The following is a 115,343-nucleotide window of genomic DNA, read 5'->3' on the forward strand; positions in this document are numbered from 1 at the left end:
ATTACCTCATCTTCGGCGACAGGATCCTTCTTCGGCACGAGAACGGCGCTCCAAATCATCAAGCAGAACGAGGATCGCACGATTCCGCGCGGGGAGGCGAGGGATTACCCGAAGTATGAGAAGCGGGGACTTATGATCGACGTTGCCCGCAAATATTTTACGATCGATTTCCTGCGGGACTATGTAAAGCAGTTGTCTTGGTACAAAATGAATATGTTCCAAATCCACTTGAACGATGATGTAGGGACTCCGTTCGCGGATGGAACGACGGCAGCATATCGCTTGGAGAGCACCATGTATCCCGGACTTGCAAGCGGGAACGGGCACTACACGAAGCAAGAATTCAAGGAGCTGCAATTGATGGCTATGGATTATGGCATCAACGTGGTTCCGGAAATTGATACGCCTGGACATTCCCGCGCATTCACTTCCTATAATCCGGCACTCGGGGATGAGCGGGGATTGGATATTTCCAAGCCCGAAACGGTGGAATTTGTCAAAAGCTTGTTCAATGAATACTTGGATGGAAGCGATCCGACCTTTGTCGGGCCTGAAGTGCACATCGGCACGGATGAATACTGGGGACCGGATATCGAGCGATTCCGTTGGTACATGGACACCCTTGTGAAGCATATCAATAGCAAGGGCAAGCATCCGATTATGTGGGGAGGCTTGACCATGTACAACGGGACCACACCGATCAGTAATGATGCAACGATGGGAATCTGGTATGAACCGTATGGTGCACCGCAGCAGGCCGTGGATCTCGGTTATGACGTCATCAACTCCCAAAATGTCTTTTTGTATATCGTGCCTACGCTCTATGGGAATTACTTGAACTCGCAATTCCTATATAACGAGTGGGAGCCGAACAAATGGGAGAACACAACGCTGCCGCTTGGCCATCCGCGCGTGAAGGGCGGCATGTTCTCGATGTGGAACGACGTGTCGGATGCGAACGGCGTATCCATGGATGATGCGCATATCCGTTTAATGCCTGGAATCCAGGTGGTCGCAGAGAAGATGTGGACCGGGACGAGAGACGACAAGTCCTTCTCCCAATTTGAACAGCGGACGAAGATTCTTGGCGATGCGCCGAATGCTGACCGTTCTCACAAAATTACAGTGAACAATCAAGATCATCTGGTCATGAAATATTTGTTCGATCAAGGCTTCAAAGATGATTCAGGCAACGGCTTTGACGGAAAAGGCGTCAATGTCGATATAACGGACGGCAAGTACCAGCAGGGTGTTCGCTTCAATGGAGGAAAGAGTTATGTCGAAACGCCGGTGGATGCGATTGGGTTCGGGTGGACCGCTTCCATGTGGATTAAGCCCGACAAGAACAATCCCGATGATGCCGTATTGATGGAATCGCCTGCAGGAACTTTGAAGCTGAAGCAAGGTAAGACAGGAAAGCTCGGATTTACCAAGGAGCATTATGACAGTACCTTTAACTATGTTGTCCCGGAAGATAAGTGGACGCATATTTTGCTGAAAGGCGATGACAAAGGCGTATCGCTGTTCGTCAATCTTGACGAATATGTGGAACGGCTGGAAATGCAATATCCGAAAATGCACACGCTCGTCCTGCCTACACTGCGAATCGGCAGCGAGACGAACGCGTTTAAGGGTGTACTGGATAATGTTGTCATCCACAACAAAGCGATCGAGCTGTTGAGCACGGAAAATCTTGCGCTTCACAAGTCGGCGGAGTCCTCGGAAACGGAATTTCCGTATTATTCTCCTGATATGGCCGTGGATGGCAATGAATCCACCCGCTGGTCCAGTGCGTACGTGGATGATGCCTGGTTTCTTGTGGATCTAGGAGAGAACAAGGAAATAAATAAAGTCACTATAAAGTGGCAGGGCGCTTACGCGGAGAAGTATCAGATTCTGGTGTCGGATGACAAGACGAACTGGGAGAATATTTCCGGCGAAGGCGGCGTCATAGAGTCTAAGGGAACACTGGACATTCTGGAGTTCGACACTAAGCAAGCCCGATATGTGAAGTTCCAAGGCGTGAAGAGGGCAACCGTCTTCGGCAACTCGTTCTTTGAGTTTGAGGTGTATTCACCGGGGAACATCCCTGAATATAAGGAGCTGATTGCCAAGATGGAGTTCCTTCTCACGAAGGTGAACGAAAACGCAAAGCTGCATCAATTACTGCTTCAGGTATTAAATCGCTATCCATATGACGCGAATCGTCCGATTGATCCTATGAAGACATTAATCAAGCAGATTGGGGAGTAATAGCGAAATAAAAAAAACTCGTATCCTTCACGGATACGGGTTTTTTTAATCATGGAGGGATCTCTAAGAAGAGGTTGGATTGAACGTTAATGGTTAATATCGCACTTGTTCATAATGAAGGAGATTTGATTCTCCAATCGGTTGAGTTGTTCCTGTGTTTCTTGGTCTTCAGCACCTTGTTCCCGCAGAGCGGCAAGTTCTTGCTTTAGCTGATGGAGATCGTCGCTGGCTTTCGCGCAGTTATAGTCGCTTTCCAAATTGTCGATCATCATGGTTCCTCCTTGATTGTATGATGTGGTTCTTCACTAGTATGGAGGATACTTCCAAAGTTATTCACGGCCTTCCGTTAAACGAGCTTTTTTCGAATCGCTCCTGATATCAAATCAATCAAGGTAATCATGACGATAATCCCCAGCAAAATAATGCCGACGCGGTCCCAATTCCGTGAGCTCAGCGCGAATATAAGCGGTGTCCCGATTCCGCCTGCGCCGATAATGCCGAGGATGGTTGCGGATCGGAGGTTGATTTCGAAGCGGTAGAGGATATACGACAGAAACCCGGGCAGTACCTGAGGCACAACGGCGAACCGGACAATTTGCAGCCTAGTCGCACCAGCAGCGATCAGCGCTTCGGTCGGGCCCGTATCGATCTGCTCCACCTCTTCGGAGAACAGTTTGCCGAGCATGCCTACTGAATGCAGACCGAGTGCCAGCACGCCTGCAAAAGAGCCGGGGCCCACCGCCTTGATGAACAATAGCGCCATTACGATTTCAGGAAAGACGCGGATGAGGCTGAGCAGCACTTTGCCTGATCCGGAGGCGAATATGGACCCGGTCATGTTGGCAGCGGCCCAGAAAGCGAATGGGATGCAGATGCCAGCCGAGATGATCGTCCCTAGAATGGAAATCGCCAACGTATCCAGCAAACCGCGCAGCAAATCCTCTCCGTCTGGTAAATAGACAAAATCCCAATCGGGTGAAAACAGACCGGAGAAAATAGCTTTTGTCACCTGACCTGCCGTATCTTTAATGCCTGAGTACGGGATCCCCAAGAAAGCCCAGACATAAACGATCGCCAGCACGACGTAGATAAGCCAGCGGAGACGGCTTTTTTTCGGTTGGGGAACGATGTCGTTCCATGATTTGCTCATAACAATTTCTCCCGCAGTTTCGTACTAAGATAGTCGATCATCAGGACGACAATCAGGGTGAAGATGATGATCATGCATGTCTTGTCGTACTCAAAAAATCCGAGTGTCACTTCATAATAATGACCGATCCCGCCAGCTCCCACCAGACCGAGCACGGCAGCGGCACGAATATTGATTTCGAACGTGTAGAGCGTATAAGAAGCGAAATGTGCCCGAATCTGCGGGACTGCACCGTATACGATCAGCTGCGGGAGATTTGCCCCGGCAGCGGTCATCGCCTCCAGCGGGCCAGGGTCTATCGCTTCCAGTGCTTCATAGGTGAGTTTAGCAATCAGACCCAGTGAAAAGACGGATAGGGCAAAAATCCCCGGTAACGGGCCCAGCCCCAATATCGCGACAAAAAAAGCGGCAAGCAAAAGGTCAGGAATGGTCCGGATCAAGTTCAGCAGGAAGCGAACAGGATAGGTGATCCACCGGCTTTTGACCAAATTGCCTGCACACAGCAGCGCAACCGGAACCGCCAGGATGGCGCCGAGCGTCGTGCCGATCAGCGCCATGCGTATCGTCTCCAGCATCGCCTCCCAAATGTTGTCGAGATAGCTCCATTTCGGCGGAAACATCTCCCGCAGCAGGTCAAGCATGTTCGGCAGTCCTTCCACAAGCTCCTTGAAGGTAGCGTCCGTCTGCAGCGCACTACCCCAGACGAGAAGCAGCAGTATAGCCGCTGTCATGTAATGCTTCAGTTTGCCCGGCGGTTTTGGGCGAGGAAGGGGAGCCTGACCTGATTGTTTGAATGGCGCCGTTTCCAGTTCCATCTTCATACAGCCGTTTCCTCCAATAGCTCATCTTTGCCGAATGGCCGCCCGTATATTTCCGTAAACCGCTCGTCCGTCGCTTCCGATAACGGTCCGTCAAAGACAACCTCCCCGGCACGCAATCCGATAATCCGTGTAGCATACTGCCGGGCCAGATCGATCGAATGCAGATTCACGATCGTCGTAATTTCGGATTCCGTGTTAATTCGTTTGAGATCATCCATGACCTGCTTCGTGGTCAAAGGATCGAGGGAAGCAACCGGCTCGTCCGCCAGTATGATCTTGGCCTCCTGCGCGAGCACTCGGGCAATCGCGACCCGCTGCTGCTGTCCGCCGGACAGTTCATCGGCACGAGCATACGCCTTCTGGACAATGCCTACCCGGTCCAGCGCCTGAAAGGCCAGATCCACATCGGCCTTCGGAAATCGGCCAAGCAGGGTGAGCAGGGTGGAATGGTATCCGACGCGTCCGGCGAGCACATTGCGGAGTACGGAAGAGCGCTTCACAAGATTGAAGCTCTGAAAAATCATGCCGATATCCCTTCGGATGCGGCGCAGTTCTTTGCCCTTGGCCGCTGTAATCGATTTACCGTCGATCACGATTTCGCCTTCGGTAATGTCGTGAAGCCGGTTCATCGACCGCAGCAGGGTCGACTTCCCGGCGCCGGACAGCCCGACGATCGCCACGAATTCGCCGCGGCCGATCGTCAGATTGATATGGTTCAGTGCTTTGGTTCCATTAGCGTAATTTTTCGAAACGTTGCGAATTTCAATCATGGCACCCAGTCCCTTATCCTTTACTCGGTCTTTACCTTTTCGCCGTATTCACGGACAATCTCAAATTGAGTGTCATCCGATTTTACATATCCTTCATGGGTGTAAATTTCGGAAATGATTTTGTGGCCTTCTTCGTCCTGGCCGATCTCGATAAATGCATTCTGCAGCTTCTGGGTCCATTCTGCGCTCATATCGGAGCGCACGCTGATTGTATCGTTTGGAATTTTCTCCGTATAGGTCAGCACACGCGTATCTTCAAACACGGTTGGATAATCGGTCTTAACGACATTTCGGGCATCCTGGAAGATGGCTGCTGCATCGACATCGCCGTTCAACACAGCAAGGACAGCTTGGTCATGACCTTTAACCGTAATCGGCTCGACGTCCTTCAACGGGTCGATTCCGTTATCCATCAGAACTGCGGCCGGCCATACATAACCGGCAGAGGAAGACACGTTTTGGTAAGCTATTTTTTTGCCCTTCAGGTCGGCAACGGATTGGATGGCGGAATCCTTTTTCACGATCATCATCGCCTTGTAGAAATCCACAAGTGCATCCGTAGGCTCCCCAGTTTCATCCTTTACGCCAAAGCGCTGGGCCTGCAGAATAACCTCGGCAGCGCCTTTCTCCTTGGCAAGAACATACGCGGTTGGCGGCAGGAAGCCGACGTCTACTTTTTTGGAAGCCATCGCTTCTACAATCGTGTTATAGTCAGTTGATACGCTGACCTGAACGGGGATCCCGATTTTGTCGGACAGCAGCTTTTCAAGCGGCTTGGCTTTGGCTTCAAGCGTGTCGGCATTCTGGGAAGGAACAAATTGGACGGTCAGTTTTTCAGGGACATACCCGGTTGATTCTGTAGCCGTGCTGCTGCCTGTGCTTGTGCCTTGCGAGTTCTCCTGGCCAGCGTTCGCCGCGGCTTTGCCGCCGGTGTCGGTATTACCGCCGCATCCGCTGATGACAGCGAAGGACAATAACAGGGGCATCGTGAATTTCATCCATTTTTTCAAAGCAATGACCTCCATTTTATAAGTTAAATGATATGTCTTACCTGCTTCACTATACGGAGGGAGTGTTAATGGCCTGTCAATGAAATGATAACTTTTTGTAAAGACATGGAATTTTAATATAAAACTGCATTTCGGTTGATAGAATGGCTTGAAGACGATACGAACAGGAGAGATGGTATGAATTCGACGAATAAAATGACGATTGCCGTGCTGGCTACCAGCGACATACACGGGCATCTGTTCCCAACGGATTACCGGACTCAAGACGAACGGAATCTAGGGCTCGGCAAGCTGGCGTCCCTGATCCGTGAAGAGCGGCATATACATCCGGACCTGCTTCTGATCGATAACGGAGATTTGATTCAAGGCTCTCCGCTGGCTTCCTATGCAGTAAAAAGAGGAACCGATATCCACCCTATGATTAGTGCGCTGAATGAACTGGGTTATGATGCAGCCGTTCCGGGTAACCATGAGTTTAATTATGGTATGGAGACGCTCGGACAAGCAGTGCGGGATTCCCGGTTTCCTTGGCTTTCTGCTGGTATCCGGTTGCAGGATAGCAGGGAGCCCGTCCTCGGAAAGCCCTATCTAATCAAGCACATCGGTGGCATCCGGCTGGCGGTGTTGGGTGTGACGACGCACTACATTCCATGCTGGGAGAATCCGTCCCATATTCAGGGTCTCGAATTCCATGATGCCCTGGAAACCGTGAAGGAATGGGTGCCGCGCATCCGTGTGGAGGAGCAGCCCGATGTGATGATCGTGGCGTACCACGGCGGATTTGAGCGCGATATAGAAACCGGAGAACCAGCGGAAAACATCACCGGGGAAAACCAGGCTTACGCCATGTGTGCTGAGGTGGATGGCATTGATGTGCTCATCACCGGACATCAGCATCGGCTGCTGGCCGGGCAGGTGCATGGAGTAACGGTGGTCCAACCCGGCTTCAACGGACAGGCCATTGGCAAGCTCAGCTTGGATCTGATCAGGGAGCAGGAACGCTGGATTATCGCGGAGAAGCGGGCCGAGTTACTGCGACCGGAGACAGGGACGACGGCCGATACGGTGTTGCTCGCTTCCAGCCGGGATATAGAAAGCCGGACCCAGGCATGGCTCGACGAGCCGATCGGACGGGTAGAGGGTGACATGAGCATGAACGATTCTTTCGCCTGTCGGCTAGAGGAGCATCCCTTTATTGAGTTCATCCATCGCGTGCAAATGGAATATGCGGGGGTCAACGTTTCCTGCACGGCATTGCTAAGTGAAGATTCCAAGGGCTTTGGAGAGATTATTACAAGGCGGGATATACTTACGAATTTCATGTATCCGAATACGCTGGTCGTTCTGCGTCTGACTGGGCGCGACATTCGGGATGCGCTGGAACAGACAGCCTGTTATTTTACGGTCGGCCCAAAAGGGACCCCTGCCGTGAACCCGGCATATGTGAAGCCGAAAGCGCAGCACTATAATTACGACATGTGGGAAGGCATTGAATATACAATAAACCTTGCAGAGCCCCCAGGATCTAGGGTCAGCAGGCTGAAATATAACGGCGCCGACTTGCCGGGCGAGATGGAGCTGGATGTGGTCATGAACAGCTACCGGGCAAGGGGAGGAGGGGATTACAGCATGTTTCAAGGGAAAGAAGTGATTCGGGAGATTCTGATCGACACCGCGGAGTTAGTGGAACGGTATATCTCGGAGCGCGGAAACATTGCGGCTGCATGTAATCACAATTGGGAAATCGTCATAGAGAGGAATTAGCTTGGTGGACAATTGTTATACGTAAGGAGAGGTTTTAAATCTATCAACATGGTTAAAGAAACTATCCTTACCATCGCGGCTTGCGTACTAATTTATTGAGCCCTCTTGAGGGGGGATTGCGGATGCGAAGGGGTCCAAGTTCACGATCTACGCCGGACTGTCCATCCAAGCCGGAACATTACTGCTCCTAACTTGGTTCAACGGTTCGATCTATGGTGTTATTCCATTAATCATGATATGGATGGCCGCCACATGGGCGACATCCCCGGCACAGCAGTTGTATTTAGTTACCTTGGTGCCACAGTCGCCGGATATAGCCTTAAGTGTCAACACTTCGTTTATCCAATTTGGCTTTGCCCTCGGCTCAGGAATCGGGGGATTGGTGATCAGCAGCTCCTCCATTGGCAACCTGGGCTGGTCCGGGTTGGTCATGGTTTTGGTAGCGCTCTTGCTAGCAGTCCGATTGTTCGCTTACGATAAAGTCGCTGAACATGCAATGAGGCTATAGTGGATGGAATCATTATGGAGGCGGATCAGATTTTGCAAAGCAGCTAGAAAGAGGATGAAAAAATATAACTATGACAATCTTTGTCACTATTAGCAGATATGATTGAGCTAAGGATGATCATCTTACATTCTTTTTCATAGTGGGGGGAAGAGAAGTAACGATTTTCATCAAATATTGAATGATAAGAAGGGATGAACCAATCATGTATATAACCGTTTCAGATTTTATTACAGAATGGAAGAGAGAAGCAGAATTAACGCAAAAGGTGTTAGACAGTTTGACGGATGAATCATTACGGCAGCAAGTCTATCCTGAAGGCAGGACTCTGGGGAGAATTGCATGGCATTTCGTAACGAATACCCCTGAATACTTGACTGAATTCGGGCTTGTTCTCGATCAGGTAGAAGATTCTGATGAAGTACCCTCCGCGAACGAAATCGCCGAGACCTTTAGAAAAATAAGTTCCGAAGTAGCAATAGCTCTTGAAGCACAATGGACGGATGATACTCCAAAACAAATTCAGAATGCCTTTGGACGTGAGGAATCAAATGCTACTATCTTTATGGGATTGATAAAGCACATTGCTCATCATAGAGGACAGGTTACTGTTCTGATGCGTCAGGCGGGGTTAAATATTCCTGCGGTATATGGACCTTCAAAAGAAGGGTGGATACAAATGGGAGTAGAAAATCCGCCACTTTAAACATGAATAAAGCTCGGGGAACAAAAACATACACGCATTCAAAGTCGCGAACAATCGCGGCTTTTTTGTTTTGACGATGTAAGTTCATGAACAAATTTCATCCCCGCATTGCAGTTTTTATAGTACAATGGAATTTGTGGGTTTTCTTATAGATTAGTATCGTGATTTTAGTGGAAGAGGAGTTTTTGAGCAAGTGAAAAAGTTATATTCACTATGGTTCGGAAGTTATTGGAGTCCTTATCTGGTTATGGCTCTGGCCGGCATTCTCAGCGCGGTCTACTTCGGAATCACCCATACGGTATGGGCTGTAACCGGTGAATTCACCCGTCTCGGAGGGCATATTCTGGAATTCATCGGGGTGGATATATCGGATTGGGCGTATTTCGACCTCGTCCATATGGACGGAACGACATGGACGCGGACCGACGGCTGGATCGTATGGGGCATGTTTATCGGAGCCCTCATTACGATTCTGCTGAGCAGCAATTTCAAGATCCGAATGCCGAGACAGAAACGACGGTACGTTCAGGGATTTGTCGGCGGAATCATCGCGGGCTTCGGAGCCCGGCTGGCTCTGGGCTGCAATCTCGCAGCCTTTTTTACCGGGGTGCCTCAATTCTCCCTTCATTCTTGGATCTTCATCGTTGCTACTGGCGCGGGCACATTCTTGGGTGCTCGGCTGGTTAACACAAGATGGTGGAAAGGGAAGTCCGTTCTGAAAATGGGCGGTACCGTGCCTTCCGTTAAATCGGGTAAGAACAGGCAACCTCTACTAGGGGCTGTGCTAGGTCTTGCGTACATTGCATTGATCGTATACTTCTACGCAACTGGCCGCACGATGCTGGGGACAGCCGCCCTTTTCGGAGCAGCATTCGGCATCCTGATCGAGCGGGGGCAGATCTGCTTTACTTCGGCTTTCCGCGATCTGTGGATCAGCGGCCGAGCCACGATGACAAAAGCGATTGCTGTCGGCATGGCAGTCAGCTCCGTCGCTACGCTTATCGTAATTCTTGTATACGGTCTGGACCCGATTACGAAAATTGCCGCGCCCAGCACCTTTATCGGTGGATTGCTCTTCGGCCTGGGTATTGTCATGGCCGGCGGTTGCGAAACCGGCATGATGTACCGACTGATGGAGGGACAAGTTGTCTTTTTACCCGTGTTTATCGGCAACATTATAGGCGCAACCTCTTTGGCATATGCATGGGATCATATGGGGGTATTTAACCTTCTAGTGAAGAGTGGCTCGCCTATTAACCTGATCACCGTCATGGGTCCGGCTGCTGCACTGATTGTTACGCTGCTCATACTCGGTGGAGGATTCGCTGTCGCCGCATACTGGCAAAAAAACTACCGCTTCGGCGTAGGATTCAAGAAAGGGGATGCAACCCATGTCCGTTGATTTCACACTGGACCTCCGGGGGGAATCTTGTCCATACCCGGTCATCTACACACTCGAAACGCTCCGTGATATGAAAAAAGGACAAACGCTTCAGGTCATTTCGGACTGTCCGTCCGCATTTCGCAACGTGCCGGAGGAAGTCGTAAAACACGGCTACACCATGGCACAGGAGCCAGTCAAAAACGGCCAGGAATTCAGCCTGTTTATCCAGGCGTAATGCTATTATCATAATTGCGTAAAAAGCCTCCCTTCTGACAGGGGGGCTTTTTATGTGAGCTGTTCTGCGGCAACTGAAAGCAACATGGAATGTTATCCTTGATTGGTGGTTTGCTCGGAAAATGGCTTTATAATGGGAAAAAAGGATGTGATCCATATGATTCATATGAATTTGAAGAAATTGCGAAAAAAACACCGATTTACCCAAGAAGAAGTTGCCGAGAAGATCGGCGTGTCAAGACAAGCTGTTGCGAAGTGGGAAAATGGAGAGACTGTACCGGATATTCAGCATTGTACAGCTCTCGCGGATCTGTATGGCGTAGTACTGGATGATCTGGTCCATTACTCCGATAAGCATTCAGAAATCGGCCTGCGGCCCAAGGGAAAACATATTTTTGGAATGGTACGGGTTGGGAACGAGGACAGATCGTGATTCCCAAAAAAGCCAGAGATATATTCGATATACGCCCCGGTGATCGCCTGGTGGTTCTAGGTGATGAGGAGCAGAAGGGAATTGCCATTATGAAAAGCGATGGCTTGCTGCAGTTTGCAAAGGATATATTAAATGCGCAGACATTCGAGGAGGAAGATGAGTGATTGCCATACAAACGATGAATTTAACTAAAAGATACAAGACCAAAACCGCGGTTGATTCACTAAACCTTCAGATCGAGCATGGAGAACTGTTTGCTCTGCTTGGCGTGAATGGTGCAGGAAAAACAACGACGATTAAGATGCTAACCTGTCTCAGTAAGCCAAGTAGCGGCGACGCGGCACTGTTAGGAGACAGTATCGTTGCCAATCCATATGCAGTGAAAGAAAAAATTAATGTGTCTCCTCAGGAAACGGCTGTTGCTCGGAATTTGTCCGTGAAAGAGAATCTTGAGTTTATTGCTAAAGTTTATGGATTTGAGTGTCCATCTATTGCCGTTAAGGTGGAGGAAATGCTGGATACTTTTAGTCTTCGAGAGGTAGCTCAAGATAAAGCAAAAACGTTATCGGGAGGCATGCAAAGACGACTTAGTATTGCGATGGCCCTCATTTCGAACCCTGCGATCCTTTTCCTGGATGAACCCACACTGGGACTGGATGTCATCGCAAGAAGGCAGCTTTGGACAGCTATTAAAAAGGTCAAAGGAAAAATCACCATCATTCTGACAACTCACCATATGGAGGAGGCGGAAGCCCTTTCGGATCGAATCGGAATTATGGCGAATGGGAGATTAAAGGCAGTTGGAACTGCTGCAGAATTAACAGAAAAGACAAACACTCCAACACTTGAGGATGCTTTTGTATCTTTAGCTGCATTAGAGGAGGCAACAGGATGAGATCTACAGCATTTGCCACACGAAACCACAAAGAAATGGTTAGAGATCCGCTGAATTTGGCCTTTGGCGTCGGCTTCCCATTGGTTATACTGTTGCTGCTATCTGCCCTGCAACAAAATATTGAAATTGAACTCTTTGTCATTGACCAGCTTGTTCCGGGCGTTGCCGTGTTCGGGTTCTCCTTCATTTCACTTTTCTCTGGGATGCTTATAGCCAGAGATCGGAGCTCCTCATTTTTAATGAGATTGTATACGGGTCCGCTAACTGCACCGGATTATATCGTGGGATATACATTACCTTTAGTTCCGATGGCGTTTCTCCAGGTTGCCATAGCCTTTGTTGCGGCTTCCTTCTTGGGATTACAAATAACTTTGAATGTTCTGCTCTCCGTTATTGTGCTCCTTCCAACAGCTGTTCTGTTTATAGGAATCGGGTTGCTGGCAGGCAGTATATTTAATGATAAGCAGGTAAGTGGTATATGTGGTGCGTTATTGACGAATCTTAGCGCATGGCTTAGCGGCACTTGGTTTGATCTGAATCTTGTCGGCGGTTGGTTTAAAGAGATTGCGTATGTACTCCCCTTCGTCCATGCGGTTGACGCGGGAAGAGCCGCGATTTCAGGAGATTACGCTTCGATCTTACCTCACCTGTGGTGGGTGATTGGGTATGCCGTGGTTATCATGGTTGTCGCCATTTTCGCGTTTAGGAAGAAAATGAGTGGAGACAACGATTAGTGAATGGACGCATGAAGAGGGGACGACTATATGTTACAACCAGAACAATTATTGGATCCCTTGGCAAGCTACGAGCTGGAAAGTGTGAAAAGCTCTCCAAGTTAATTGAATGACTTGGAGAGCCATTTTATTGGAGAAGATTACATTGAATCAGAACTTGATTTTAAGCGTGTCACCATCCAGATAGACACCCTCGGAACGCATAATCGGCAGCTTCTGCTCCGCCGAAAAGCCGATGGTTTCCCCGTCCTTTAGTGTGACGTTCTGTTCAACGATATATAAAGAAATATCCATCAGGAATTCACGGAGCTCGGCAGGTGTCACCTGGCTGTCCAGCACTTCGATCTCGTCTTTACCAAAGGCTCTGAGCCCATATGTATATCCATTGACTCCGGATTCCGTACGAACTAGCCCGAAGTATACCAGATTTAACAGTGGAAAAAGATCGTCGGATTTTATAGTTTCAGCCATTTTCACAAAGAGCTCAGGCTGAAATACCGTGCCGGATGAATAGAGGCCGACGGCATTAGGCAGCTTCAAACAGCTCGCCGCCAGCTTGGTGTACACCCTGCCGCTATCAAGCGGGGAGGCAGCACGCGAAAACACCGCCAGAATAAGCTGGCTGACATGGGTTTTGGTTACCTCCACAGCCTCTGGCCACAGGTAGTTGCCTTGCGCGTAATGCTCAGCCTCGCCATCCGGTACCGGAGCGTCAACGAAGCTGACCGCGATCATGCAGCCGTCTGCCTCAAAGACCAGAATTCCTTCTTTTTCCTCACCGGAGCTGCCATCATCCGGGGAAGAGGAAATATTCCAATCGTGCAGAAGATTTGCTTTGATCTGTTCCAGGTCGCATTCCGGGGAGTTCAACAGAACGAAGCCATTAAATACCCCGGATGATTCATTGGAATCCAACGTGTTATCCTCTGAAGTTTCCCCTGCCTCATATAGTGCCGCCTGCTTCATCCAATACTCACGAATCATGTTAACCATGGCTACAGCTTCCTGTTCCGCGGTGGAAGGATGATAGGGCTGCATCTCACTAAATACATGTCCACAATGCTCGGTGTCTGACGGACTTTCATAACCGCCGCAGACGCCGACCAGCCATTTGCCAAACAGGGTCTTCTTATATTTGAAAATATAATAATGCATGTCGTGGAGATCAAATTCTCCCGCTAATTCGATTTTGCTGGGTTTATGGCCGAGCTCTTGTTCATTTGCCAGCCATTCGATCATGGAATCCTTAGCTGCTTGTTGTTGAACTGTCATTGTGTTCCTCTCCTTATATATGTGCGATAGTATAACTGCTATATTCTACCAACCTTTATTGTGTTGGGCAATACTAGAAAAACGCGAATGATTAGCCGATGTGGGAACGTTTTTTGACTGCGGTATTCTCAAAAATAGGCAGGATTGATCCATAACCATATTGAATATTCTTACATACGGAGGAATGGAGGTGGGGAGGTGGAACTTCTAAGGGTTACATATGAGCAGAAAATAATATTACGTAACCTCATGGAGCTTTATCAGTACGATATGAGTCCATATGAAGATGAGCGTGAGAATGACGTTAACGAATTTGGCCTGTACGATTATAAGTATTTAGACCATTACTGGACGGAAGAGGGGCGGTATCCTTACCTTGTTATACAATCGGGGAAGCTGGCCGGATTTGTATTGGTGAGAGAAATTAAAACAGCAAGTGATGCAACTCCAAACTATTCCATGGCGGAATTTTTCATCTTGAAAAAATACCGAAAGCAGTCAATTGGTAAAGAGGCAGCTTTCAAAGTGTTCGAAATGTTTAAGGGCAATTGGAGTATCGCTTGGTTGGAAAAAAATCTGTCAGCCCAAGCTTTTTGGACAAAAGTCATCTCAGAATACAAGGCCGGCGAATATTCCAAAACCATGTTCTCAGGTAACCCTGCAATTGAATTTTGTGTCTAAAGGGTCTTCGTTTCCTTATTCAATAGGTAAAATGAACATGTTATTTTCCCTGATAATAAATCACCTAGAATGAAGAATCATCATAAATCCATCCAGGACGGTCGCCTAACCGTCTTCCACTGAATATATCTGGAGTATCAGATGATTCAAGAGAGGATGTTGGCCTTGCAAGCTGTTTCTCATGATCTCGTTCAAGGATGGATTGCCTACACATCGAATCGTGGTGGATCGTTCGACATTTGGCTGTACCGGCCACAGGACGGACTTCATGTTCAACTTACTCGGGGACTTGGCGCGGAATTTTCCGTTCCCTATTGGTCGCCCGACAGCAGGAGTATCGCATTTATCGGAATTGGAAATGTGGTCTACTTGCTGAGTATCGCCACGCGTACTGTAGCCAGGATTGACCAAACCGAACCTTTCACGCTGTTGGACTGGTCTCCTGACAACCGGTCTCTGGTGTATGTTAAAAACGACCGAATCGTCGTTTATGATACTATCACGCATCGGAGCTATACCTTCTCAGAGCCAGGAGCTAGTGATGTCCAATGGTTCCCTTCGGGAACGGAGCTTCTATTTGCGGCTCCCGATGCCAGCGGCATCACGCAGCTCTTCCGCATGCGAACCGATGGCACGAACCGGAGACAAATCACGCAAAATACGAACGGACCGCTCCACGACGTTCGGATATCCCCGGACGGAACCTTCGCACTGTATACATTCCCTGGTGCAAGCATCTCCATAATTTCAACTGTGGATTTGGCAACGGGTACCATCTATACGCTGGAAGGCGGATCGCTCGCCAAAAACTATTTTCCGTCATGGTCACCGGATTCCCAGAGCATCGCCTACAGCGCAACCGCTTATGAAGAGCCAAACTATTATTCGCTTATCCAGATCGACAGCCGCACCGGTCAGAATCAAATAACGATAGCGGTTTCCGACTGTTTTGCCACTCCCGTAGGGTGGTCCCCGGACGGTATGAAAATCGCGTATTTATCGGGATGCGCAGGTGTAGAAAGTGCAAGTCAGCTCTGGATTGTGGATCTCAGGGATCAGGTGCCGGTGAACGTTGTCAGCGGCGGCCGGATTACAGCCTTGCAGTGGTCTCCTAGAGCCAGAAGGATTTCGGAAAACATCTTTACCAGCTTTGTGTACCGGGTATCCTTTCCATATCCCGCAAACTGGCGTCGGGTCAGTGAAGAGAGATACGAAGGGGCCGACGGTTTTTTTCAGTTATCTGCGATTTCATCGGGTGAAGGTATTACCGAAGTGTGCCACTCTGAAGCCTTTCACCCATTGATGCCTTACGGTTCATCACCAAGAATTGTTCCTGTGAAGATACAAAATCAAGAAGCGTGTTTTATTTTTCCGTCAGCCGACCAACCAGCGGAGATGAATAAGCAGTCCGCCCTGATCGTAAGATACCCACGCCCTGTCCAAATTGGAGAAACGTTCTACAATTATTTTATCTTGTTCGCTGACGTCAACCATATCCGTCAAATTGGTGCGCGGTTGTCGTTCATTTAGTTAACTATTCATTTCTTTCGAACCATTGAGAATAAATCCCACTTGATAGGTGGTATTAATTGGTTTAATCTAGCCACAGGCATTTCCCTTCAATGATCATTAAATGATCATTCATTATCTTAGCATTGAACGATACGGTCAGCCGATTGGTCCACCAAAGGCTCCTGTTTACTCGTTTGTCGTTAGTACGACAAAAGGGGTAGATGGGGGTCTTTCTGTATTTCAAGAGTTAGCTGTGGGAGATAAGGACTGCATATGGAGGTTTATGACCCGAGAGAGGAGCGACATGGAAGAGAAGGATTGGGATTTATTGGAGGAGGCTGATTGGCATTTTCGTAAAGTGGTACGCAGGTTTGTCAAAGAGCGTGACAAAATCTCGGTAGAAGGCATCTCACTGCCAGGCTTGCTGATTCTCAACACGATATTCCGGGATGGCGAGCAAAGGCTTGGCGAGCTGGCGGAACAGCTCGATTTCACATCCGGAGCGGTAACGGCGATATGCGACACTTTCATCCCCTATCTATGGGATGTTTATTTGGCTGAAAACGGGGTTGCGTTCTCGGATGTGGAACTAATCGGACAGGGAGGTTTCGACGAGGCGTATGTGGCTCTCAAACAAGGCGACATCGACGCCGCCTGGGCCCGTGACTACACGCTTAGATAGCGGGTTCAATACGGTCTCTTTTTGTCCATTTTAAAATGTAATCTTGTGAGGAGGGGATACGATTAAAACATCTTATTATTTTTTCGTTGGTTCATTTGTAGCAAATAATGAAAAAAAATTGCGCAAAAAACGTTGAATAATTTGCTAATGAAGTATAATATTGCAACATAGGGAAGGATAAGCGTTTTCCAAAATTTCAATAGACAGGTGTTATGCCGAAATGAAAATAACTTTAAAAGACATTGCCGACCATGCAAATGTATCTATTTCTTCTGTATCGAGGGCTTTAAACAACGCAAACTCAACAGCACTTGTAAACGACCAAACGCGTATGCGCATTATTCAAGCTGCCAAGGACCTGGGTTACCATAAGTTTAACAATTCACTGCAAAAAAACGAAAATTTTTCAGTGAATAAAAAAGTTCCAAAGAGAGTGGGACTCGCTTTATATGATGTAAAAGCTAAATACCAAGATCCTTATTTTTCAGAAATCATTTACGGGATCGAAAGTGAATTGATTGATCAAGAATGTATATTGGACTTTACATTTGAGGTGCAAGATATTTTCAATTTCAATTTATTTGGGGATATGAACGAGAGTGACTTAGGAGTTATTTGTATCGGACCGCTTAAGCATGATTTTATAGATGAGCTTAATAATCGGGTTCCATTTGTCATATCGGTGGGCGGAATACCTAAGCTGGACATTGATTATGTTACGGTGGATTTTCGCAATGCGGCAATGCAAGCAGTTCAATATTTGGTAGATCTTGGTCATCGAGATATCGCTTATATTGGCGGAAGCTCTCAAGTTGGAATGCCGATTGATCAAGAAGAACGTTTCTATGGATATAAAGAAGCGATGGAGTTGAACCATCTTGACATTGTTCCGGAGTGGGTTCAAGACGGCTGCTTTGATCTGACCAAGAGCTATGAAGCCATGAAAAAAATTTTAAACACGCAGAGTCCGCCCTCGGCCGTATTTACAGCTAGCGACAAAATGGCATTTGGGGCGTACAAGGCAATTGGTGAATATGGGCTATCGATTCCAAATGATATATCTGTTGTTTCTTTTGATAATGTCGAAATGTCAGAATTCATTAACCCTCCGTTAACAACGGTACAGGTTCACAAGGAGGAAATGGGGAGAATCGCAGTCAAATTACTGCTTCAACGCATGGAAGGGGGGATACCTTTGCCATTGATCAGCTATTTGCCGACAAAACTAATGGTCCGCAGTAGCTGTACCGAGAAAAGCGAAGTGAAAACTATATGAACGTTTGAGGAGGGTATAATAATGAAAAAAGTAATGGCTTGTCTCGCTTTAGCCGCTTGTATGCTTTTCCCCTTGGGTGCTCCAGTGCACGCGCAATCAGCCCAAGAGGACATAAAAGCAAATGATAAAAAACCAAAAGCAACCTTTCAAGTGATCAGTGACCTGCATATTAGGGATACATCGTTCTCTCATAACAAGCTTTTGAAAGCGCTTCACGACCTGCATTCCATTGACCCGCAGGCAGATGCTATGGTCATCAACGGAGATATAACGAATAACGGTTATCCGGAAGAATATGCAAAGGCTCGCGAGCTTCTTGATCAATCTCCTAAACCGATGAATCTGTATATGACCATTGGGAATCATGAGTTTTTTAATGGAGCTGGAAATGAGGTGAACACCAGTCGGTTCGCAGACTTTATCGAAGAGGAGCATGTGTATTACGAGAAAATGGTGAAAGGCTATCCTTTTATATTCCTTGGCTCTGAAAGCTGGGGGCCTGTCGATTCTCCCGCCAAAGACGATGCCTATCTGAGCGACGAGCAGTTGAATTGGCTGGAAGATACTTTGGAAAAACGCAGCAAGAGCGAGAAGCCTATGTTTGTTTTTCTTCATCAGCCCCTTTCCGCCGTATATGAAGCAGCAGAAAAGCGTTTAACCGATCTCTTCTCGAAGTATCCGCAAGTTATTTTATTCTCTGGCCATACTCATCGGGATATGCGACTTCCAAATATTAACCTAACACAGAATGAATTTACGAGCATCAATACAGCTTCTGTCTATTATACAACCTTCGCACCGACAGTAAACTGGGACGAAAGCCAAGGATTGTATGTGCAAATTTACGATGACAGGGTCGTAGTCCAAGGACGTGACTTTTACCGTAAGCAATGGATTCCCGAAGCGCATTACACGATTGATGTCCAATCGGCAACAACATTTTCTTATCGTAATAACTACGTTATTCCGGGTGAAACCGCCCTATTAACCACGAAATTTACAAATTATGGACAAAACACGATCGAGGCCATCCAAGTGGACTTAACGGCCCCTGATGGTTGGAGTGTAGAGGCAGTAACCGATTCTCTGGTCACCCATCTTTCGCCTGGAAGTTCGATTGAAACAGATTGGCGTGTGACGCCCCCTGATATTGCTGGGCCTGGATTCGCAAAATTAGATGCAGCCGTTTCATTTGAATATGGGGAAAATAATAAGCAAACAGAATGGAGTGCCGACTCTATAGTATGGATACCAGAACGGCTCCCAGCTGCCGATTCTTATGTAAGTGATGTGGAATGGATTCATTCCGCAAATCATTGGGGGCCCGTAGAACGGGATCAAAGCAACGGTGAAAAAGCAAAAGACGACGGAAAAACCATAACTATTGGCGGCGAAGAATATACGAAAGGCTTAGGTGTGCATGCGAATGCTGAGATTGCTTATTATATAGGCGGCAACTTCTCGACATTTACCTCAGATATCGGAATCGATGATGAAGTTGGAAATAGAGGGTCGGTCGTCTTTCAAATTTGGGCAGACGGCGAGAAGGTATATGACAGCGGGCTTGTTACCGGATCTGATTCCGCCAAAAAAGTTCATGCTGATATCTCCGGCGCAAACGTACTGAAACTGGTCGTCACTGATGGCGGAGACGGCACTGGCTACGACCATGCGGATTGGGCAAATGCCCATATTGCCAGATCCGATGTAAACAGCTAGGAAGGCTAATAAAAAGGGTCAAAAGGCACCCCATCTCCGGTCATTTCCGGATTTGGGGTGCTATGCATACCTTGAATTACATACATGAACGCTCGGCTGGACCCTTTGGCAGTCTGATTGCGATACCGGCCGGACTCATCATCGGAACAATATACGAAGCAGCAGTTCCCTCTTATGGAGGGGGCTGCTGCTTTTTCAAATCTCCTGGTTATTTGGAATAATGGATCACCATGCTTAACCGGTTCATGGAGGTGCCGGAATTATGGTAAACATGAGGTTTATCGGCCTTAAACCGAATGGATTTACCTGGAGTCACCGTATATTCCTCGTTATCGACACGAATGGTAAGCTCTCCTTCGAAAACAGTAATAAACTCTTCCGTCCCCTCAATGTGAGCCTCTACACTTAAATAACCGCCATGCTCCATTTCTAATGAATACATCTCGAAGCGTCGTCCGTCCTCATATGGAAAATATGGATAAATCCGAACTTTTCCGTTATCCTCTACCAGCGCTTGTACCTCTTCTTGAGATACCACGACCGTTTCGGAATGAGGCTCATTGATCAATGATGTAAAAGAAAGCTTTAATCCGTTCGCGATTTTCCATACGGTTGTTATGGAGGGGCTCGATTCTCCGCGTTCGATCTGACCCAGCATCGTCTTGCTGATTCCGGTCATCTCCGCGACTTTATCCAGGCTTAGCTTCCTTTGCTCCCTTAGCAGCTTCAAGTTATTCGCCAGTATTAAATGAATGGGCTTCAACATCATACACCGCCTTTTTTATAGGTTGTGCGTTATAACGAACATAATGTATAATTATAACGTACGGACGCTATAACGCACAATTATAACTACTATAACATATGTGAAAGGAGGGAGCGAGTGTTCATCGTTCCGCTGTTGACTTATGCCATTGTCGCGTCTTTTACGCCCGGCCCCAATAATATCATTTCGATGACGAATGCACGGAGCCACGGATTTAAAAGAACAATGCGCTTTATCGGAGGGGTAGCGGCTGGATGCCTGGTCATTATGTTGTTGTCCAGCTATTTCAATCTGGTATTATATCCATTCATCCCGAAGATTAGGTTTGTCATGAATATCATCGGATGCCTGTACCTGATCTATCTTGCTATTAAAATCATGCAGAGCAAGCCGCAAGATGCAGATGATAAGGCGCGTGGATTCAATACCTTTTACTTCGGATTCATCTTTCAGTTCATGAATCCGAAGGTTATTTTATACGGGATTACGGCCATATCGACTTTCGTCATGCCCATCTCCACATCCCATGCGCAGTTGTTATCATACTCGTTCTTGCTCACGATCGTCGGCATTTGTGCCAACATGACCTGGGCGTTGTTCGGTTCGCTGTTCCAGCATCTGTTAACCCGATATGAGCGCCCGTTTAATATATCGATGGGATTGCTTCTGCTTTACAGCGCATTTTCTATTTATGCCGCCAACTGATACGCTCGCTTCATCGTGGTGTCATCGACGCTTTAACTAAAAGAACAAGGCTTCCCGGATTACTCATTCGGAAAGCCTTGCCTTATTTTATTCGAAAATGTTGGAGATTTGTTCTTTCAGTTTGTTAGCGGATGCATGGAACTGGTTTAGTTCCTCGTCATTTAACTCAAGATTCAGAATTTCCCGAACCCCTGTACGATCAACCACGCAAGGTACGCCTAAGTATACATCAGACACACCGTGGTAGTCCGTCAGCAGCGTGGATACATTGAGAACGGAACCTTCGTTTTGCAAAATGGAGACGATAATCCGATCGAGCGCCAAGGCGATCGCATAGGAAGTGGAGCCCTTGGCGTTAATGATTTCATAAGCCGCATTCTTGGTGCGGTCGAAAATATCCTCTTTTTCCCCGTCTGTCAGATCGATCCCAATCCCCGCGATGTTGGCAATGCTCCAGAGCGGCAGCTCGGAATCGCCGTGTTCCCCGACGATATGGGCGTGTATGCTGCGCGGATTAATGCCTTTGTTTTGTCCGATCAAATACCGGAAACGGGCGCTATCCAGCAAGGTACCGGAACCGATTACGCGATTGACCGGGAAGCCGCTCTTCTTCAACGTGACGTAAGACAAAATATCAACCGGATTTGTAGCCACAAGAATGATGCCATGATCATTGTATTTCACGATATTTTGGATAATGTCGTCAAATATCGCCGTATTGCGCTTCAATAAATCAATTCGGGTCTCGCCAGGTCTTTGGTTGGAGCCTGCGGCAATGACAATGATGTCTGCATCCTTGCAATCGCTGTAATCTCCAGCCCAAAGCTTCACGCCTCCGGCAAAGGGGAGACCGTGATTCATATCCAAGGCTTCACCAAGAGCTTTGTCATGATTCGCATCGATTAATACCAGTTCAGATACTCTCTCTCGCAAGAATAAGGTGTACGCAGTCGTTGCTCCTACAGCTCCTGTACCGATGATCACCACGCGGGACGGGCGCTGAGCTTCTTTTTTTGTCATAAGTGTTTCTCTCCCTTGTACTGAGTTAATGAAATTTGGTGAATGGTTGTACTTCTAATGACTTACCTTATTAAGTGGCTGCGCGAACTGTGACTCCCTAAGGCATCGTCGATAGTAATGATAACATATTCAGGAAGATTTAAGCAGCGGGAATGTGATTTATTTCATCCTGCATGTTCATTATGTAACTTTGACAATGTTAGAAACCACACTCCTACATTACATATTGAATCAAGGGGAGGGGATCACACTTTCGCCAAAGGTGGTCATAAGTGCTTATCGGCAATTCTCTCACGTATAAACGAAGTGAATCGTTGCTTTAATTCCTGAATCATGACTTTCTGATATTCATTACCGTCATGGTAGAGATCGCCGATCTTCTTGTACGTTTGGTCCAGTTGTTCTTGATAGGCTGAGGCTTGTTTATCGGGATAGTTCCTTTTGAACTCGTCCATGACGTTCTGGATGTATGCCGGTCGAGCGCCCCAAGTTCCGAATACCTCTCCGGTGCTTGCATGGAGAAAAACTGCAATCGGATGGGCGCGTCCGCCATCCGTGAGAAACAGATCCATAGTCTCCATATGATCTTCCATGATGAGCACTTCAGACGGGATACGGCTATATTCCAATATTCTAAACAGTACAGGAACATTCCATATGACATCCGGACACCAATCCGTACAGAGAATCAGGCAGTGCAGTTGGTTGAATGGGTTTCGCTCCGAAGTGAAGAATTGTTCACTCTCTTTATTCTCCCACTGGAAGCGATCATATACCTGTCTAAATAATTCCTTCGTATTAGGGACGCTGCTCAATTTCATTTCCCGAATCTTCATATTCTCCATAAATTGTAGAGGCGTTAAACCCTGGCCGATTTTGTGTTGGAGATGGATGGGATGAGTCATAGGATCATACGTCCTTTCATAACGTAATAGATTCATATTGATATACATCCAAGCTTGCATTAACTTAAAACAAAACTGACCACATAAAAATGGTCAGTTTTTATCTGTTTAAGAAAGTCAGATGTTAATGAATGTTGTATGATCGATTGAAGAGCTTCGTGACGGGGGACGAGCAACTTGGACTGGATTTAATGTATAATTCAGTAAACCTATCTATCATTGCCAGTGAATTTTATTAAGAATGCCTGAGGTGGTCCAACTTGTTTGATATTCTTCTACCTGAGCAAAGCGAATTCCCGTTATACCAGCAGTTATATCAGCAAATTCGTGAGGGTATCCGTAATGGCACCATTCTCGACGGACAACGTTTGCCTTCCGTTCGTGCCCTCCAGCTGCAGCTCAATATAAGCAAAACGCCGATCGAGACGGCTTATCACATGTTAACGTCAGAAGGGTATGTGGTCAGCAAACCGAGGTCGGGGCTATACGTCATGAATCCATATAAGGAACTATCATACCACCATGAGCAGCAGCCTCCTTCTATAACAACGTTGTCTGTCATGCATTCTTATGCGCATTCGAATCATGGGTTTATTGACTTTAATCCCACTCGATTAGATCAAGCGTCTTTTCCGGTAAGAACCTGGAATAAAATACTGAAGGAAGCGCTGGAACAACATGTGAGTGAAATTGGAATGTATGGAGATCCGCAGGGTGAACACGGGCTTCGCACGGTGATTTCCGAATATTTACGGAATTCCAGAGGGGTTCATTCAACACCTGATCAAATTGTGATAGGCGCCGGAACAGCTTATAGCATGGGGCTTCTTGCCAGAGTGCTGCCAGGGCTTAGGCATATTGCTTTTGAGGAGCCGGGTTACAGCTTGGTACGAGATCAATTTCAACTGAATGGCTGCGATTTACTTCCGATTACGCTTAGCGATAAGGGAATCTCGCTTGACCAGCTGGAGTGCAGCCACGCACAGCTCGTATATGTCACACCTTCTCACCAATTCCCGACGGGAAGCATCATGCCTTATCCGGAGCGGAAACGATTACTGGAGTGGGCCCATGCCAGAAACGCATACATTATCGAGGATGATTATGACGGCGAGTTTCGCTACCAGGGAAAACCCATTCCTTCCCTGCAAGGATTGGATAATAACGGGCGAGTCATATATGCCGGCACCTTCTCGAAAGTGTTGACTCCGACATTGCGAATGAACTATCTTGTTCTGCCACCGGCGCTGCTGAATCAAATATCCCACATGCGGCAGGAAGTGTTCTTTGCCCCTTCACGCGTGGAACAGTGGGCAATGACCGCGTTTTTTGAACAGGGGCATTGGTACCGTCATATTCGTAAAGTGCGTAATCTGTACAGGAAGAGACATCATCAGTTGATTGAGTTGATCGAGACTTACCTTGGCGGGTTTGTTGAAGTTACCGGTCAGAATTCAGGACTCCACATTCAGCTGATCGTTAAAAAGGAAGTGACCTCAGAAGAATTGATTCAGGAGGCCGCGAAAGTCGGGGTTATCGTATATGACCTGCGAAAAATGTGGATGAACCACGAGCAAGATGCGAACCAGTTCCCGAGGTTATACATGGGATTTGCAAGCTTGACCGCAGCTGAAATGGAATCGGGAATTCGGCTTCTGCAAAAGGCTTGGAACATGGATTGAACACTGTATGAACACAGTATGTTATTAACCTGTCTTTTATAAAATATCAAAACTGACCCTTTCATAAGGGTCAGTTTGTTGTTTATGATAAGCAAAAAAAGTAGGAGTGCATGCTATGATCACCCAAAGTGAGGTAAAGGCATATTTAAACCGTTTAGGCATCTCGGATATTCACGCTCCTACGAAGGAATATTTGTTCGAGCTCCATAAAGCCCATGTGGAGCGAATACCTTGGCAGACCTTGGATATTTTTGCTGGGAAGCCGACATCCATCGATATACAAGAATCAATACAACTGATGATCCAGCATCGAAGCGGGTATTGTTTTCATCTGAATGGAGCCTTTACCGTGCTTCTTCGAGCCTTAGGTTATAAGGTGGATTGGCATCGTGCTGGAGTACAGGCATTAGGACAAGAACCTCGGATTAACGGCTTTCATCTCGGAATAACGGTAAGTCTATTGCATGAACAACTTGGAGAAGAAGAGCGGTGGCTCGTAGATGTCGGTCTGGGCGATATGCCCTGGGAGCCGATCCCATTGAAATTCGGAGAATATATACAGGGACCTTTTCGATATGTGCTTGAGCCGTCTCGCATAACGGATTGTGGCTGGAGGCTGATTCATGATCCCCATTATTCTTATGTAGGCGTAGATTATGCCCCTGATGTTGTGAACAGCCTGGATATGTTTAAATCAAACCATGCATTTTATAGCCAATCACCGGAATCTCCATGGATGGATCTGTTCATTGTCAGGCAACGGCACGAGCTGGGCATGAATGAACTCAAAGGCTGCATATGGAGAAAGTGGAGCGGCAACGCCCTGGATATGGTAGAGATTTCATCGAAGTCGGAATGGTTCGAGATCCTGGCGGACATATTTAATGAGCCGCTCGTCAACTATTCCATAATCGAACGGGACCTGATATGGGCTAAGGTATGCAAGCAGCATCAGAATTGGATGAAGCTTATGGAGAATGAGCGAGTATAGAAGACGTCGAATGCTACTCCTTAATTCGGTTCTTGAGGTGTCTATTGCGGCATAGAACACGCTAAACCAATCTGTCACTTGAATACCCAGAAACACAGGTGGTAAGATGGTACATAAAATTCGGGTTGTGAAGCCTGATTCGCCTCATAACCCTAGCTGTAAGGAGATTTATTCATGGCAACCATCGATGATTTCACCAAACTGGATATTCGGATCGGGACGATCGTGGAAGCAGAGCCTTTCCCGGAAGCGCGCGTTCCGGCCATAAAAATGAAGATTGATTTCGGCCCGCTCGGGATCAAACGCACAAGTGCCCAGATTACGAATCGATATGAGGCGGACACCATCATAGGTAATCAAGTGGTAGCTATCGTCAATTTTCCGCCTAGACGCATTGCGGGCTATCAATCCGAAGTGCTCGTCCTCGGTGGGGTACCGGAACAGGGAGACGTCGTGCTTCTGAAGCCGGATGTCGATCTGCCGAATGGAACTCCCATCGCTTAAACCTATTTCATCTGTCGGTCCGGTCGCTTGCGGCTTGGTCCGACTAGATGAACCTCACCTCGCTTCGCCTTTTCAACAATTCTGCGGCTTCTTCTGCAATTTTCTGAACACCGATTTCGATTAGTTCCTCCTTCACCTGAGATACGCTCAGTCGTATCATGTATTCGTTCTTAAACTCAGGCAAGAACATGCTGCTGGCATCCTGAACATAAACGTTCTCATTCTCCAGATGGTTAACCAACTGATATGCTTTCAATGGCTCCGGCAGCTGGATCGTGGAATAAAATCCGGATGGTGAACCCGTAAAGGATAAGAAGGGCGGCAGATGAGTTTGGTAAGCCTGCTGGAGCAAAGCCCCTTTTTTACTATAGGTCTGCCTCATCTTCTGAATATGTGCACGGAACATCCCGTTCTTCAGATAAATTTCGAGTGCGCCTTGCATGAGCACGGGACTATGTATGTCCGCAGCGTGCTTCGCTCGCTGGAATATTTCACTCATCTCTTCGGGGATCACGGCCAGGCCCAGCCTTAGTCCGGGGAGCATGACTTTGGAAAAGCTCTTCGTGTAGATCACCCTACCGGACGGATCGTAGGCAAACATCGGATCATGTTTAGAATCCGGATCCAAATCTCCCATATAGTCATCCTCAATGATATAGACATCATACTTCTGCGCCAGTTCAACAATCCGCTTCTTCTCCTCATTGGAATAGCTGTAGCCTGTAGGGTTATGGAACCTGGAGACCGTATAGAAAAACTTGATATCCCGAGTTTTAAAAATGTCCTCCAGCCGCCCAAGGTCAATTCCGTCCTTCGTAACCTCAATCCCGTATGTCACGGCTTGATGAATCTTGAGGGAGTCCATCATGCTAAAATGCGTGGGCTGCTCCACGCAGATATGGTTCTTTCCGTTAGGAAAAGGGAGGGAGACGAGCAGATGGAGCGCTTGCTGCGAACCAGACACCACAAAGATCCTCTCAGGAACCGTGAAGACCTGTAAGTCGAGTAAATGCCGTGCTAACTCAACACGGAGCGACTGCAAACCCGCAATCTGGGAATAGGTGAACAACTCTTCTTTATATATTTCAATCGCTTGGTTCATGCAATGCTGAAAGTCTCGGTAGGGCATGATCGTTTTGTCAGGTCCCGCAGATCGGAAATCGATCACTTGATCCATGGAATTCGAGCGGTTTATGTTTACTCTGCCCTCAACGATATAGTAACCACTCTTGGGAACAGCATAGATGATATGTCTCTTTTCCAATTCAGCATAGGCCCGTATGGCTGTGTTTTTGCTGCATGAATAGGATTCTGTCAAAGCACGGATGGATGGCAGCTTACTGCCGGGTTTCAATAGTCCACCCTGTATTTGACGTTCAATTGACTTTATAATGTCGGTGTATTTCATATCTCGTAATTCCTCCAATCGTTCTGTACGGGTACAGAGCCGGAAAACATGCATTCTCACAACAATACACTATAAGTATACTCTACAATACAGCATGCTTTGGTTAGAGATTGTTGTTAATTGAGAAGGCAGGGATCAGGATGGACTCTTTTTTACGTAATGAATATGTATTGACACTTATGGGGTTGGGATTGTTTCAACTGTGGGCATATCGCGCGAAGAAATCGACAAGGGTGAAATTGCTCCCTCCGATCATTGCCATCATTTTATGTTTATTATTGATGGTGAGCAACGCTGCCATCATCTGGGTTATCCTCCTTATTCCGATTATGGAGGTCTCTCTGTGGGGCTTGCTTGCTGTTGCATTAATAGAAACGGGGATAACGTTTCATCGGAAACAGCATGCCAAGTTGTTGATGTTGATTGGGATGGATTGTGTCATGATCATGATCATTTTTATCGTTTGGAGAACGATGTAATGACGATTAATTATGGGATCTGAGGAGTGGAAGCGATGTATTTTAAATGGATAGGGGTCTTCTTGTGCCTGAGTTTAGTGCTAATACATACGGGTTGTGATCGCAACAAGGAATCGGATCCGACAGAGATTGCGAAACAGTATGTGGAATGGTGGGAAGAAGGCAGCTATGAATCGATGTATGATCTGCTGTCACAGGAGTCCAGACAGGAGATGACAAAGGAAGAATTTGCAACGCGATTACAGACCATCTATGAAGGGATTGGAGCAGAAGACCTCACCATAAAGCCTGACTTTACGCCTAAGGAAGGAAGCGAAACAACGGATGAGCGAGTGTTCTATCCCTACCAAATCCAATTGGAAACATCGGCAGGTCGGGTGCAGGCAGAAGGTTCGTTTGAGCTTTTAAAAGAGGACAATCAAACCAAGGCTAAGAACCTGTCTTGGCGAATAGTATGGCATCCTTCCTTGATTTTGCCGGCCATGGATGCCTTGGATAAAGTGAATGTGCAGACGTTACCATCCAGCAGGGGAGAGATCTTGGATCGTAATGGTCACGGTTTGGCCATTAATGGCACGATTGAGGTCATCGGTATTATTCCGGGGAAGCTGGGTGACGATGGAGAACAGACCTTGGATATGTTGGCTGAACGGTTGGGAATTTCGACCGAGATTATAAAGCGAAAGCTGGATGCGGCGTGGGTGAAAGACGATCTGTTCGTACCCATCTTGAACCTGAATGCGCAGCAGGGCAGAATGGATTATAGTGATTTGGCAGGCGTTGAAAAGAAGAATGAACGTGCTCGAGTCTACCCTTACGGTGCGGCGGCAGCTCATCTAACAGGCTACATCCGACAAGTGACGAAGGAGGATATGACCAAAGCACCCGAGGCGCAGTATGGACCGAATGAACTTATCGGTAAATCAGGGTCCGAGCAAGTATATAATGAGGTGTTGCGCGGCCGGGACGGTAAGCGGATATCGATCGTGGATTCCTCGGGTCAGGTAAAAGAAATCGTAGCCGAGAAGAAAGCGGTAAATGGTCAGGATATCCGTTTAACCATTGATGCTGAACTTCAACAATCCATATATGCTTCATTTCGTGAGGATGCAGGTACCGCAGCGGCCATTAACCCCAAGACCGGAGAAATTTTGGCATTGGTCAACAGCCCGTCCTATGATCCCAATGCTTTCATCGTTGGATTATCGTCAGAGCAGTGGGATGAATGGAATCACAATCCGGATAAGCCGCTAATGAATCGTTTTACTAAGCTGTATGCTCCGGGCTCGGTATTTAAACCGATCACGGCTGCGGTTGGTCTGAAGCTTGGGGTCACTACCCCTGGAAAGGTCAGGGAGATCCACGGCTTGCGTTGGTCTAAAGACCCGAGCTGGGGAAATTATTACGTGACTCGCGTGAAGGAAGTTCCCGTCCTGAACCTGAGAGATGCTCTTTTGTATTCAGATAACATCTATCTGGCGCAGGAAGCATTGGAGATCGGTGCAGATGCTTTTTTGAAGGAAGCTGTAAAGTTCGGCTTCGAAGAGGCATTGCCGCTTCAATTCCCTTTTCCGAAAGCAAGCTTGGCTAATAAGGGGATGAAAAACGAAATTCAGCTCGCCGATTCCGGATATGGTCAAGGGGAAGTGCTCATGAGTCCTTTACATTTGGCACTGGCTTATACTCCCTTCATTAATGGCGGGAAGCTAATTCAGCCTGTGCTAGATTCATCAGAGCAAGAGAAAGGGCCTAAGGAAACAAGAGAGGTGTTGGATTCGCACACTGCCCAGATCATCAAGGATATGCTCGTTGATGTGGTTCAGGATCCCAAAGGTAGCGGACATGGTGCTGATATTTCAGGTATTGAAATTGCAGGCAAGACGGGAACTGCCGAACTGAAAATCAGCAAAGCCGAAAAAGGACAGGAGAACGGCTGGTTCGTTGCGTTTGACACGACAGAGTCCAAGCTCCTGCTCGCGATGATGGTAGAGCATGTTGAAGGACGGGGAGGCAGCGGGTATGTCGTGAACAAAGTCGCGCCGATCTTGCGAAAATATTACGGGAAAAAATAGCTTGATAATAAGCTAACGAAAAGCTCTTGTTAAGCGAACTGGACGGTTGTAATATGGAATAAAAAATAGTCGGAGATGATCTTATGAGCAAGATTCAATTTGCAGTCCAAGTTCGATTGGTATCAGATCTTACCCGTTCCAAACAGTTCTATGAAGAAGTGCTGGGTTGTGAAGTGAATGACGTTTGGGCGGTAAGGGATGATTTTGCGCTCGGCTTCAAGCTGATCCAGGCGAAATCGAGTACAGATGTCACACCCAATCCAACAGGCAAGGACCAAGAGACACCATGGGATACATATGCATACGTGGATACTCACCACGAATTGGATGAATTGTATGAGGAACTGACTTCCAGAGGTGCCGAAGTGGTACAGGAGCCTGTATTAATGGAAGCAGCCTGGGGTGTGTGGAAGGATTTTGCGATTCAAGATCCGGACGGCTATGTGATTGCATTTGGCTCCGGGAAGAGAGACTAGGTGATGGAATGAGGAAAATCGACATGAAGCAGGTCCTTATTAGCAGCGACCCTTCCTTGTTGGATCTGGACGTCATTGTACATTTCTTGCGGCAAAGCTATTGGGCTAACGAGCGCTCCGACGAGAAAATCAAGAAATCGCTAGAAGGTTCTACATGTTTTGGAGCATATTTCGGCAACCAACAGATCGGCTTTGCTCGCGTGGTGACAGATGGCGCAACCGTCTATTGGTTGTGTGATGTGTTTGTGGAAGAGGCATATCGGGGACAGGGTGTGGGGAAGAAATTAATCGAAACGATTACGACCCACGAGGATTACCGAAATTTGTTCGGTATATTATCTACGCGGGATGCCCATGGTCTATACGAACAATATGGTTTTGTCCGCGATCACGGAAAAACGTTGACTCGAATGCCGGACTTTCGTAGGAAAGACTAGTTTAATTTACTCGTATTCAGTGTTTACCTCGGTAAAATTCTATCAATCCTTCGGATATGAGGACGGTATCATAAAAGGGTTTTATAAAAGTTTGCCCTGTTAAGAAGGGGGATTCATCTTTGATTATATGGGTTAACGGCGCATTCGGTTCGGGTAAGACCCAGGCTGCGCATGAGCTTCAGCGAAGAATCCCGAACTCGTACGTGTACGATCCGGAGAATGCAGGTTACTTCATTCGCGATAATGTGCCGAGGGATGCCAAACGCGATGACTTCCAGCATTATCCGATGTGGAGGGAGTTTAATTACTCCATGTTTAAGTATTTGGACCAGGAATCGGATCAATTGATCATAACTCCGATGACGATAACGAACGCGGAATATTTCGATGAAATCGTTGGTAATTTGAGACGTGATGGCGTGGTCGTACAGCATTTTACATTGTGCGCCTCCAAGGAAGTACTCCTTAGACGACTGCGGAGCAGAGGGGAAGGTTCGAATTCATGGGCCGCACAACAAATTGACAGGTGTATCAGCGGGTTCTCGAATGAATTGTTCCAGCATCATATCGACACAGATCGCTTATCGATCGACCAGGTTGTAGAGACGATTGGCGCTTTGGCAAATGTGAAGTTATTGCCTGATCATCGCAGCTCAGCTAAGAAGAAACTCGATCGAATCAAAACCAAATTTGCGCATATCCGATTTTTTGGATAACAAGTAGATGGACAGGAGATAGACGGCATGAACACACCAATGGAAACAAATCCGATCTTATTGTCCTTTCCAGACAGATTTGAGACGGAACGGCTTACTATCCGTGCACCGGAGTGGGGTGACGGAGAGCATATCAATGAAGCCATACTTGAAAGTGTAGAGGAGCTTAAACCTTGGCTTCCGTTTGCAAGAAGCATTCCCACGGTGTCTGAATCTGAAGCTTACGTGCGAAAGGCTCATCTGCAGTTTATGGAGCGCAGCGATCTGGTCATGCATCTTCTGGACAAAGAAACGCTACAATTGGTTGGCAGCAGCGGATTGCATCGAATGAATTGGGAGGCCAGAACCTTCGAAATCGGTTATTGGCTCAGAAGCTCCCGAACCGGGCAAGGTCTCATGAAGGAAGCAGTCGATGGCATCACGGAATTTGCTATTCAGCATCTGGGTGCTAATCGAATCGAGATTCGCTGCGATTCCTTAAATGAACGAAGCATTAAGGTTGCGGAAAGCTGCGGGTTTACATTAGAAGGTACACTGAGAAATGTGATGCTGAGGGATTGTGGCGGATTTTCACATTTGAAGGTTTATTCTAAAGTTCGTGGTGTGGAGTATTAGCGAGAGCTGGAATATAACACAAAAAGACGATTTCTCTAATGGAGAAGTCGTCTTTTTGTGTTTTTTAGATCACTCATAATTTAATTTATAAAATATTTTATATGAAACAAAATATGTTGCCTTAACGAAAAATTAGCTCTATATGTACGCGAAATTCAATAAAATCAAGAGGATATGAACTGATCCCAAAAGTATGACTAGTACGAATTCATAAAATTGCATTGACAAAAACCTAAATATGGATTATTTTTTGTACATAGGAATTAAAGTTGCATTAGGGAAAAATAATTGTACCGTTGCAGGACGAGGTTTGAGATTGTCCAAGATCGTCTGAGGATTGAGCAAACTCATTATTGATGTGGAGTGGAGGAGAAGAAGATGAAGAACAAGAGGACTAGTAGAAGCAGTATATTTATAGGGGCGGCCGCCATTCTGAGTTTGCTGCTGGTGTTATCCGCGTGCGCTTCGGGAGAAGTGAAGCAGGACGGAGCAGCGGGTGAACAGGGGGATAAGAAAATTCGCGTGGTTACAACCATTGGACAGATTGCGGAACCCATCTCCGTTATCGGAGGAGATCGGGTCGAGGTACTGAGCTTGATGGGGCCTGGCGTCGATCCGCATTTATATAATGCAACCCAAGGCGATATCAAGAAATTGGATAGTGGTGATGTTATTTTCTATAGCGGGCTTCATCTCGAAGGCAACATGACGGAAATATTCGAACAGATCGGTAAGAACAAACCTGTACTGGCGATTGCGGATGCCATCCCGAAGGATCAATTGCTGCAGGATGATACGCAGGCCATCGATCCCCATGTGTGGTTTGACATCGATCTGTGGAAAGCGTCGCTCGATTCCGCGGTAGAGAAGCTGAAGTCGCTGTCCCCGGATGACGCCGATTATTTTGAAGAGAACAAGCAGAAGTATTTTGCCCAGTTGGATGAATTGAAAGCCGAGGCCAAGGATAAGTTGAGTCAGATTCCGGAAGAGCAGCGGGTCATGGTAACCGCTCATGATGCCTTTGGATATTTCGGCCGCTTGCATGGTCTGGAGGTAGTCGGACTACAAGGCTTGAGTACGGAGGATGAAATCGGCCTCTCGGATATTAACGGAACGATCGATATTCTGCTGCAGCACAAGGTGCCTGCCGTATTCGTCGAGAGCAGCGTCAATCCGGCTTCGATTAATGCCGTCATTGAAGGTGCTGCCAAGAAAGGGTTGGATTTAAAGCTCGGAGGAGAGCTCTTCTCCGATGCCATGGGCGAAGCGGGAACAACGGAAGGAACTTATATCGGAATGTATCGTCATAACGTTGAAACAATCTATCATGCATTAACAGGAAGTGGTGAATAAAATGTCTGTACTTCAAGTTCAAGACCTCAATGCATCCTATCGTAAAAATAAAGTGCTCCACCATGTCTCCTTTAATGTGGAACAAGGCTCTTTAACCAGTATTGTCGGGCCGAATGGCGCCGGTAAATCAACGCTGTTAAAGGTCATGCTGGAGCTTCACCCCAAGCTGTCCGGTAATGTCTCATTTTTTGGATCAAGCTTAAGCAAAACTAAGACTCGTGTCGGTTATGTGCCGCAGCGCGGATCCGTGGACTGGGATTTCCCGACCGATGCACTGGATGTTGTCATGATGGGTTTATACGGCCGGGTGGGCTGGCTGAAGCGACCGAATAAGAGCCATAAGGAAAAAGCGATGGCATCGCTGGATCAAATGGGCATGGCGGACTTTGCCGACCGGCAGATCAGCCAGCTCTCCGGTGGACAGCAGCAGCGCGTATTCCTCGCTAGGGCGCTTGTCCAGGATGCCGACCTCTATTTCATGGATGAGCCGTTAGCCGGAGTGGATGCTGCAACCGAGCGGGCTATTATGACCACACTGAAGGATCTGAAAATGGCCGGTAAAACTGTAATGGTTGTCCATCATGATCTCCAGACGGTTGAAGATTATTTCGACCATGTGCTGCTCCTGAACCGTACGGTCATTGCCCATGGGAAGACGGAAGACGTATTCACGAAGGAACATGTATACCGCGCCTACGGCGGTTCGCTTCGCTGGATGAAGGAGGCGTAACGCATGCTAAATTCATTATTGTCTCCAAACACGCAGTGGGTGCTATTGAGCACGTTAATCCTGGGCATGGCAGCCGGCATGATTGGCTGTCTCGCCTATTGGAAGCGGCAAAGCTTGATGAGTGACGCGCTGTCTCATGCGGCTCTTCCCGGTGTGGTGGTAGCTTTTGCATTGACGGGAAGCAAGAATCTGCTGGTGATGATACTCGGGGCTGCTGCCAGCGCATTAATCGGGGCCTGGATGATCCAGTGGATCCGTACCTCCAGCCGCATTAAGGAAGATACGGCCATGGGCATGATTCTATCTGTATTTTTCGGATTGGGCATTATGCTGCTTACGATTGTGAACCGTACAGCGGGCGGAAATCAGAGCGGACTGGATAACTTTATTTTCGGCCAGGCTGCGTCTATGGTTCGTAAAGATGTTTTTACGATGCTCATCCTGGCAGCTTTAGTTATTCTGGTCGTTTCGATTGGCTTTAAGGAATGGAAGCTGTTTCTGTTTGATCCCGATTTTGCCCGGGGATTAGGGTTGAATAGCCGTCTGATGAATACCCTCTATATGGGTGTGCTCGTTCTTGTCATCGTCATTGGCATTCAGGCTGTCGGCGTCATTCTGATGGCGGCCATGCTAATCATACCTTCCGTCAGCGCAAGATATTGGACACAATCCTTCAAAATGATGGTCATTTTGTCGGCTATATTTGGAGGCGGCTCCGGGTTTGTTGGTACCCTGGTCAGCACAATGGGGAAAGGATGGCCTACAGGGCCGTTTATCGTTGTAGCCTCTTCCGTATTGTTCACGGTTTCCCTGATTTTCGGTGCTGAGAAGGGGTTGCTGATCCAGGCGCTGCAGCTCCGCTCTCAGAAAAAAGAACATATGGACTCCCATAACCAACCTGTTTTAAGTCCCCGGCTGTCCGAAAGGGGGGGCAATCAATGACCTACACAGGATGGATATTGCTTACGGCCTCTCTCGTCGGATTGTCTTGCGGTATCGTTGGCGTGTTCCTGATATTGCGCAGAATGGCGATGATGGCTGATGCTATCAGCCATACGGTGCTGCTTGGGATCGTAACGGCGTTTATCGTCACTAGAGAACTAAGCGGACCTCATATGCTGATCGGTGCGATTATTGCCGGATTGCTGACAGCGGTCCTCGTTCAATGGTTTCATTCCCGGGGCGTTCAGCAGGATGCATCTATCGGTGTTGTATTTACAACCTTGTTTGCGATTGGCGTTATCCTGATTGCAACTCAGGTTGGCAATGCGCATCTGGATACCAAGCATGCCCTCATGGGCGAGATTACGTTTGTGCCTTGGGAATTAATGCACGTTCCTCTGTTAGGGGAGGTGCCAAAGGCTACCTTTATGCTGGCAGCCGTGCTCCTGGTTGTACTTATTGTCATCCTGGCTTTCTACAAGGAATGGAAGATTACGTCCTTTGATCCGGCTTTGGCGGCCAGTATTGGCATTCCTGTCGTACTCATGCACTATGTATTTATGTCGCTGGTCTCCATCACAACGGTTGCATCGTTTGATGCCGTGGGAGCGATCATGGTGGTGGCTATGCTTATAACACCTGCCGCCGCAGCCTATCTATGGACGGATAAACTCTCCATCATGCTGGTGTTAAGCGGAGCATTCGGCGTCATTTCTGCATTCATGGGTTACTATGTCGCGTTATGGCTGGACACCTCCATCTCAGGATCTATGGCATTTGCCACCGGGGTTGTATTTATTCTCAGCTTCCTGTTCTCTCCGAAACATGGCGTGCTTTCCCGATATCTTCATAAATTTAATACGCACGGCAGCGAAGAGAAACTGGACGGTGTATCCTAAAAAATGATGCTGTATGAAGCTTGGGCGATTAGATGCCCAGGCTTCTTTTTTTCTTTCAACACTCTTAGAGCATGGTATAATCAGGAAAAAAAGCCGCGATTGTGATGAAGATTATTTCAAGGAGTGAGTACATATGCACATGGAGTCAACAAGACTGGTGATCCGGGATTTTCAGGAGAAGGATTTTGCAAGTATTCATGCCTACGCCTCTGACCCATTAGTGACCGAGTATACAATGTGGGGACCGAATACGGAAGAGGATACCTTAGAATATTTAACGGAAATCCGCCAAATGAAGGAGCAGAGCCCTCGTGAGAGCTATGAACTGGCAATCGTGCTGAAAGATAGTGGTCACCTAATCGGGGGTGTGGGTCTTCACCGATCGAAGTCGAACGCAGAGCTTGGATACTGCTTGAATTCCGCCTATTGGCGACAAGGTTATGCTACGGAAGCTGCTAGCGTCATGTGCCGTTTTGGTTTTAAGGAGCTGGGAGTTCATCGGATCTACGCCACCTGCAGGCCGGGAAATATCGGGTCAGCTGCGGTCATGCGCCACATCGGAATGAAGCAGGAAGGGCATCTTCGGCAGCACCTATGGTTTAAAGGCGCTTACCATGACTCCTATCTATTCTCCGTCCTCAAAGATGAATTCGAAGTCTAAAATCTATCATAATGTTAAGGAGCTTCTGCCTGCATGGATAATACCGAATTATTGATCCGTCATAACGGAATTTCGATTTACGAGCAAGCGTCAGGTAAAGTGTATTATACCAAAGAGAATCATGTGTCCGTTGTTGTTCTTGCTAATGATGGCGATCAGTTGCTGCTGATCCGCCAATATCGCGCCGCCGTGGATGACTACGTCATTCAGTTACCTGGCGGTGGCGTAGGTGAGGAGGAGGATCTGGAATCGGCAGCACGCCGTGAGATGCTGGAAGAAACGGGCTGCACATGCGGCAAACTTCATTATCTCGGCAAGCTGTATCCGGCGTCCTGGAGATGCAATGAAATCGCCCATGTTTATTATACCGATGAGGTGATAAGTCAAGCAGATCAACAGCTCGAGGGATACTAGCGCATTGACGTAGTAAGAATGAGCGTAACGGAATGCCTGCACCGGATTAAGGAGAACGAGCTGCAGGACTCCGAGCTGGTCTTTGCGATGATGCAAGGTTTGCTCAAGGGCTTCTTTCAGCATATATAACGGAGGTTCATATTCATGGAGTTTGTTGGGATTTTTATGACTGTGTTAAGTATCATTGTTGCCATTATTGTCATTCGTTTCGCCATCAATTCATCGAAAATCATCATAAGAATGGATGCCATGCTCCAAGAAATGAGAATGCTGCGAAAGGACATTAAAGAGCTGAAAGAGAACAAGCATATCGTGGATAAAAGACTGTAGTTATCAGTCAGATATAAATGAATTTTAATTGCTGCCTTTAGATGTAGATGCTTTCTACACTAAAGGCAGCTTTTTATTGTTAATGATAGACGGTTTCATCATTTTATGTTATCTCGCAAACTTGTCGGGAAGAAATCGAATATAATCTGTTAGGAGTGAGTAAGGGGGACAAAACTATGGGAAGGCACTTGCTGATCTATGATGTAGACTGGTGGATCCTCGGCAAAAATGCCAAAGTTATTCAGCAGTACCATCCATCTCTGGACCTAATGTCTATGAGTGAATTGGATCTGTATCTGGCGCATAAGAGCAGTGGGGCGTTAAATCACCAATATGAACACATATCTGCCATGTGTCTTGGCATTGCAGCTTATTGTATCTTCAAGAATGTACGGATCGATTCAGCAGTAGCCGTTTCCTACTATTATTTCAGTAGGCATTATGAAATCTTTCGAGAATGGGTGGATGAACTTATTCCAGATCCTGACTTTCTTAGATTGGTTATTCCTAAAATTGGTAAGATAGGCGCCATAAATCAGAGGCTGGCTTTAACCTTGCAGGCCGTAGCTCCGAACGCATCTGTTGAATATATAGGTCATTTCGTGGATGACAAGTTGTTTCAGCCATCGCCTACAGCTCGATTAAACAACACTTCATTCGTTATTGGATGGGCTGGAGATCCCTCGAAAATCTCTAAAAATTACAACACATTGTACATGCGAATTAAAGAACATTTCAAGAATGAGGAACGGGTCACTTTTATAGAAACTTCTAGATCCTATACCTATGAGGATATGCCGAATTTTTATCATAAGCTGGATTTGTTGTTGATCACGGGGGCCAACGAAGGAAGTGGAGCAACGGCGCTGGAGGCTTATGCTTGCGGGGTACCGGTTCTTTCCACGAATGTTGGAAATGTAAAGAACGCAGCTCACCCGAATGCCTATGAATTGATTTTGGATAGTGACGATCCGAATGATTTTATACGCTCGATTAGACATTGGTTGAATCATTCGGAAGAGCTTCAAGAAATCGGACGGCAATGCAGGAGACAAATAGAATCAGGCTGGAGCATTGAGCATGCGATGAGCCGATGGCTCACGGTTTTGTTTCAAAAATAGCGCAGACATGTCGGTGAGGAGGAAGAGACGATGTTTGACCAAGTTTCCGTTCTGATTCCCTACCAGTCGGATAATGACGGGCCGAGGGATGCTGCATTCAGGTGGGTATTGGATTTCTACACACGGTCGATGCCGGGTATAGAAATATGTATCGGAAAAGTCTCTGGTAATCCATTCAGCAGGTCGAAAGCCATTAACTGTGCAGCCCGTCAAGCAACCAGAAATAAGTTCATCATTGCAGATTGCGACATTGTATATGATCCAAATCTCGTGCTGGAATCTATATCTTACTTGAATGACTATCAATGGGTTATCCCATTCAGCCGTATTTTACGGCTGCCAGAGGACGCTTCACAGCTAGTCCTGGCTCAAACACCAGGTTGGCCGATCTCTACGGAGCTGGGAAATCGAGATGAGAACAGTGCTTGTTATTTTGGAGGATTAAATGTATTACAACGAAGTGCATATGAAGCAGTCGGGGGATATGATGAACGGTTTATCGGCTGGGGGGGGGAGGATGAAGCGTTCGCATATGCACTGGACACCCTTATCGGAACTCACGTCCGACTGGACGGGGAAATGGTGCACTTCTGGCACCCATTTGTTGGACCCGAAGGCAATCCCCATTATGAAACCAACTATGCTTTGTATAAAAAATACAAAGAGGCAAAGGGACATGTTCAATCTATGCGCAAACTGATTCCTAAAGAATAATGGTCTAATTGAGAAGGAGAGGGTTGTCTATGAAACTGTCGGTGATTGTACCGGTATTGAATGAAGAAACGTTCGTTCCTTTATATATTGAAAGTGTGAGTCGTTTTGCTAATGAAATAATTATAGTGGATGGAGGAAGCACAGATGGCACTTTGAAGCATATTGAGCGGTTACAGAATCTTTGTTCGATCCGGCTATTTCGTTTCCAGCAGATCGGGATGCCGTACACCGAGGATTGGAATGAATCCCTAGTACGTAATTTTCTGATTGATCAGGCACAAGGAGACTGGATCATGAACTTGGATATCGATGAATTAATGGATGATCGTTTTAAAGAGGTGCTGCCGCAACTTATGAGCAATAATGAGGTGGATATATACCAGTTCCCGTTCGTCAATTTCTGGGGAGATCCGTGGACAATTCGGATTAACAGTCCAGGCGATGAGCGTTGGTCCAATGATATAACGAGGATGTGGAGGGCGAATAAAGGAATCCGTTATCGTGACGAGAAACATCATTGTACGCTAGAGGCGGCCGAGGGCCAGAGTATATGGAGCATTCCAAGAGGGCGAAGTGATGTGTTTATATACCACTACCATTACGCTTTAGGAAGAAAGATCAAATTTAATGATAATCGGAGAAAAGACGTTAATTTACTCGAAAACGAAGGTATGCCAGATTGGAGTTACAAGCATTCCGAATACGAGATTGCCACAGCGCCGTTTCTAGGTCAGCATCCTGAAGTGGTTCGGCGTTACCTGAGGGCAATTGGATTCGAACCTCATTCAAACTAAAAAGCCCCTAACCATGTTTCTGAACTAGCTTCTGAGCTAGCATCAGAAAACATGGAGGGGTTTTTTATTTTCGTTATAAGTTTTAATTTATATTTAACTATACAGTCGATATATCTTTTGTAGGCGATATAACATTGCGGACAACTTGAGTCACTTGTGCGTGCTTCAACACATCGAGTTCGGGTAAGCGGGATAAAAGAGCTATAAGCTGATGATCGTGATAACAAAGCGAATCCGCGACAAAGTGATCAGAATACAGGTGTGGGAAAATGTCGGTTGAACCGCAGTACAGCACATGATCAAATGTGACAAGCGAGAATAAATCGATTCGGTTTGTGAAGTACAGTTGAGGCCCCACTTTGCGCGTACCAATGACTTGGTTGCCGTGATATACATGCGTATATACGATGACATAAAGATTCTCATCCTCAGTCAATCCTTTGACGATTTTCTGCCATCGTCTTGAATTTGTCTCCCATATTTTTTCACCCAGAACCAATGCGAACTGCTTCCCTGTATCTCGGACTCGATTCGCAATATCCTCTGGCTGATCCGCTAAATGAAAGGTGCTGTGGGGACCTTTCGGTGTTCTCCAGGATTTGTTCCATTTCTGTTCATAGTATGCCTTATTATCATTCCATATCGATTCGTACACCTGCGGCCTCAATTCTTTAATGGTGGCACTGCCGTAATGATATACAAAAGCATCCTCAACGATAGCCAGACGGTATCCTGCATATCGGACACGCTCACAGTAATCATCATCCTCGAACATGCCAATTCCATAGGCCGGATCAAGAGCCCCAACTTGTTCCCATACACTCCGTTTTATAGCCACACAGAAAAATCCAAGTAAATCGGTATATCTGATTTTCTGACGGTACAATTCATAAAAATCATTTAACCAACGAGCATCGGCCCCGTATACTGTGTCGCCTATGAAATGATCAAGCGCTTGATCATTACCCACACAATTGGACATGGGACCCGTCATTCCGATTTGCGGGTCTTCGTGAAATGGCCGAAGCAATCTGGAAATCCAACTGCCATCTGGTACGATGGTATCGTTGTTTAGCAGAATCATATACTGGCCCGTCGACTTCTGGCATCCAAGTGTGTTGCCTGCGGCAAAACCAAGATTATCAGGAGACGATATAACTTTAATTAGCGGATTGCTAAGTGCTTTAAGTTGTAGAGAAGTCTGATCCGTCGAGGCATTATCAACAATAACAACTTCAAGGTTAGGATAATGCCCCTTTTGAAACAAACTACGAAGACACTGCTCAGTGTATGACCATTTATTATGAACAACAATAATAACGCTAACCTTGGGAAACAGATGCTGGATAATGTTTTCGTTCAAAACCTTGTATCTTTGAACCCAGTTATTATGCCGGACGAAATCTTGCTTGCGTTTGATTAATTCCGTACCGGTGTCCTGAAGCGCTTCTTGAATCGCCTGCTCGAATTCCTTCGGTGTATGTGCTATGGAGACAATATCGGAAGCAATTGCTTCAACTTCTGGAAGGTGGGTAGATACGACTGGTTTTCCTGCAGCTAGATATTCGTACAGTTTAACAGGATTGGTAGCCTTAGTAAGCATATTCTTCATGAAAGGAATTAACGCTACTTGGAATCGATGTAAATAGCTCGGAAGCTCATGATAGGGCTTTTCGCCCAAAAATATTACGTTGTCCAGCTTCTCGATCTGAGAGGTATCACAACCAAAAGTGTGTCCGATCAGAACAAATGTCCATTCCGGTCGATTTCTAGCCACTGTTTCGATTAGACGTATATCGAACCAGTCGGAAATCGCCCCATAGTAACCGATTATCGGTTGCTCTATGGACTCAAGCTCCATCAAAGGTTCTTTGGGCGGCATCGAAAAGTGAGTAATATCTGCTGCGTTGCGGATAAGAACGGTGGATGGATTATATGCAGTAGCCCAATCATACAAGTGCTGAGAAGACGTTACGACAAGTCCCGCTTCCCGAAGCAGGCGTTCCTCCTGATGGAGCATTTCGGGCTCATTTGTCGAGAAGCCCGCATGATGATCCATGCAATCATACACGATTTGATGTTGCTCCATAGCCATGACAAGTGGTGTCCAGAACGGCAAATCAACAATGGATACCAATTGGGATATGCCGAATTTGGCTCGTACGTGCTCAATAGACCATTTCAGGTATTGGATATCCCAATGACTCATCTTATCTTTATATAGATTTAGAGGCTGATTTGCGCACAGAGTAACGAGCCATACGTTTCGATCGATGTTCTTGATGTTGACTAAGCGGCTTACCTCTTCTTTGGAAGCCTCTTCCTTGCGTAAACCAATGATCTCTGTTGTTACATAGAAGACACGATGCCCCTGTTGAGCGAATTGTTCTGATAATTGTTGTGGACGTTGCCATCGGAACTGCCAGTCAATGACAGGAAAGCGAATAATATCGTATAGGGGAGCTTTCGTTGGCATGATAACCTCCGATACCGGAGGCGCAGACGATTTAGGAGCAGACGCGGATTGAAACGGGTCAGCGGATTGTTGATGAGTTGATTGTGATAGGGATACCAGAGGTACCGAGTGAACCGACCGTTTCTTCTTGTTCACCTTAGGAGTTGATTTACGATGCTTAATCTGACGAGGCCTCATGCGATTAGTCGAAGATCTGCGACGGTTGACCATGATTTTATTCAAGAGTAGCCTCCTCTCTCGTGTGTGATTGTCTCTTTAACAAAGTATGAATCACCCATAGTATCTGTATGGGTAGAACACCAATTGACATTGGATTTATCAAAATGGGTGCGGAAGTATCCAGTATTCAAATATCTTGGTGGATGATGTACAGATCTATGCTGTAGGCCGTTTTCTTATCTTTGGTTATTCGAGTTTCCATTGTAATGATTTATACATATTGTACCAGTGACTATATGGAGGGAGGCCGCAATTGTGAGGAGATATTGGAACCGAAGCCATCAAAGCGATTGCAAGGTCATTGTAGGTAAGAGAAAACGTAAGCATGGTAAAAAGCCAATTCCAGTATTGAGTAAGCTGAATAGGTTACGCTGGCGATTGATTAAGAGCATTTCTCAGATTAAATTACAGCTCAGACGACTTGCCATACGGGTAAATACACTTCAGGAGCAAGTAGAAAGCAGCTATGCAGAGCGAGGTAATGTCATTGCCTATTTAAGATCGCGACTTAATACGCGTATAACCATCGAAACTCCTGCAGGTCCAATTTTCGGTACATTGGTATCCATTGGTGAAGATTATATTCAAATCTCGGAGCCTAACGGAAGCATTGCCATTATACCGCAACGTAGTATCTTATCCATTGAATAATGATAAATAGGGAGGGAAGAGAAGATGGATTTTTCGGAGATACTGGCAACTTTCCTCGGTAGGACGGTAGAGGTTATCCAGGCCAATCAGTTCCTTCAAGGACAATTATTATCAGCTACAGCTGGATTGATCACGGTTCAGGTAGTAAGCTCAAATTATTTGCCAACATCAAGACAGGTTACCATAATTAACGATAATATATCGTTAGTCCGTATACTTCCTCAGTGATTTCTCGAATGGTGAACTTTACAAGATCTATTTCAATAAATCTAATTCAATATGTCGCTCATGGCGTTCTTCCATTTCTCATAGTAATTAAGATGCCGATGTGTCATGCTGGAGCTTCTTAACCTTCTATGATAGAGCGGTTGAGGAACATGATGAACCGGATGGAAGCAGGAAACCTTGGATAACATCTCGATATCTTCGTATAGACGTCCTTCGAAAGGGACCATGGTGTTCCAACCTCCTACCTGCTTGAGTATAGAGACGTTGAACATTCTTGGGGCGACTGCAACGGCTTCAGCGAGGAGTCGCCTGGAGGAGAAATGGGATGGTCCAGTTCTGATACCCTGGTAAAGGAGCTGTTTATTCATCCGCTCAAGCCATTCAACATGATTCGCATAGAATACACCAACATTCCGCTCCTTGCATGCTTCATGTAGAAGGACTTCCAGACAATCAGGTGACATCCAATCATCGGCATCCAACTCAAGAAACCAGGAACCCCTCGCCATTTGAAGTGCTCTGTTCAGGGCATGAGCTTTACCCAGGTTTTGATTTTGTCTCACTGTATTTATTCTTGAATCAACAGGGAGTCTCGCCAGAATACTTGAAGTATCATCACTTGAACCGTCATCGACAATGATCAGCTCCCAAGCTGTGATCGTCTGTGATAATACGGAGCGAATAGCCCATGGCAAGTATTCACCGTCGTTATATGTGCATAGAGCAATGGTAACTATTGGAGAGTTTTGTCTTTCATCTATATACTGAACACGGGATGAAGCATGGAGAAGCGGGGAGATTGCGTTCCATTCCTCAGCTTCCCTCATCCAAGCAGGGGCAGCGCGTTGATGGTATAGGATCCCATCGGAATCAACTTCCGTCCATTCATATCGGGTGGACAGCTGGATCTGTTTATCGATCAACACGTACTTCTGGAATGGCAGCTGCTCTTTTGTCGTAAAACCCGGTATCTGCCCATTCATGACCATCTCCGTGCGCCATAACAGGGGTCCACGGGGAAAAGGGGAGGATGGAAGATGACTGTGGTTGGATAGAGCCGGTTGACCTGTAATAGAAACGGGATTCATTATGCAGCCGGCTGAGCGGTCACTGCATGTACTAAGCCATCGTTCGATTTCTTTGTTTGCATGTGGCTGAACAGAATCTCCCGCATAGAGGGTCACGAACCACGGATCAGTCTCCAGGGATAGCGTCTCATTCATGATCGCTGCAGCCTCTTCTTCGCTAGGGATCACTATAGATTGGGCATATGAAAATACACGTTGAACCGAGGACGCGGTATTTACGCTTAAATGAGGATATAAACCTGGAAGAATAAACACCAGCATGACCGTTCAGCTCCTTACTGTATTCATCTTAGTTGTTACTAAACGGATATCTTTAACACAATTCTGTTTATCGTATGCCCACATGCGTAAGGCGGATACAACTCGCTTATAACATCCTCTAAGTTGCGACGTTATAGTAAATCAGGAATAATAGAGCTTAGAAGCAGGAAGCTGGGATGGGGGAAATTGAATCAAATGAAATCAACTCATAGTCATATTATTCAGAAAGCTCAAGATTTTGCGCGCACAGTGCACGAAAGGGATGCAAGCGGTCATGATTGGTGGCATGTGCAGCGTGTCACCCGAATCGCCCGACTCCTGGCGTATCTTGAAGGCGCGAATCCATACATATGTGAATTGTCAGCATATCTCCATGACGTAGCTGACGAGAAGCTGAATGAATCAAAGGAAGCAGGTTACGAGCGGGTTCAGCAGTGGTTGCAGCAAGCCGGTGTGGAAGCATCTGACCAGGAAACCGTGTTGGAGATTATCAGCACGATGTCATTCTCTGGCGGAACGGGGAGCGCCATGCGTACATTAGAAGGGCAAATTGTACAGGATGCAGACCGTCTGGATGCGATTGGCGCAATCGGTATTGCCCGTACATTTGCTTATTCCGGATGGAAGGGACAAAGCATGTATGATCCATTCATTCCTCTTCGGGAGCAAATGACACCAGAGGAATATCGAAAAGGCAAAAGCACGGCCATTAACCACTTCTATGAAAAGCTATTAAAGCTGAAGGACAAGATGAATACGGAATCGGCAAGGCTGTTGGCAGATGGCAAGCATCAAAGTCTCGAGCTCTTTCTCCAGTTGTTCGATAAAGAGTGGGCAATGGGGAATGAAGCCTACCTGCACGAATCCCCGATTCATCGCGGGAATGTATCGCGTGTCCATATTGCGTTCGATGATTCAACGGCAGGGTCGTTAAAGATGCTGCTGCGCTCGAAACCGGGAGAAATCGTAGTTACATTGCACGATGACCTCATGATCGGACCGCTCCCGAAGGACCATGATTTCTCCCGTTCGTTCTCTATCCGAAATAAGTGGTTTCAGGAACGATATAGCATTACGCATGCGGATGACAGAAAATTAACGATGCTGCAAGCTGCCTTCGCTTGGCTGACCTTGCCCCAGCAGCTGAACGAGCTGCCGTGCTTGATATGGGCAGGGGATTCCGCCTCGGAACAACTTGGCTTACGCAGGTTGTTGTCTTTAATACCAGATCATCCTGATGCCATATTGGTGAATGCGACAAGTGTGCTTCACAAGCAGAACCCGAACATTTGGTATCGGGGGACATTCGAGATGGCTATAGATAAACTTCAAACGGTGCTGGACACAGCCGAGCATGTTCCATTGTCGCCGCAAGCTCAGGCTGGCTATCGTGCGGATTGGCAGCGTCTCGTAAACGATGATGGGTTCCTGCGCGTGCTTCAAGGCGAGGAGTTACGCACCGTTCCTGAATCTTACTATGATGCAGATATACTGCAAGCCGCATATCGCCTTGAGGCTAGACACGGGTTCTTCAAGAAATCAGCCCGCATTATTGGCGAGGTGATCGGAATGGGTGAATTAACCGTTTCCGACTCTTTCATTGAGTATCGGGTCCGACATCTGATTCAGGAAGGGGCTTTAACCTATAACGGCGAGCTGACAGCGATGCGAAACTACAGCATCTCCCTTGTAGATGCATCGACTCCCGAGGAGCGGTGGACCCATGCACAGCGCCTGGCCAAGGTCGTGAAGCTGAAGTCGCTGATGAGTGAGATGATGGAGATCCATTTTGCAGAAAGAGGTCTCATGGAAGAAATACGCCAGTTGGATGCAGAGGGACTGGGATCATCTGTTTCCACCAACCCGGAAGCTTTTAGGAGCAGCATACAAACTCAAATCGATAACCTATTGAGGACTTATCAACATCATCAAGAACAACGTGTGTCCTTCATGGGTTCCCTGGAGAAGGTGTTAACCCAGATCGATGAAACGACTTCTAAAGAATAGATTAAGCATATTCGTACAAGGTTGGAATCTTAATATCACTAGGCAGAGAGAAGATTGTGGAAAGCGGTGGAGTTATGTTATTTACGGATCAGCAGATTCAAAGCATAAGAGAACAAGCGCTTGGGATGGACAAGCATCGACAAGTAACGCCCGAAGTGCTGGCAACTATATACGATCATCGTTTATTTCATTTGTTTGTGCCCGATGAGCTTGAAGGAAGAATGACCTCACTGCCGGAGGCTGCACGCATTTTTCAGGAGAGTGCCAGGATCGACGGTAACCTGGGATGGCTGGTTACGATTGGAGCAGGTGGAGGATTCTTCGCGGCACTGATGAGCCAGGAGGTGAGTCGCCGCGTATTCGCACACCGCGAAGCGGTGATTGCGGGCAGCGGGATGCCGACAGGCACGGCAAGACAGGTGGACGGCGGATATATTGTGAACGGCAGCTGGAAGTATTGCAGCGGTTCTACCTATGCAACGACCTTTACAGCCAATGCAGTTATTGAACCGGATTCCGCGGTACAAGATAAAGCTGGCGTACCGACAACAGATCAGGGCGAGCCCCATATTCGTTCCTTTATCCTGAATCCTGATCAAGTCGAGATTCTGGAGGATTGGAATGCCTTCGGACTGCGGGCAACGGCGAGTCATACGTTATCCGCTGTGGATGCATTCGTGCCGGTGGAGATGACGTTCTCCCTTACGGAAACCCAAGGGTATGAGAACGAAATGATCTATCAATATCCCTTCCTTCCGTTTGCCCAAGTATCTTTTGCTGGAGTCGCCGTTGGGATCGCCGAGCATTTCCTGGAGGCAGCCGAATCACTTGCGACACAGAGAAGGAGCTCTTCTCATGTGATCGGCAAGCTGGAGGAGCGTAAAGCAATGTTGGAGCAATCCGTTTCGGATTTTTATAAGACGGTGGAAGGCTCTTGGGAGGAGCTGCTGAATAACGGTGAATTATCGAAAACAACAGAAGAAGAGGTGACCGCCCGCAGCATAGCAGCAGCCCAAACAGCGTTATCCTGCGGCCAACAGGTGTTCCCGCTCTTGGGTTTATCCGCTGCGATGGAAGATGCCGAAATCAATCGCTGCTGGAGGGATCTTCAGACGGCATGCTCGCATGCGCTGCTAAGAAACTTCTGATGGAGAAGTAAACCATTGGGATGTATAACACTTTAGAAGCAAAACCATGAGCCGCATACCAAGCAGCTCATGGTTTTTATGTTGATCTGCTGCTAATTCCATACCCCGAAAAGCACAATTATTCAGTATTCCCGTAGGAGGCCCGGTCCTCACCCAACAAAGGTAGTGACACTGCCCATTCCCATATTACCGAAACTTTCCGTAATCTTTAATGTGCACATCAAACAAGCATTCCACCGGAATTTTTTGAAGCTCCTGCCGCCAGTTCATTTTTTTCCATTGTTCATAGCCAACCCGATTTCGAACATATGTGCCGATTCCGAGATTATCCACCTGATGTTTTTTCATCAACGCAATCATGGCATCGCCTTTTTTTGAAATATATTGACTGATTCGCTGCTCCAGCTCGCGCCGTTCCCGGGCGTTATTTAACCTAGCATCTCCGATGTATTCCAGAACAGAGCCGGTAACCTTCACATGATACGTAACCTTCTCAACGCCTTGAACTCCGCGGGTAACCTTGACTTTTCGTGTGCTGATCAATGAACTGAACATGACGTTTTCCTTCTTGCCGTTAATCTCCGTCAGATCAATACTAATTTGGCCTTCTCTGAATTTGCTTTTTAGAAAAGCGAAAACCAATGCGTCCTGAGGTTCGATCTTCGTAACATAACGATCGTCTCTAAACAAGGCGATGCCATTCGTGGTGATATAATTGTTCCCATGCTTCTTAATAATCGGAGCAACAGGGTCTACGCCTTGATCAAAAAAATCCCTGGCGAAGTTAAATAACGTGACCTTTGGAATGGTTTGTCCGAGTGCTTCCTTCTCAAGCAACATATCGATATATCGGCCGGTCCGCGGGTGCTGCTTGTAATCGTCAATCAGCAATTCGCCTGCACTGCCTTCAACCACGCTGATTTTTACCTGTGAAGAGATGGAAGGATCCCGAAACAAGGTATCCAGATGACCGTGCAGTCCGTTTTCCGCCAACGAAATACCGAACAGCACATTACGCAATTGTCCACTCACCAGCAACATCCCCGTTTGTCTGGACATGATCATTCTCGCTTCCTTGCTGCTCTTGGCTGTTGCTATCAGCACTTCGCGCTTAGCGGAAGTCTCCGGATCCGCTTGGGGTATGGAGACCGAGAAGCTTAACTCGCCATTCGGGAGCATATCATAGCTGGTCGTTTGGATGAATCCCAGATCTTCCAAAATGCGTTGATCCCCGCAGCCGAATATAGGGAGGATACACAGTAGGAGGAGCAAACACGTACATTTTTTTAACATATCACATCACACTGCCTTTTTGCGCCGCTGCCATAGCAGCAGAAGAATTAATATCAACGGCATTATGTAGGCAAACCCTATCTGGATGTATCCCAGATACATAAGCCATTCCCTGATCGTGTTCAATACGGTTGGAATGTAGGAGATGAGCAAAGCAACTAAAATGATAAAGAAATAGTGTACATTGATTTTGATCTTCGGGAAGACTCTTTGGGTGCTTTCGCCAGCCGCCCAGAAGTAAAGGACTAGGGTGATAATGGTTGTAAACAGGAAGAAGCCGTAGAAAAGGTTCTCGATTCGCTCAATGAATGGAAGCTTGATGTAAGCCAGAAGATCCAGTAACGGGAACAACATGACCTTAAGCATATCCGAGCCAATTACACCAAACGTAACAAAGCCCGAGAGCGTATAGGATACCGTACGAATTAAATTTCCATAGAATACCGCCCTGAACAGTTTGGTCTTCTTATCGGTATAGGGAATCAAAAGTAAGCACAGCTCATAACCCAAGTATGCCAAATAAATTTGAAAAAGACCTTCGGTCATGCTGTAACTGTCTTTAAAAATATAGGGGGTTAATCTCTCTATTCTGAATTCCCCTACATAATAAAGCAAAAGCAAGCTCATCCAGATGGTGCTCCAGAAGAAAACGGTCGAAGCCTTGGAAATGTTATATAGCCCTTTGGTCAGCAGTATAAATGCAAGAACATCGATCGCAATCTTGAACACCATAGGGTTGGTTGTCGGAAACGCGAACATCTGAAAGATCAGTACATACTCCTTGGCGACGAGACAGCCGATCAGCGCCCATACCGTACTGATTGCCAGATAGAAGGGGGTTAGAATGAACTTGGGAATGCTTTTCTCCAATATGACGAAGATCGACTGTCCTTTGCCCAGCCGGTACACCCAATACATCATGTAAATATTCAGACAGACCAGAAGGGAAACCGGGATGGTGATAAGCCAACCGTTCGTACCAAAATATTTGGCTTCGACCTGGGTAATGCTGAATACATATACACCCGTTTGAATCATATAGATTAGGATCGCGGTATGAAACTGGGAGAGTTTTTCTTTCAATTGTCCTCACCTCTTCATTTTTAACTTCACTTTGTTTCTGGCTTTGACTTGGGTTGGCCGCTTGGCCAATGCGGAAAAAGGCAGTCTCATGAATACGTCTTTCCAATCATAGGGCTCAAAGGGAGCAATGGGTGATAAGTAGGAGGCGCCGACACTCGTCAAACCACTTAAGTGAATGACTATATAGGCCAATCCAAGAGCCAATCCCATATTTCCCCATAATCCAGCCATTACAATAAGTGCGAAACGGAACAGGCGAAAGGATGCACTCATCACATAGTTGGGAATAACAAAGGAGGCAATCGCCGAAGAGGCGACGGCAATGATTAGAATGTTACTTGTTAATCCTGCTTGCACAGCAGCTTGTCCTATAACGATACCGCCTACGATACCAATGGTTTGACCGATCTTGGTAGGCAGTCTCGCCCCGGCCTCCCGCAATAGCTCTATGGTAGTCTCCATCAGCAACGCTTCAAAAATCGGGGGGAAAGGCACTTTACTTCTGGACTCTGTCAGTGTCAAGATAAGATTTTCCGGAATCATTTCATAGTGAAAGGAGGTCACTGATACGTAAAGGGCTGTCAACGTCACCGTAATCAGGAGCGCTGCAAACCTCAAGAACAAGGATGCCGTGCCTATGCTCCACCTTTGGTAATAATCATCGGAGGATGAGAAGAATTCAAAAAAGTTGACCGGGGCGCTGAAGGCAGTGGGGCTTCCGTCCATAATTCCCACGATACGACCCGAAACCAGCTTCGATGCGATCGTATCCGGCCGCTCGGTGGTCAGAAATTGTGCAAAGATCGAATACGGATCATCATCAATGCACTGAATCAGCATGTTCGCATCATGGATAGCATCGATTTCGATATCCTCAATTCGCTTTATCACTTCTTTTACGTAGTTCTCATTTGCGATGTCTTGGATGTAAAGAACATAGACATCAGATTTGCTTACTTCACCAACGGACAATTTAATGACTTTGAGATGAGAACTCTGAACTCGCTTCCGGATCAACGACAGATTTGTATAAGCTTGTTCGGTAAAAGCCTCGTGCGGCCCGATAATGATGGATTCCGTTTCGGACTCAGCAACCGTACGTGATATTGGGAAAATAACATCGATCAGGTATGCTTTGTCCTCATAAAAGAATAGAGCCATGCCGTCAAGAATGCTCTCCACGCATTTTTTAGTATCCGTCACATGCTCATACTGGGATTGCTGCGTCAACGGTTCTAGCGGTGTATCGGAATTCAATAAAGGAGGAAGGAGATCACGCTCCAGTCGATCCTCATTGACTAAATGACTGAAATACAGTACATGCAAACGTTCATTATGATAGGTTTTATGGACAAAATCGGCGGCATGATCAAATTGGTCGATGATATGCTGCAGCGTCAGCCTATCATCTTCCTGGGGGTTAGGATCTTGCTGATTTTCGTGAGTTTGGCCTTCTTCTGAATACTCATGGCTAACCAGAAAGATGGATTTTAATTTCTGTTTCATCCCCACGCCTTTTCACCTCGGATTTCCTGCATAGTCTGTCACAGTGTGTGTACTTTGCGCTGGATTTATCCAACGAATCCCATGTCGAATGAAGAAGAATGTAAGCGGGGATCTTAGGCTTGACAGACGAACGCTAGATCATCTAGAGGTGTAACGAGGAGGTTTAATATGCTGGGCAGCATCGTATTAGCCGGTGTTTTATCGTTTGGGTTAAGCCCTGGTTATGAACAAGGTATAAAAAAACTTTCGGATTCCTATGATCAGCAAGCCATATTTGAATCCGGCGGTGAGCTTGTAGAGGAAGCTTTAAGGGCCTGTGAGAAACATTTCGGTACAGCCCTCTTCTTACCACCTCAATTGCCGTCCGTAGCTTTCACGCATCAGTATGGCCGCTGTTATGACATGGAAGGCGGATTGGACGAGCATTTGGAGGTTCACTATCAGAACCGATATAAACCTGAACATGACTACAAGATCGAGTTATATCCGCTGGAGAATAAACAGCAGCTGAAGCATCTATCATTTCAAGAATCGGAGCTGGCAGATCATACGACTGCAAAGTTTTACAAGGGACCGATCAATACGCTTCAACTGTTAGTATTCGAAAAGGGGAACTGGCAATACCTTTTAACTGCTGCAAATCGCGCTTCGTCGAAAATCAGTCAGCAGGAATTGACAGAAATTGCAGAGTCCCTGACCCAAGCCATGAACAGTAAGGACCCTGTTTACGCCATGTGGGGAACGCTCGCCGTGACGGAAACGAAGCGTAAATACAATATGGATGTCGTCGACTACCTCTATATGGGAAGAACCACGATATCCAATGAGATGGCGGAGGAGAAATTTAAGCTATGGCTTAAGAAAGGCGCTCGTGAATTCGGCGTATACGTAACCGTTGCGTTTCATCCGACAACCCATCAGTTCATATCGATTCGATACGAGGAATTCTAGCTGGTTAGCAGGCACAAACACGATTTTCAGAAAGAGATTCACGTTTGCTGTTTTTGAAAGTGGTGTTTTCCTGCTGTTCAGACGCTTATATATGGTGTACCATATTTGGTGAAACTTGCCTCCGTAATTTCTACATTTTGCGCCAGTAATAGTGATTTAGGAGTGATTCGCTTTGTCGTTTATAGTACTTAAGCTCCTATTTGTTCCCTTGATATCGGTTTTTATCATGGTGTCGTCGGTTTATCTTGGATATCAAACGTCAATCCCTTTGATGCTGCTCACGGCATCGTTACTGTATGCATCCGTCATTTTGGATCGAAAGTTGGAATGGCTTCGCATTCTTCAATTTCTCTTTCTCGGGGCGTTTCATTATGTTAGCCAATTGAATTGGTGTATCTTGCTGTATTACATACTTATCATCAATCTCATTCATAAAAAGGAGCGTTTCATAGAAACGATGCCGCTGTGCCTCCTTATGGTATTTCAATATTCTATTATTCGTCTGACTTACGTGCCTTTTACAAAGTACAATATTCTGGTTTCGGTGTTTGATTGCTTAGCATCCTTTGTCGTCGTGATGTCCTTTCATTTTGTTAACTTTCTCGAATCGGAAAAGAAGAAATTATATAAGCAAAACGATTACCTGACCTATCATGATCCCTTGACGGGACTTCTGAATTATGATGGATATTTGCATAAAGTTCAGCATCTCATTGAGGTGAATAAGCCCTTTCAGTTGGTGTTACTGGACATCAACAACTTCAAATCGTTAAATGCCAAGGACATCTCCACAGCCAATGAGATTCTGATCAGTTTCTCACGGGCAGTGCGCAAACTGTTCCGAAACGATATGCTGGCAGCCTCCCGATATGCGGGAGACCGCTTTGCCATACTGCTGCCCGAGCATGTCAACATCGACAGCAGCATGTTCAAATTTGAAAATATCGGCGTACAGGTGACCTATAGCATCACTTGTTACCCGCATGAAGCCTTAACTTATCAAGAGATGATCAGCACGGCAGAAGACCGGATATTTCAAATGCGGCGCAATTCCTGGATGAGAAGCCAGGAGGAGATGATCCGGACGGAAAAGATGAAGATGGTGGGGGAGTTGGCAGCCGGGATGGCCCATGAGATTCGAAATCCCCTTACCTCCATTAAAGGGTTTATTCAACTCTCCAAAAATCAAAGTTATAACATTAAGCCCTGGTATGAAGTCATAATGGGGGAGATTACGCGGGTAGGGGAGCTGACGGCAGAATTTCTACACTTCTCAAAACCCCATGCCAGCAATATGAGGGTAGAATCCCTTATGGACTGTATGACACGAGTCTATTCGTTGTGTGAATCCGAAGCCGCTTCACATGGACATTTATTTATGCTGGATGTAAGTGATGAACCGATCCAGATCGTCATGGATCGTGATAAGATCATCCAGGTGCTGATTAACCTGATCCGTAATTCCTTTCAAGCGATGGAGCACACCGGCTCCGTCCGAATCTCGCTCAGAGCGGAAGAACGAATGGCTGTCGTGGAAATTCAGGACACCGGAAAAGGCATTGCTGATGAAAATCTGGCCAAGATATTTGATCCGTTTTATACAACCAAAGAAGAAGGAACCGGCCTTGGGCTGTCGCTGTGTCAAAAAATTGTAGAGGACCATGGGGGCAGAATAACGGTGCACAGTGAGCTAGGGATTGGCACGACGTTTACCCTGCGGATTCCACTCGCTTAGAAAAAATGGATGGCAATCTACCGAAATATATCCTATGATAGGATAGTTATTTAGCAATCCAAGATCTAAAATTTTATTACTCATGCATCAATGTGTTGCAGGAAAGGAAGTAACAGATCGTATGTCGATGTCCACAAATGAAGCCGGTTCAGCCATGGTTCTAACTCGCCGGAAGAGGCTTCAGTTTGCCTTGATTCTCGGATCTCTTTCGGCTTTCGGGCCACTTTCCGTTGATATGTATTTACCTGCACTGCCGAAGCTCTCCGAAAGTTTGGGATCAACAGCATCGTTGGCCCAATTAAGCCTGACGGCTTTTTTACTTGGTCTTGCTCTTGGACAGCTTGTAGCAGGCCCGCTTAGCGATATCCGGGGGAGAAAAGCACCGCTCATTATATCCTTGATTATTTATTCGATTACCTCCTTGCTGTGCGCGTTTGCCCCAACGATATGGGTTCTGGTTGCGCTTCGATTCGTGCAGGGAGCAAGTGGAGCAGCCGGTATCGTCATATCCAGGGCTGTCGTCCGGGATTTATATACCGGTTCGGAGCTGACCAAATTTTTTACGTTGCTGATGCTGATTAATGGATTGGCACCTATTATCGCTCCTGTATTCGGGGCGTTTATCCTTAATTTCGTCTCTTGGCGCGGAGTTTTTGTCGTCCTGTTCCTAATTGGATTGCTGATGCTGCTCGCTGTATGGTTTGGTCTTCCGGAAACGCTCACTCGGGAGAAAAGGGCAAGCGGAGGGATTAAACAAACATTCCGTACCTTCGGCACGCTGGTTCGGGACCGCGTATTTGTCGGCTATGCGCTTTCTCAAGCGTTCGTATCCGCCGCGATGTTTGCGTATATCTCGGGGTCACCTTTCGTGCTGCAGGATATCTTTGGCGTATCCCCTCAAATGTACAGTCTGTTCTTTGCCGTTAATGGGGTTGGCATTGTACTGTTCTCTCAAATTACGGGCAGATTGGCCTCCCGCACAGGGGAAACCAAATTGTTGACAACGGGTCTTGTCATAGCGGCCTTTGGCGGCACTTCGCTGTTCGCGATCACATGGCTTGGCGGCGGATTGCTGCTGATTACACCGATGCTGTTCCTGATTGTTTCTGCCGTCGGCATGGTCAGTGCAACGACTACGTCACTGGCGATGCAGAAGCAAGCAGCCCACACTTCAGGCAGTGCGTCCGCACTTCTTGGATTACTGCCATTGTTATTAGGTGCAGCCGCAAGTCCACTTGTAGGCCTGGGAGACGGAACTACTGCTGTCCCAATGGGAACGGTCATCGGGATTGCAGAATTGCTGGCCGTAAGCTCGTTTTTGTTCCTTGTTATGCCCTTTAGTCATAGGAAAGAGACGCCAGTGTCCTTGTAAAATAAGTCATAACATACAAAAGAAACCCACACTTCATGGTGAGGGTTTCTTTTGTTTATAAAACAATCTGAATGAATTACCTGCAATGCAATCATAATACCAGAGAGTAAACGAAACCGGACATATCACGTAAACGCCAATAGAGAAAAACACAACGATAAAGCAGGTGAACCAGCTTGAGATGGATGTCAGCCCTTGGTCTATTGTTTATGCTCCTGCAAGGGGATGAACCGGATAACAGCGATTTAATGATAACGCAAGAAGGCAAAGTCATGGCAAGCGTGAGCCGAAGTGACCATGCGCTTGATGTTTTCCCACTGCTGGATATGGATAAATACAATCAATGGGTAGATGCGCTTGATCGGAAAACCTATATGGAAGCCCGGAACGCCCGGATTGGCAGCAATGGTCAAATCATTCCCGGGCAGAATGGTCATAGACTGGATCGACGCAAACTGCTGGAGCAATATTATTCCTATTGGTACGGCACTGGGGGTGCTACCGTCGAAGCCCCGAGGTATCCGATTTATCCGAAGGTGGATACGGAGCTTTTGGCCTCCCTTCGGGTGAAGCCGATAGGTTACTATGTCACCTATTTTAATTCCAACAACAAAAATCGTTCCCATAATATCGCGTTAGCCGCTCAGGCGATTGACAGTGCAGTCGTGTTTCCCGGAGAAACCTTCTCTTTTAATCAGGTGGTTGGCATTAGAACGGTGGACAGAGGGTACAAACGTGCTGGCGTTATTGTCAGAGGCGAATTATCGGAGGGGGTGGGGGGAGGGATCTGTCAGGTCTCTTCCACACTGTATAATGCTCCCCCCCCCCCCCCCCCCCCCCCCCCCCCCCCCCCCCCCCCCCCCCTGTCAGGTCTCTTCCACACTGTATAATGCTATTGACCGTGCAGGCTTGCAGATTGTAAAGCGATACTCTCACAGCCGGAACGTACCTTATGTGCTGCCGGGGCGCGATGCTACGGTGAGCTGGGGAGGACCTGATTTTGTTTTTCAGAACGCCTATAATCAGCCCATCCTCATCCGCGCATTCGGTAATGGGGGGAGAATGACCGTTGCCATCTACTCTTCTGAACTCATTGAATATAAGCCGCGTAATGTACCGAGCATATCCAACGTGCTGCCGCAGGAGACGAGTGACACCAATCATAATCCGGTTAACGGTGATTAATCCAAGGTTTGGAGCATGGATGCAGCAGGTCGCGGGCGTACTGACTTATACCATTGCATACACAGCCAGTACACTAGAAAGAGATCAATCGCGTCGCCGCCGTAATACATCAGCATTCCGCCCAGCTCGGCCTGTTCCGAAGAGACGCCGTCTGGCGGATAGGCATATATGTATTTGGAGAGTATCCCATGCCCAGCCATGGCGATCATCAGGATAATCGCACGAGTCTGAAAGCTGAGACGATGCGGAGCCACATCCACATAGAGCAAAGAAACCGTAAATAAATACCCCGCTGCAAAAACATGGAAAAGCACGACGATATACAGCAAAAGGCTATGGTGCATGGCCATGAATAAGCCGGTTGTGTACAAGACCCATAGTCCGCCGATATTCAGCAAGGTCGCTGCTGCCGGATGAGCAACGATTTGGGCCGGTTTGCTCTTCAGCAAACGAGTGATCCGTCTGGCGAGAGGAACTGGAGTCGACCTGAGGAGCAGCGTCATCGGTGCGGAGAATGCAATCAACAGCGGCCCCAGCATTCCGAGCAGCAGATGTCCGAGCATATGGATCATAAAGTTCGTAGTGGCGAGTCGCGCTAGCGGACCAATCAGCGACAAACCAATACAAAGCATTCCCACAACCCAACAAACATAACGATGGAGCGGCCAATTTCGGTAGTTTCGATTGGAGATCGCAGCAGCAACCATATATACAAGAATGAGAAGCGCAAAGATTAAGCCACCCATGATCCATTCCCATGAGGTCCACGAAGCAGGGCCTCCAGACATTCCAGCCCCATGAACAAGCCTATGGTTACTCATCATGAGGTCAGGCCTCCCTGGATAGAGTTCGGTTTTGAGTTCGCACGATGAGAATTATACCAACTAGGATCATGCCCACAGCAATCAGGTTCCAGACCCAATCGTAGGGACGGATATCGACGTTATAACGAATCTGATGCAGCCGCATCCATTTATGCTGAATGATACCATCATACAGCTGGAAGGCGCCGCCTCCAAGCAGGATACCTCCAATCCACCGTTTCAACCAGAACGCATGCCGGCGGTGCAGATCGGCAAGCATGAACGAAGAGCCGATGGTCGCGAACCAGCTGAACGCGTGAAACAGTCCATCGGAGACAAGTCCAATATCGCTTGTAGACTTATCGTAGAAATGATGCCAGTGCAGCAATTGGTGGAACACAGCCTCATCGATAAAACCGACCAGACCTAATCCGAATAAGATTCCTGACCATAAATTACGCGCGGAGTATCTTATGCGCTGAGATTGATTTTCTTTGGTTTTAGCAGACTTCATTCGGCTCAGCTTCTTTCATTTAATGAAAACTTTGAGGTGTTTCGTTCTAAAAGTGTTCTACTAATTAATTTTACCCATTTTTGCCATATCAATAACCCCTAGTCATGGAGCTTGGACTAGGGATCGATTTATTCCTTATTTAGGATTTAGGATCCGCTATCGTAGGATTTGACTTAACGAAACCGTTGGTTTACTGGATGTCCATGAAATGCTTTATAAGCTTTGGTGGGGTCATCGCGGTTTGAAGGAAGGCGTTCTCATCGATGAGTGCAAACCGATCCATATCGATTCGTTCATATATAGGAGGCAAATGCTCTTCAATTAGATTCGCCATACGTGCCACAAATTCGGAAGAGTTCTTGATGCCTTTAAAAACATCCAATATCCCCTCAGGCACAGCTTCAATGAATAAGATGGTGGCACGACCTGTATCGGTAATAGCGGGAATCTCGAACATTTCACCGCTCCCAGGAAGAACTGTAATGGAAATACCTTCAGGCTCCACGGGCTGTACTCCGGTAAAATAACCAACGATGCATTTTCTCTGAGGAGCTTGGTAGGGAGTGAGTCCCGTTTCTACAGGAAAGGGTGCCAGCGGCCCGGTCTTTCCCGTTGTGTCGATGATGAGATTGCCGGCATATGAACTAAGGGATTCATGTTAATATAATGAAGTTTAGTTTACATAATAATTAATATGTAACCAATAAGACTGCAACATAGTCAAAAGGCGAATCCTGTTAGGGATTCGCCTTTTTCATGGAAGAAGTCATTCATGTTGTTGCACATTAGGCATGAAGTGAAATCGGAATTTCCTTTACACCGCGGACAATCATACCCGGTCTCCATTCAAGCTCATCGATGTCCCGTTGCAGCTCAAAGTTGGGGTAGCGGTGGAGCAGCGTGTTGATTGCGATTTCACCCTCCAGTCTGGCAAGGGGAGCTCCCAGGCAGAGATGAATCCCTTTGCCAAAGGCTAAATGCTGGCTCTTCTCCCGGGTAATATCAAAGATATCCGGGTCCTCAAATTGTGAGGCATCCCGATTAGCGGAGTTCAAAGCGATGACAACCAAGTCGCCTTTCTTCATATGAACACCATGAAAATCCATATCCTCCGCCGCCCAACGTGAGGTGCTGAATTCAACGGGACCGTTGTAGCGAAGCATTTCCTCAATCGCACCATGAATGAGTTCGGGTTGTTCCTGCAGAAGCTTGCGTTGTTCGGGATGCTCCAATAAGGCAAGCACACCATTACCGATCAGGTTTACCGTCGTTTCATGACCGGCTATGATCATCAGGGTGACGACGCCATATAACTCCTGTTCGGATAAGCGATCACCCTGATTCTCGGCAATGACAAGCTGACTGATCATATCATCGCCCGGCTGTTCGCGAACCTTGGCAAACCAATCCTTCAAATAAGCGATAAATTCATTCATATGCTGGACGACTTGCTCGTTCATTTCCTGGTTGGAAGCGCCGATGATGGAGTTGGACCATATCCGAAACTTGTCTTGGTCCTCCGTAGGCACGCCAAGGATTTCACTTATCACGATAATAGGAAGTTTGAACGCATATTCATCAATGAGATCTATGGTTTCTTTGGAGGAGACAGCATCCAGCAGGTTGTCCGCGATCTCTTGAATATGGTCCCGCATATCCGCAATTCGCTGCGGAGTAAAGCCCTTTTGGACTAATCCGCGAAGCCGTTTGTGATCCGGCGGATCGGAGAACAGCATATTAGTGCTGAACACGCTAGTCTGTTCCTGCCCCATTGCTTTAGCGACGTCTTTACTAAATCGGACATCCTTGAGCGCTTCAACAGCTTCCTCGTAATTGCTGATCAGCCAGCCGAAACGTCCATCGGGAAATTGCAGATTCAGTATGGGATCGCTTTGCCTCAATTTCTCGTATACAGGATAAGGGTTATGGGTAAATTCCTTCGTAAACAATGCATTTTTCAGAGATTCGTTCGCATTTGTCATATAGGGTCTCCTCTCGAAAATGATAGTTTCCTATCCAGTATAAGGGAAGGAGAAGGAGATAACCAATTTACGGATGAAATGCCGACAGTCTCCAAATGATTGTTTTTATCAAACTTGTGATGGGAATGGTGTTCAAGATTGACTCTAAAAAGTGCCTTTTGGTCTACTGACTATACGTCGTTTTCTTTGTTATATTGGATCATATCTGAAGGGATGAAAGGGGGATTAAAGCGGTGAAATCCGTTTCCGGGGAGAAAGCAGCGCTGCTGGTTCGATTTTTTATACCGTATGCTGTCATTTTGGTGGGCTCCCTATTGGTTGGATGGTTTGCTTATGGGAAGACTGCAGGTCTTATCGAAAGCGAGACGGTAAGAAGCACCTCCGCCGCTCTGCAGCAAATCCAGGAAGCGCTGGATCAGAGATTCGCTGAAATCGAGAACATGGCACGACAGATGTCGAGCGAATCGAAGGTGCTGTCTTTTCAATTTGAGAAAGAACCGTTTGTCGGAACAGGTCCTTACCGTCTATGGGATTTGGAAAAGAGTTTGTTTAATTACAAATTGTTCAATCATTTCATATTGGATTATTACATTGCTTACAGGAACAGCAACATGATCGTTTCACCTCGTAAGGTGTATACGGCGGACCAGTATTATCGTTTGCAGCTGCGCTATGACGACCAGTCATTAAGCGAGTGGAAGCAAGCTCTGTTTGGGCAGTATCATTATAAAACGTATGCCCCGGGCCGTTCGGTCGTGTATGAAGGCAAACCTTACTCGGTTGTCAGCTATATGCAATCCTTCGGGAATAAAATGAGCAGCGGGGTTGTTACTGTACTGATTAACAACATGCAGATTCAGGACATGCTTCGCAAAGTCGATCCGGAACAAGAGGGTTTTGCCTACATAGCGGATCAGAACGGCAACTTGATCAGTTCCATAGGTTTGAAAGAACCGGATATTGTGAAAGCGCTTCCCAAACGAGGGGGCTACTCCCATATCCAATTGGGCGGACAGGAAATGCTGGTGACGCAATCCACGTCCAAATACAATGGCTGGAGCTATGTATCCGCTCAACCGAAATCCGTGGTGCTGCAAAAGGTGAATTATATTAAACAGCTGACATTGACGATCTTTATTACAGCTCTTCTGCTGGGGTTTGGGATCGCCGGTTATTTTGCATATCGAAGCAGCAGACCATTCCTTAAGATCCTCCAGCTTCTGCCGTCATCCTCACGGGATGCAAAACATGTGGTTTCTCGTAACGCGGTTGATTATATCGGACATTCCGTGTCCGAGCTGATTGAAAGTCATGATACGCTGAAGGAACGGTTGGAAGAGCAGCTTCCGATGCTGCGAAATGTCGTGGTTGACAGGCTTCTGAAGGGTAGCTTCACGTCGATGCAGGAGATAGAGGCTGCCATGGAACACGCACAAGTCCAGCTTCGGGGATCTCACCATGCGGTTGCGCTTCTTCATATTCGGGGATATCAGGAGCCGTTTATGGAAGAGATGCTGATGGAGCTCGATATTGTAAAAATCAACCTCCGCGACCGGCTTCAAGCATTATGCGGGGAGGAGGTGCTGCTGCATGATTTTGGTGAAAACCAATTGGTCCTGATCCTGTCGGGAACGGCAGTAGATAATGCGGATTTTATGACACAGATGCGAGCGAATATACGGGTAATTTACGAGCAATTGAGCGGAATCTCAGATACAGGCCTGTATATGGCTGTAGGCGAGTGCCAGTCCAGCATTGCTGAGTTATACCGTTCCTACGGGGAGGCCAGGTTTGTGCTTCATCATGCAGGATGGAGCGAGAAGGCTCCTATCTTATATCATGCTGAGATGGAAACGCCGGCCTTCTCATATTATTACCCGGCCGATGAAGAGATGAGGTTGATCCAGCTTGTAAAGGCAGGCAATGTGGATGAGACGCAGCAGTTGCTGCTGCAGATCAAGGAGAAGAACAGGTCGGAGCGGCAATTGCCGATGGCCGTGGAGAAGCTCCTTGCCCAGGAACTTAGCGGTACCTTAATGAAATGCTGCGAACCCACAGGGAAAGATGGAAGCGGCAGAACGGAGGAAATGGAAGCCGTCATCCGAGCATTAAATCCGGTTCTGCCCCCAGCCGAAGCCATGAACATACTCTATGCTGCTTTTATTCGGCTCTGTCGGAAAAACGAGGAGAGGAAGAAGAGCCATAATGACCATTTAACGAGCCGACTGCTTACCTATATCGAGAGGCACTATGGGGAAAGTGATTTGAGTTTAACCGCGCTCGCCCGGGAAACACGCACCTCTGAGGCTTATGTATCTTACTTCTTTAAGGAGCAAACAGGCTTGAATTTCTCGGACTATCTGGAGCAACTCCGAATGGATGAGGCGAAGCGGGAATTGGCGTCAAGCGACAGGCCGGTAAGTGACATTGCTGCTTCTGTTGGCTATCTCTCACTCAACACCTTCAGCCGTGCGTTTAAACGGGTAAACGGCATTAGCGCGACCGAGTATAGACGTCTTCAACGCGCAGAAGAACATGCTTAATCTAAAGAAATGCACAGTGCATGATTGATGAATAACAGCCCATTCTAAAATTCTGAATAATCGACCGGGAACATGAAGATTTACGCTGATCCACGCAGCTGTATATACTCCAATCACGGACCGCACCCGGGACGAATCCATTGAAGATTGGAGTGGTAGCCGCTGAGTGGCTGGAAGAGCATCATCCGTAGCTGGCAGTTGTATGCGCTTTTTTTTCTTCCGCTGCTGTACATCATTATTTTCAAGTATGTGCCGATGTACGGCGCGCAAATTGCGTTTAAAGAGTTCAACGTCACGAAGGGGATCAACGGAAGTCCATGGGTAGGATTTACCCAGTTCGAACGCTTCTTTGAATCGCATGAATTCTGGCGATTGCTGAAGAATACGTTCTCCATCAGCTTGTACACACTGATAGCCAGTTTCCCGTTTCCCATTATGCTTGCGCTTGGACTGAATTATGTAAGGAACCGGCGCTTCAAGAACACCGTCCAAATGGTTACATACGCGCCTTATTTCATCTCTCTGGTCGTGCTGGTGGGCTTGATGCTGCAGTTTATGGATCCAAGAACGGGACTCATCAATACGATGCTCGGCTGGATCGGCCTGGGTCCGTTTCATTTCATGGCGGAGGCCTCCTGGTTTCAGTCGATTTATGTATGGTCCCATATTTGGCAGAATGTCGGGTTTTCCTGCATCATTTTTTTGGCAACGCTTTCAGGGATTGATCCGGCTCTCCATGAAGCAGCCGTCATGGATGGAGCCACGAAGATGCAGCGGATGCGCCACATTGATCTCCCGGGCATCATGCCCATCGCCATGATTTTACTCATTCTGAATACGGGGCAAATGCTCGAGACCGGCTTCGAAAAAATTCTGTTAATGCAGAATGCACTGAATTTGCGTTCATCCGAAGTCATTGACACGTACGTGTACAAGGTGGGATTGGTATCCCAAGCAATGAATTTTTCATATGCCACGGCGATTGGGTTGTTTAAAGCGATCATCGGTTTCGTGCTGCTGTTGATCGTGAATCAAACGGCCAAAAAGCTGAAGCAGGAGAGTCTATGGTAAGGAAGGGGGGACTTGTATGCAATCACCTGCCATGAAGGAATCCGGCTCGGATCGCGTTTTTACGGTGGTCAACTACGCGATGTTATCCGTTTTCCTAATCATTGTGTTGTATCCGCTGATATATGTAGTCAGCGCCTCATTCAGTTCCAGCAGCGCGGTCTTGTCGGGAAAGGTATGGCTGTGGCCCGTCGAACCGACCCTCGAAGGCTACCGTGCGGTATTCAAAAATACGATGGTTGCCAAAGGCTTTATGAACACGCTGTTCTATACGCTGGCAGGCACGATGATCAATCTCATTCTGTCCGTCATGGCAGCATACCCGTTGTCACGCAAAGATTTTCGGGGTAGAAACATGTTCATGCTGCTGTTCGTGTTCACGATGCTGTTTAATGGAGGGTTGATCCCGACCTACCTGCTGGTGAAGGATCTCGGCATGATTGACACGATATGGTCGATGCTGATTCCGGGGGCGCTGTCGGTGTGGAATGTCATCATCATGCGCACGTATTTCCAGACGACCATCCCGCAGGAACTGCTGGAGGCTTCACAGCTGGACGGCTGTACGGATTTTCGCTTCCTGTGGCGCATCGTGCTGCCTCTTTCGGGTCCGATCTTGGCTGTCATTGCCTTGTTCTATGCCGTTGGACACTGGAATCAATATTTCAACGCGATGATTTATTTGAAGAGCGCGGATTTGTACCCGCTCCAGCTCGTGCTTCGCGATATTCTGGTGCAGAACGAGGTGAATATCGAAATGCTCGGCGATGCCAAAACCGCTGCGGCCCGGCAAGGGCTGCGGGAGCTGCTGAAATATTCGCTGATCGTGGTGACCTCGGTACCGCTGTTGATCGTATATCCGTTTTTGCAGAAATTTTTTGTCAAAGGGGTCATGATCGGATCATTAAAGGGATAAAACATCCATATTTCAGGAGGGCGGGACGTTATGAGAAAAAGAACACGGGTGATCATGGGGGCATTCACCGCATTCAGTATCCTTCTTGCAGGTTGTACGGGTTCACAGAGCCCGAAGGGCTCGGATGAGACGCCAAATGCGGGTACCGAGCCAATCGCCTTATCCGCACCGGGGACCTATCCGCTGGTTCAAGAGAAAACCACGTTAAAGGTGATGGTGCGGGGAAATCCGCTGGTCGAGAATTTCGAAACGAATGAATTCACCAAATGGTATGAAGAAAAAACGAATGTGCACATCGAGTGGGAGGTCGTTCCGGAGCAGAGCATGCAGGAGAAGCTGAATCTCGTTCTTGCCAGCGAGGATTATCCCGACGTCATTATGGGTTTAAATATTTCGCCGGCGCAGCAGATGATATACGGCTCGCAAGGCGCCTTTCTTCCGTTGAATGATTTGATTGAGAAGCAGGGGCCGAATACGAAGAAAATATTCCAGGATAACCCGGAGATCCAATCCACAATAACGGCGCTGGACGGCAATATTTATGCGCTTCCGGAAGTGAATGAATGCTACCACTGTTCCATGAGCCAGAAAATGTGGATATACGAGCCTTGGCTGAAGAAACTCAATTTGGAGATGCCGGAAACCACGGATGAGTTGTACGAGGTGCTGAAAGCTTTTAAAGAACAAGACCCGAACGGGAATGGCGTCCAGGATGAAATTCCGTTGTCGATTTCACCGAAATCCTGGAGCTCTTCCATTGATGCGTTCCTGTTGAACTCCTTCATCTATAATCCGGTTTACGGCTCAAGTTACAAGCATATATTCATAAAAGACGATAAGCTTGACGTCGCCTTCAACAAACCGGAGTGGAGGGAAGGCTTGCGGTACATGAATAAGCTGTACGCTGAGGGGCTGCTCGCTCCGGAGTCATTCACGCAGGATGACAATCAGCTGATCCAGATCGGCGAGAACCCCGATAACGTACTTCTTGGCGCTTCAACCGGCGGGCACCAGGGTATATTTACCCAACTCCTCGGCGAAAGCGGAAGATGGTTGGAATATAAGACGGTACCGCCGCTCAAAGGACCGAACGGAGTTCGCTATGCTGCTCTGGATTCCACCGGATTGAATCCGGGTGCCTTTGTCATCACGAAGAAGGCCAAGCATCCTGAGCTTGCCCTGCGATGGGCGGATGGGCTGTACGAACGGGAGCATACGCTGCGAAGCGTGTATGGTCGCCCGGACGAGGAATGGCGGGAAGCAAAGGACGGAGAGATCGGCATCAACGGAGAGCCCGCGGTCTGGTCAGAGCTGAAGTCTTACGGCACGGTACAGAATATAGCCTGGATTCAAACCGGTCCGAGTCTGCGGACGAATGATTTCCGCCTGAGCGCCGTTGCCAAAGGAGACGACGATCTAGAAGTCATTCTGTACAATGAAACGAAAAATAAATACGAACCTTACAAACCTACGGATGTCAGCACCGTGCCGCCGTTATTTCTAACGAACGAGCAGGCGTCCGAGGTAGCGGATCTGTCCAAGACGATCAATGATTATGTTGACGAAATGATGGCCCGCTTCGTGATCGGCGATGCCGATCTGGATAAGGACTGGGATGGTTACGTTAAGCAATTGGAAGCAATGAACGTAGCGCGCTATCTGGAAATTTATCAGGAAGCGTATGATGGAAGAAGCAAATAAAGGAGGGATTGCAGGATGAGAGTTGGCGTAAGCACCTACAGTTTGCTGCCCGCTATCCGTGCAGGAGAGATGACGGTGCTGGATGTGGTGGATTGGATCGCGGAGAACGGCGGTCAGCACATGGAGATCGTGCCCTACGGATTTACGCTGGAGGACAATCCCGGGCTTGCCGATGCGGTGCGTGAGCGGGCGGCGAAAGTCGGCATCGCGTTATCCAACTATTCGATGCCCGCTAATTTTGTCCAGGAGAGCCGGGACGCCTTCGATGTCGAGGTTGAGCGGATCAAGCGCCATGTGGATACGGTGAATCGGTTAGGAATGAAGCATATGCGTCATGACGTGACGGCGTTCACGCTGCCGCCGGAGAAGATGGGCATTGATTATGTGGAAACCCATCTGGATATGATTGTGGAAGGATGTCGGCTCATAGCAGATTACGCAGACTTTTATGGTATTACGACAACAATCGAGAACCATGGCGTGAGCGTACAGGCGAGCGATCGTGTACAGCGTGTGCTTCAGGCGGTCGACCGCCTGAACTTCAAGACGACGCTGGATATCGGGAACTTCCTATGCGTTGACGAGCAGCCGCTTGTTGGTGTGAAACGAAATTTACCGTTTGCCTCGCTCATCCATGTGAAAGACTTCTATTATCGTCCGTTTGATCAGGACCCGGGTGGGGGGAAATGGTTCAGAACATCACACGGCAATTACCTTCGAGGCTCGATCTTCGGCCAGGGTGATATCGATGTTCGCCGGATTCTGCGTCTCATTAAGACTGAAGGTTATGACGGAGATATTACGCTGGAATTTGAGGGCATGGAGGAGTGCCGGGAAGGAACCCGGCTGGGTCTGGACAATCTGAAGCGGTTATGGGATGAAGCATAGGTGGTTGCGTTACGGAAATTATATGCTCATAGCGAAATATACATGGAATAACAGAACAGCCTGAAAGTCGCGCTAAGCGCGACTTTTTTATTTTATGAGACCTTGAGTTAGAGGCGTTTATTTCATCATATGAACTAATGACTTGGCACTTGGATATAGATTGGTTGTTTTCCTCATTGCATCAGATTGGCAATGATTTTACATTCGGTTCGAATTCATATAAGATATAACGTGGATATTGTTTATCCGCTTTAATCGTAAATGGATAGATGCGTATGTAGTTTAGATAACGAACGAACTGATATTTTCGTGAATTGAGGTGCTGTTAGATGCATATGAAAACCGGCGTGGAACAGTCGGTGTATGCCCTGGTTCTATTGAATATGCTGCCGGACAAGGCGGTACTGCCCGGGGAAGCGATTAGCCAGCAGTTGGGTACATCGGCAACCTATTTCCAGAAACTGTTAAGGAAGCTGGTAACAGCAGACATCATCACATCAGTACCCGGTATCAAGGGCGGTTTTAGATTAAAAAAGAAACCGGAGGATATCCGTGTATACGACGTATACCTCGCGGTGGAAGGACAGCAGTCCCTCTATTCATGCAACGGAATTCTGGTAGACATGCTGGATTTGGAAAAAGAAGAGAGCTGCTGTCTGTTATCCGATTTAATGGAGGAAGCGGAATCTTCCTGGAAGGCTGTATTAAAGCGGGAGACCATTGCTTCGCTGTCAGAGGAGATGTGCGGTGAACGCTTTAAGGATAAGGTTGCGGCTTTAGAGGAATGGATCAACAACAAAATGGTCATCTAACCGAGGAAGGGATGAAATTTCATGAGACTAAGCGTATTGGATCAGGCACCCGTAACAAGCGGCAACACAGCGGAAGGCGCCTTGAAAAAAGCGGAAGAACTGGCTATTCTGGCAGATGAATTGGGATACAGCCGAATGTGGATGGCCGAGCATCATGGGGGAAATACGTTTGCCAGCTCCGCACCCGAAGTGACGGCAGCCCGGCTTGCGGCAAAAACCGATCGGATTCGCATTGGTACCGGCGGCGTCATGATGATGCATTATTCTCCCCTAAAACTCGCGGAAGTGTTTAAGACGTTAAGCGCTTTTACTCCGGGCAGGATTGATTTCGGTGTAGGACGAGCGCCAGGCGGTGATACAAGTGCGATGTACGCTTTGTCTGAAGGGCGGCAGCTGATGCTTCATAACATGTATGATAAGCTGGCCGTAACCATGCAGCTCCTTCGTGATGAGGTCCCGGAAGATGAGCTGTATGCTAAAAACGCCGCTGCTCCAACCGAAGTTGCCCTGCCGGAAGTGTGGCTGCTCGGTTCCAGCGGCAACAGTGCCTTAAAAGCGGCTCAGATGGGGGTCGGGTACTCCTTCGCGCAATTCTTTAACGGAGCGATGAGCAACGAGATATTAGATCATTACCGCGATAACTACCAACCATCCATATTCATGGAAAAGCCTGAGATTAACGTATCCTATATGGTGACAACGGCCGAAACGAAGGAAGAAGCTGAGTATGAAGCGCTGCCGCAGGATATTTTCCGATTGATGATGAGCAAGGGCCGGATTACGCAGGTGCTGACGCCCGAAGAAGCTCAGAATGTGTCCTTAACGGAAATCGACCGGATGGCTATTCAGGAAGGCCGCAAGATTCATCTTGTGGGAGCGGTAAAGGATATCGCGGCACGCTTACAGGAAGAGCAAGCGCACTACGGATTCCAGGAAGCGATGATATGCAGCATTCCGCATTCGCAGGAAAAGCGGCTGGAGGTTTATCGCCTGCTTGCACGCGAGCTGCTTTAATTCAATAAAGGGGAAGGGATAGGCAAATGCCTGTCCCTTTTTATAAAGGTGAAATTATCTTCATCCCTTACGAGAGCGAATCTGTTAGAATAGTAAGAAATTAGCTATTGCCATCGTTCGCAGCAGTTAGGAGATCTTATGCCGTTTACATTCGCTCATCCCGTCATCACGATGCCTTGGTGGAAGAAGAAATCGCTGCCGGTGTCAGCCCTCATTATTGGCTGCATGGCACCGGATTTTGAATATTTCATCCGATTTCGAGCTGCTGGCTTATGGAGCCACGAGGGTCCTGGAATCTTGCTGTTCAATCTTCCCATGATCTTGTTCCTGTATGTTATATTCGAGGCAGTGATAAGATCCGTTCTATTCGCATATTTGCCTTCCGGGTTCCCCTACCGCTGGAATCGGGAAGGGAAGCTGCCGGCCTCTCTTAAGGGTTGGCTTACCGTACTTCTCGTCGGATTGGTAGGTGTTGGCACACATCTCCAATGGGATCAGTTTACGCACAAGGGCGCCTGGATCGTCAATCAGATTCCCTTCCTCACCCAATTGATACATATCGGCCCCGTACAAATTCCGGTGTATAAATTATGTCAGCATGGTAGTAGTCTGTTTGGGTTGATCCTGATCTTATGCTGGATTCATCGCCACTTGTATGTAGCATCAACGCAAAGAGATCATTCGTATCCGGTTCTACCTTTTTGGTGTGTATTTGTGGTGATCTATATTCTGGTTATGCTCATGGCCATGAAAACGGTTGTTGATGGTGAAGGGATGACGTTTGTATTACAGCTTGTCGTTCCGGCCATCAGCAGCTTCATGCTTGCAATACTTGTAACGTGTCTTGTCTTTTGGCAGGCTGCAAGGGGCAGATAGCAAATCTAGTAAATCGAATAGGAATCGACAGGAGGATCGTTATGTTAACCGTTGAGCAATTCACGCATAGGGGAATCAACTTTTTAAATGAAGATGCACTTGTCATAAATGAGCGGGTCTCATTGTATGGCGTGTTAGATGGGGTTTCATCTATCGTCCCATACCTCAGCGACAAGAAGGAAACCGGAGGATACATCGCTGCTCAAACCGTGAAGAACTACTTCGAATCACTGGACCGAGTTGAACAGCTTACGGAGCATGTTGCGGCAGCGAACCAAAAGCTAAGAGAACTTATGCTGCAAGCCAATATCAACATGGAGAAAAAAGACGGGCTTTGGGGTACTGCTCTTGCTCTTGTACGAATTCAAGAGGATCGCGTGGAATTTATACAGACAGGCGACTGCATGATTCTTGCCGTATACCAAGATGGGGAGGTTCGCCCGTTAACCTGGAGACAAGTCGCTCATTTAGAATCTCCGGCGATCGCAAAATGGGAGGAGGGCGTGAGTAAGAAATTGTCCAATCAAAAAGACCTCCACGGGACGGTGATTGATATCATCAGGGAGAATCGCTTTCAGAGTAACATAAATGGGGGTTATGGAGTACTGAACGGGGAGGCCCATGCCGTTCACTTTCTCGAATGCGGAAAGATCAACAGGTCACGATTAAAGCACGTAATTTTGTTAACGGATGGTTTATTCTGGCCTGAGAGCGATGTACCGAGTGATCGATTCTATTGGGATTATATCGCGCAGCGGATCCTCGAAAAGGGCGTTGAGCAGTATGCACTTGAATTACTAGAGATCGAAGAGGCTGACCCTGAGTGCTTAACATATGCAAGATTCAAAAAATCCGATGACAAAACAGGCATGGTGCTTCACTTTAACAACCCATAGTTGGTCAATCGATAAAAACATTAATTACCTACCAGAACCCGTGTATATCACGGGTTGTTTTTTTATTGCGGGATAATGGGGCACCCTCACCATATGAGAGATCTTTTTAGGAAACACTGACACATTGTCGTCAGTGTTTTGCTTTTATCATGAAGTAAAACTCGAGAGCGAGGTAAAAATTTATGACTAATGATCGAGCTGATATCAAGTACCAGGGTTCTGAAACTTCCGTGCGTCCCTTCCACATACACGTACGTCAAAAGGACATTGACGATTTGCAGACTCGTATTGCCCAAACTCGGTGGCCTTCCCAATTACCTGGAGGTGGTTGGAATCGGGGCATTCCTGCCCTATACCTTAAAGAGCTGGTGGAATACTGGCAGAATGAATATGACTGGCGTAAGCATGAGCAAAAACTCAATGCATTTCCGCAGTTTATAACGGACATTGAGGGTCAGCAGATCCACTTTCTTCATGTACGATCTCCCGAGCCCCATGCCCTACCGTTGATCATGACGCATAGTTGGCCAAATTCCATTGTTGAATTCATGAATATCATTGGACCATTATCCAATCCAAGAGCATACGGTGGAGATCCAAGCATGGCGTTCCATATCGTGGCACCTTCACTTCCAGGGTTCGCCTTTTCCACTTTTCCGGAGCCGGTAGATGAGACACCGTGGAGCATCCAACGCGTTGCCCGAGTTTGGGCCGAATTGATGCGCAGGCTCGGTTATGATCGTTACGGTGCCCATGGCAATGATGCTGGTGCACTAGTTTCCCCCGAACTGGCTATCCTTGACGCTGAGCATATGATTGGTGTTCATATTACAGGAGGGCTAGGTATCCCAATGGGAGATCCGAGCGAATTGGACGGGCTCCGTGAGGAGGAAATGGCCGAAATCTCCCATCTAACCGAGCTGTTTGCGGGAGGGAGTGGTTATGCACCTTATCTGACCAACCGGCCGCAAACACTAAGTTATGGGCTTCTTGACTCACCGGTGGCAGGACTTGCTTACCTTGTTGAGCGGTTTAAAGAATTTGACGGATGGCCCAACAACACGGAAGAGATTCCTCAAGAACCGATCCATAAAGATCTGCTGCTCACTAACGCAGGCGTTTATTGGTTCACGCAGACAGCTGCTTCCTCGTCCTGGACCTATTATGAAGGAGCAGCTGGGATGCCAACAAATCAGATGAAAGTACCGACAGGGGTTTCCCATGGGGGAGGTTCTGTATTCCGGCGTATTGCTGAAACCAAGAACAACATTATCCACTGGTCGAATCGAGAGAGTGGCAGTCATATGGTTGCCATGGCAGACCCGGAATCACTTATAGAGCATATAAGAGCATTTTTCAGCAAACTTTGCTGATCTTCTGTGATCAATTGAAGATAGTAATCGAAAAACTGGAGCAAACTTACCATTAGAACCAGAATACGATATAAGCGTACTTTGCCTAACAACATTTTCATGTCCAATTCATATTTTATGGTAATGGCATGGAAGCGGGAGGTATGTAGTATGGGCCAAGGAACGCAAAGAAAACGCAGACAAGGAAATTCGAAAAAAGCGACGGTTAAACAATTGGCGTTTATTGCAGCCATTTTAATATTGATTGCCTCAGCTATAGGCCTCTACGTTGCGTATGATGATTTGTTCGAGGAAGACGGCGTTGAAGTTGTCGTATAACTAAATGGGTTTAAATAAACCAATCTCCATAAACGTTTATTTATCTTTCATATATATGACATATCGAATTTACGCTTCAATATGAAGGCAGCCGTTCTGATCATTAGAACAGGCTGCCTTTGTCATGGATTCTTTTATAGCTGAATTAGGAGTTTGGTTCGTTTTTGGATGTTGGGGTATTCGGACCCTTTTGATGAGGCAGCAACTTCATGCCGGCATGCTCCAGATGGACTTTTACTTGAACCGATTCCAGAGCGCCTGGATCAATCGGTTGGGAAGACGACTGATATGTTTTTTTCCAAAGTCGGGAATCTTTCTTAAAAAAAAGGTGCTCCAAGCTGAATAGGTCCGTTTTTGAAGCAACCCCGTTTTTAAACGTAGTTAGAATTTCCTCCCGCACTTCCGCTGCTGCCTGTATTTCGATTTCAGCCTTGGTCATGTCATCGAGAGCTTCATCCACGCTTCCATTTAACTTCAGATGAACGCGGTATTTGGGCATGCCGTTAACAATAACTAATTCTTTGCGAACTTTGGGATTTGTTAATACCACGACCCCTGCATATTCGCCGCGCTTATTCGTGATCAGGATGTGAGATCGTTTCGTATCGGTTTCCAGCCAACGCAAGCCTGTGAGTTTATCATTGGTGAATAATCCATTCGATACCCCTTTAGATATAGCAAATACTCCGTTAATCACCAATTTCGGATTATCTTTTTGGTTTAAGCTCCAGGTCTTTTTATCAACCGACAGATTAGGAAGCAACACCGTGCTGGCTGGTTCTGTAATCAGCGCCATGAAATCGAAATATCGAATCGGTACGATATAGGATCTTTGTTTAAACTCCTCAGTTGGTTCATGAGCTAACGTATTCAATTGGGAGAGGTTGAAAAACGCAGGGACAGTAAACAATTGATCGATGGAGTCTTTTGTACCATATACCCAAGGTGTCATACGAACCTCCTGATACCGTCCGATGGTATCCAGTTTGGTTAGGACATTTGATTTCAGCACGTTCTCACTAAGTAGAATACAGGAAATATGGCTCCAACTGGTTCGTTCCTGTAAGGTATCGTATAGGGCGTTTACCGCCATGTCCAATGTTTTACCCTTTGTTTTCGAAGTCCACACTTGGGATGGCTTTTCCGCCTTTCCGGTTTCGGTTTTGGCTACGGATGTAAAATCCATCATTTGGGTGTAAACAATAAAGTTCCCGTCCTCTTGATCGATTCCGATAGCTGTGATGTAATTCATGTCTTGTATTTCCTTGATGTCCCAGCAACCCGTTAACAGATTTAGAATTACCATTAACAATATTAATTTTATGATTCTGACGCAGGTTCTCATCTCATGTAGGTTCCCTTTCCTTAGATGTTTCATCTATCGTCTGAAGCATTTCCGGTCGTTTTTTGTCGAAAGCCCATGGTTTTTTTAAGAGGGAGCTCAACAGATCCTTGTAGGTTAATGGTGATAGGGGAGCTAGATACGGAAGACCGAAGGATTCCAATACAGAGAGGTAGGCAATGAGACTTAATATTCCAATGAAGAATCCGAGCATGCCTAGCAAGGAAGACCATACCAGCACATATAGACGAATAATGCTGACCGTCCCGCTTAGTGTTTGATTGACTAATGTAAAAGTCGCAACTGCGGTTGTTGCAGATACAACCAGCATGGTGGGTGACGTAAGTCCCGCGCGGATGGCAGCATCGCCGATAATCAGACCGCCCAGGACAGCAATGGTTTGACCGACTGCTTTGGGCAGCCTGATCCCAGCCTCCCTGAATAATTCGAACATGCCCAGCATTAATAAGATCTCCATTGGCGCGGAAAGCGGAAGCCCGAATCTGGAGACGGTGACGGTCGCAAGAAGGAGAAAGGGAAGCTGATCCATGTTGTAGCATGTCAAGGCAACCCAAAATCCCGGGAGCATAATGGCAAGAGATAGACCTAACAACCTGAGAAGTCGCTCAAAGATTACAAAGTGGTAAGGGAAATAAGAATCTTCTGGTGTTTTTAATAATTCCAGTAAGTTGCATGGTGCAATCAATGCCATTGGCGATCCATCCACAAGAATGGTAAAACGTCCTCTAAGCAAGCACTCCACGACAAAATCCGGCCTGCCAATGTAGTCCATAAGTGGAAACAGGGACAGGGTAGAATCGGAAAGCGCCTCCTCCAGTTGACCGCTGGTTACCAGAGCATCGACTTTGATCCCTTTTAAACGCTCTTTAGCCTCGTCAACAATCTCCGGGCGTATAATATCGGAAACATACAGAAGTGCTACTCTGGTCTGACTGCGATCGCCGATGATCATTTGTTCATTGTGGAGTGTGGCCGTGCGAAGTCGTTTTCGAACAAGTGCCACGTTCATGTTTAAATCCTCCGTAAAAGCGTCTCGCGCCCCTTTGATAGCCACCTCCGTATTGGATTCCTCAGGTTGTCTATTCGGACGCGCGGCGAGATCGATGGAATAAAAGCATTTTTCTGTTAAAAAAAATAGTATCATTCGTCCTGCAAACAGAAACTTTACGACATCGGCAGGCTGTTTAATTTTGCTCCATTCCATCGATTTATCCAGTTCTCTGGCTAACGGCTCCCAATCATTGAAGTGTTCCAGTTTTTCTTCCAGATCTGGCAGCACATATTGGGTCATCACCTTGGAATCAACCATGCCTTCGCTGTACAGCAGCAATACGGGAATAGCATCTTCATGCTTTCCCGGGAAAGATTTGATGACGACATCCGCAGAATTGGCAAACATGGAACGCAGGGATTCCTCATCCAACGTGTCAGATGCGGGCTCACGGTCCACATTAAACCTGGTTTGTTTCGATTTTCGGCGGAACATACCGTTTCGAGGTCTGTGATTTGTCATCTTTTATCCTCCGTTTGTTTTAGGTTTAAATGCTACTGCAATCGCAATGAAAAGCGTCAGCACGGAAAGAAAGCCTAAGAATGCCAGCGAGTATTTGCCCAGAACGAATAACTCGATCTGTCTATCGATTACCGGAATTAAGGAAAAGACAGACAATGCGACACCCACTCCTAATAAATACCAAAGGCGCTGTTTTGGTTTTTTAAAGGAAATTCCGTCCGCCATGATAAACAGGAACAGAGAAATACGAATTAATGTGCCCGATATCCATTGGTACAAAGCCAGAAAATCAACATGCGTTATATATTTGGTAATGGTGACCAGCATCCACTGTTCGTATGCGGGATAGCGGGATTCCATGGCGGGAACAGGTCCGAATGCGGCGATAGCTCCCATCAATGGTCCCAGCGTGAGTCCGCCCAGAAGAATAGATAATATGACAATCGAGAGGTAGTTCATCTTTCGTTTCATGTGATGCTGAAGAAAGATCAGCACGATCATCTCCATAAACCCGCCGCCGGCTACGATCATGCTTTTGAGCATAGGCGTGTATCCTTCCACGAGTAGGGGCGTCAACAATGAATAGTCCTTATATTGAAGATTCGACACAGCTACAAAATGTCCCAACACCCATACAATGGGAAGCAGGATTCCGGATATGATGGCTATCGAGCGAATACCGTTATTTGCCACATATACGCACAACAGGATAAGGGTGAGCGAGACGACCGTTTTGGGCGTTCTCGGCAAGTAGGTGACATGAATCCAGGTCGCCGTTTCTCTTAATATCACCATGGACATCCAAAAAAAGTAGAGTGTTATTATGCTGGCGAATATCCAACCCATGACCGGACCAAAAGAATCTTTGAACCAGGCGATTATAGACTGTTGGTGTGTTCGCTTCATGATAAAAAACAAAATGTAAACCCAGCCGATATGAAGGATCGTGGTCATCAGGGTGCCCATCCATGCATCGCGGCCTGCGGTTTGCAGAAGAAGAGGGATCAGGATTACGTGATTGGTTATCCCCAAGGATAACAGCATGATGAAATATACATCGATCAAGGATATCTTTTTGGTTGTGGCCATTATACTACTCTCCATATGAGGGAATACATGCTAATTCGATACAGTGAGTATTCTCCATTATCCGCATTTTATGTATGAGGTGAAGAAGTACAACCATCCTGTATGTGGCTGCGAACAGAATGGGGAGGGGATATCAGGTCATTAATTACTTACTAAGTTGGGACCGGGAATGCGAATCGGTTTCATGGAAAAGTCGGATCGCCTGTCGAATGGATGTGGTTTTTGCGATTACCCAAGAAATAATCAGGGGAAATCATCTGTCTGTTAAATAGCGAAACATCGAAAATCGGGTTGGCAATGTGTGGAGTGGGGGGAGCCGTTCTGGTTTTTAGAGGATGCATGGAGAACATGAAGTCGTGGGTTTTTACTGCTCTAAGAAAATGATTTCTATCCTGTAACCATACCGTTGACCTCAATTATTTAATGTAATTAATTAAAATGATTAATCACATTAAATATAATCAATGAATGGCGAATGTATCGTCAATTAATGACGTTAATTAAATATATTTAATATCATTAACTATTGTCTCCAAAGCCCGTAACCAAGGGTTGGGGCAGTAGTTCTATTGCATAACAAAAGCATCGCAGATCCAATTATAATCGGACCTGCGATGCCCTTAAACTTGTTTAACGGGAATGATCATTTCTTGATTGGCAAGTTGTAGCTTTCGCGAATAAAGGAGAAATAATGATCGGCGCGAACGACTTTGAAATCTGCCCCGAGCTGTTCGGTCAGGGCCAGCGCATCGGATGGAGTCATACTCCATGCTAACATACCGAGCGAGACGAACAACGGTGACTTACCATCCCAATTCGCTTTGGCTTCATTGAGCACCTGCAATCCGTCTTGAACGGTGCTGATCCCGCGGATCGTAGACACGGGCAGGCTGTCGCCGATAATTTCAACTCCGTATTTGTCTTCATAACTAATAAATAACCCAGGTACGTTATATTCCTCCTCATAAGCTTTTGCTTTATCCGGTGACAACGGCACATTCTCGCTATCAACTCGGTTCAGTACATAAGGGATTGTCATTCCTGTCTTTCTCATATACTTCTCGGTTTGCTGCAAAAACGCCCGGAAGCTTGCATCAGGCCATGGACTCGGATAGAAGTAACCGGCACCGGAAGGCCCGGCAATAAGCAAATCATTCTCCGTTGCCGTGTTTTGATAGTAATTCAATATGGCAGGGGCACCTTCATAGAGCAGTGGGCTTGAAGTCCAGTTTATCGGAACCTTGCCTCTGGCCGGGTCATCCCACATGACGCGCATGCGATGCTGGTTATATTGAAAGTTGTCGCCTTCCGTAAAGGTGTATGTTACGTAAATTTTGTTCTCAAGCGCCGGCCGAGGAGGCGTTTTCGCCAGCTTGAAATCCGGCTTGGTTCCCGAGAAGACCGTCAGATTGCTGAACCAATCGGCTGCAAGCACATAGACGCCGTAACGGGAGGCAATCTCGACCGAGCTGAACTCACCTTCCACATCATTGCTGAACCAGCCGAGGTAAGGGGTGCCCGGCTTCACATCGGACATAATTTTCTCGAAGAGCGCCTTTTGCTCAGGTACATTGGAATCGAGCCAGAATACCATCGCTTTATTGGCGACGGCGTAATCTCTTAAATAGCCATAGGGTTCCTGCTGCTCGGCAGAGGGAGGACGGATATTCCCTGCCGAAACCTTGTACTGGTTCCACATATCGACTTCAGCGGTCAGTTTCTGAGTTCCCGCAGGCGGAGTGAATTCATACACAAAATAACTGCCGTTATCGGCAAAGCGGTGACCGCCTTGGCCTTCACTGAACTTCGAGTTTTGCCGATCATAGAGATAAGACTCTTCTTCAGGAGTTCCTGCAATGAATCTCGCTATCTCTTTGTCGTCAGCCTTGACCGTAACTTCATGTACTGCGGGTCCCCAACCATCCTGGGTGAAAGCATCATCAAAGCGCAGATAAACCGCTGATTCTCCCAAGAGCGAGGAGAGGTCGAGGTTATAAGTGTCACGGTTGCTTGCATCCCGCACCTGTTGCTTCTCTTCGGCAATTGTCACGAACGATTCAGGCATTCCGGAAGGAATACGAATCGCTGTATCCGGATCCAGCCCGATCAGCATCTGATGAGTCGTCTGCTTCCACAGATGCTCATATTGCCAGGTGTAAGCATCAAGCCGGTTATTGAATTTGCCGCGAAGATCGTCTAGGATCTTCAAATTATGCGGGGCTTTGGACAATTGGGCGGCCAGATCCGGACTGGCAACGACCGCATTCTTCAAACCTGCAAGCGTGGTGGCGACATTAATCGTATCAGGAACTTTTGGATCATATACAATCATGCCTTTAACCTCGCTCCGATAAGCGGAGAACACGTCCCAATAATCTTCATGAAGCGTGTAAGGCACCTTTATATCCGTAAGCCAGGTTAATTTCCCTTCTTCCTGGGATTCAATCAAATAGATTCGGGGCTCTTCCCTGTTAACGATTCCCTGCAAAGTACCTAACAACAATTTAATGTCACCTGGCGCATTATAAATATCTGCGACATCCAGCTGCTTAGGCTTCTTGAAGTTTGGCAGTTCGCGGTTCTTGGAGCCGTTAGGTTGCACTGACTGTGCATTCGTTCCCGAAGCGTAAGCTGCGCCGGTCGTTAATGAAAAAGCGCATAGGATAGCTAAACAGAGAATCGTGACTCTACGAGCCATGGCGAATTCACTCCTTGTTATGGTCTATGGTCAGAAATGGAAACGTGTGTATCCGTAAACATCGATCCTCCTTTTGCGGCCCAATAGCCGTCAACACTACGCTTATCAACACATATTTAATATATTCAAAAATGTTTTTACAAGTAGTTCGACAAAACTTCCTATAATTCTTGAAAATCAGGCAATTTAAACGTAGGTATATCAAGGGTTTGTCGTAATGGGCTGTTGATCGACTCATGCTTGTTTATTGCGCTTGTATGTGTAAGGATATATTATATATTTCAAATATCATGAATGAATTGGTGATGTGATTAGAATGAGTGCAAACGATCGAATTCCGTTGTATCAGCAAATCCAGGACTATATCCGACACGTCATAGCAGCAGAAAATATGAAGCCAGGTGACCGCATTCCGACAGAAAAGGAGCTGATGGATCAGTTTCATGTCAGTAAAATAACCGTTGCCAATGCCCTAACCGGATTAGCGAATGAGAAATTGATTGCCCGTGTGCCGGGCAAAGGCAGTTTTGTAGCAGAGGAGGCTGACTTCTCACCTGCTGGCCAGTCATCGACAACGCTGCTTAGGGGAAGAGACGGGAAGGTGGCCACGGGCATGATTGGCGTGATTATGCCCACCATCCATGATTATTTCGCGATCAGACTCATTGAGGGAATCCAAGAGGCGTTGAATCACGAAGGTTATCGCAGCATGATCATGTTGACCGATGGCAAGCTGGAGAAAGAAAAGGATGCCATCAAAGAGCTGAAGGCTCTCGGAGCCGAAGGGATGTTGATTTTCCCGGTCGACGAGGAGAACTACAACGAAGAAATACTGGGCATGAAGCTATCCGGTTTTCCTTTTGTGCTGATCGATCGGTATTTACCTGGGGTGGAGACCCACTATATTGCCGCCGATGGAAGGCGGGGCACGAGACTTGCCGTTGAACATCTATGGGAGCTTGGACACCGGGACATTGCCATATGCTCGGATTCTCCCCTTCAAACCGTCACGGTTCAGGAGCGGATCGAAGGTTACATTGATGCTTTAAAAGACAAAGGCGCATTAATCAATCCGGCGCATATGATTACGGATTTCAAACCGCTGAGCGTGCTCAAGGATGCCGAAGCTCATCCACTGTACCGGTATATCCGAAACCGCATGGTTACCGCCTATATTTCGCTGAATGGGAGATTGGGCGTACAAATCTATCAAATGGCCAAGCAAGCGGGGCTTAACGTGCCGGAAGACGTTTCGATCGTCAGCTTCGACGATCCGACTTCCATCGTGGAGGAATTCAGCATATTTACCCATGTGAAGCAGTTTGAATGGGATATGGGATATCAAGCAGCCGGAAAACTGCTCGAAGTATTGCGCGGTCATGGAGAAGTGAAGAGCTACAGCAAATTGCTGATTGAGCCTGAGCTTGTGATCCGCCAAACGTCGAGTCATGTTCCACAAACTTAATATTTACGCTAAGGAAAAGCCTTTTCCGTTAACTAACGGAGAAGGCTTTTTTAATTCTCTTTAAAAAACATATTGAATATATTGATATTATATATTATATTCTAGAAAATGATGGCTAACCAAGAAGCAAAAGTACATCTAACCTGAGCAGGGAGGTTTAGAACGTGCCAAAAGACCGCAGAGAAGAGCGAACCGGGTTTCAGGAATCGGCTCCGTATCATCCCGACTATGATCTTCAGACTGACTTTGTGATGGTCTACGGAATTGATGAAACGATGCCGGAGCGCATTCAGAAATGGAAGGAAAAAGGATATATCGTCCATTTGATGACAGGAGTCGCATGGGGGACATACAACAACTACCTGGACGGAGAGGTTGACGGCTTATCACATTGGGATGAAGCGCAGACCGATCGTCATGGTGAGATGATCCTGCATGGGAAACGACCGGTTATTCCATACATGGTGCCAACGATTTCCTTTGGCCGATATCTAGCGGATCGAATACGCATCGCGGTTGATGCGGGTGTAGAGGCCATCCATCTGGAGGAGCCCGAATTCTGGGTGAATGGCGGATATTCGGAAGCGTTTAAGCGGGAATGGCTTCTATATTACAAAGAGCCATGGATTCCGCCACACGCTTCACCTGACGCACAATACCGAGCTTCTAAATTGAAAGCGCATTTATACACACGCGTGCTGAACCGGTTATGTGCAGAGATGAAGGAATACGCGCTAACTCGTTACGGCCGAGTCCTTCGCTTTTACGTTCCGACCCATAGTTTGATCAATTATACGCAGTGGCGAATTGTCAGCCCGCAATCCGGCCTCGTTGAGCTTCCATCCATTGACGGGTACATTGCACAGATCTGGACGGGGACATCAAGGACGCCGAACGTGTATGAAGGGCAACGCAAGGAACGGACGTTTGAAACCGCTTACCTCGAATATGGCGTGATGCAGGAGCTGGTTCGCGGAACCGACAGACGCATGTGGTTTTTGCATGATCCGATCGAGGATAACCCGAACCACACTTGGGCGGATTACAAACAGAACTACTTAAAGACCGTTGTCGCCTCACTGCTGCATCCCGGAGTTGCCCATTACGAAGTTTCACCCTGGCCACGAAGAGTCTTTCAAGGAACTTATCCATCCGAAGATGGCTCCGGTAAGGAGTCCATCCCGTCTGACTATGCAACGACGCTGCTCCAGGTCATGCATACGCTGGGCAACATGGACCAGGAAGTGATCGAATCGGCAGAAGATGACTTGCAAGTTGGCGTTCTGATTGCCGACTCCGCGATGTTTCAGCGGATGAAGCCGGAACCACAAGCGCCCGATGCCGGTAAATACGACGGTACGGACCCTGAAGGATTTCAGGCGGAAGGGGATACAGAGCTTCTTGATTTCTCCCCTTTTTACGGTCTGTCGCTCCCGCTGCTGAAACATGGATTACCGGTTCGTCCGCTTCAGCTGGATAATGTAAGGCGGTATCCGGGTTATTTGGATCCTTACCGCGTGCTGGTTCTAAGCTATGAATTCATCAAACCGGAGTATCCGGACATTCATAATGCTCTTGCCCAGTGGGTGCAGGATGGCGGGGCGTTGATTTATGTTGGCGATGATAGCGACCCGTATCATGGCATTCGTTCATGGTGGAACAATGACCACAAGGATAACCTGTTTGGCCCGAAGTATAACTCGCCGCGGGAGCATCTGTTTGAGCAGCTTGGTCTGAAGGAGAAAGCGGACGGTATCCATCAGGCAGGAAAAGGCGTCGTGTGCTGGTTAGATCAACATCCAACTGACCTCACCCTATCCAAAGCAGGGGCAGACCAGCTGCGGCACGCCGTTCAAGCCACGCTGGAAGCACTTCACGGCGCAGAACGACCGTTGAATTCCAAACATTATTTCAAGCTCAAGCGCGGCCCTTATCTGATCGCTTCGGTTCTGGAGGAATCGATTACCGATGAGCCGTTGAACATCTCAGGTCCGATCGTGAACTTGTTCGATTCGAAGCTATCCGTTCTGGATCAGGTTACGTTAAGTCCAGGGCAACAAGCGCTGCTCTATGATGTTGAGGCTGGACGTCCTTCGGACGGCAAGGTATCCGTCATTGCTGCTTCCTCCCGAATCGAGGAGCTTGCCCAGACGGAATCAGGCTTCCGATTCATTGCTAGAGGGCCGTCCAATCTGCAGGCAAGCGCGAGATTGTATTGCCCAATAGAGCCGATATCTGTCCAGTACGTTATTCAGGATCAAGTCGTAACTGCTGGGTGGGTATGGGATCCGCAGTCGCTAACCGTGCTGCTGCAGTATGAACATGGGGGCGCGAACCATGCAGAGATCCAGGTTGATTGGAAGCCAGCGAAACTCATACCTGAACCTGCAGCCGATTGATGCAATTGAGAGGAGCAAATCATCATGCCATACGAACCGATAAGGCCGGAACGATTAAAACAAATGTTAAACCATCTTCGGGAAGCGATATATGAGCCAGTTGCCGAGTTGGAAGTGACTGCATGGGTTACGCCCGAGCCCGTATCGTTCATGGATCGAATGAAGGGCACGCAAATGACGCTTGTCCATGGCAAGCGATGGGGGAGCCTGTGGGACTGTGCCTGGTTCCGATTTACCGGCAGCCTTCCGGAAAATAGTCGTAAGAAAGACCTCGTTCTCTTACTCGACATCAACGGCGAGTTGTGCCTGGTGGATCCGGAAGGATCGCCGGTCCAGGGATTGACTACCGTGAATTCGGAATTCGATTTTTCATTAGGACTCCCCGGCAAGCGTGTTGTCCAGCTTCATGACATGTACCTGAGCGGATCTGACATTGAAGTATGGGCAGATGCGGGCAATAACGATCTCTTCGGCAAATATCAGGGAGGAACCTTGAAAGAGGCTGTCATCGCGAACTGCCGGGAAGATATTCGAGGCCTTTATTACGATGTCGAAGTGCTCTTGGAAGCTGCCGAGCAGCTCCATGCTGGAACCGCGCGCAAAGAAAGAATCTATCAGGCGCTCTATGACGTTTCATTGCAGCTTACGGATTTCTCGCCGGAACTGGTGAATCAAGTGAAGAAGCAATTGGATAAACAATTAAGCTTGCAGGGGGGCGATCCGGTCTTAACGATCAGCGCGGTGGGTCATGCGCATATCGATTTGGCTTGGTTGTGGCCGATCCGCGAAACGATCCGGAAAGGCGCCAGAACGTTCTCTACCGCGCTTCGCATGATGGAACGCTATCCGGAGTATGTATTCGGCGCAAGCCAGCCCCAGCTATACGACTGGATGAAGTTGCATTATCCCGCGTTATATGAACAGATCAAGGAGCGGGTACGTGAGGGCAGATGGGAACCGCAAGGTGCCATGTGGGTGGAGTCGGATACCAATGTGCCGGGCGGTGAATCCCTGGTACGCCAGATCCTGTACGGTAAGCGATATTTTCAGCAGGAATTCGGCTTGGAGATGAAATCGCTCTGGATGCCGGACGTATTCGGTTACTCCGCAAGCCTGCCACAGCTGCTCAAGAAGTCGAGCGTGGATTATATGATGACCCAGAAGCTTTCCTGGAGCGAGTATAACCGGCACCCTCACCATTCCTTTCTGTGGGAAGGGATTGATGGCTCCGCTGTATTAACGCATATGCCGCCTGAAGATACATACAACAGCCCGGCAGCCCCTCGTTCCATCGCCAAAGCGGAGCGGGAATATTTAGATAAAAATGTATCCAGCCATGCCCTGATGCTCTTCGGCATTGGAGACGGCGGTGGGGGTCCTGGTGAAGAGCATTTGGAGCGGCTGGCACGCGAGAAGAACCTGCTCGGTCTGTCCCCTGTCATACAGGAGCCCTCGTGGAAGTTCTTTGAGCGATTAAATGAAGAACGCGAGTCGTTCCAGACATGGCGCGGTGAGCTTTATCTGGAAAAGCATCAAGGCACCCTGACCAGTCAGGCGCGAAGCAAGCGGTACAACCGGAAGATGGAGAAAGCGCTGCGTGAGTTGGAGTTCGCTTCCGTGCTGGCTGCCCAGTTAGGCAGGACATACCCGTCCGAGACGCTGGAGACGATCTGGAAAGAAGTCCTGCTGTATCAGTTCCACGACATTCTTCCGGGCTCTTCAATAAAGCGGGTATACGATGAGTCGTTAGTGCGGTATGAAGAGCTGCTATCCCAAACGGAAGCGATGATTGCCGATACCTATCGCTATTTGGCAGAACACATTTCACACGATGCCGAAGCTTCTCCCGGGACGGTCGTTTTCAATTCGCTGCCTTGGGAACGCCGGGAGTGGCTGCACGCGAATGGACAATGGCATAACGTGTTGGTTCCATCGATGGGCTACATCATCATATCAGATGTCGACGATCCTGGAACCGAAGATGAAGTGGCATCTGGCATTGAAATGCTTCTAGAAAAACCGGAAGCGGAATTAGACATTACAGTTTCGGAACGAACCCTGGAGAACGATAAATTGATCGTGAAATTTGATCAAAACGGAGGCATTCTATCGATCTTGGATAAGGCGGTAGCTCGTGAAGTCATTCAGCAAGGCCAATCGGGTAACGATCTTCGTGTGTATCATGACGAAGGAGATGCATGGGATTTCCGTCATGACTATTCAGCGAATCCGGGCAAGCCGTTAAATCTCCTTCATATTCAAGAGCTGCGGGACGGACCGCGAAACGGGCTGGTTTTCGAATACGCTTATGGTGAATCTACGCTGACGCAGACCGTTGTACTGACGGAGGGAAGCCGTCGCATCGATTTCGAGACGGCCGTCGATTGGAGAGAGAATGGCAAGATGCTAAGAACCTCGTTCCCGGTCAATATACGCACGGATCAGGTTCAATGCGAGATTCAGTTCGGCAGCTTGAGCAGGCCGACTCACCGCAATACGATGTGGGATTTTGCGAAGGACGAGATTTGTGCTCATCAATGGGTTGACTTATCGGAGCCGGATTATGGTGTCGCGCTGCTCAATGATTGCAAATATGGCCATCGGGCGATCCATAACGTGCTGGATCTGCATTTGCTCCGCAGCAGCTCTTATCCGGATCCGGATGCGGACCGAGCGGCGCACCGATTCACATATTCGTTATATCCGCATCAAGGGAACCATGTGCAGGCCGAAATCTATCGACGAGGCAATGAGCTGAATATCCCGCTTCGTATGGTATCCTTGCCTTCCATGCCTAATCAAGAGACAGGAGAGCTACCGCCATCTCAAGCATTTCTGAGACCGGATCATGCGAACATTATGGTGGAATCCGTCAAGAAAGCCGAGGATGGCGACGACATCATGGTTCGTCTGTACGAAACTTCGGGAACACATGCGGGCACGACACTCCATTTCGGATTTGAAGTGGTCGAAGCCTGGACTACGGATCTGATGGAAAACATCCTTACCGCACTGCCGATTGACAAAACATCCAACACAATTGCGCTTTCCTTCACGCCGTTTGAAATCATCACGCTGCGTTTGAGATTCCGTTAATGTAACCGGGGCGGTCAATCCGCCCCACTGAAAGGAGAGGTGGGAATGTGAGCAAGTCACGATTAACAAACAACCGATTCATGAAACGAATCTGGCAGCACAAGCTCTTTTACTTGTTCATGCTGCCAGGCATCGTCTGGTTTTTTCTGTTCTCTTACGTGCCCTTATACGGAATTCAAGTTGCTTTCAGGGACTATACCTTCGTTGGCGGATTTACCGGGAGTCCCTGGGCGGGATTTAAGTATTTTGAACAATTCTTCAATTACTATCAGTCTGGTGACATCATTCGCAACACAGTCATCATCAGTCTCATGAAGCTGCTGATCGGATTTCCGATGCCGATCGTTCTTGCGCTCCTGTTAAATGAAGTGCGAAAGATGAAATTCAAGAAGACGATTCAGACTCTTTCTTATTTACCTTATTTCGTATCCTGGATTGTGGTTGTCACGCTCATGCAGCGTTTACTGACTCCATATGGCGGTCCGGTCAATGACTTGCTGGGGTCATTTGGAGCTGAATCGATTCAGTTCCTGAACAACCCTACCTGGTTCTATCAGATGATTGTCGGGTCTGACATCTGGAAGAACATCGGCTGGAATTCGATTATCTTCATGGCCGCCATTGCGGGTATCGATCAGCAGCTTTACGAAGCTGCCAAGATAGATGGCGCAGGACGTTTCAAGCAGATGTGGCATGTGACACTTCCAGGTATCCGCAATGTCGCCATCATCTTATTTATTCTCGCCGTAGGGAATCTGATGAGCGCCGGGTATGAACAGCTGCTTCTCCTGAATGGACCTGCAACTGCCAGCATGGGCAGCGTACTGGACGTGCATGCCATCAATTCAGGTATCCGGGAAGGTCGTCTCAGTTACGCCGCTGCGGTCGGGCTATTCCAAAGCATCATCGGGCTCATCCTGGTTCTGACCGTTAATCGCATCGCCCGCAAAGTCAGTGATGTATCCCTGTTCTAAGGAGGTGACGTTATGAAACGTAAATGGTCTTTATTCTCGGTGTTCAATTATACCGTTCTCGCTATCATCGGATTTTCCATGATCTATCCATTTATTTACATTTTGGCGTATTCCCTTAACGACGGAAAGGATTCGATGATGGGGGCGATTTATTTTTTGCCCCGTAAATTCACGCTGGAGAACTACGCGCAGGTATTCGATAATGCCCGCATCTGGAAGGCGTACCAAATTACGCTCATGCGCACCGTGCTGGGGACATTCCTGCATGTTGTGCTGAGTACGCTCATGGCCTATGCACTTTCCAAAAAGACATTGCCGGGCCGCTCTTTTTTCACCTTTTACATCTTTTTGCCGACGATTTTCAGTGCCGGGTTCATTCCGTTCTTCATCACGCTGCAAAAACTGCATCTGATCAACAGCTTCTGGGTGTATGTTCTGCCGATGCTGTTCAATTTCATGCACATCGTCATTATCCGAACCTTTCTGCAAGGCATACCCGAAGAATTGGAAGAGTCTGCTCGCATTGACGGGTATGGCGATTTTCAAATCTTCGTGCGGATTATACTGCCGCTATCGGGACCGGTGCTTGCCACCATCTCCCTGTTCATCGGGGTGGCCCATTGGAATGATTGGTTCTCAGGTGCTTACTACGTATCCAACAAAGACTTGATCCCGGTGCAGACCCTCTTGCAAGAAATGCTGACGGAAGCTGAGGCACTGTCCAATTCGATGCAGCGAGCCGCGCAGCAGGGCGGGCAGACAATTGGCGGAACCAGCGGCGCCGGCGCAACTCCGGAATCACTCCGGATGGCCTTGCTTGTCATTACGGTCTTTCCTATCTTGTGCATTTATCCGTTCTTACAACGATATTTCGTAAAGGGGGTTATGATCGGTTCGGTTAAAGGTTAGGTCATCCTGACCCGGAATTTGTCTAAAGCTTTACCAAGATCATTGATATCCATATTCCAGGAGGCGATAGGTTTGAAGAGGATTTGGTCGAAAGGCGTATCCGCATTGCTCGTGTCCATCATGGTTGGAGGTTTGCTGATCAGCTGCACGAATTCATCAGGGAACGGAGATAACGGAGAAGGGGCAGAAGGAGAGAATTCATACAAACTCAAAATACTGCACAATTGGAATGGTTCAAACGGTTCGGATGCCATGACGCCCGTGGAGGAAGTCATCAAGGAGAAAACCGGCGTTACTCTCGAATGGGAATATACGAAAGGCAGTGAGACGGAGAAGGTAAACCAGATCTTCGCCACGCAGGATTTGCCGGATATTTATACAGGGCCAGCCTGGGGCGGAGAATTGGATGGCATCATTAAGGCAGCTAAAGAGGGACAATTGGTGGATATATCGGACAAGCTAAAGGATTATCCGAACCTGTCCAAATCCATCGCGGAAGAAAATGTGCCGCCGGCATTATATGAGAAAGCGATTGATGCTTACGACGGCAAAAAATATTTGCTGCTGCAAAATCAGCCGGCCACAAACGAAGACGGCATGGATTGGCTCTATGGCTTCTACGTGCGCAAAGACATCGCCGAGAAAGTTGGCGTCGATCCGCAATCCGTTGTCACGAAGGACGATTTCTACAACTTCCTCAAAAAAATCAAGGATGCCAACCTGCAAGAGAACGGCCAGCCGGTCTTTCCGCTGGGCGGTTTCAGTAACGGCTGGGCTGTTGGCATCGGCAACACCATGTTCTACTCGGGTGCAAGCTATGTAGACAAGGGCGATGGCACGGTTGAGCGTGACTTTTTTACTAAAGGCTATGAAGAATACACCCTGTTCTATCGGAAGCTGGTTGAAGAAGGGCTGCTGGACCCGGAAGCCTTTACCCAGACAGACCCGATCGCCAAGGAGAAAATCAACCAAGGCCGCATCGCCATCCTCGCCGCACACTATCCGGCCATTCTGGATGCCTCCAAGGAGTATGCCACTTCGCATCCTGGAAGCGAGTACATTCCTCTAGGCCCATTGGAGCGCGCTGACGTCGAGCCGGACAGACCGGTTGATCTCGGAATCCAAGGCAACAACGTGACGGCGATCACGAAGAACTGTAAAGGCGCTTGCGTTGACGCAGCGCTGAAGTTTCTGGACTTCATGGCCTCGGACGAAGGCTTCATGCTGGCCAGATATGGAGTTCAGGGCGTTCACTGGGACATGAAAGATGGCAAGCCGGTTGCCAACCAGGAATGGTTTGACAAATTCAGCACGGACACCAACATGAAGCTGCGTAAGAACGAAGGCATCAGCATCGGCCTGGAATCACTAACGGGTCTTGATCGCATCAATTCGGTAGCTGGGGGAGACATCTGGGCCGAACAGGAACGGCTTGACGCCATGGAGAATGCCCGCAAAATCCTCCGACCGAACGGCATTCACGTGATTACCGCCTATAACCCGGGCGATGTTATCACGAAGGCGCCGGAATGGGAAATGCTGAAGCCATCGATGGATCGAATGGGGGATGCCTGGAAGGAAGCGGTATTCGCCAAATCGGATGAAGCGGCGATGAGCATCATTAACGAACTACGAGAACAGCTCCGCAAGACCGGATATGAGAAAGCGATGCAGTTCACGAACGAAAATCTGAAGGGGAAAGATGTGGTAACCGTTCAGATGCCGAACTGATGACTTCCATCATCAAGGGAGCCCTGTAATACGAAAGGTTTCGCAGCACCTTGGCAACCAAGGGGGCGGAGCCTTTTGTGCTCTCCTTGCTTTAGTTTCTAAAGTTTCCAAACCGCAAGGAGATGGAAGGGATTATCAAGAATTAACAAAACATGAAGGAGTTGAAGTTGAATGACAACAAAATTCAGACCTCCATCCGTTCCGCTGGTGACCGTAGATCCTTATTTCAGCGTATGGTCGGCTGCGGATCATCTCTACGATGATCATACCCGTCATTGGACGAACAAGATCCAAGGCATGGTCGGCCTTGCGATCATCGATGGCATGCCTAGACGATTTATGGGGAAGGCAGCAATAGCGGATTCAACAGACTGTCCCGAGCTCGAAATTCTTCAACAAACCGATCTGACAGTTGAACCGGTAACCACCCGTTATACGTTTCAAGGGGAAGGCATTGAGCTTCAAGTTAAGTTCACCACGCCTTTATTACTGGATGATCTTGATCTGTTATCCCGGCCTGTAACCTATGTGACTATTCAGGTTCGTTCGATGGATGGGCGTGAACATGATGTAAAGATCTACTTCGATGTCACAGGCGAGTGGTGCGTGCATACACCGGATCAGCAAGTGACCTGGGAGCATCGCGTAATCGATGGACAATTGAATATGATGTCAATGGGTACTGTCGAACAGCCCATCCTGCAGCGTGCCGGAGATGATACTCGAATCGATTGGGGGTATATGGTTCTGGCGGTTCCCCGTACGGAACGGATTCAGACGGTGATTCATTCTGTAACGAACCGGGAGTCGTATGTCAGATCCGGTCTGTTACCGTCCGAAGACGATTCGGAGAAGCCGAGGGCCGTATCCAATCATACTCCTGTTATGGCAGTCGAAATCGATCTAGGCCAGGTACGAGAAGAATGGGTATCCGAGTATCTGATGCTTGCGTATGACGATATTCATGCCATCGAATATTTTAACCAGCCGCTGGATGCTTACTGGAAGCGAAACGGATTGACGTTCCATGGCATGCTGTTACAGGCCGCCGCCCAATATGAAGACATCATGCAGTTATGCGAGAGCTTCAATCGCGAGCTGATGGCGGAGAGCCTTGCCGCAGGCGGCGAACAATACCGGGATATCTTGGCATTGACGTATCGACAGGCGATAGCCGCGCATAAATTAGTTGCAGATGAAGCGGGGCATGTGTTGTTTTTTTCCAAGGAGAATTTCAGTAACGGATGCATCGCTACGGTCGATGTCAGTTACCCGTCGATTCCGCTGTTCTTAAGATACAATCCTGAACTGGTCAAGGGTATGATGCGCCCGATTTATAAGTATGCCAAGAGCCCTGATTGGCCGTTTGACTTTGCGCCTCATGACGTGGGAACGTACCCTAAAGCTAACGGTCAGGTGTATGGCGAGAATAAGCTGGAATACCAGATGCCGATTGAGGAATGCGGGAATATGCTCTTGATGGCTGCCGCGGTGTGCAAGTATGAAGGGAGTACGGATTTTGCCCGGGAGCACTGGGAACCTCTTACCGCATGGGCGGGGTATTTACTGCAGCATGGACTCGATCCGGAAAATCAGTTGTGCACGGATGATTTCGCCGGACATTTGGCGCATAATGCGAATTTGTCCATTAAAGCGATTCTGGGCATTGCTGCGTATTCGTACATGTGTGACCAACTGGGCTTGCAGGAAGGAGCCTCTTATCTTGCAGCCGCACGAAATATGGCGAATGAGTGGATGTCCATGGCCGATGCAGGAGACCATTATAAACTTACGTTTGACAGTGCCAACGATTCCTGGAGCATGAAATACAATCTGGTATGGGATTGTCTGCTGGAATTAAACCTGTTTCCAAAAGAAGTTGCAGCTCAAGAGCTGGAATATTATAAGCAGAAACAAAATCGTTACGGTCTTCCGCTGGATAGCCGTGATACGTATACAAAAGCGGATTGGCTCGTATGGTGTGCCTCCATGAGTGCTACCCAATCCCAGTTTGAAGCCATGATTGCGCCCTTATGGGATTTCATGAATGAAACCGCTGCTCGCGTTCCGGTGACCGATTGGTATGACACGATGAGCGGAAAGCAGATGAATTTCCAGAACCGCTCCGTCGTCGGTGGATTTTTCATCCAATTGCTGATGTCCCGGTCTGGATTAAATTCGTGAAAAGACAGGTGATGCATTGTGAATAACGTTAATGTTCAGGAGGAAGTAGTCCATAAGGATCTAACGCAGCTGAAGGTGCAATTCGAGAATCCGGACGCCACGTATCGCCCGCAGCCGTTCTGGTTCCTGAATCATGAACTCACGAAGCCGGAGCTGGAAAGCCAGATACAATCGATGTATGAAGCGGGTGTCGGCGGTGTTGTTCTGCATGCTCGTCATGGGATGCAAACCTCGTACCTGTCACCGGCATTTATGGAAGCGTTGGAGTTCTGTACCCTGGAGTGCGAGAAGCGCAGCATGGTGGTCTGGCTGTACGATGAGGACAATTGGCCAAGCGGAACGCTGGGCGGCAAGCTGACCCGTCAGCATCCGGAATATCGCATGCGATACTTAAGGGTCGAAGAGAAAAGATATACGCACGACGGACAGCAGGAAGGCTTGAGGCTGGACTTTGCACGCTGTGATCATAATGAGCTTATAGCCATTCTGGCTTATCGCGCTGTGGAGCAGGACGGGGAATGGCTGCTCTGTGATAAACCCGAGGATCTCACGCATGAATGGGGAGGAGATTGGACGCCGACAACGGAGGATTCTTATATCGTGCTGGCCTGCTGGTCCTGCGAGATCGCGGAAGGCATCACGTTTGCTAAAGGGTACTACTTGGATACGCTGAATCCGGAAGCTGTCCAGGCTTTCATCCGGCTGTCCTATGAGCCGTTTCAGTCTTTGCAGAAATACTTTGGCACAACGATTCAAGGGGTATTTACCGACGAACCCGGGCTTATGATCCACGACGGTTTCTTCGGGGTGGAAGCGATCCGCACGACCGTTCACGATGTAGACGCTACCCTGCCGGGCATGGTCTTCGCTTGGACAGAAGGGATGGCGGAGCGATATCAGCAAGAGAATGGGTATGATCTCATCCCGCGGTTAGGCGCATTGTTATATAACATGGCTGATGGCAGCCGGTCAACGAAACAGCAATATTATGATACGATTACGCGCTGGTATGTTGAGGGCTATCATCATGCGATTCGTACATGGTGTGAGCGGCATGGACTGCTGTACATCGGTCATACGCTCGAAGAGCCGGTCTGGGGACAGGCGAGATCGCAAGGCAATCAGACCCGGGTGCTGCAGCAGTTTCACTACGCAGGTGTGGATTATTTAACGCCTGGCATCGGTACGAAGGAGAATCCGCATCGGATTGTGTCCGTGAAGACAGCCGCTTCTGTCGCGCAGTTGAACAGCAAGGCACGGGTGATCTGCGAATCGTTTGGCGCAAGCGGTCACGGCTATTCCATGCGTCAACGGCGACTCGATGCGAATTTCATGGCATTCCTGGGCGTTAATCTGTTTATCCCGCATGCGTTCTATTACTCGTTTGCCGGGTATCGAAAGACCGATTTCCCGCCGACGGAATTCAAACACGCGCCTCATTGGCCGCATTATCGTGCTTTTGCTGATTATCTCGGACGACTGAGTCTGCTCGGCGCGAGCGGTAAACGTATGCCGGAGGTTCTTCTGCTGTCGCCCATCCATACGGTATACGAAAATATGTTCGTATCCGGTCAATCGAATAAACATCCCGCTTCCGATGTTCTGTTCTCGCTCCTGTCGGATCACATGCTTCGGAGATCCATTGATTACGACTATGTAGACGAGTGTCAGCTTCGCGAAGCCACCCTTATTGATGGGGAAGGGGTGCGATTTAACCAGGGTGGGAACATATATTCGGTTTTGGTTATGCCTGAGATTGAGGTCATGTCGAAGGACATTGCCGCACTTCTTGTTGCCTATGTTAAGCAAGGGGGTACTCTCGTTGCTGTAGGAGCGGTACCGCGGCATAGCGAGTGCTTGCATCATGATCCGGAATTGGCGAAGCATGTGCATGCGCTGTTTGGTTCGACACCGCAGCACGGGGCATTACGCCCCGTTGGCAAAGGGTATAGTCTGTTTTATTCCCTAGAGAATACGCCTCTTGATGATCCATTGGACTCGTTGTGTGAACGTATAAGCGGGTTATTAAGGAACCCCTCTGTTTTACGATGGAAGTTGATCGAAGGACAACATGAGGATTTGATTAGTGTAGAACGTGTGTTCGGAGATCGGGTATATGTGTGGCTGATGAACTGGTTAGAGAAGCCCGTTTCCATGAAGCTTGATGCAAGGGGGCCGAAGTACCGAATCGAAGAATGGGACTTGGAATGCGGGAACATACGCCGGTTAGCCAGCGATTCCGTTCTTATCTATGCACCTGGAGAGCTGCGAGTTCTCTCGGTTGTACCCGAGGAGTGCCCAATCGGCACAACGGAACATGTGTTTGATATGACACGGGATTCCACGGATGTCATCGTTCTTGAAGAGCTGTGGCGTTTCCGGACACTTGAACCCAACGTTTGTTTACTGGACCAATGGCAGGTTACGCTCAATGACAGAAAATCCAGGATGAACGCAACGATGCCTGGGCAAGTGAATACGTATCGTACAACGTTTACCTTGACCCAGGAATTGATGGAACGATTGCAATCTCCGAGTTATCGAGTTCATTCAAATCCATCGCATGACGACGAATCCCATAAAATGTTGTTGATTCTGGACGATGTGGAGCAGAATATCCCATCCCATATCGGCTTCCTGCAGCGCAGGCGCAATCTTGAAATCTTCGTGAATGGCGTAAGGCAGAATGCGCTGCAGCCCTCTAACTGGCAGGATCAACACTATAGTAGCGTGGATATCACACCTCATCTATTGGCAGGCGAGAACGAACTTGAAATTCTGACGGTTTCATTGCTGGAACCGATGCCGGCGATTTCATTCCCTGCATTTTTGATTGGACCCTTTGTTATAGAAGATCGAGAAGATCGGATGAAGCTAAACGCGAGTTCGGAACATATGTTTGGTTATTGGTCTTCTGCCGGTTATCCTTATTATGCAGGAGCGGGAGAATACTCGCAGCAAGTGGATCTGACCCAAGTTAGCTTGGCTCCAGATGAGGAATTATGGCTGGAAGCTGACGATATTAGGGAGACGGCTTGTTTATATGTAAATGATATGCAGGCAGGAATCCGATTGTGGCCGCCTTATCACTGGAACATCACGCCATATGTTGAGCAGGGGAATAATTACATTACCATCCGTGCAGCCAATACGCTGGAGAATTTATATGGTAAGTCTTCTTTACCTTCAGGGGTGAATGGAAGGGTGAAGTTGGTTCATCGAACTTTATCAAAAAGAATGTAATATTATGCGATACCTACGAAAATGACTACAGCCGAGTTCAGGTCGTGGTCATTCTTTTATTATAGTTTACATAATATATAATATGTAATCTCGATTCGCAGGATTTGTGTATTCCGAGTTTCAAAGGTGGGATTTTTTCATAGGGACATACAGGATCGGAAACTCCATTCTTACAAACTCATCGATTTACGATAACATTCTCTTAATCCTGAAGACTTACACTTAAGAAGTTTTACGGACGATAACAACTCGGAGGTGCCATGAAATGCAGCTAAAGAAGAAAACCATCATGGTTTTGGCGCTCAGCTTATCCATTCTTTCGCAAGGTATGATCGTTCATGCCAAGGAAGATGGCGCTAGGTTTAAGCCGGAAGGAAACGGCAGATGGATGACAGGAGAGTATCACGCGCATACGTATCAATCTGATGATGCCAGTCAATCCCTGCAGGAATTGCTGGATAACGGTTTCCAAAAGTATGGTCTGGATTGGATCGCGGTCTCTGACCATCTTAGAGTTTCTAAACGGGACGACGAGGGAAATCCCCTTGCCGGCGGATCTATTCCGTTCTCCAAAGGAATGGCTCAATACCAGATTCCAAAGATCCAGCAGCTTCAGGAAGCAGGCAAATACAAGAACAACATTATCTTTTCGGGTTTTGAATGGGACATGCCTACATACGAACATGTGGGAGTCGGGATTATAGCAGGCAAATTCGGTTCAGCGTCGAGTCTGGAGGCAGCCCGTCAGTTCGAGTATTTATTCACGGATCGGGATGAAGCGATGTTTGATCCCGAAGACGTGGCCGATTGGAAAAAACAAGACAGCCGGGCCAATACTTCACCCGAAGATGCCAGAACAGCGCTGGCTTGGCTCCAGGATAAGTACGGAGATAGCAGTTATGCATTGCTTAATCATCCTTCTAGAAAAACGGTGTACACAATAGCGGATATACGGGATTTCAATAATATCGCGCCGAATGTTGTATTCGGAATGGAAGGCATGCCCGGGAATCAGATGGAACCGGATCGCGGTGGCCTTAACTTAACCACACCGGAGAACAGAACCTACGGCGGTGCTGATTTCATGATTGCCAAGGTTGGCGGCGTATGGGATGCGCTGCTTGGCGAAGGACGCGAATTTTGGAACTTTGCGAACTCGGATTCTCATTTTGAGATTAGTGAAAACCGTTTATACTCCAGCGGGTATTGGCCGGGACAATATGCCAAAAACTACACTTGGGTGAATGGAAAAGATATGCAAAGCGTATTGGACGGGATGCGTTCGGGTAAATCGTTCTCCGTCTACGGCGATTTGATTAACGCGCTGGATTATCGCGTTCGTCACGGGAACAAGCAGGCCGAGATGGGAAGTAACCTGCAAGTGAAAAAAGGGAGCCCGATCGAAATTACGATCCGATTCAAAAGCCCAAATAAAAACAACAACGGTGATTCTGTAACCGTAGATCATATCGATTTGATCTCAGGTGACGTAACGGATAAAGCGCAACCAGGTACGGCGGCTTACAGCAAAAGCACCAACGATTCGACCAAAGTGGTGAAACGGTTTACGAGCAAGGATTGGAAAACCGATCGGGATGGATACAACGTCATTACTTATCGAACGAAAGCGACGAAGGATCAATATTTCCGATTAAGAGGGACTAATCTTGGCGTAAATGTTGCCGGAGAAACCAGTAATGGCGATCCGCTCATTGATCCAAAAACAGACATCGAAGACAACGAAAAGCGTTTTGAGGAAATAAACAAGCGGAATTATAGTGATCTGTGGTTTTATTCTAATCCGATCTTTGTCAGCGTTGACGACAAGCTGGTTAAAAACTCTAACAAACAGGGGAAGCATCAGTAGGATGCGGCTCGCGCTCTATTCAGAAGACTGCCGATTATTCGGCAGTCTTCTTGTTTTTTTTACACGTAGTATAATGATGCATGTCATATAGCTGATCACATGGATTGTATTTTGCTGCATATCCTATCATTTTATTGTACAAATTGAACGAGGGGTATAGTCTGTTAAGGAGAGGAGAGATGATATGTTTACGATCGGTGAGATATCCAAGCTGTTTCAGATCGATATCCGCACCCTCCGGTATTACGATGATATTGATTTATTTAAACCGGCATCCGTGGATCATCTGACAAATTACCGTTATTATTCGGTCGATCAATTTGAGCAGCTGAACACCATTCTGTATCTCAAGGCGCTTGGCATCCCTTTAAAAGACATTAAGCTTTTTCTGGATGATCGGGAGATTGAACATATACTAACCCTGCTCAAGGAGCAGCAGCGCAGAACAGAGGAGAAAATTGAGGAATATCAAAGAATCCAGGCGAAGATCAAAAGTCGAATTGATCAGATCGAAGATGCCTCAAATAAGGAAGAACTCTATAAAATTCGGGAAGTGGAGCTTCCCGAGAGAGTGATGGTTTTGCTGAAACAGAAAATACATAAAAGCGACAATCTGGATATGCCGATCCGTTTATTGGAGAATAGCACGAAGATGAAGTCCACCATTTTTCTGGGTAAAGTAGGATTATCGATCTCGATCGATCGTTTAATACAACGCAAATTTGATGAATACGACTCCATTTTTGTTATTGTGGAGCAGGAAAGTGAGCATAGCAGCTCCGAAGTCGAAGAGAAGATCTGGCGGAAAGGTACCTATACTTCGATTCGGTTTGCCGGGACACACGAAGATGCAGCGCCTTATTACAGAAAGCTCCTGGATTATATCGAGGAAAAAGGTTACACCCTGATCGAAGATGCGTTAGAGATTACGTACATTGACTATGGGCTTACCGGTGATCCTTCTCAATTCGTAACCGAAATTCAAATGCTTGCTAAATAAACGATTGACCCTCCAGCTGCTGGAGGGTTTATTCTTTGTATCAAAACATATTAGTAGGAGAGAACGACTGTGATAGGAACCATTGTAAACGTAACAACCATTGTTGTAGGCAGCACGATTGGAAATGTATTTAAAAAGGGGATGAGCGAAGCCTATCAGGACATCCTGATGCAGGCGATGGGTTTGGCCGTCATGGCACTCGGTGTGAATTCGATTGTGAAGTATATGCCGGATAGCCAATATCCCGTCTTATTCATTATAAGTCTTGCCATAGGCGGTCTGATCGGGGAGAAGCTGAATCTGGAGCAGGGATTTAAAAAAGCGGTGTCGAGGTTCACCAAGGGAAATTTGGCTGAAGGATTAACTACGGCCATTCTGTTGTTCTGTATTGGAACACTGTCCATTATCGGACCGATCGAGAGCGCTTTGAACAATAATCATACCTATCTGTTCACCAATGCCATCCTGGATGGCGTGACGTCAATTGTACTGGCTTCAACCTTTGGCATTGGCATTATTCTATCAGCCGTGGCCACATTTTGTTGGCAAGGGTTATTATACGTTATGGCCGGCGCAGCCTCTGGATTTATTACAACGGAGCTGTTAACCGAAATATCCATTATTGGCGCCATTTTAATTTTTGCTTCAGGCTTAAACATTTTGGGCATTCGGAACTTCAAAACCATGAATCTTACGCCAGCGCTGTTGGTCCCAGTCGTATTCATTACGGTTAAAAATCTGCTCGGTTTTTAACATGAAGCAGGGATTCATACTTATCTCGATTTCAAGGATAACCCGCCTACGGAAGGCGGGTTTTTTGCTGTTATTCTATACCTTGCACGTTGAATAATCCATTGTTTACCTTGGTGCATAAGTTTTGTGACAATTTCAATAATATAGGAGACCGACAGCATCAAGGAATTGGACTAGGTGGATAGAGAGAAGGAGGCTTCATCATTATGAATATAGCTGAACATAAACTGCTAGTCGCAGCGCTAGGCGGCGTTAATGAAATTGGAAAAAACATGTACTTCATTCAGTACGATCAAGATATCGTGGTCACTGATTGCGGCTCCAAATTTCCTGACGAAAACCTGCCCGGCATCGATTTGATTGTTCCTGACTTCACCTATTTGCTGGACAATGCGGATAAAGTCAGAGCTCTTATCGTCACCCATGGACATGAGGACCATATCGGAGGGATACCTTATTTACTGAAGCAGCTCCCGATCCCTGTGTATGGGACGAAGCTCACGATTGAGCTCATTAAAATCAAGCTGAAAGAGCATCGCATTCTGCGTGAATCCGAGCTTCACACGATCGATGCGAATTCTACCATTCAAGCGGGTGCCATCCACGCCTCTTTTTTTTCGACCAGCCACAGCATCCCGGACTGCGTGGGCATCGTTTTTCAGACCCCGGAAGGCAATGTTGTCCACACGGGGGACTTTAAATTTGACATGTCTCCTGTGAAGGGGCCTTATCCGGATCTGCATCGAATGGCTGATATCGGCAAGCAGGGGGTTAAGGTGTTATTGTCCGAAAGCACAAACGCCGAGAGACCGGGATTTACGCCTTCGGAACGTCTGGTGGGCGGACATATCTTGGAAGCATTCGCGCAGGCCAAACAGCAGGTATTCATCTCTACGTTTGCTTCCAACGTGAACCGCGTTCAGCAGATCATCGATGCCGCCGCGGAAACAGGGCGAAAACTGATTCTGCTCGGCCGCAGCATGGTCAATGTCGTTACCGTTTCCAAGGAGCATGGCTATTTAAACATCCCCGATGACTTACTGATTGATGCAGGCGACAGCGAGCGGTATCCACCGGACAAAATCGCCGTGTTATGCACGGGGAGTCAAGGCGAGCCTATGGCAGCATTATCACGCTTAGCCAACTCCAAGCATCCCCATATCGAGATTTTACCTGGCGATACCGTCATCATTGCTGCAGGAGCCATACCGGGAAATGAACGGAACCTTGCTCATGTGATCGATAATTTGTATGTGCTGGGTGCCCAGGTCATCTATGGGTCCGGTTCAGCTTCAGGGATGCACGTATCTGGGCATGGCAGCCAAGAAGAATTGAAATTAATGCTCACCTTGATGAAACCGGACTATTTGATTCCGGTCCATGGTGAATTCCGAATGCTGTATCAGCATCGTCAGCTGGCCGATTCCGTGGGGATCCCCAATGAAAATGTATTCATTATTCAGAATGGCGACACGATACAAATCCAGCAGGGTATGGCATCCTTGGGTCCAAAAATCCCTTCAGGCAACAGCCTGGTGGACGGATTGATGATCGGAAACGTAGGCAATATCGTTTTGCGGGACCGCAGGCAGCTGTCCTCCGACGGGATGCTCATTATCGTAACCACGCTCAGTAAAACGGAAAAGCAGATGGTGGCCAAACCCGAGCTCATATCCAGAGGTTTCATCTTCGTGAAAGATTCGGAGGAATTCATGGGTCAAATCCACGATATCGTTACGTCTTCCATGAAGGATTTGACGGAAACCGGGTCCACCCAATGGAATCTGATCAAGCAGACCTTGAAAGATCATGTCGGCAAATTCATATACAGCGAGACAAAGAGAAGGCCGATGATTCTGCCCATCATTATCGAAGTATAAGCCTTTCAAAATACAAAAAAAGCACAGCCTAAAATAGGTTGTGCTTTTTTCGGTACAGTTTCAAAACGGTCCAGGATCTTCGAAGCAAGGTTCGATCTAGGCATACACCCGGATGCGGGCAACTGCATACACTGCCGATAAGCAATCGCAGAAGATGTTGTTCTTCCATTCACGTCTGTGAAAAAAAGAATAACACATAATCCGGATTCGTCCACATAACCATTTACAGAATGGACATGAACGTCTTGTCCGATTACCGGAATGGGTCCGGTTATTAACGAAAGGAGGAGGATCGGTTTGTCATCCACCCCAGAAGGGAAATGGACTGCGGAGCATGGGAAATGGGCCAAACGAAAGTTCAGATTTACGCGTAATGACTGGATGGGTTATCTATTCAGCGCCCCTCTGATTATCGGTGTCATCGTATTCGCCATCTATCCCATGTTCGCCGCACTGTTTATGAGTTTTCATCAGACATCCGGGCTCAATTTATCCGGCACTTGGGTGGGCCTGAGCAACTACCGTTACGCATTAGAAGATTCCTTATTTTGGCAAGCGCTTACAAATACGTTCGTCATGGGGATTTGGTCTGTACTGCTTGGAATTGCACTGTCGTTTATTCTGGCGAGCCTGATTAATAATCTGAAATGGCATCTGGGACGCAATTTTTTCAAAGCGGTATATTTTCTGCCCAATGTCGTGTCCGGCGTTGCTACAAGCCTGTTGTTCTCCTTCTTGTTTTTTCCGTCCAAGGAAGGGCTGATCAACTTTGTAATTGGTTTATTTGGTATCGATCCTGTCGGCTGGTTCACGAACCCTGAAGTCGCGCGTTACAGTATTGTGCTCATGAGCTTGTGGGGTGCGCTTGGGTATAACACGATTATTTTTCTGGCTGGTTTGCAAAGCGTCCCTCGGGATCTCTATGAAGCTGCAGAGGTGGATGGGGCTGGCACCTACCGGAAATGGTGGTACATTACAATCCCATACTTGCGTCCGATCTTTGTGTTCATGCTCATCATGGGTACCATCGGCGGAATGAAACGGTTTACGGATGTATGGTTAATCGGTGGAACCGCAGGTAATCCTGGGGGAAGCTTGATGACCGTAGTGCTGTATATTTACCGAAATGCGTTTCTCTCTTCGCAGATGGGGCTGGCTACGGCTGTATCCTATCTGTTATTTGTCATCATACTCATCCTAACCGTGTTCCTCATGCTGCTCAACCGCCGCAAAGACAGTTTGGACTAATGCCATTATCCATTTTTCGGGTCCGTAGGGGAACCTTATTCCAGAAGACAGGAGGGTAACTATGAGCAGTTCAGCCTTGCCCAAGGAGCCTGTGCGCCGTAAACGAATCACACTTCAACAGCTGATACTAACGCTGGTTCTGTTGGTAGGTTCATTCATCATGATTGTGCCATTCTTATGGATGCTGGTAACGAGCTTCGATTGGGCTGCACGATTAAATATTTCATTCCCGCCGAAAATATGGCCGGAAGAGCCTTCGATCCGAACATATGAAGCCGCCTTCACCAACATTAATATGTTTCGATACATCGGCAACTCCACGCTTGTAAGTGCAGGGGTCATTATCATCAGCTCATTGTCCGCACTATTATCCGGTTATGCCTTATCCAAGCTCCGCTTCAAAGGAGCAAACTTCGTCCTGCTGCTAGCGCTAAGCACGATGATGATTCCGTTCGAAATGACGATGATTCCGCAGTATCTTTTGTTCAGTAAACTCGGACTGGTCGATAACTACTTGGCTTTTTATTTGCCAGCCATGAACTATGCGTTCGGTACTTTTTTAGCCAAAGCCTTCTTTGATCAATTGCCCAGCAGTTTAAGGGAAGCTGCCGTTCTGGATGGCGCCAAGGAAATCACCGTATTCAGCCGGGTATATCTGCCGCTGTGTACGCCCATTATCGCCACCATGGTCATTCTGCTGTTCTTAGGCGTATGGAATGATATGCTGTGGCCGCTGCTGATCTTAAAATCGGCTGCCAAGTACACGATCCAGATTGGATTGGCCATGTTTACGTATAACAACGGAATCAATCAGCAGCCATCGATCATTATGGCAGCAACGACTACGAGCCTCATTCCGGTTATCTTCGTTTATATGTTCCTGCAGCGTTATATCATCGAGAGCATTGCGCTATCCGGTATCAAGCAGTAATTCAGAATGGAAGCTAAATTTATGTGGGGGTGTTTGCGTATGAAAAAAGCTGTGCTGCTTATCCTGTCATTCGTGCTGGTATTTACATTGGCCGCTTGTTCAGGCAGTTCGGGAAAAGATGTGACAGGCGGCGTGAAGATTGAAAAAGTATCGGACATGAAAGGTACGGTTCGCGTTGCACTGGCAGGCTGGCAGCTGGATAACGGGATCGATGCACTGACAGGCAACCCGACCATCGGACTCAACGAGTATTTAGATAAAACGTTCAAAAAAATGTATCCGAACATCAAACTGGAGGTTTATCAAATCCCCTGGGAGAACGTAAAAGCCAAACAAACGGCCATGCTGCTCTCCGGCGATGCGGATATCTTGTATACCGGTGGAGCTTTTGCATCACAATGGTACCAGGAAGGGCTGCTGCGTGACCTGGACGACTTGATCGAAAAGGACACTACGTTTGACAAGGGCATCTATCTGGAAGGCATTATGAATAACTCCTATAGCACCAAGTCGCCCGACGGAAGCAAGCAGTTTGGGATTCCTGCCGTTCTTGGCCGCCGGATGACGATTTATGATAAGAAGCTGTTTGAAGACTGGGGCGTTGAAACCCTCTCGGCACAGCCGGGACCGGATGAAATTCTGGAGAAAGCCAAGCAAATGACCGGCAAAAACCCGAAAACCGGTGAAGACAATTTCGGTCTGTATTGGAGCGGCAACTCATTAAACGGATCTACCTTTGTTGCGTTAACCCTTGCTTATGGCGCCAAAGGAGCGGAAGGATCGTTAAAGGATATCAAAAGCATTAAATGGCACCTGAATTCACCGGAGATGGTCAAAGTGCTGGAATGGCTGAAAGAAGCCGCACAGCTGCCGCCAGCTGGTTTCGTGAATGCCCAGGGAGCCGAGAATTTCGGACTGGAGAAGAACAATATCGCTATTGCCCTCGATTCCACCGGCGGCTCAACGATGAGTGAATACCGGTCGAAGCAAAACAAAGAGCTGCTGGACCGTTATGAGCCTGTGCTGAACATGGGGCCTAAAGGCGAAGGCTGGGTTGCGGTTGACCCGTTCATCATGGCGAAGAATGCTAAAGATGTGGATGCATCATGGGAAGTATTAAAATTCTTGACCAGCTACATGACGCAAAAATATATGTATGAGAACTTCTCCAGTACCCCGACACTTAAAAACGCTGATTTTGTAACACCGGAAGATAAGTTTGTGAAAAAAGCACTCGAAATCGCAGATGTTGGCCACTCGGAGCTCATGGATGAAGCCAATCCGTTTTATATGAGCGATATCGCTCCAGCTATTAACGGATTCATTAGCCAGGCTGCATCCGGAAATGCTCCGGATATTCAGAAGTTTCTGGATGATCTGCAGGCACGTGCTGAGAAATGGTCGGCAAATCTGAAGTAAATCAGGAGGGGACTGCACTAGAGACGGGCTTAATCATGATGATTATATGAGTCAAACAACTCAATATATTCCAATATTATGTAAAACGTGCATTGTCCCAATGATACCTGGATAAAAAGCAGCTTTTATGGTGGCATTATCCCCTCAAAGTAGACACTCGAAAAAACTCATGTTTTCATGAGAAGCGAGCGTACTTGGAGGGGATATTTTTATGGCTAAAAAAGGGACAGGTTTTTCAATCGTATAAAAATCTCATTATCATTAGATAATAGCAAGGATATTGAAATCCATTGGAGCGTGATATTTTGGGAAAATATGTGAAATCAATTACATCGCCAAAGAGATTTATCGTGGGGCACTATTTACTAAAAGAATTAGCTTCCTATACCGCTACTTATGGTGATCATGCGTATGTTATTTGCGATGAATTTATTTTGGATCGTGCGCGTAGGGAAGCCGGTAAATCTTTTGAAGAGGCCGGACATCAAAGCGAATTTGTAAAATTCAACTATCAAATCACTCAAGATGAAATCGACAGACACCGCCAAGCGGTACAAAAATCAGGTGCCAATATCATAGTTGGTATTGGCGGCGGGAAAACATTGGATACAGCTAAGGCTACCGCATATTACACACATCTGCCTGTTGCAATTTTCCCGACAATTGCTTCAACAGATGCGCCGTGTACTGCACTTTCCGTCATTTACAATGCAGACGGTTCATTTGACCGTTACCTGTTTCTGCCGACAAATCCTGACATCGTGCTGGCAGATCCCAATATTCTGGTAAGCGCACCGACACGGTTTTTTGTGGCGGGGATAGGGGATGCTCTTGCGACTTATTTTGAAGCGCGAGCATGTTATCAGAAAAATGGAGATAATTTAGTGAATTTAAAGCCATCCCTAGCCGGCTTAGGTATTGCAAAAATGTGCTATGACACCATTCTAGAATATGGCCTGCAGGCTAAAATCGCCGTGGATCAGAACGTCTCGACCCCGGCCGTTGAAAAAACAATTGAAGCCACGATTTATTTAAGCGGTGTTGGCGCTGAATCCGGCGGCTTGGCCGCTGCCCACGCAATCCATAATGGAATGACGGCCGTTCCATCGCTGCATCATGCGCAGCATGGCGAAAAAGTGGTCTTTGGTTTATTAACGCAGCTTGTTCTCGAAAGTGCTCCACGAGAGGAAATCGAAACAGTTATCCGTTTTATCAAGGAAGTAGGGCTGCCGCTAACCTTAAAAGACCTGGGTTTGGATGAATTCATAGAGGAGGAATGGCGAAAAGTAGCAGAAGATGCGTGTGCCGAAGGAGACACGATGGGCAATATGCCGCACCCGGTAACGCCTGAAGATGTATACCAGGCCATCATTGCTGCAAATGCATTGGCAGAACATTATTATAACTAACAAGGCAGGAAATCAGAGACAGTAAGCTAAAATCATAACAGCCAGTCAGCCGGAATGAATCGGATGACTGGCTGTTTTATATTTACAATGTAAACTATGAATATTAGAAAATGAACCTTTTTTTTCTCGGAGTTGTTAACTTAATATAGTAGAGTACAAGAAAGGTGGAGAGCCTGCTTGACGGACAGGGAGTTTTTTGAACGGTATAACAAAGACGTATATAGAACCTGTTACTATATGCTGCGCAATGCGTCAGATGCCGAGGATGTATGTCAAGAAGTATTTATAAAGGCGTTAGCCTCCGGCTGGGAGCGGGTGGAATATCTCAAAACATGGCTGATGCGCATTACCGTCAATCATTGTTTAAACCATCTGCGGGCAAGCAAGACAAGACGCATGAAAGAGAATTTGCTTCTTATATTCCAGCGGGAAAAGGCGGCGCCGTCCTCGCTAGCTCTTGTAGAGCAACAGGAGACGAAGGATGAATGGAAATGCCGTATGGACTTGCTGCCGAATAAAATCAAAGTTGTCGTCATGCTCCGCTTCACCAATGATCTGCCCTTGGCGGATATCGCAGAGGTACTCCGTATTCCGCTCGGCACGGTGAAATCCCGCCTAAATAAAGGGCTGAAGCTGATGAAGACCATGATGGACGAGCTCGATGAGGAAGATCTTCCGCTAGGGCAGATCGCCAAAAAACAAACGATCAGAGGAAAGGATGGTGCGGAATATGAGCAAGCAGGCACCCGAGGAGAAAGTTCTTGCACAGCAACTGGGCGGTGAAGGCAACCACACCTACCCGGACTTTGACGCGATGTGGCTTAAAATTGAGGCTGACAGGCAACAGGAACAAGCGCCTGCAGTGGTTAAACGGACAAAGCGTACTGGATTTTTGCATGGGCGCCGTCTTGCTTTTTTGTCATCAATTGCTTTTGTTATTGTTGCAACCCCAGTGCTGGCATCCATGTCGGGGAAATGGGATTTTACATCTCGTCCGGGATTGAAATCGGCGCTTAATCAAGGATTCGGACAAACGCTTAACAAAAGTGTTACCACAAGCGGCATCACCTTTACGATTGATTCGGCGATGTCCGATGACAATGGGACCACGCTGCTGTACAGTTTTGATCCGAAAGACGAACAGGCGCGGGAGTGGGGATTTTCCGAAGTAGAACTCCGTAGGGCGGACGGAGAGACAATCGCGCAAGTTAAGGGCGGACGGGCGATGGAGATGAATTGGAAAACAGGATATTACTCGCATAGATGGGACACGGAGAATAAGCAATATAACGGTTTCTTCGAAACGGCTTGGACATTTCCCGGCGTAGAGACGGATGTGCAATTTATTGTGCGGGGGCTGCAGGAGTATCGTGACAAGCGGGTTCCGCTTAACCTGGACCCTTCACAAAATGGCATCCAGACCTTCCCGATTAAAAAGGAAGGGATCGACGCTTTGAACATCGAGGTGGTGAATCAAGGGGCGGAGGGGGTGCTGATCAAGTCATCCCTTAGATACATGAATAAGCAGGCGGCAGATACGGCCTCGCCGAGAATCCAGGTAATGAAAGACGGTAAACTGGTGAAATCGAAGAGGCTGTCTGCGGCTTGGCCGGATGCGGATGGCGTTTATGGATCGATCGATTATTATCGTTGGAAAGATATCAACCAGAAAGGCATCACATTTGATTTGGTTTACTTGGCGGAGGGGCAAAAAATAGACGGCGTGTGGGATGTCGGCACTTTAAACCTGAACAAAGAGAAATCTTTAAATGCCTCGGCTACGCGAGAACTGAATATTCCTTTTGAAACGTCGTTTGGAACTTCCACGATTCGCAAGCTGATTATTAGGCCGACAGGTATCCGGATTGAGATCGAGACCCCGAAGGCGCATCAATACCCAATCTACCAAAATGCCTTTTTGTCCATCAACGGCCGGAAGCTCGAAGGATACATGACATTGGGGAACGGGGGCGACGAAGAAATTGAAGCTCACATGAAGACGCTCCTGTTTGATGTTCCGCCGGATCTTCACATTACGCCTGATACGCCGATGGAACTAATGCTGCAAAATGAAAATGAGTCGAAGCTCGATTACGCGCAGCCGGTTATGCTTCAGAATATATCTGGTGAAAAACAAACGATTACCACTGACGTTGAAGGTTATCCCGTGAAGTGGACGTATTACAAAGCAAACGGAAAACTCTATGTGGAAACCGGCAGTACGAATGAACGATTCGGAGGTGTTGATCAAACTTATTATCAACAGGAGGGTGAACAAATTCTCTCCAGAATTGTTTATATAGAGGGAAGCACTCCATGGGTCTCCAACGAGCGTGTTAATGTCTTCCCGGGGTTTGAAGGAACTGATCTTGAACTTTACATCAAGGTATATCATATATGGCATCCTGACCTAAATACTAAACTGAAGCTGCAATAACATGACAAGCTGGCGTCGATTCTAATTGGCGTCAGCTTGTTTGCAGTTTTAACCACATTCAAACGAAGATATAGAAGGAAGAGCTGAGGAAAAAAATGCAGGATTGCGGTTTTTTTTAAATAAATGAACCAAATTTTTCTGAGCTGTGTCTATATCATAGAAGCTGGCACGGCAGAGGTTCCTAATGATGGCGGCCAGATGTTCTTACGACCTTTTTAATAGAATACGCTCAAGGTGCAAAGGAGAGGGGAAATACATATGAAAAAAGCAATGAAAGCGGCGGTTGTCGCAGCAGGGATCACGATGTTGATGGGATCAGTGAATATGACGGAAGCTGTTGCTAGCAAGGCTACCAATAAATCGGCACAGGCGGCAAAGTTGTCGGCTGCTGATAATAAGGCTGTTGAGGCCGTCAAAGCGGAACTTTCCAAGAAATTCGCCCTGAAGAACCCAGGAGATTTATATATCCTGTACGTACGGGATAAAGCGCTGAATGGCGGCTCTGAATTTATGTATTATATGAACATGTTCCAGTTCAAATCATATGAGGATTATCTAAACCAAGCAGGTAAGCTGAAGGGTCCAACGATAAAGAAGCCGGATGACCTGCCTGAAGGATATCAATTTGTTAAAGGCAATATCCAGCCTCCTATTGTGGCAAATAAGGATAAATACGAGAAGGAAGTCAAATCGGAGGCAAAAGGAAAAGCCGCTTACTTCAAGAAGATTGAGTGGAAGGAAATAGGCGAGATCAATCTGGAATTTGCCAACGGAAAAGACAATATACAAATGCAAGTATCCCACAAGATTGACAAAGATGCAGCCAGCAATGGATACCGATACATTAAATCAGAAAAAGTGGATGCCAAGACAGCCAAGAAAATCCCTGACATGGTCAGAAACACGCTGACATGGTCGGACCAGGATTATGTTTACAACATCACAACCAATCCGGGGAATCCGCTTACGAAAGAAGAAATGATTAAACTCGCAAAAACGGCGGTAAAGAAATAAAATGGCTTAGTTATGGCTTACCGCATAGAGCAGGAAAGAAGCTTTGGAAACTAAGCGGTTATATATAGCAAGGGCACGAAGGAAAGCCAGTCGGATCCTATAAGGGTCTGGCTGGCTTTTGTATTGTTTTGTTCTCCTTATCTATCAGCCTGCTTCCTTTCTCGGATGGCAACGTCTCAGGTCCCATAGTTATCGCCGGCCGATCCGTACGCTGCAGCTCACTTATTGGAATTTCATAACCTATTGATATTTCTCCTGGAATTGTCCAAAAAGAATGAACCAAATTTTCCTGGGGTGTGTTTATATCATAGAAGCTGGCACAAAGGGGCCCCAAAAAAGATAGAGTCCAGTCTTCACACTTTATTAAACAAGATATGCAAAAAAGAGAGGAGAAATTTTCACATGAAATACGCAATGAAGGCAGCTGTAGTAGCAACAGGTATCGCGATGCTGTTTGGCACCGCAAATATGACGGAGGCAGCAACAGTCAAAAATTCCGCACAGGCGGCTACAGCGAAAGCTCCAGCTGCTGATCAGAAGGCAGTTGAAGCGGCGAAGAAAGAACTCAGCCAAAAACTGCAGCAAAAAAATACAGGAGATATGTATCTCTTGTACGTAAGCGATAAAAATCTCAATGGCGGTTCTGAATTCTTGTATTACCTGGATATGTTCCATTTCACAAACTATGAGGATTACCTGAACCAGGCAACCAAACTGCAAGGTCCTGTGCTTCAAGAGCCGGAAGGTCTGCCTGAAGGATATAATTTTGTGAAAGGAAACATCCAGCCTCCGATTGCCAAGAATCGCGCGGAGTACCAAAAAGAAGTGAAAGCTGAAGCTGAGGCCCAAGGAAAAGGCGTTTATTACAAAAAGTTCGACTGGAAGGAAATGGGCGAAATCAATCTAAATTTTGCAAACGGAAAAGACAATTTGCAAATGCAAGTATCCCACAAGATCAACAAGGATAAGTCGAGCGGCGAATACCGGTACTACACATCGGACAATTATGACGCCGAGACAGCCAAGAAGCATCCTGAATGGGTTAGAAATGTCCTGAGTTGGTCAGATGAGGATCATGTATACAACATCTCAACCAATCCGGGCAACCCGCTCACCAAAGAAGACTTGATCAAGTTTGCAGAGACGGCTGTTAAGAAGTAAGGCGGATTACGCTTTATCTGCAATGATTCAGATGTAGAAAGCTAGCGATGCAAGGATAATGCAGGCATACTTAGCAAGGGTTCTAAGGAAGCCGGTCAGATCAAATTATGGATCTGACCGGCTTTTTCGTATGGACAGATCACGAGACCGCTGGCAGTGTTTCAAATAGAAACAGAATAAAAAAGACAGTATATGCTGCTGCCGTTTCCCTGAATTCCATCTGGGAACGGTCGTTTAGTTTTTTAGTCAATGATTCTTTATTAGGATCCTGGAATACCACACAAAATAATTACGTAAAATAATAATTTGACGAATAATTATAAATAAGTTACTCTGGAAACAAGGGAGGTTGGCAATAAGTGGATAAAATTGCGAAGCTGCATTATATGAAACGCGTGGAAGCCAAGAGTGCTGAGCTCCCGTGGTACGTGACCGAATACATCGATGGCCGAAAACGCAAACTGTCGCATACGACGCTGCTGAACTACTGTCACGATTACCTCATCTTTTTTGATTGGCTTGTATCAGTTAAATCGAACATTCATGATCGCAAAAACATTGAAATGTCCGTACTCGAATCGCTGACCGTCCGTGAAGTCGAAAATTTTCTGTATTATTTGGAATATCAATTGGATAACAACAAATATACGATCAACCGGAAGTTGTCTGCATTAAAATCGCTGTTTGATTATCTTCAAAACAAGGCCGAAACTCCGGATCTTAAGCCATATATTCAGCGTAATGTCATGGCCAAAATCGACTTTAATCCAATAAAGGAAAGCCAGGAAACGATCGCTTACCGAATTGAAGGCAAAATTTTGCGGGAAGACGATCTCGAGAAGTTCCGCCAGTTTGTGGCTCATGATTTTGGGGAACTCCATAAAACCAATAAACGTTTACAGCGCTTTCATGAATTTAACCGGGAACGGGATACGGCGATCGTTTCGCTAATTCTCGGCTCCGGACTGCGTTTATCCGAAGTAGCGGGAATTAACATCGAGGATTTGGATATGAACAAAGGCCAAGTGCGTGTGCTGCGTAAAGGCAATAAAGAGCAATATGTATACTTTAGCCAGCAAGCATTGTTGGACCTGGAGAGCTATTTGAAGATCCGTGAAGCTAGGTATAAACCGGAAAAATCGGAAAATTACCTGTTTATAGCAGCGCCGATCGGACGCAAAGGCCAAAGCCGGCGGTTGACGCCAAGATCGATCGAAAAGCTGATTGAAAAATACGCTGCAGCGTTTGGTAAGCCGGCATTGACGGTGCATTCCTTGAGACACTCATTTGCAACACGTTATCATCGTGAGAACAACGACGTGCCGAAGCTGAAGAATCAGCTGGGACATTCGTCGATTCAGACAACGATGATTTACACGCATTTAACAGATGAAGAGATGAGAAAAGCCGTCAATAATATGGATAAGATGAAATTATACGATTGATGCAAAAATGGCCGTTGCACGGTCGTTTCTTTAATACTTTTACACAAAACTCGTATTTTGTACATATGTCACTAAAGTTATATAACCCCTTTGTATTACCGATTTCACATGGTTTGTGTCACAATCTATTTATCTCCACATACTCAGCAGATCTATTCAGCAAAACTGCCCTTTAGAATAATGAATTTGCATGGAAACCCGTGTTTTGACAAGAACTTGATAATATAAATATATAAAGCCGCATAATCAGCGGCTTCTATTGTTACTATGTTTTTGTCACCCGACGTCGAGATACTTGCACTAAGGTTTAATTGCTTTCCATATATATTTCAGTTCCTTAACGGCGATTTTTCCATTTATCGTGTTCTCACCAATCTTCCGTTCCAATTCTTCTTCATACTCTGGAAGAGTAAAGTCTGGATTCCCTGGAATGCAGGATAAAAACTTGGCAAATTCAATTCTATTTGGGATATATGTAATTGCTTCATTATATTTTTCGATTTCAATATTTTGAAATCTGTTTTGATGTAGATAATCTTCAACTTTATCTACACTGTTATGAATTCCAAATATTGTTCCACCAGATTTTAAAATTCTGCTATGATTAATAATTGAAGTTGGTCCTCGTCGATCATAAATCAAATCAAATTCACCATCCGAAAAAGGCATTTCCTCTTTTGTGGTAGCAAAAACAAATTCAACATTATTAGTATTACTTGCCTCCAGTAACCCCAAAGCAATTTTTAACAACTCAGTGGAATTATCAAATCCAATAATTTTTTCCGCATGCTCGGACATTTTAAGAGTAAATTCACCATGACCACAACCTGCATCCATTACTGAGTGAAATCTAGGTAACATCTCTACAAGTCGTTGTTCAAATACTTCTTCGGCTGACTTTCCTTCAGTAGAAGATATATATCCTCCTTTATATCCGCCATTTCTTTTGGCTATCATGTCGTACCATTCTACACTCATTGAAGTACCTCCAAAGGTTTATTTAGGTTTGCAGCCATTTCCTATAACATCTTTGTATTCACACCTTCACTGGCTTAAGCGTGCAAGCGCGGGTCCGACGGACTTAGCCAGTGCAAGGTTGGCCGGTTGCCCCACTTCCCTCTGCCGGACCAAGGGCGTCAGCTCACAGCGTGAATATGGTGTTATGCGAAGTCATCCCTTCTTGTATATTAATACGTTCTCTACCGGTGCTGCGTTATCCTGCCCGTTAGTTGAACAAAAAGCAGCTGATCATGGCCAGCTGCTTTTTTATATTTATTTAACTATCGTTCCCGGTAGTTCAATATTATGCGTATTATGCCATATTATACGTTACGAATGATTCTTTTTGGGCTGGGAATAATTACGTAGTAACTATAGAGATATACCGCTTGTTTTCCCTCTAACTTCTGAAGAGCAAAAAGCCATCTAAATACAAATTCCAAACACTTATTATACAAGGGGTAAGTTCGAGCCCAGTCATAGCTACGATGTTGCTCAGGGTACGTTTACCATCTATGAACCTTAGCATACTGTACTCGTTCGGCGAAAGAAATCTGCGACTGGGCCAGACCGGATCTTCCGAGATGGCCAGCAATCGAGTTACATCAAACCTGACCGACGAAGTAAAATACGGGATGCAGTTTTCATTGAGGGAATTGATTTGAAGTTCCTCCGCCAATCGCGTGGAGTAAGGCTGCATAAGTTTTTCATATAATTCGTACTGTTCGCCTTCAAACATTGGTGGATACCACTGAGGAGTGCCCGTTGTTGTGCTAGCTGCGTACCACCCGCATGTACGTTTATGGGCCTCGTATTGTTCAGCAAATCGACTCGGCTTGTAAGCAACAGAATTTAATGAACCTTTACTCATCGTAGCTAGACTACTTTGTACATCTGTTACTACCTGTTCTAAATTTTTTGTTAGAGCAGCTATACTAAAATGTTGACGTGCATAATTGGCGGCTTGTCTTCCGATTTTCGTACGTAGAGCCTCTCTTTGCAATAAAGTAATTACGAAATCTATCCCTTTGGCCCAATCCACACGTATTCCACGTTTTGTTAGTACCGCATCTACAAAATAACCTGTTAGATCATGCTGTACAACATCCTTGAATCCCCCCCATTCAGTACAAACAACCGGTGTACCACAAGCTGCTGCTTCTGCTTGAGAGAGTCCAAAATTTTCACGATGGTAAAACCCAAGATTAGTCACCACATCTGCAGCAGAATACATTTGAGCCAGTTCTTCACCGAAAAGTGGGCCTACAAATCGTACACGTTGTGTTAAACCAAGTTGATCTGCTTTTTGTTGCAACCACTCCTTATAATTGGTATTCCGGACCTTAAACTCTCCCAGTACAATATCATCTTCTTCACCGATTATACAAAGATGAACATCAGGGATTTCTTCACTAACAGAGCGTAATATTTTTAGTAAAGCGTGGACATTCTTCTGTATGTTTAATCTGCCAACAAATATTAATAGCGGGGAATGAACTGGAATGCCGAATTTATTGCGTATATCCATTTGTTCATCGACACTTCGAGGATAAAATATTTGCTCGTCTATGCTAAGCGGTATAACCCATTCCTTTAATGTGCTCCATTCTGTCAATTGTCTCCAAATATATTGGTCTGCTTTACAACTAAAGAGAATCCCATCATAAGGACGTA

Annotated in this window: 97 protein-coding genes and 3 pseudogenes (2 of these 100 only partly in view); 75 read left to right on the forward strand and 25 right to left on the reverse strand. The window is 47.1% G+C overall.

What is annotated here, in order from left to right:
• Positions 1–2,253, forward strand: the 3' portion of a protein-coding gene (locus MKY48_RS15740) for a discoidin domain-containing protein (RefSeq protein ID WP_339293381.1). It extends 1,266 nt beyond the left edge of the window; 2,253 of the gene's 3,519 nt are visible here — the last part of the coding sequence; its start codon lies off the left edge, out of view; it ends in the stop codon at positions 2,251–2,253.
• A gap of 86 nt (positions 2,254–2,339) precedes the next feature.
• Here MKY48_RS15740 and MKY48_RS15745 read toward each other — a convergent pair whose 3' ends face one another.
• The 5 genes from MKY48_RS15745 to MKY48_RS15765 all read right to left on the reverse strand — a co-directional run bounded on the left by MKY48_RS15745 (position 2,340) and on the right by MKY48_RS15765 (position 6,004).
• Entirely contained in the window at positions 2,340–2,522 is a 183-nt protein-coding gene (locus MKY48_RS15745) for a DUF2524 domain-containing protein (protein ID WP_076323398.1), read from the reverse strand.
• A gap of 77 nt (positions 2,523–2,599) precedes the next feature.
• Positions 2,600–3,403: a phosphonate ABC transporter, permease protein PhnE gene (gene phnE, locus MKY48_RS15750; RefSeq protein ID WP_339273192.1), complete on the reverse strand. Its 804-nt coding sequence runs from the start codon at positions 3,401–3,403 to the stop codon at positions 2,600–2,602.
• Positions 3,400–4,224, reverse strand: a complete 825-nt coding sequence (gene phnE, locus MKY48_RS15755; RefSeq protein WP_339273194.1) for a phosphonate ABC transporter, permease protein PhnE — start codon at positions 4,222–4,224, stop codon at positions 3,400–3,402. The genes phnE (MKY48_RS15750) and phnE (MKY48_RS15755) overlap by 4 nt, the downstream gene beginning before the upstream one ends.
• Positions 4,221–4,994, reverse strand: a complete 774-nt coding sequence (gene phnC / locus MKY48_RS15760) for a phosphonate ABC transporter ATP-binding protein (protein ID WP_339273195.1) — start codon at positions 4,992–4,994, stop codon at positions 4,221–4,223. Before phnC ends, phnE (MKY48_RS15755) begins: the two co-directional genes overlap by 4 nt.
• A gap of 20 nt (positions 4,995–5,014) precedes the next feature.
• Positions 5,015–6,004, reverse strand: coding sequence for a phosphate/phosphite/phosphonate ABC transporter substrate-binding protein (locus MKY48_RS15765; protein WP_339273197.1), 990 nt, complete (start codon positions 6,002–6,004; stop codon positions 5,015–5,017).
• A 177-nt stretch (positions 6,005–6,181) separates the two neighbouring features.
• Here MKY48_RS15765 and MKY48_RS15770 point away from each other — a divergent pair, with 177 nt between their 5' ends.
• From MKY48_RS15770 to MKY48_RS15810, 9 genes are all read left to right on the forward strand, one after another.
• Positions 6,182–7,768 (forward strand): bifunctional UDP-sugar hydrolase/5'-nucleotidase, encoded by a 1,587-nt coding sequence (locus MKY48_RS15770; RefSeq protein WP_339293382.1) that lies wholly within the window; start codon positions 6,182–6,184, stop codon positions 7,766–7,768.
• 232 nt (positions 7,769–8,000) lie between these two features.
• Positions 8,001–8,276: a hypothetical protein gene (locus MKY48_RS15775; RefSeq protein ID WP_339293383.1), complete on the forward strand. Its 276-nt coding sequence runs from the start codon at positions 8,001–8,003 to the stop codon at positions 8,274–8,276.
• A 202-nt stretch (positions 8,277–8,478) separates the two neighbouring features.
• A complete protein-coding gene (locus MKY48_RS15780; RefSeq protein WP_339293384.1) occupies positions 8,479–8,979 on the forward strand; it encodes a DinB family protein in 501 nt (166 codons plus the stop codon).
• A 247-nt stretch (positions 8,980–9,226) separates the two neighbouring features.
• A complete protein-coding gene (yedE, locus tag MKY48_RS15785) occupies positions 9,227–10,381 on the forward strand; it encodes a selenium metabolism membrane protein YedE/FdhT (RefSeq protein ID WP_339293515.1) in 1,155 nt (384 codons plus the stop codon).
• Positions 10,371–10,598, forward strand: a complete 228-nt coding sequence (yedF, locus tag MKY48_RS15790) for a sulfurtransferase-like selenium metabolism protein YedF (RefSeq protein WP_015735163.1) — start codon at positions 10,371–10,373, stop codon at positions 10,596–10,598. Before yedE ends, yedF begins: the two co-directional genes overlap by 11 nt.
• Before the next feature lie 156 nt (positions 10,599–10,754).
• The gene (locus MKY48_RS15795) at positions 10,755–11,030 is read left to right on the forward strand and encodes a helix-turn-helix transcriptional regulator (protein ID WP_339293385.1); all 276 of its coding nucleotides are present in this window, start codon (positions 10,755–10,757) and stop codon (positions 11,028–11,030) included.
• A complete protein-coding gene (locus MKY48_RS15800) occupies positions 11,027–11,194 on the forward strand; it encodes an AbrB family transcriptional regulator (RefSeq protein ID WP_339293386.1) in 168 nt (55 codons plus the stop codon). The genes MKY48_RS15795 and MKY48_RS15800 overlap by 4 nt, the downstream gene beginning before the upstream one ends.
• Positions 11,194–11,925, forward strand: coding sequence for an ABC transporter A family member (locus tag MKY48_RS15805; protein ID WP_339293516.1), 732 nt, complete (start codon positions 11,194–11,196; stop codon positions 11,923–11,925). Before MKY48_RS15800 ends, MKY48_RS15805 begins: the two co-directional genes overlap by 1 nt.
• Entirely contained in the window at positions 11,922–12,659 is a 738-nt protein-coding gene (locus MKY48_RS15810) for an ABC transporter permease (RefSeq protein ID WP_339293387.1), read from the forward strand. Before MKY48_RS15805 ends, MKY48_RS15810 begins: the two co-directional genes overlap by 4 nt.
• Positions 12,660–12,809: 150 nt before the next feature.
• Here MKY48_RS15810 and MKY48_RS15815 read toward each other — a convergent pair whose 3' ends face one another.
• Positions 12,810–13,931, reverse strand: a complete 1,122-nt coding sequence (locus MKY48_RS15815) for a DUF4261 domain-containing protein (protein WP_339293388.1) — start codon at positions 13,929–13,931, stop codon at positions 12,810–12,812.
• 198 nt (positions 13,932–14,129) lie between these two features.
• Between MKY48_RS15815 and MKY48_RS15820 the strand changes: the two genes are divergently transcribed.
• From MKY48_RS15820 to MKY48_RS15845, 6 genes and pseudogenes are all read left to right on the forward strand, one after another.
• Positions 14,130–14,612, forward strand: coding sequence for a GNAT family N-acetyltransferase (locus tag MKY48_RS15820; RefSeq protein WP_339293389.1), 483 nt, complete (start codon positions 14,130–14,132; stop codon positions 14,610–14,612).
• A gap of 141 nt (positions 14,613–14,753) precedes the next feature.
• A complete protein-coding gene (locus MKY48_RS15825; protein ID WP_339293390.1) occupies positions 14,754–16,142 on the forward strand; it encodes a hypothetical protein in 1,389 nt (462 codons plus the stop codon).
• A gap of 286 nt (positions 16,143–16,428) precedes the next feature.
• A pseudogene (locus tag MKY48_RS15830) lies at positions 16,429–16,647 on the forward strand (MarR family transcriptional regulator); the annotation flags it as partial.
• A pseudogene (locus MKY48_RS15835) lies at positions 16,648–16,782 on the forward strand (ABC transporter substrate-binding protein); the annotation flags it as partial. It lies immediately after the preceding pseudogene.
• 244 nt (positions 16,783–17,026) lie between these two features.
• The gene (locus tag MKY48_RS15840; protein WP_339293391.1) at positions 17,027–18,082 is read left to right on the forward strand and encodes a LacI family DNA-binding transcriptional regulator; all 1,056 of its coding nucleotides are present in this window, start codon (positions 17,027–17,029) and stop codon (positions 18,080–18,082) included.
• Between the two features lie 21 nt (positions 18,083–18,103).
• On the forward strand, positions 18,104–19,801 hold the full coding sequence (locus MKY48_RS15845; protein WP_339293392.1) for an NPCBM/NEW2 domain-containing protein: 1,698 nt from the start codon (positions 18,104–18,106) through the stop codon (positions 19,799–19,801).
• Positions 19,802–20,009: 208 nt separating this feature from the next.
• Here MKY48_RS15845 and MKY48_RS15850 read toward each other — a convergent pair whose 3' ends face one another.
• Positions 20,010–20,564 (reverse strand): XRE family transcriptional regulator, encoded by a 555-nt coding sequence (locus MKY48_RS15850; RefSeq protein ID WP_339293517.1) that lies wholly within the window; start codon positions 20,562–20,564, stop codon positions 20,010–20,012.
• A 120-nt stretch (positions 20,565–20,684) separates the two neighbouring features.
• On the opposite strand from MKY48_RS15850, the gene MKY48_RS15855 reads away from it, so the two are divergent.
• Complete coding sequence (locus MKY48_RS15855) at positions 20,685–21,272, forward strand: LysE family transporter (RefSeq protein ID WP_339273216.1); 588 nt, start codon at positions 20,685–20,687, stop codon at positions 21,270–21,272.
• An 87-nt stretch (positions 21,273–21,359) separates the two neighbouring features.
• Here the strand turns inward: MKY48_RS15855 and MKY48_RS15860 are convergent, their stop codons facing one another.
• Positions 21,360–22,292, reverse strand: a complete 933-nt coding sequence (locus tag MKY48_RS15860) for an L-lactate dehydrogenase (protein ID WP_213647333.1) — start codon at positions 22,290–22,292, stop codon at positions 21,360–21,362.
• 266 nt (positions 22,293–22,558) lie between these two features.
• Positions 22,559–23,197, reverse strand: a complete 639-nt coding sequence (locus MKY48_RS15865; RefSeq protein ID WP_339273217.1) for a thioredoxin family protein — start codon at positions 23,195–23,197, stop codon at positions 22,559–22,561.
• Between the two features lie 260 nt (positions 23,198–23,457).
• On the opposite strand from MKY48_RS15865, the gene MKY48_RS15870 reads away from it, so the two are divergent.
• From MKY48_RS15870 to csaA, 3 genes are all read left to right on the forward strand, one after another.
• Positions 23,458–24,879, forward strand: coding sequence for a PLP-dependent aminotransferase family protein (locus MKY48_RS15870; RefSeq protein WP_339293393.1), 1,422 nt, complete (start codon positions 23,458–23,460; stop codon positions 24,877–24,879).
• 115 nt (positions 24,880–24,994) lie between these two features.
• Positions 24,995–25,870, forward strand: coding sequence for an arylamine N-acetyltransferase (locus tag MKY48_RS15875; RefSeq protein ID WP_339273219.1), 876 nt, complete (start codon positions 24,995–24,997; stop codon positions 25,868–25,870).
• Between the two features lie 174 nt (positions 25,871–26,044).
• On the forward strand, positions 26,045–26,374 hold the full coding sequence (gene csaA, locus MKY48_RS15880; protein WP_339273220.1) for a chaperone CsaA: 330 nt from the start codon (positions 26,045–26,047) through the stop codon (positions 26,372–26,374).
• 43 nt (positions 26,375–26,417) lie between these two features.
• Here the strand turns inward: csaA and MKY48_RS15885 are convergent, their stop codons facing one another.
• On the reverse strand, positions 26,418–27,782 hold the full coding sequence (locus MKY48_RS15885; protein ID WP_339273222.1) for a PLP-dependent aminotransferase family protein: 1,365 nt from the start codon (positions 27,780–27,782) through the stop codon (positions 26,418–26,420).
• A 140-nt stretch (positions 27,783–27,922) separates the two neighbouring features.
• Between MKY48_RS15885 and MKY48_RS15890 the strand changes: the two genes are divergently transcribed.
• The 16 genes from MKY48_RS15890 to MKY48_RS15965 all read left to right on the forward strand — a co-directional run bounded on the left by MKY48_RS15890 (position 27,923) and on the right by MKY48_RS15965 (position 40,535).
• On the forward strand, positions 27,923–28,261 hold the full coding sequence (locus tag MKY48_RS15890) for a hypothetical protein (RefSeq protein WP_339273223.1): 339 nt from the start codon (positions 27,923–27,925) through the stop codon (positions 28,259–28,261).
• Positions 28,262–28,296: 35 nt separating this feature from the next.
• On the forward strand, positions 28,297–30,333 hold the full coding sequence (locus MKY48_RS15895) for a penicillin-binding transpeptidase domain-containing protein (RefSeq protein WP_339293394.1): 2,037 nt from the start codon (positions 28,297–28,299) through the stop codon (positions 30,331–30,333).
• Between the two features lie 83 nt (positions 30,334–30,416).
• The gene (locus tag MKY48_RS15900) at positions 30,417–30,809 is read left to right on the forward strand and encodes a VOC family protein (RefSeq protein ID WP_339273225.1); all 393 of its coding nucleotides are present in this window, start codon (positions 30,417–30,419) and stop codon (positions 30,807–30,809) included.
• Between the two features lie 23 nt (positions 30,810–30,832).
• The gene (locus MKY48_RS15905) at positions 30,833–31,246 is read left to right on the forward strand and encodes a GNAT family N-acetyltransferase (protein ID WP_339273226.1); all 414 of its coding nucleotides are present in this window, start codon (positions 30,833–30,835) and stop codon (positions 31,244–31,246) included.
• 119 nt (positions 31,247–31,365) lie between these two features.
• Positions 31,366–31,962: an AAA family ATPase gene (locus MKY48_RS15910; RefSeq protein WP_339273228.1), complete on the forward strand. Its 597-nt coding sequence runs from the start codon at positions 31,366–31,368 to the stop codon at positions 31,960–31,962.
• A gap of 27 nt (positions 31,963–31,989) precedes the next feature.
• Positions 31,990–32,577 carry a GNAT family N-acetyltransferase gene (locus MKY48_RS15915; RefSeq protein WP_339273230.1) on the forward strand — a complete coding sequence of 196 codons (588 nt, stop codon included), beginning with the start codon at positions 31,990–31,992 and terminating at the stop codon, positions 32,575–32,577.
• 378 nt (positions 32,578–32,955) lie between these two features.
• Positions 32,956–33,930, forward strand: a complete 975-nt coding sequence (locus MKY48_RS15920; protein WP_339293395.1) for a zinc ABC transporter substrate-binding protein — start codon at positions 32,956–32,958, stop codon at positions 33,928–33,930.
• A gap of 1 nt (position 33,931) precedes the next feature.
• Positions 33,932–34,660, forward strand: coding sequence for a metal ABC transporter ATP-binding protein (locus MKY48_RS15925; RefSeq protein ID WP_326114982.1), 729 nt, complete (start codon positions 33,932–33,934; stop codon positions 34,658–34,660).
• 3 nt (positions 34,661–34,663) lie between these two features.
• Positions 34,664–35,602, forward strand: a complete 939-nt coding sequence (locus MKY48_RS15930; protein ID WP_076323423.1) for a metal ABC transporter permease — start codon at positions 34,664–34,666, stop codon at positions 35,600–35,602.
• Complete coding sequence (locus MKY48_RS15935) at positions 35,599–36,501, forward strand: metal ABC transporter permease (RefSeq protein WP_339293396.1); 903 nt, start codon at positions 35,599–35,601, stop codon at positions 36,499–36,501. The genes MKY48_RS15930 and MKY48_RS15935 overlap by 4 nt, the downstream gene beginning before the upstream one ends.
• Positions 36,502–36,634: 133 nt before the next feature.
• Positions 36,635–37,162 carry a GNAT family protein gene (locus MKY48_RS15940; protein ID WP_339293397.1) on the forward strand — a complete coding sequence of 176 codons (528 nt, stop codon included), beginning with the start codon at positions 36,635–36,637 and terminating at the stop codon, positions 37,160–37,162.
• Between the two features lie 33 nt (positions 37,163–37,195).
• Entirely contained in the window at positions 37,196–37,576 is a 381-nt protein-coding gene (locus tag MKY48_RS15945; RefSeq protein ID WP_339293398.1) for an NUDIX hydrolase, read from the forward strand.
• Positions 37,577–37,720: 144 nt separating this feature from the next.
• Entirely contained in the window at positions 37,721–37,906 is a 186-nt protein-coding gene (locus MKY48_RS15950; protein ID WP_215160965.1) for a hypothetical protein, read from the forward strand.
• A 176-nt stretch (positions 37,907–38,082) separates the two neighbouring features.
• Positions 38,083–39,027: a glycosyltransferase family 4 protein gene (locus tag MKY48_RS15955; protein WP_339293399.1), complete on the forward strand. Its 945-nt coding sequence runs from the start codon at positions 38,083–38,085 to the stop codon at positions 39,025–39,027.
• Between the two features lie 30 nt (positions 39,028–39,057).
• A complete protein-coding gene (locus tag MKY48_RS15960) occupies positions 39,058–39,741 on the forward strand; it encodes a galactosyltransferase-related protein (RefSeq protein WP_339293400.1) in 684 nt (227 codons plus the stop codon).
• A 29-nt stretch (positions 39,742–39,770) separates the two neighbouring features.
• Positions 39,771–40,535: a glycosyltransferase gene (locus MKY48_RS15965; protein ID WP_339293401.1), complete on the forward strand. Its 765-nt coding sequence runs from the start codon at positions 39,771–39,773 to the stop codon at positions 40,533–40,535.
• A gap of 97 nt (positions 40,536–40,632) precedes the next feature.
• Here the strand turns inward: MKY48_RS15965 and MKY48_RS15970 are convergent, their stop codons facing one another.
• Positions 40,633–43,233 (reverse strand): glycosyltransferase, encoded by a 2,601-nt coding sequence (locus tag MKY48_RS15970; protein WP_339293402.1) that lies wholly within the window; start codon positions 43,231–43,233, stop codon positions 40,633–40,635.
• A gap of 252 nt (positions 43,234–43,485) precedes the next feature.
• Between MKY48_RS15970 and MKY48_RS15975 the strand changes: the two genes are divergently transcribed.
• Positions 43,486–43,881 carry a hypothetical protein gene (locus tag MKY48_RS15975; protein WP_339273249.1) on the forward strand — a complete coding sequence of 132 codons (396 nt, stop codon included), beginning with the start codon at positions 43,486–43,488 and terminating at the stop codon, positions 43,879–43,881.
• Between the two features lie 269 nt (positions 43,882–44,150).
• On the opposite strand, the gene MKY48_RS15980 is transcribed toward MKY48_RS15975, so the two are convergent.
• The gene (locus MKY48_RS15980) at positions 44,151–45,458 is read right to left on the reverse strand and encodes a glycosyltransferase family 2 protein (RefSeq protein ID WP_251035889.1); all 1,308 of its coding nucleotides are present in this window, start codon (positions 45,456–45,458) and stop codon (positions 44,151–44,153) included.
• A 195-nt stretch (positions 45,459–45,653) separates the two neighbouring features.
• Here MKY48_RS15980 and MKY48_RS15985 point away from each other — a divergent pair, with 195 nt between their 5' ends.
• The gene (locus MKY48_RS15985) at positions 45,654–47,465 is read left to right on the forward strand and encodes a DUF3658 domain-containing protein (protein WP_339273251.1); all 1,812 of its coding nucleotides are present in this window, start codon (positions 45,654–45,656) and stop codon (positions 47,463–47,465) included.
• A gap of 74 nt (positions 47,466–47,539) precedes the next feature.
• Positions 47,540–48,613 carry an acyl-CoA dehydrogenase gene (locus tag MKY48_RS15990; RefSeq protein ID WP_339273252.1) on the forward strand — a complete coding sequence of 358 codons (1,074 nt, stop codon included), beginning with the start codon at positions 47,540–47,542 and terminating at the stop codon, positions 48,611–48,613.
• A gap of 186 nt (positions 48,614–48,799) precedes the next feature.
• Here the strand turns inward: MKY48_RS15990 and MKY48_RS15995 are convergent, their stop codons facing one another.
• From MKY48_RS15995 to MKY48_RS16005, 3 genes are read right to left on the reverse strand one after another with little or no spacing between them, the layout of a single operon-like run.
• Entirely contained in the window at positions 48,800–49,906 is a 1,107-nt protein-coding gene (locus MKY48_RS15995; protein WP_339273253.1) for a Ger(x)C family spore germination protein, read from the reverse strand.
• A gap of 6 nt (positions 49,907–49,912) precedes the next feature.
• Positions 49,913–50,989, reverse strand: coding sequence for a GerAB/ArcD/ProY family transporter (locus MKY48_RS16000; RefSeq protein ID WP_339273254.1), 1,077 nt, complete (start codon positions 50,987–50,989; stop codon positions 49,913–49,915).
• 6 nt (positions 50,990–50,995) lie between these two features.
• Positions 50,996–52,495, reverse strand: coding sequence for a spore germination protein (locus MKY48_RS16005; RefSeq protein WP_339273255.1), 1,500 nt, complete (start codon positions 52,493–52,495; stop codon positions 50,996–50,998).
• A gap of 168 nt (positions 52,496–52,663) precedes the next feature.
• Here MKY48_RS16005 and MKY48_RS16010 point away from each other — a divergent pair, with 168 nt between their 5' ends.
• The 4 genes and pseudogenes from MKY48_RS16010 to MKY48_RS16025 all read left to right on the forward strand — a co-directional run bounded on the left by MKY48_RS16010 (position 52,664) and on the right by MKY48_RS16025 (position 57,738).
• On the forward strand, positions 52,664–53,446 hold the full coding sequence (locus tag MKY48_RS16010) for a DUF3889 domain-containing protein (RefSeq protein WP_339293403.1): 783 nt from the start codon (positions 52,664–52,666) through the stop codon (positions 53,444–53,446).
• Between the two features lie 172 nt (positions 53,447–53,618).
• Complete coding sequence (locus MKY48_RS16015; protein ID WP_339293404.1) at positions 53,619–55,181, forward strand: ATP-binding protein; 1,563 nt, start codon at positions 53,619–53,621, stop codon at positions 55,179–55,181.
• A gap of 121 nt (positions 55,182–55,302) precedes the next feature.
• On the forward strand, positions 55,303–56,553 hold the full coding sequence (locus MKY48_RS16020) for a multidrug effflux MFS transporter (RefSeq protein ID WP_339293405.1): 1,251 nt from the start codon (positions 55,303–55,305) through the stop codon (positions 56,551–56,553).
• 185 nt (positions 56,554–56,738) lie between these two features.
• A pseudogene (locus MKY48_RS16025) lies at positions 56,739–57,738 on the forward strand (VanW family protein).
• Here the strand turns inward: MKY48_RS16025 and MKY48_RS16030 are convergent.
• The 4 genes from MKY48_RS16030 to MKY48_RS16045 all read right to left on the reverse strand — a co-directional run bounded on the left by MKY48_RS16030 (position 57,735) and on the right by MKY48_RS16045 (position 61,037).
• Positions 57,735–58,526: a cytochrome c oxidase assembly protein gene (locus MKY48_RS16030; RefSeq protein WP_339293518.1), complete on the reverse strand. Its 792-nt coding sequence runs from the start codon at positions 58,524–58,526 to the stop codon at positions 57,735–57,737. The pseudogene MKY48_RS16025 and the gene MKY48_RS16030 sit on opposite strands and share 4 nt — an antisense overlap.
• Positions 58,527–58,566: 40 nt before the next feature.
• The gene (locus MKY48_RS16035; RefSeq protein ID WP_339293406.1) at positions 58,567–59,055 is read right to left on the reverse strand and encodes a DUF2243 domain-containing protein; all 489 of its coding nucleotides are present in this window, start codon (positions 59,053–59,055) and stop codon (positions 58,567–58,569) included.
• A gap of 190 nt (positions 59,056–59,245) precedes the next feature.
• Entirely contained in the window at positions 59,246–59,680 is a 435-nt protein-coding gene (locus tag MKY48_RS16040) for a styrene monooxygenase/indole monooxygenase family protein (RefSeq protein ID WP_339273519.1), read from the reverse strand.
• Positions 59,681–59,840: 160 nt separating this feature from the next.
• Positions 59,841–61,037, reverse strand: coding sequence for a cytochrome P450 (locus tag MKY48_RS16045; RefSeq protein ID WP_339293407.1), 1,197 nt, complete (start codon positions 61,035–61,037; stop codon positions 59,841–59,843).
• Positions 61,038–61,270: 233 nt separating this feature from the next.
• Between MKY48_RS16045 and MKY48_RS16050 the strand changes: the two genes are divergently transcribed.
• The 11 genes from MKY48_RS16050 (at position 61,271) to MKY48_RS16100 (ending at position 73,442) form a co-directional block, all read left to right on the forward strand.
• Positions 61,271–63,580, forward strand: a complete 2,310-nt coding sequence (locus MKY48_RS16050) for a helix-turn-helix domain-containing protein (RefSeq protein ID WP_339293408.1) — start codon at positions 61,271–61,273, stop codon at positions 63,578–63,580.
• Positions 63,581–63,778: 198 nt separating this feature from the next.
• Positions 63,779–64,651 carry an ABC transporter permease subunit gene (locus MKY48_RS16055; RefSeq protein ID WP_339273265.1) on the forward strand — a complete coding sequence of 291 codons (873 nt, stop codon included), beginning with the start codon at positions 63,779–63,781 and terminating at the stop codon, positions 64,649–64,651.
• Between the two features lie 16 nt (positions 64,652–64,667).
• The gene (locus MKY48_RS16060) at positions 64,668–65,564 is read left to right on the forward strand and encodes a carbohydrate ABC transporter permease (RefSeq protein ID WP_076323443.1); all 897 of its coding nucleotides are present in this window, start codon (positions 64,668–64,670) and stop codon (positions 65,562–65,564) included.
• A 30-nt stretch (positions 65,565–65,594) separates the two neighbouring features.
• Positions 65,595–67,265 carry an ABC transporter substrate-binding protein gene (locus MKY48_RS16065; RefSeq protein ID WP_339293409.1) on the forward strand — a complete coding sequence of 557 codons (1,671 nt, stop codon included), beginning with the start codon at positions 65,595–65,597 and terminating at the stop codon, positions 67,263–67,265.
• A gap of 15 nt (positions 67,266–67,280) precedes the next feature.
• A complete protein-coding gene (locus MKY48_RS16070) occupies positions 67,281–68,153 on the forward strand; it encodes a sugar phosphate isomerase/epimerase family protein (RefSeq protein ID WP_339273268.1) in 873 nt (290 codons plus the stop codon).
• A 329-nt stretch (positions 68,154–68,482) separates the two neighbouring features.
• Complete coding sequence (locus MKY48_RS16075) at positions 68,483–68,965, forward strand: Rrf2 family transcriptional regulator (protein WP_215161020.1); 483 nt, start codon at positions 68,483–68,485, stop codon at positions 68,963–68,965.
• Positions 68,966–68,986: 21 nt separating this feature from the next.
• Entirely contained in the window at positions 68,987–69,979 is a 993-nt protein-coding gene (locus tag MKY48_RS16080; protein WP_076323447.1) for an LLM class flavin-dependent oxidoreductase, read from the forward strand.
• A 138-nt stretch (positions 69,980–70,117) separates the two neighbouring features.
• The gene (locus MKY48_RS16085) at positions 70,118–70,855 is read left to right on the forward strand and encodes a DUF4184 family protein (protein WP_339293410.1); all 738 of its coding nucleotides are present in this window, start codon (positions 70,118–70,120) and stop codon (positions 70,853–70,855) included.
• Positions 70,856–70,896: 41 nt separating this feature from the next.
• On the forward strand, positions 70,897–71,751 hold the full coding sequence (locus MKY48_RS16090) for a protein phosphatase 2C domain-containing protein (protein WP_339293411.1): 855 nt from the start codon (positions 70,897–70,899) through the stop codon (positions 71,749–71,751).
• Positions 71,752–71,933: 182 nt separating this feature from the next.
• Positions 71,934–73,124, forward strand: coding sequence for an epoxide hydrolase (locus MKY48_RS16095; RefSeq protein WP_339293412.1), 1,191 nt, complete (start codon positions 71,934–71,936; stop codon positions 73,122–73,124).
• Positions 73,125–73,274: 150 nt separating this feature from the next.
• Positions 73,275–73,442, forward strand: a complete 168-nt coding sequence (locus tag MKY48_RS16100) for a hypothetical protein (RefSeq protein ID WP_339273272.1) — start codon at positions 73,275–73,277, stop codon at positions 73,440–73,442.
• A 145-nt stretch (positions 73,443–73,587) separates the two neighbouring features.
• Here the strand turns inward: MKY48_RS16100 and MKY48_RS16105 are convergent, their stop codons facing one another.
• From MKY48_RS16105 to MKY48_RS16120, 4 genes are all read right to left on the reverse strand, one after another.
• Complete coding sequence (locus tag MKY48_RS16105) at positions 73,588–74,820, reverse strand: Ger(x)C family spore germination protein (RefSeq protein ID WP_339293413.1); 1,233 nt, start codon at positions 74,818–74,820, stop codon at positions 73,588–73,590.
• Positions 74,789–76,318 (reverse strand): spore germination protein, encoded by a 1,530-nt coding sequence (locus MKY48_RS16110; RefSeq protein ID WP_339293414.1) that lies wholly within the window; start codon positions 76,316–76,318, stop codon positions 74,789–74,791. The genes MKY48_RS16105 and MKY48_RS16110 overlap by 32 nt, the downstream gene beginning before the upstream one ends.
• Positions 76,319–76,321: 3 nt before the next feature.
• Positions 76,322–77,407 (reverse strand): endospore germination permease, encoded by a 1,086-nt coding sequence (locus MKY48_RS16115; RefSeq protein ID WP_339293415.1) that lies wholly within the window; start codon positions 77,405–77,407, stop codon positions 76,322–76,324.
• Positions 77,408–78,050: 643 nt separating this feature from the next.
• On the reverse strand, positions 78,051–80,105 hold the full coding sequence (locus MKY48_RS16120; protein ID WP_339293416.1) for a GxGYxYP domain-containing protein: 2,055 nt from the start codon (positions 80,103–80,105) through the stop codon (positions 78,051–78,053).
• Positions 80,106–80,421: 316 nt separating this feature from the next.
• On the opposite strand from MKY48_RS16120, the gene MKY48_RS16125 reads away from it, so the two are divergent.
• From MKY48_RS16125 to xerS, 21 genes are all read left to right on the forward strand, one after another.
• A complete protein-coding gene (locus MKY48_RS16125; protein ID WP_339293417.1) occupies positions 80,422–81,570 on the forward strand; it encodes a GntR family transcriptional regulator in 1,149 nt (382 codons plus the stop codon).
• Positions 81,571–81,734: 164 nt separating this feature from the next.
• Positions 81,735–83,969 carry a hypothetical protein gene (locus tag MKY48_RS16130; protein ID WP_339293418.1) on the forward strand — a complete coding sequence of 745 codons (2,235 nt, stop codon included), beginning with the start codon at positions 81,735–81,737 and terminating at the stop codon, positions 83,967–83,969.
• A 24-nt stretch (positions 83,970–83,993) separates the two neighbouring features.
• Positions 83,994–87,065, forward strand: coding sequence for a glycoside hydrolase family 38 C-terminal domain-containing protein (locus tag MKY48_RS16135; protein ID WP_339293419.1), 3,072 nt, complete (start codon positions 83,994–83,996; stop codon positions 87,063–87,065).
• Positions 87,066–87,112: 47 nt separating this feature from the next.
• Positions 87,113–88,039: an ABC transporter permease subunit gene (locus MKY48_RS16140; RefSeq protein ID WP_098744568.1), complete on the forward strand. Its 927-nt coding sequence runs from the start codon at positions 87,113–87,115 to the stop codon at positions 88,037–88,039.
• A 12-nt stretch (positions 88,040–88,051) separates the two neighbouring features.
• Complete coding sequence (locus MKY48_RS16145; RefSeq protein WP_098744571.1) at positions 88,052–88,948, forward strand: carbohydrate ABC transporter permease; 897 nt, start codon at positions 88,052–88,054, stop codon at positions 88,946–88,948.
• Between the two features lie 72 nt (positions 88,949–89,020).
• Positions 89,021–90,679 (forward strand): extracellular solute-binding protein, encoded by a 1,659-nt coding sequence (locus tag MKY48_RS16150; RefSeq protein WP_339293420.1) that lies wholly within the window; start codon positions 89,021–89,023, stop codon positions 90,677–90,679.
• 171 nt (positions 90,680–90,850) lie between these two features.
• On the forward strand, positions 90,851–92,863 hold the full coding sequence (locus MKY48_RS16155) for a DUF4965 domain-containing protein (protein ID WP_339293421.1): 2,013 nt from the start codon (positions 90,851–90,853) through the stop codon (positions 92,861–92,863).
• A gap of 18 nt (positions 92,864–92,881) precedes the next feature.
• On the forward strand, positions 92,882–96,106 hold the full coding sequence (locus tag MKY48_RS16160; protein ID WP_339293422.1) for a glycosyl hydrolase: 3,225 nt from the start codon (positions 92,882–92,884) through the stop codon (positions 96,104–96,106).
• 265 nt (positions 96,107–96,371) lie between these two features.
• Entirely contained in the window at positions 96,372–97,973 is a 1,602-nt protein-coding gene (locus MKY48_RS16165; RefSeq protein ID WP_339293423.1) for an S-layer protein, read from the forward strand.
• 184 nt (positions 97,974–98,157) lie between these two features.
• On the forward strand, positions 98,158–98,973 hold the full coding sequence (locus MKY48_RS16170; RefSeq protein WP_339273290.1) for a MerR family transcriptional regulator: 816 nt from the start codon (positions 98,158–98,160) through the stop codon (positions 98,971–98,973).
• A 69-nt stretch (positions 98,974–99,042) separates the two neighbouring features.
• Entirely contained in the window at positions 99,043–99,726 is a 684-nt protein-coding gene (locus tag MKY48_RS16175) for a DUF554 domain-containing protein (RefSeq protein WP_339293424.1), read from the forward strand.
• Positions 99,727–99,932: 206 nt separating this feature from the next.
• A complete protein-coding gene (locus MKY48_RS16180) occupies positions 99,933–101,606 on the forward strand; it encodes a ribonuclease J (RefSeq protein ID WP_339293425.1) in 1,674 nt (557 codons plus the stop codon).
• A 297-nt stretch (positions 101,607–101,903) separates the two neighbouring features.
• Complete coding sequence (locus tag MKY48_RS16185) at positions 101,904–102,854, forward strand: sugar ABC transporter permease (protein WP_098744590.1); 951 nt, start codon at positions 101,904–101,906, stop codon at positions 102,852–102,854.
• Positions 102,855–102,915: 61 nt separating this feature from the next.
• A complete protein-coding gene (locus MKY48_RS16190; RefSeq protein WP_339293426.1) occupies positions 102,916–103,785 on the forward strand; it encodes a carbohydrate ABC transporter permease in 870 nt (289 codons plus the stop codon).
• Positions 103,786–103,824: 39 nt separating this feature from the next.
• Positions 103,825–105,204, forward strand: a complete 1,380-nt coding sequence (locus MKY48_RS16195) for an extracellular solute-binding protein (RefSeq protein ID WP_339293427.1) — start codon at positions 103,825–103,827, stop codon at positions 105,202–105,204.
• Between the two features lie 305 nt (positions 105,205–105,509).
• Positions 105,510–106,613 carry a glycerol dehydrogenase gene (locus MKY48_RS16200; RefSeq protein ID WP_339293519.1) on the forward strand — a complete coding sequence of 368 codons (1,104 nt, stop codon included), beginning with the start codon at positions 105,510–105,512 and terminating at the stop codon, positions 106,611–106,613.
• A 177-nt stretch (positions 106,614–106,790) separates the two neighbouring features.
• On the forward strand, positions 106,791–107,396 hold the full coding sequence (locus MKY48_RS16205; RefSeq protein ID WP_339293428.1) for an RNA polymerase sigma factor: 606 nt from the start codon (positions 106,791–106,793) through the stop codon (positions 107,394–107,396).
• Complete coding sequence (locus MKY48_RS16210) at positions 107,344–109,050, forward strand: DUF4179 domain-containing protein (protein WP_339293429.1); 1,707 nt, start codon at positions 107,344–107,346, stop codon at positions 109,048–109,050. Before MKY48_RS16205 ends, MKY48_RS16210 begins: the two co-directional genes overlap by 53 nt.
• Positions 109,051–109,308: 258 nt before the next feature.
• Positions 109,309–110,064, forward strand: coding sequence for a DUF4367 domain-containing protein (locus MKY48_RS16215; protein WP_339273300.1), 756 nt, complete (start codon positions 109,309–109,311; stop codon positions 110,062–110,064).
• Positions 110,065–110,466: 402 nt separating this feature from the next.
• A complete protein-coding gene (locus MKY48_RS16220; protein WP_339273302.1) occupies positions 110,467–111,225 on the forward strand; it encodes a DUF4367 domain-containing protein in 759 nt (252 codons plus the stop codon).
• A gap of 359 nt (positions 111,226–111,584) precedes the next feature.
• Positions 111,585–112,670, forward strand: a complete 1,086-nt coding sequence (xerS, locus tag MKY48_RS16225) for a tyrosine recombinase XerS (RefSeq protein WP_215162769.1) — start codon at positions 111,585–111,587, stop codon at positions 112,668–112,670.
• A gap of 300 nt (positions 112,671–112,970) precedes the next feature.
• Here the strand turns inward: xerS and MKY48_RS16230 are convergent, their stop codons facing one another.
• The gene (locus MKY48_RS16230) at positions 112,971–113,648 is read right to left on the reverse strand and encodes a class I SAM-dependent methyltransferase (RefSeq protein WP_339293430.1); all 678 of its coding nucleotides are present in this window, start codon (positions 113,646–113,648) and stop codon (positions 112,971–112,973) included.
• Positions 113,649–114,069: 421 nt separating this feature from the next.
• Positions 114,070–115,343, reverse strand: the 3' portion of a protein-coding gene (locus MKY48_RS16235; protein ID WP_339293431.1) for a glycosyltransferase family 4 protein. Its footprint extends 361 nt past the window's final position; 1,274 of the gene's 1,635 nt are visible here — the last part of the coding sequence; its start codon lies off the right edge, out of view — the gene reads right to left on this strand; it ends in the stop codon at positions 114,070–114,072.

It is taken from the genome of Paenibacillus sp. FSL W8-0187, assembly GCF_037969755.1.
Lineage (GTDB): Bacteria > Bacillota > Bacilli > Paenibacillales > Paenibacillaceae > Paenibacillus_AQ.

Bases quoted from the DNA above. Each gene is read 5' to 3' on its own strand.
- MKY48_RS15965 (WP_339293401.1), top strand. From the start codon at position 39,771: ATGAAACTGTCGGTGATTGTACCGGTATTGAATGAAGAAACGTTCGTT.
- MKY48_RS15795 (WP_339293385.1), top strand. From the start codon at position 10,755: ATGATTCATATGAATTTGAAGAAATTGCGAAAAAAACACCGATTTACC.
- MKY48_RS16020 (WP_339293405.1), top strand. From the start codon at position 55,303: ATGTCGATGTCCACAAATGAAGCCGGTTCAGCCATGGTTCTAACTCGC.
- yedE (WP_339293515.1), top strand. From the start codon at position 9,227: ATGGCTCTGGCCGGCATTCTCAGCGCGGTCTACTTCGGAATCACCCAT.
- MKY48_RS16180 (WP_339293425.1), top strand. From the start codon at position 99,933: ATGAATATAGCTGAACATAAACTGCTAGTCGCAGCGCTAGGCGGCGTT.
- MKY48_RS15920 (WP_339293395.1), top strand. From the start codon at position 32,956: ATGAAGAACAAGAGGACTAGTAGAAGCAGTATATTTATAGGGGCGGCC.
- csaA (WP_339273220.1), top strand. From the start codon at position 26,045: ATGGCAACCATCGATGATTTCACCAAACTGGATATTCGGATCGGGACG.
- MKY48_RS16100 (WP_339273272.1), top strand. From the start codon at position 73,275: ATGGGCCAAGGAACGCAAAGAAAACGCAGACAAGGAAATTCGAAAAAA.
- MKY48_RS16190 (WP_339293426.1), top strand. From the start codon at position 102,916: ATGAGCAGTTCAGCCTTGCCCAAGGAGCCTGTGCGCCGTAAACGAATC.
- MKY48_RS15875 (WP_339273219.1), top strand. From the start codon at position 24,995: ATGATCACCCAAAGTGAGGTAAAGGCATATTTAAACCGTTTAGGCATC.
- MKY48_RS16170 (WP_339273290.1), top strand. From the start codon at position 98,158: ATGTTTACGATCGGTGAGATATCCAAGCTGTTTCAGATCGATATCCGC.
- MKY48_RS15990 (WP_339273252.1), top strand. From the start codon at position 47,540: ATGTTATTTACGGATCAGCAGATTCAAAGCATAAGAGAACAAGCGCTT.
- MKY48_RS15945 (WP_339293398.1), top strand. From the start codon at position 37,196: ATGGATAATACCGAATTATTGATCCGTCATAACGGAATTTCGATTTAC.
- MKY48_RS16035 (WP_339293406.1), bottom strand. From the start codon at position 59,055: ATGAAGTCTGCTAAAACCAAAGAAAATCAATCTCAGCGCATAAGATAC.
- MKY48_RS15950 (WP_215160965.1), top strand. From the start codon at position 37,721: ATGGAGTTTGTTGGGATTTTTATGACTGTGTTAAGTATCATTGTTGCC.
- MKY48_RS15745 (WP_076323398.1), bottom strand. From the start codon at position 2,522: ATGATCGACAATTTGGAAAGCGACTATAACTGCGCGAAAGCCAGCGAC.
- MKY48_RS15865 (WP_339273217.1), bottom strand. From the start codon at position 23,197: ATGACTCATCCCATCCATCTCCAACACAAAATCGGCCAGGGTTTAACG.
- MKY48_RS15825 (WP_339293390.1), top strand. From the start codon at position 14,754: ATGATTCAAGAGAGGATGTTGGCCTTGCAAGCTGTTTCTCATGATCTC.
- MKY48_RS15935 (WP_339293396.1), top strand. From the start codon at position 35,599: ATGACCTACACAGGATGGATATTGCTTACGGCCTCTCTCGTCGGATTG.
- MKY48_RS16110 (WP_339293414.1), bottom strand. From the start codon at position 76,318: ATGACAAATCACAGACCTCGAAACGGTATGTTCCGCCGAAAATCGAAA.
- MKY48_RS15960 (WP_339293400.1), top strand. From the start codon at position 39,058: ATGTTTGACCAAGTTTCCGTTCTGATTCCCTACCAGTCGGATAATGAC.
- MKY48_RS16010 (WP_339293403.1), top strand. From the start codon at position 52,664: ATGCTGGGCAGCATCGTATTAGCCGGTGTTTTATCGTTTGGGTTAAGC.
- MKY48_RS16220 (WP_339273302.1), top strand. From the start codon at position 110,467: ATGAAATACGCAATGAAGGCAGCTGTAGTAGCAACAGGTATCGCGATG.
- MKY48_RS16115 (WP_339293415.1), bottom strand. From the start codon at position 77,407: ATGGCCACAACCAAAAAGATATCCTTGATCGATGTATATTTCATCATG.
- MKY48_RS15940 (WP_339293397.1), top strand. From the start codon at position 36,635: ATGCACATGGAGTCAACAAGACTGGTGATCCGGGATTTTCAGGAGAAG.
- MKY48_RS16065 (WP_339293409.1), top strand. From the start codon at position 65,595: ATGAGAAAAAGAACACGGGTGATCATGGGGGCATTCACCGCATTCAGT.
- MKY48_RS16165 (WP_339293423.1), top strand. From the start codon at position 96,372: ATGCAGCTAAAGAAGAAAACCATCATGGTTTTGGCGCTCAGCTTATCC.
- MKY48_RS15900 (WP_339273225.1), top strand. From the start codon at position 30,417: ATGAGCAAGATTCAATTTGCAGTCCAAGTTCGATTGGTATCAGATCTT.
- MKY48_RS15780 (WP_339293384.1), top strand. From the start codon at position 8,479: ATGTATATAACCGTTTCAGATTTTATTACAGAATGGAAGAGAGAAGCA.
- MKY48_RS15775 (WP_339293383.1), top strand. From the start codon at position 8,001: ATGATATGGATGGCCGCCACATGGGCGACATCCCCGGCACAGCAGTTG.
- MKY48_RS16095 (WP_339293412.1), top strand. From the start codon at position 71,934: ATGACTAATGATCGAGCTGATATCAAGTACCAGGGTTCTGAAACTTCC.
- MKY48_RS15860 (WP_213647333.1), bottom strand. From the start codon at position 22,292: ATGACAAAAAAAGAAGCTCAGCGCCCGTCCCGCGTGGTGATCATCGGT.
- MKY48_RS15815 (WP_339293388.1), bottom strand. From the start codon at position 13,931: ATGACAGTTCAACAACAAGCAGCTAAGGATTCCATGATCGAATGGCTG.
- MKY48_RS16145 (WP_098744571.1), top strand. From the start codon at position 88,052: ATGAAACGTAAATGGTCTTTATTCTCGGTGTTCAATTATACCGTTCTC.
- MKY48_RS16105 (WP_339293413.1), bottom strand. From the start codon at position 74,820: ATGAAACATCTAAGGAAAGGGAACCTACATGAGATGAGAACCTGCGTC.
- MKY48_RS15955 (WP_339293399.1), top strand. From the start codon at position 38,083: ATGGGAAGGCACTTGCTGATCTATGATGTAGACTGGTGGATCCTCGGC.
- MKY48_RS15895 (WP_339293394.1), top strand. From the start codon at position 28,297: ATGTATTTTAAATGGATAGGGGTCTTCTTGTGCCTGAGTTTAGTGCTA.
- MKY48_RS15930 (WP_076323423.1), top strand. From the start codon at position 34,664: ATGCTAAATTCATTATTGTCTCCAAACACGCAGTGGGTGCTATTGAGC.
- MKY48_RS16080 (WP_076323447.1), top strand. From the start codon at position 68,987: ATGAGACTAAGCGTATTGGATCAGGCACCCGTAACAAGCGGCAACACA.
- MKY48_RS16125 (WP_339293417.1), top strand. From the start codon at position 80,422: ATGAGTGCAAACGATCGAATTCCGTTGTATCAGCAAATCCAGGACTAT.
- MKY48_RS16030 (WP_339293518.1), bottom strand. From the start codon at position 58,526: ATGTCTGGAGGCCCTGCTTCGTGGACCTCATGGGAATGGATCATGGGT.
- MKY48_RS16090 (WP_339293411.1), top strand. From the start codon at position 70,897: ATGTTAACCGTTGAGCAATTCACGCATAGGGGAATCAACTTTTTAAAT.
- MKY48_RS15925 (WP_326114982.1), top strand. From the start codon at position 33,932: ATGTCTGTACTTCAAGTTCAAGACCTCAATGCATCCTATCGTAAAAAT.
- MKY48_RS15995 (WP_339273253.1), bottom strand. From the start codon at position 49,906: ATGTTAAAAAAATGTACGTGTTTGCTCCTCCTACTGTGTATCCTCCCT.
- MKY48_RS16155 (WP_339293421.1), top strand. From the start codon at position 90,851: ATGACAACAAAATTCAGACCTCCATCCGTTCCGCTGGTGACCGTAGAT.
- MKY48_RS16210 (WP_339293429.1), top strand. From the start codon at position 107,344: ATGAGCAAGCAGGCACCCGAGGAGAAAGTTCTTGCACAGCAACTGGGC.
- MKY48_RS16060 (WP_076323443.1), top strand. From the start codon at position 64,668: ATGCAATCACCTGCCATGAAGGAATCCGGCTCGGATCGCGTTTTTACG.
- phnE (WP_339273194.1), bottom strand. From the start codon at position 4,224: ATGAAGATGGAACTGGAAACGGCGCCATTCAAACAATCAGGTCAGGCT.
- MKY48_RS16075 (WP_215161020.1), top strand. From the start codon at position 68,483: ATGCATATGAAAACCGGCGTGGAACAGTCGGTGTATGCCCTGGTTCTA.
- yedF (WP_015735163.1), top strand. From the start codon at position 10,371: ATGTCCGTTGATTTCACACTGGACCTCCGGGGGGAATCTTGTCCATAC.
- MKY48_RS15890 (WP_339273223.1), top strand. From the start codon at position 27,923: ATGGACTCTTTTTTACGTAATGAATATGTATTGACACTTATGGGGTTG.
- MKY48_RS16045 (WP_339293407.1), bottom strand. From the start codon at position 61,037: ATGACAAATGCGAACGAATCTCTGAAAAATGCATTGTTTACGAAGGAA.
- MKY48_RS16005 (WP_339273255.1), bottom strand. From the start codon at position 52,495: ATGAAACAGAAATTAAAATCCATCTTTCTGGTTAGCCATGAGTATTCA.
- MKY48_RS16070 (WP_339273268.1), top strand. From the start codon at position 67,281: ATGAGAGTTGGCGTAAGCACCTACAGTTTGCTGCCCGCTATCCGTGCA.
- MKY48_RS15885 (WP_339273222.1), bottom strand. From the start codon at position 27,782: ATGAAATACACCGACATTATAAAGTCAATTGAACGTCAAATACAGGGT.
- MKY48_RS16085 (WP_339293410.1), top strand. From the start codon at position 70,118: ATGCCGTTTACATTCGCTCATCCCGTCATCACGATGCCTTGGTGGAAG.
- MKY48_RS15985 (WP_339273251.1), top strand. From the start codon at position 45,654: ATGAAATCAACTCATAGTCATATTATTCAGAAAGCTCAAGATTTTGCG.
- MKY48_RS15915 (WP_339273230.1), top strand. From the start codon at position 31,990: ATGAACACACCAATGGAAACAAATCCGATCTTATTGTCCTTTCCAGAC.
- MKY48_RS16135 (WP_339293419.1), top strand. From the start codon at position 83,994: ATGCCATACGAACCGATAAGGCCGGAACGATTAAAACAAATGTTAAAC.
- MKY48_RS16230 (WP_339293430.1), bottom strand. From the start codon at position 113,648: ATGAGTGTAGAATGGTACGACATGATAGCCAAAAGAAATGGCGGATAT.
- phnE (WP_339273192.1), bottom strand. From the start codon at position 3,403: ATGAGCAAATCATGGAACGACATCGTTCCCCAACCGAAAAAAAGCCGT.
- MKY48_RS15770 (WP_339293382.1), top strand. From the start codon at position 6,182: ATGAATTCGACGAATAAAATGACGATTGCCGTGCTGGCTACCAGCGAC.
- MKY48_RS16195 (WP_339293427.1), top strand. From the start codon at position 103,825: ATGAAAAAAGCTGTGCTGCTTATCCTGTCATTCGTGCTGGTATTTACA.
- MKY48_RS15810 (WP_339293387.1), top strand. From the start codon at position 11,922: ATGAGATCTACAGCATTTGCCACACGAAACCACAAAGAAATGGTTAGA.
- MKY48_RS15980 (WP_251035889.1), bottom strand. From the start codon at position 45,458: ATGCTGGTGTTTATTCTTCCAGGTTTATATCCTCATTTAAGCGTAAAT.
- MKY48_RS15840 (WP_339293391.1), top strand. From the start codon at position 17,027: ATGAAAATAACTTTAAAAGACATTGCCGACCATGCAAATGTATCTATT.
- MKY48_RS16215 (WP_339273300.1), top strand. From the start codon at position 109,309: ATGAAAAAAGCAATGAAAGCGGCGGTTGTCGCAGCAGGGATCACGATG.
- MKY48_RS15845 (WP_339293392.1), top strand. From the start codon at position 18,104: ATGAAAAAAGTAATGGCTTGTCTCGCTTTAGCCGCTTGTATGCTTTTC.
- MKY48_RS16120 (WP_339293416.1), bottom strand. From the start codon at position 80,105: ATGGCTCGTAGAGTCACGATTCTCTGTTTAGCTATCCTATGCGCTTTT.
- phnC (WP_339273195.1), bottom strand. From the start codon at position 4,994: ATGATTGAAATTCGCAACGTTTCGAAAAATTACGCTAATGGAACCAAA.
- MKY48_RS15905 (WP_339273226.1), top strand. From the start codon at position 30,833: ATGAAGCAGGTCCTTATTAGCAGCGACCCTTCCTTGTTGGATCTGGAC.